This window comes from Geminicoccus sp. (genome assembly GCF_036263595.1).
In the GTDB taxonomy this organism is placed as follows: domain Bacteria; phylum Pseudomonadota; class Alphaproteobacteria; order Geminicoccales; family Geminicoccaceae; genus Geminicoccus.
This window is the reverse complement of the sequence record NZ_DATAGQ010000200.1, coordinates 1-83,787: the sequence shown is the minus strand read 5'-3', so window position 1 is coordinate 83,787 and position 83,787 is coordinate 1. Positions and strand designations below refer to the sequence as shown.

General features: G+C 67.3%; 81 protein-coding genes and 1 pseudogene. 25 read left to right on the top strand and 57 right to left on the bottom strand.

Features of this window, described 5'->3' with window-relative positions; all coding sequences use genetic code 11:
• Positions 1–234, top strand: a 234-nt coding sequence (locus tag VHL31_RS21990) for a hypothetical protein (protein ID WP_329663386.1), incomplete at its 5' end; no start/stop codon positions are given.
• 70 nt (positions 235–304) lie between these two features.
• On the opposite strand, the gene VHL31_RS21985 is transcribed toward VHL31_RS21990, so the two are convergent.
• The 10 genes from VHL31_RS21985 to VHL31_RS21940 all read right to left on the bottom strand — a co-directional run bounded on the left by VHL31_RS21985 (position 305) and on the right by VHL31_RS21940 (position 12,184).
• On the bottom strand, positions 305–1,549 hold the full coding sequence (locus tag VHL31_RS21985) for an FGGY-family carbohydrate kinase (RefSeq protein ID WP_329663385.1): 1,245 nt from the start codon (positions 1,547–1,549) through the stop codon (positions 305–307).
• Complete coding sequence (locus VHL31_RS21980) at positions 1,546–3,108, bottom strand: glycerol-3-phosphate dehydrogenase (protein WP_329663384.1); 1,563 nt, start codon at positions 3,106–3,108, stop codon at positions 1,546–1,548. Before VHL31_RS21980 ends, VHL31_RS21985 begins: the two co-directional genes overlap by 4 nt.
• A gap of 10 nt (positions 3,109–3,118) precedes the next feature.
• The gene (locus VHL31_RS21975) at positions 3,119–4,174 is read right to left on the bottom strand and encodes a 2-hydroxyacid dehydrogenase (RefSeq protein ID WP_329663383.1); all 1,056 of its coding nucleotides are present in this window, start codon (positions 4,172–4,174) and stop codon (positions 3,119–3,121) included.
• Complete coding sequence (locus VHL31_RS21970) at positions 4,171–5,724, bottom strand: FGGY-family carbohydrate kinase (protein ID WP_329663382.1); 1,554 nt, start codon at positions 5,722–5,724, stop codon at positions 4,171–4,173. The genes VHL31_RS21975 and VHL31_RS21970 overlap by 4 nt, the downstream gene beginning before the upstream one ends.
• The gene (locus VHL31_RS21965) at positions 5,721–6,818 is read right to left on the bottom strand and encodes an ABC transporter ATP-binding protein (protein WP_329663381.1); all 1,098 of its coding nucleotides are present in this window, start codon (positions 6,816–6,818) and stop codon (positions 5,721–5,723) included. The genes VHL31_RS21970 and VHL31_RS21965 overlap by 4 nt, the downstream gene beginning before the upstream one ends.
• Positions 6,819–6,825: 7 nt before the next feature.
• A complete protein-coding gene (locus VHL31_RS21960; RefSeq protein ID WP_329663380.1) occupies positions 6,826–7,923 on the bottom strand; it encodes an ABC transporter ATP-binding protein in 1,098 nt (365 codons plus the stop codon).
• Positions 7,924–7,928: 5 nt separating this feature from the next.
• On the bottom strand, positions 7,929–8,786 hold the full coding sequence (locus tag VHL31_RS21955) for a carbohydrate ABC transporter permease (protein ID WP_329663379.1): 858 nt from the start codon (positions 8,784–8,786) through the stop codon (positions 7,929–7,931).
• 1 nt (position 8,787) lies between these two features.
• Entirely contained in the window at positions 8,788–9,717 is a 930-nt protein-coding gene (locus VHL31_RS21950; RefSeq protein ID WP_329663378.1) for a sugar ABC transporter permease, read from the bottom strand.
• Between the two features lie 78 nt (positions 9,718–9,795).
• Positions 9,796–11,235: an ABC transporter substrate-binding protein gene (locus VHL31_RS21945; protein WP_329663377.1), complete on the bottom strand. Its 1,440-nt coding sequence runs from the start codon at positions 11,233–11,235 to the stop codon at positions 9,796–9,798.
• 43 nt (positions 11,236–11,278) lie between these two features.
• Positions 11,279–12,184, bottom strand: coding sequence for a sugar-binding transcriptional regulator (locus VHL31_RS21940; RefSeq protein WP_329663376.1), 906 nt, complete (start codon positions 12,182–12,184; stop codon positions 11,279–11,281).
• 159 nt (positions 12,185–12,343) lie between these two features.
• On the opposite strand from VHL31_RS21940, the gene VHL31_RS21935 reads away from it, so the two are divergent.
• The gene (locus VHL31_RS21935; RefSeq protein WP_349262522.1) at positions 12,344–13,099 is read left to right on the top strand and encodes a triose-phosphate isomerase; all 756 of its coding nucleotides are present in this window, start codon (positions 12,344–12,346) and stop codon (positions 13,097–13,099) included.
• 200 nt (positions 13,100–13,299) lie between these two features.
• Here VHL31_RS21935 and VHL31_RS21930 read toward each other — a convergent pair whose 3' ends face one another.
• The 7 genes from VHL31_RS21930 to VHL31_RS21900 form a co-directional block, all read right to left on the bottom strand.
• Positions 13,300–14,571 (bottom strand): TRAP transporter large permease, encoded by a 1,272-nt coding sequence (locus VHL31_RS21930; protein ID WP_329663374.1) that lies wholly within the window; start codon positions 14,569–14,571, stop codon positions 13,300–13,302.
• Positions 14,571–15,098 (bottom strand): TRAP transporter small permease, encoded by a 528-nt coding sequence (locus VHL31_RS21925; protein WP_329663373.1) that lies wholly within the window; start codon positions 15,096–15,098, stop codon positions 14,571–14,573. The genes VHL31_RS21930 and VHL31_RS21925 overlap by 1 nt, the downstream gene beginning before the upstream one ends.
• Before the next feature lie 12 nt (positions 15,099–15,110).
• A complete protein-coding gene (locus VHL31_RS21920; RefSeq protein WP_329663372.1) occupies positions 15,111–16,109 on the bottom strand; it encodes a TRAP transporter substrate-binding protein in 999 nt (332 codons plus the stop codon).
• A gap of 53 nt (positions 16,110–16,162) precedes the next feature.
• Positions 16,163–16,438, bottom strand: a complete 276-nt coding sequence (locus VHL31_RS21915) for a hypothetical protein (protein WP_329663371.1) — start codon at positions 16,436–16,438, stop codon at positions 16,163–16,165.
• Positions 16,439–16,885: 447 nt separating this feature from the next.
• Complete coding sequence (locus tag VHL31_RS21910) at positions 16,886–17,371, bottom strand: GNAT family N-acetyltransferase (protein WP_329663370.1); 486 nt, start codon at positions 17,369–17,371, stop codon at positions 16,886–16,888.
• A gap of 37 nt (positions 17,372–17,408) precedes the next feature.
• On the bottom strand, positions 17,409–18,035 hold the full coding sequence (locus VHL31_RS21905) for a LysE/ArgO family amino acid transporter (RefSeq protein WP_329663369.1): 627 nt from the start codon (positions 18,033–18,035) through the stop codon (positions 17,409–17,411).
• A gap of 27 nt (positions 18,036–18,062) precedes the next feature.
• On the bottom strand, positions 18,063–18,965 hold the full coding sequence (locus tag VHL31_RS21900; RefSeq protein ID WP_329663368.1) for a DMT family transporter: 903 nt from the start codon (positions 18,963–18,965) through the stop codon (positions 18,063–18,065).
• Positions 18,966–19,059: 94 nt separating this feature from the next.
• Here VHL31_RS21900 and VHL31_RS21895 point away from each other — a divergent pair, with 94 nt between their 5' ends.
• Entirely contained in the window at positions 19,060–19,794 is a 735-nt protein-coding gene (locus VHL31_RS21895; RefSeq protein WP_329663367.1) for an SDR family NAD(P)-dependent oxidoreductase, read from the top strand.
• Between the two features lie 219 nt (positions 19,795–20,013).
• Here VHL31_RS21895 and VHL31_RS21890 read toward each other — a convergent pair whose 3' ends face one another.
• The 8 genes from VHL31_RS21890 to VHL31_RS21855 all read right to left on the bottom strand — a co-directional run bounded on the left by VHL31_RS21890 (position 20,014) and on the right by VHL31_RS21855 (position 29,069).
• Positions 20,014–21,699: a glycoside hydrolase family 88 protein gene (locus VHL31_RS21890; RefSeq protein WP_329663366.1), complete on the bottom strand. Its 1,686-nt coding sequence runs from the start codon at positions 21,697–21,699 to the stop codon at positions 20,014–20,016.
• An 855-nt stretch (positions 21,700–22,554) separates the two neighbouring features.
• Positions 22,555–23,535, bottom strand: coding sequence for an ABC transporter permease (locus tag VHL31_RS21885; RefSeq protein WP_329663365.1), 981 nt, complete (start codon positions 23,533–23,535; stop codon positions 22,555–22,557).
• Positions 23,536–23,540: 5 nt separating this feature from the next.
• A complete protein-coding gene (locus tag VHL31_RS21880) occupies positions 23,541–24,581 on the bottom strand; it encodes an ABC transporter permease (RefSeq protein WP_329663364.1) in 1,041 nt (346 codons plus the stop codon).
• Positions 24,578–26,164 (bottom strand): sugar ABC transporter ATP-binding protein, encoded by a 1,587-nt coding sequence (locus VHL31_RS21875; RefSeq protein WP_329663363.1) that lies wholly within the window; start codon positions 26,162–26,164, stop codon positions 24,578–24,580. Before VHL31_RS21875 ends, VHL31_RS21880 begins: the two co-directional genes overlap by 4 nt.
• 85 nt (positions 26,165–26,249) lie before the next feature.
• Positions 26,250–27,377 (bottom strand): sugar ABC transporter substrate-binding protein, encoded by a 1,128-nt coding sequence (locus VHL31_RS21870; protein WP_349262521.1) that lies wholly within the window; start codon positions 27,375–27,377, stop codon positions 26,250–26,252.
• 322 nt (positions 27,378–27,699) lie between these two features.
• Complete coding sequence (locus VHL31_RS21865) at positions 27,700–27,903, bottom strand: YdcH family protein (RefSeq protein WP_329663361.1); 204 nt, start codon at positions 27,901–27,903, stop codon at positions 27,700–27,702.
• A 177-nt stretch (positions 27,904–28,080) separates the two neighbouring features.
• Positions 28,081–28,767 carry a glutathione S-transferase family protein gene (locus VHL31_RS21860; protein ID WP_329663360.1) on the bottom strand — a complete coding sequence of 229 codons (687 nt, stop codon included), beginning with the start codon at positions 28,765–28,767 and terminating at the stop codon, positions 28,081–28,083.
• Positions 28,764–29,069: a hypothetical protein gene (locus VHL31_RS21855; protein WP_329663359.1), complete on the bottom strand. Its 306-nt coding sequence runs from the start codon at positions 29,067–29,069 to the stop codon at positions 28,764–28,766. The genes VHL31_RS21860 and VHL31_RS21855 overlap by 4 nt, the downstream gene beginning before the upstream one ends.
• A 79-nt stretch (positions 29,070–29,148) precedes the next feature.
• Here VHL31_RS21855 and VHL31_RS21850 point away from each other — a divergent pair, with 79 nt between their 5' ends.
• The gene (locus VHL31_RS21850) at positions 29,149–30,087 is read left to right on the top strand and encodes a LysR family transcriptional regulator (protein ID WP_329663358.1); all 939 of its coding nucleotides are present in this window, start codon (positions 29,149–29,151) and stop codon (positions 30,085–30,087) included.
• On the opposite strand, the gene VHL31_RS21845 is transcribed toward VHL31_RS21850, so the two are convergent.
• From VHL31_RS21845 to VHL31_RS21810, 8 genes are all read right to left on the bottom strand, one after another.
• The gene (locus VHL31_RS21845; RefSeq protein WP_329663357.1) at positions 30,038–30,424 is read right to left on the bottom strand and encodes a c-type cytochrome; all 387 of its coding nucleotides are present in this window, start codon (positions 30,422–30,424) and stop codon (positions 30,038–30,040) included. The genes VHL31_RS21850 and VHL31_RS21845 overlap by 50 nt on opposite strands.
• Positions 30,417–31,310, bottom strand: a complete 894-nt coding sequence (locus VHL31_RS21840) for a cytochrome c oxidase assembly protein (protein WP_329663356.1) — start codon at positions 31,308–31,310, stop codon at positions 30,417–30,419. Before VHL31_RS21840 ends, VHL31_RS21845 begins: the two co-directional genes overlap by 8 nt.
• Positions 31,307–31,657, bottom strand: coding sequence for a hypothetical protein (locus tag VHL31_RS21835; RefSeq protein WP_329663355.1), 351 nt, complete (start codon positions 31,655–31,657; stop codon positions 31,307–31,309). Before VHL31_RS21835 ends, VHL31_RS21840 begins: the two co-directional genes overlap by 4 nt.
• Positions 31,658–31,662: 5 nt before the next feature.
• On the bottom strand, positions 31,663–32,262 hold the full coding sequence (locus VHL31_RS21830) for a cytochrome c oxidase subunit 3 (RefSeq protein ID WP_329663354.1): 600 nt from the start codon (positions 32,260–32,262) through the stop codon (positions 31,663–31,665).
• Positions 32,259–34,172, bottom strand: coding sequence for a cytochrome c oxidase subunit I (gene ctaD, locus VHL31_RS21825; RefSeq protein WP_329663353.1), 1,914 nt, complete (start codon positions 34,170–34,172; stop codon positions 32,259–32,261). Before ctaD ends, VHL31_RS21830 begins: the two co-directional genes overlap by 4 nt.
• A complete protein-coding gene (gene coxB / locus VHL31_RS21820; protein WP_329663352.1) occupies positions 34,169–35,179 on the bottom strand; it encodes a cytochrome c oxidase subunit II in 1,011 nt (336 codons plus the stop codon). The genes ctaD and coxB overlap by 4 nt, the downstream gene beginning before the upstream one ends.
• A 102-nt stretch (positions 35,180–35,281) precedes the next feature.
• The gene (locus tag VHL31_RS21815; RefSeq protein WP_329663351.1) at positions 35,282–36,574 is read right to left on the bottom strand and encodes a Gfo/Idh/MocA family oxidoreductase; all 1,293 of its coding nucleotides are present in this window, start codon (positions 36,572–36,574) and stop codon (positions 35,282–35,284) included.
• Positions 36,575–36,604: 30 nt separating this feature from the next.
• Positions 36,605–38,368: a thiamine pyrophosphate-dependent enzyme gene (locus VHL31_RS21810; RefSeq protein ID WP_329663350.1), complete on the bottom strand. Its 1,764-nt coding sequence runs from the start codon at positions 38,366–38,368 to the stop codon at positions 36,605–36,607.
• Between the two features lie 702 nt (positions 38,369–39,070).
• Here VHL31_RS21810 and VHL31_RS21805 point away from each other — a divergent pair.
• The 6 genes from VHL31_RS21805 (at position 39,071) to VHL31_RS21780 (ending at position 45,375) form a co-directional block, all read left to right on the top strand.
• On the top strand, positions 39,071–40,516 hold the full coding sequence (locus VHL31_RS21805; protein ID WP_329663349.1) for a hypothetical protein: 1,446 nt from the start codon (positions 39,071–39,073) through the stop codon (positions 40,514–40,516).
• Between the two features lie 151 nt (positions 40,517–40,667).
• Entirely contained in the window at positions 40,668–41,258 is a 591-nt protein-coding gene (locus VHL31_RS21800; protein ID WP_329663348.1) for a GNAT family N-acetyltransferase, read from the top strand.
• A 57-nt stretch (positions 41,259–41,315) separates the two neighbouring features.
• Positions 41,316–41,921, top strand: coding sequence for a DedA family protein (locus VHL31_RS21795; protein ID WP_329663347.1), 606 nt, complete (start codon positions 41,316–41,318; stop codon positions 41,919–41,921).
• 4 nt (positions 41,922–41,925) lie between these two features.
• The gene (locus VHL31_RS21790; RefSeq protein WP_329663346.1) at positions 41,926–42,690 is read left to right on the top strand and encodes a phosphatase PAP2 family protein; all 765 of its coding nucleotides are present in this window, start codon (positions 41,926–41,928) and stop codon (positions 42,688–42,690) included.
• A 68-nt stretch (positions 42,691–42,758) separates the two neighbouring features.
• The gene (locus VHL31_RS21785; RefSeq protein ID WP_329663345.1) at positions 42,759–43,394 is read left to right on the top strand and encodes a FecR family protein; all 636 of its coding nucleotides are present in this window, start codon (positions 42,759–42,761) and stop codon (positions 43,392–43,394) included.
• A 16-nt stretch (positions 43,395–43,410) separates the two neighbouring features.
• Positions 43,411–45,375 (top strand): adenylate/guanylate cyclase domain-containing protein, encoded by a 1,965-nt coding sequence (locus VHL31_RS21780; protein WP_329663344.1) that lies wholly within the window; start codon positions 43,411–43,413, stop codon positions 45,373–45,375.
• Here VHL31_RS21780 and VHL31_RS21775 read toward each other — a convergent pair.
• The 8 genes from VHL31_RS21775 to VHL31_RS21740 form a co-directional block, all read right to left on the bottom strand.
• Positions 45,360–46,130, bottom strand: coding sequence for an SDR family oxidoreductase (locus VHL31_RS21775; RefSeq protein ID WP_329663343.1), 771 nt, complete (start codon positions 46,128–46,130; stop codon positions 45,360–45,362). The genes VHL31_RS21780 and VHL31_RS21775 overlap by 16 nt on opposite strands.
• Positions 46,131–46,222: 92 nt before the next feature.
• Positions 46,223–47,203 (bottom strand): YihY/virulence factor BrkB family protein, encoded by a 981-nt coding sequence (locus tag VHL31_RS21770; RefSeq protein WP_329663342.1) that lies wholly within the window; start codon positions 47,201–47,203, stop codon positions 46,223–46,225.
• A 122-nt stretch (positions 47,204–47,325) separates the two neighbouring features.
• On the bottom strand, positions 47,326–48,129 hold the full coding sequence (aac(3)-IV, locus tag VHL31_RS21765; RefSeq protein WP_329663341.1) for an AAC(3)-IV family aminoglycoside N-acetyltransferase: 804 nt from the start codon (positions 48,127–48,129) through the stop codon (positions 47,326–47,328).
• A 52-nt stretch (positions 48,130–48,181) separates the two neighbouring features.
• Positions 48,182–48,673 (bottom strand): c-type cytochrome, encoded by a 492-nt coding sequence (locus VHL31_RS21760; RefSeq protein WP_329663340.1) that lies wholly within the window; start codon positions 48,671–48,673, stop codon positions 48,182–48,184.
• A gap of 96 nt (positions 48,674–48,769) precedes the next feature.
• Positions 48,770–49,711 carry a metal ABC transporter substrate-binding protein gene (locus tag VHL31_RS21755; RefSeq protein WP_414653798.1) on the bottom strand — a complete coding sequence of 314 codons (942 nt, stop codon included), beginning with the start codon at positions 49,709–49,711 and terminating at the stop codon, positions 48,770–48,772.
• Between the two features lie 25 nt (positions 49,712–49,736).
• Complete coding sequence (locus VHL31_RS21750) at positions 49,737–50,606, bottom strand: metal ABC transporter permease (protein WP_329663338.1); 870 nt, start codon at positions 50,604–50,606, stop codon at positions 49,737–49,739.
• Positions 50,603–51,367 (bottom strand): zinc ABC transporter ATP-binding protein AztA, encoded by a 765-nt coding sequence (aztA, locus tag VHL31_RS21745; protein ID WP_329663337.1) that lies wholly within the window; start codon positions 51,365–51,367, stop codon positions 50,603–50,605. Before aztA ends, VHL31_RS21750 begins: the two co-directional genes overlap by 4 nt.
• Entirely contained in the window at positions 51,364–51,492 is a 129-nt protein-coding gene (locus tag VHL31_RS21740; RefSeq protein WP_329663336.1) for a hypothetical protein, read from the bottom strand. The genes aztA and VHL31_RS21740 overlap by 4 nt, the downstream gene beginning before the upstream one ends.
• 229 nt (positions 51,493–51,721) lie before the next feature.
• Here VHL31_RS21740 and VHL31_RS21735 point away from each other — a divergent pair, with 229 nt between their 5' ends.
• The 7 genes and pseudogenes from VHL31_RS21735 to VHL31_RS21710 all read left to right on the top strand — a co-directional run bounded on the left by VHL31_RS21735 (position 51,722) and on the right by VHL31_RS21710 (position 56,046).
• The gene (locus tag VHL31_RS21735) at positions 51,722–52,054 is read left to right on the top strand and encodes a hypothetical protein (RefSeq protein ID WP_329663335.1); all 333 of its coding nucleotides are present in this window, start codon (positions 51,722–51,724) and stop codon (positions 52,052–52,054) included.
• Positions 52,055–52,177: 123 nt separating this feature from the next.
• Entirely contained in the window at positions 52,178–53,305 is a 1,128-nt protein-coding gene (locus VHL31_RS21730; RefSeq protein ID WP_329663334.1) for a type III PLP-dependent enzyme, read from the top strand.
• Between the two features lie 85 nt (positions 53,306–53,390).
• Positions 53,391–53,981 carry an N-acetyltransferase family protein gene (locus VHL31_RS21725; protein ID WP_329663333.1) on the top strand — a complete coding sequence of 197 codons (591 nt, stop codon included), beginning with the start codon at positions 53,391–53,393 and terminating at the stop codon, positions 53,979–53,981.
• Between the two features lie 78 nt (positions 53,982–54,059).
• Positions 54,060–54,893, top strand: a complete 834-nt coding sequence (locus tag VHL31_RS21720) for an HAD family hydrolase (protein WP_329663332.1) — start codon at positions 54,060–54,062, stop codon at positions 54,891–54,893.
• Positions 54,894–54,995: 102 nt separating this feature from the next.
• Entirely contained in the window at positions 54,996–55,181 is a 186-nt protein-coding gene (locus VHL31_RS21715) for a hypothetical protein (protein WP_329663331.1), read from the top strand.
• An 81-nt stretch (positions 55,182–55,262) separates the two neighbouring features.
• Positions 55,263–55,502 (top strand): annotated as a pseudogene (locus VHL31_RS27060) (NAD(P)-binding domain-containing protein); the annotation flags it as partial.
• Positions 55,503–55,530: 28 nt separating this feature from the next.
• Positions 55,531–56,046, top strand: a complete 516-nt coding sequence (locus tag VHL31_RS21710) for a pyrroline-5-carboxylate reductase dimerization domain-containing protein (RefSeq protein ID WP_329663330.1) — start codon at positions 55,531–55,533, stop codon at positions 56,044–56,046.
• Positions 56,047–56,053: 7 nt separating this feature from the next.
• On the opposite strand, the gene VHL31_RS21705 is transcribed toward VHL31_RS21710, so the two are convergent.
• The 11 genes from VHL31_RS21705 to VHL31_RS21655 form a co-directional block, all read right to left on the bottom strand.
• On the bottom strand, positions 56,054–57,385 hold the full coding sequence (locus VHL31_RS21705) for an aldehyde dehydrogenase family protein (protein ID WP_329663329.1): 1,332 nt from the start codon (positions 57,383–57,385) through the stop codon (positions 56,054–56,056).
• The gene (gene ispH, locus VHL31_RS21700) at positions 57,366–58,325 is read right to left on the bottom strand and encodes a 4-hydroxy-3-methylbut-2-enyl diphosphate reductase (protein WP_329663328.1); all 960 of its coding nucleotides are present in this window, start codon (positions 58,323–58,325) and stop codon (positions 57,366–57,368) included. The genes VHL31_RS21705 and ispH overlap by 20 nt, the downstream gene beginning before the upstream one ends.
• The gene (locus VHL31_RS21695) at positions 58,322–59,596 is read right to left on the bottom strand and encodes a hydroxysqualene dehydroxylase (RefSeq protein ID WP_329663327.1); all 1,275 of its coding nucleotides are present in this window, start codon (positions 59,594–59,596) and stop codon (positions 58,322–58,324) included. The genes ispH and VHL31_RS21695 overlap by 4 nt, the downstream gene beginning before the upstream one ends.
• Positions 59,593–61,227, bottom strand: coding sequence for a squalene/phytoene synthase family protein (locus tag VHL31_RS21690; protein ID WP_329663326.1), 1,635 nt, complete (start codon positions 61,225–61,227; stop codon positions 59,593–59,595). Before VHL31_RS21690 ends, VHL31_RS21695 begins: the two co-directional genes overlap by 4 nt.
• A complete protein-coding gene (locus VHL31_RS21685) occupies positions 61,227–62,354 on the bottom strand; it encodes a glycosyltransferase family 2 protein (RefSeq protein WP_329663325.1) in 1,128 nt (375 codons plus the stop codon). The genes VHL31_RS21690 and VHL31_RS21685 overlap by 1 nt, the downstream gene beginning before the upstream one ends.
• On the bottom strand, positions 62,351–63,151 hold the full coding sequence (locus VHL31_RS21680; RefSeq protein ID WP_329663324.1) for a lysophospholipid acyltransferase family protein: 801 nt from the start codon (positions 63,149–63,151) through the stop codon (positions 62,351–62,353). The genes VHL31_RS21685 and VHL31_RS21680 overlap by 4 nt, the downstream gene beginning before the upstream one ends.
• Positions 63,148–64,665 (bottom strand): phytoene desaturase family protein, encoded by a 1,518-nt coding sequence (locus VHL31_RS21675; protein WP_329663323.1) that lies wholly within the window; start codon positions 64,663–64,665, stop codon positions 63,148–63,150. Before VHL31_RS21675 ends, VHL31_RS21680 begins: the two co-directional genes overlap by 4 nt.
• A gap of 9 nt (positions 64,666–64,674) precedes the next feature.
• A complete protein-coding gene (locus VHL31_RS21670; RefSeq protein WP_329663322.1) occupies positions 64,675–65,088 on the bottom strand; it encodes a DUF2141 domain-containing protein in 414 nt (137 codons plus the stop codon).
• Positions 65,085–66,647, bottom strand: a complete 1,563-nt coding sequence (gene crtI, locus VHL31_RS21665) for a phytoene desaturase family protein (protein WP_329663321.1) — start codon at positions 66,645–66,647, stop codon at positions 65,085–65,087. The genes VHL31_RS21670 and crtI overlap by 4 nt, the downstream gene beginning before the upstream one ends.
• 108 nt (positions 66,648–66,755) lie before the next feature.
• Positions 66,756–67,910: a sulfotransferase gene (locus tag VHL31_RS21660; RefSeq protein ID WP_329663320.1), complete on the bottom strand. Its 1,155-nt coding sequence runs from the start codon at positions 67,908–67,910 to the stop codon at positions 66,756–66,758.
• 80 nt (positions 67,911–67,990) lie between these two features.
• Positions 67,991–68,527: a ferritin-like domain-containing protein gene (locus tag VHL31_RS21655; RefSeq protein WP_329663319.1), complete on the bottom strand. Its 537-nt coding sequence runs from the start codon at positions 68,525–68,527 to the stop codon at positions 67,991–67,993.
• Positions 68,528–68,672: 145 nt separating this feature from the next.
• Here VHL31_RS21655 and VHL31_RS21650 point away from each other — a divergent pair, with 145 nt between their 5' ends.
• Positions 68,673–70,133 (top strand): MDR family MFS transporter, encoded by a 1,461-nt coding sequence (locus VHL31_RS21650; RefSeq protein ID WP_329663318.1) that lies wholly within the window; start codon positions 68,673–68,675, stop codon positions 70,131–70,133.
• 13 nt (positions 70,134–70,146) lie between these two features.
• Here the strand turns inward: VHL31_RS21650 and VHL31_RS21645 are convergent, their stop codons facing one another.
• Positions 70,147–70,443, bottom strand: a complete 297-nt coding sequence (locus tag VHL31_RS21645) for a putative quinol monooxygenase (RefSeq protein ID WP_329663387.1) — start codon at positions 70,441–70,443, stop codon at positions 70,147–70,149.
• Between the two features lie 174 nt (positions 70,444–70,617).
• Here VHL31_RS21645 and VHL31_RS21640 point away from each other — a divergent pair, with 174 nt between their 5' ends.
• Positions 70,618–72,096, top strand: a complete 1,479-nt coding sequence (locus tag VHL31_RS21640; protein WP_414653797.1) for a mannitol dehydrogenase family protein — start codon at positions 70,618–70,620, stop codon at positions 72,094–72,096.
• Between the two features lie 10 nt (positions 72,097–72,106).
• Here the strand turns inward: VHL31_RS21640 and VHL31_RS21635 are convergent, their stop codons facing one another.
• Genes VHL31_RS21635 through VHL31_RS21625 form a run of 3 tightly spaced genes read right to left on the bottom strand, consistent with a single transcriptional unit; the run spans position 72,107 to position 76,241 of the window.
• A complete protein-coding gene (locus VHL31_RS21635) occupies positions 72,107–74,362 on the bottom strand; it encodes a xanthine dehydrogenase family protein molybdopterin-binding subunit (protein WP_329663316.1) in 2,256 nt (751 codons plus the stop codon).
• A complete protein-coding gene (locus VHL31_RS21630) occupies positions 74,359–74,859 on the bottom strand; it encodes a (2Fe-2S)-binding protein (RefSeq protein WP_329663315.1) in 501 nt (166 codons plus the stop codon). The genes VHL31_RS21635 and VHL31_RS21630 overlap by 4 nt, the downstream gene beginning before the upstream one ends.
• On the bottom strand, positions 74,850–76,241 hold the full coding sequence (locus VHL31_RS21625) for a cytochrome c (RefSeq protein WP_329663314.1): 1,392 nt from the start codon (positions 76,239–76,241) through the stop codon (positions 74,850–74,852). The genes VHL31_RS21630 and VHL31_RS21625 overlap by 10 nt, the downstream gene beginning before the upstream one ends.
• Positions 76,242–76,441: 200 nt before the next feature.
• Here VHL31_RS21625 and VHL31_RS21620 point away from each other — a divergent pair, with 200 nt between their 5' ends.
• From VHL31_RS21620 to VHL31_RS21600, 5 genes are all read left to right on the top strand, one after another.
• Entirely contained in the window at positions 76,442–77,428 is a 987-nt protein-coding gene (locus tag VHL31_RS21620) for an amidoligase family protein (protein WP_329663313.1), read from the top strand.
• Between the two features lie 91 nt (positions 77,429–77,519).
• Positions 77,520–78,518 carry a zinc-dependent alcohol dehydrogenase family protein gene (locus VHL31_RS21615; protein WP_329663312.1) on the top strand — a complete coding sequence of 333 codons (999 nt, stop codon included), beginning with the start codon at positions 77,520–77,522 and terminating at the stop codon, positions 78,516–78,518.
• Between the two features lie 75 nt (positions 78,519–78,593).
• On the top strand, positions 78,594–79,925 hold the full coding sequence (locus VHL31_RS21610; RefSeq protein ID WP_329663311.1) for a phenylacetate--CoA ligase family protein: 1,332 nt from the start codon (positions 78,594–78,596) through the stop codon (positions 79,923–79,925).
• Positions 79,922–80,242 carry a hypothetical protein gene (locus VHL31_RS21605; RefSeq protein ID WP_329663310.1) on the top strand — a complete coding sequence of 107 codons (321 nt, stop codon included), beginning with the start codon at positions 79,922–79,924 and terminating at the stop codon, positions 80,240–80,242. Before VHL31_RS21610 ends, VHL31_RS21605 begins: the two co-directional genes overlap by 4 nt.
• 147 nt (positions 80,243–80,389) lie before the next feature.
• Entirely contained in the window at positions 80,390–81,271 is an 882-nt protein-coding gene (locus tag VHL31_RS21600) for a hypothetical protein (RefSeq protein WP_329663309.1), read from the top strand.
• 67 nt (positions 81,272–81,338) lie between these two features.
• Here VHL31_RS21600 and VHL31_RS21595 read toward each other — a convergent pair whose 3' ends face one another.
• Positions 81,339–82,670, bottom strand: a complete 1,332-nt coding sequence (locus VHL31_RS21595; protein WP_329663308.1) for a hypothetical protein — start codon at positions 82,668–82,670, stop codon at positions 81,339–81,341.
• Positions 82,671–83,298: 628 nt separating this feature from the next.
• On the opposite strand from VHL31_RS21595, the gene VHL31_RS21590 reads away from it, so the two are divergent.
• Positions 83,299–83,628: a hypothetical protein gene (locus VHL31_RS21590; RefSeq protein WP_329663307.1), complete on the top strand. Its 330-nt coding sequence runs from the start codon at positions 83,299–83,301 to the stop codon at positions 83,626–83,628.
• The last annotated feature ends 159 nt before the right edge of the window (positions 83,629–83,787 follow it).

The following is an 83,787-nucleotide window of genomic DNA, read 5'->3' as shown; positions in this document are numbered from 1 at the left end:
TGCGGACGTGCTGGTAGCCGGATCCTCGATCTTCCGGGCCAGCGACTATGGCGATGCCATTGCGGCGTTGCGTCCGGCGGCCTGACGTCCGGTTGGGGATTGGCCTGCCATGCGGGCAATCTCCTGGCCCGCCACACCAGCTCGTCGATCCGCCAGTTTCAGCTGGCCGACGTTCCGGGCTTCAAGCTGGACCGGCGGCTCAAGAGGCAACTGCCATCCGGATCAAAGTGGTAGTCCCCTCGACGGATGGAGAGGAAGCGGCGGGCGCTCGCCATCAGTCAGCCGGCACAACCGTGGGCAAGCGCTAGAGTGCCCGCCTCGCCAACAGGGCTGTCCCGTAGGCTGCCTGCTCGCTCTCCGGCGAAGGCATCGGCACGTTCAGGATTCGCTCCCTGATCCGGGTCCATGCCTTGTTGGCAGCACCGCCGCCGACCGTGCGCACCGAGCAAAGCCTGGGTGCCCCCAACTCGACCAGTCGGGCATAAGCCCGCTGCTCGACCTTGGCCACGCCCTCCAGCAGTGCCTGGAAGAACCGCGCATCGCTGTCCGGGCGAGGCTCGTGGCGCGACTCCATCGCCGGGTCGGCGACCGGGAAGCGTTCGCCCTTACCGGCTAGCGGCCAGAAATCGAGGCCAGTGGGATGGTCCGGTTCGAGCAGCGGCTCCAGCTCACGCATCCGCTCGGCCGTGAAGAAGCGCAACAGCGCGGCACCACCAGTGTTGGACGCACCGCCCGCCAGCCACATGCCAAGCAGGCGATGGCTGTACACGCCGGCGGCCGGGTCGAAGAGGGGGCGGTCGGACAGGAGCTTCAGGGTAAGGGTCGTGCCAAGGGCGGTCACGCCGTCGCCGGGTTGGTCTGCACCCGTCGCCAGAAAGGACGCGCAGCCATCGGTCGTGCCGGCGACGACCACCGCACCTGGCGCAAAGCCCAGTTCCGGAACGGCTTGGCCAACTGCCGTCCCTGGTTCCAGCACCTCGGGCAGTAGCCGCCGCCCGATACCGAAGGTATCGAGCCAGTCTGGCCAGGTCCGTGCCACGGGGTCCCAGCCGGTCTTCAGTGCGTTGTTGTCGTCGGAGACGCCGAAGCGACCGGTGAGCTTGCCAACCACCCAGTCAGCCTGGTGCAGTGCCATGGCGGCTTCGGGATGAGCGCCCTGAAGGTCGTGCAGCTTGGCAGCAGGGGATGTTGCGCCATGGGCAGCACTTTCCGCCGGCGCCAGATCCTTGATCCGGACAGCGTGGGCAGCACTGCCGGCGTCGTCATAGCGGCGTGCCGGACAGAGCGGCGTTCCGTCCGCCTTGCAGAGCAGCAGCGTCCCGGAGGTGCCGTCGACGGCGATGGCGCCGATACGGTCACGCGGCATCGAGTGCAGGCAGCTTTCCACCGCCTGCCACCAGTCGGCAGCATCAGTGCAGATCATGCCTTGGGAGCGATCCGGCTCCGGCAGCCCGGCTTTCGCTTCCGCGACAACCGTCCCATCGGCATCGATCGCGATGGCACGAACACCCGAGCTCCCGATGTCGATTCCCAGGGCCAGCTTGCTCATGCGGCTTCCAACTCGTCGCGCAGCGCGCCTGGCCGTGCCTCGAACCAAGCCTGGAAAGCCCGCTTCTCGTCCTTGGACATGTGCAGATAGTGCTTGGTGCGGCGGGTCAGGATGTCGTTTGCGGTTCGCGCCCATTCGTTCGCGACGAGGTGCTCGACTTCACGCTCATAGAGCTTGCCGCCGAAGTGACGCCCCATGTCCGCGAGGCTCGTGGCTCCATCCAGCATGCCGATCGCACGGGTGCCGTACAGCCGCGCATAATGGCGGGCCAGATGCTCGGGCAACCAGGGACGCGCGGCCGAGAACTGCTCCAGCCACCGGTCGAAGTCGGCATTCGGCATGTCGCCGCCAGGCAGGGGCGTGCTCGCCGTCCAGTTGCTGGACTTGGTGCCGAGATAGGGCTGCAGCTTGTCGAGCGCGTGCTCGGCGAGCTTGCGATAGGTCGTGATCTTGCCGCCAAAGATCGACAGGAGTGGCGGGCGCTCCTTCGATGGTTCGGGCGGGTCGACGTCGAAGACATAGTCGCGGGTGACGGCCGACGCGTTCTTGGCGCTGTCGTCGTCGTAGAGCGGGCGAACGCCGCTGAACTCGGCGACGATGTCGGCTTCGGTCAGCTGTTGCCTGAAGTAGCGGTTCAGCACCCGCAGCAGATAAGCCCGCTCCTTCGGCTCGACCCGCACATCTTCCGGACGGCCTTCGACGGGGATGTCGGTCGTGCCGATCAGGGTGAGGTCGTCCTCGTACGGGTTGACGAAGATCACCCGCTTGTCATCGTTCTGCAGGAGATAGGCCTGGGGGCCCTTCCACCACTTCCTGATGATCAGGTGACTGCCCTTGACCAGCCGCACCTTCCGCGAGCTGTTCACGCCCACGACCTGACCCAGCACCTTCTCGATCCAGGGGCCGGCGGCATTGACGACGGCACGCGCCCTGACCGACCGCTTCTCGCCCGTGGCCGAATCGGTGAACTCCACGCGCCAGAGCTGGCCGTCGCGACGTGCCGAGGTGGCGGGGGTGCGCGTCAGGATGACCGCGCCACGCTCCTTTGCATCCACCGCGTTCAAGACCACCAGGCGAGCGTCGTCGACCCAGCAGTCGGAATACTCGAAGCCTTTCGAGAACTGGTCGACGATGGGTGCTCCCTCCGGGTCGCGGCGGAGGTCCAGGGATCGGGTGGGCGGCAGCTTCGCGCGGCCGCCCAGGTGATCGTAGAGGAACAGCCCGAACCGGATCAGCCAGCGGGGGCGCTGCTCGGGGCTGTGCGGCAGCACGAAGCGCATTGGCCACACGATGTGCGGCGCTGCGTTCAGCACGATCTCGCGCTCGATGAGTGCTTCGCGGACCAGGCGGAACTCGTAGTACTCGAGGTAGCGCAGCCCGCCATGGATCAGCTTGCCCGAGCGGGAGCTGGTGCCTTGGGCCAAGTCGTCCTTCTCGCACATCACGACGGAAAGGCCACGACCTACGGCGTCGCGCGCGATGCCGGTGCCGTTCACGCCGCCGCCCACGACCACGAGGTCGACCGGGTCGGGCAGCTTGTCGAGGTCCGCAAGGCTCATCGTTGGCTGTTCACTTGGTGGCGACGTTCTTGAGGGGCTCGCCCTTGATCCAGCGGTCGATTTCGGCGCCGATCATCCGGGCCGCGATCTTTACCGTGGTGGTGGAGGCCCCGGCGATGTGCGGCGTGAGCGTGACGTTGGGATGCTTCAGCAGCGGCAGGTCCGGCGGGCAGGGCTCCACCTCGTGGGTTTCCAGCATGGCCCCGCGCAGATGGCCCGACTGCAGCGCCTCGTACAGGTCCGGGTAGTTCACCATCGGCCCGCGGGCCGTGTTGATGAACCAGGCGCCCTTCTTCATCTGGGCGAAGGTCGACTTGTTCATGAAGCCGGTCGTTTCCGGCGTGACGCGGGCATGCAGTGACACGACGTCCGAGCGGCGCAGCAATTCCGCCAGATCGACTTGCTCGACCCCGTCAGCCAGGTCCTCCTCGCTCACCTTCACATAAGGGTCGTCGACCAGGATCTTGCAGCCGAAGGGCTTGAGCAGCTTGGTCACCCGCGTGCCGATATGGCCGTAGCCGATCAGACCCACCGTCAGCTCGCTGAGCTCCGGCCCGGTCAGGTCGGCGCGGTAGAGGTCGCCGCGCCAGATGCCCTGGCTCAAGGACACGTGGCCCTTCGTGATGAGGCGGGTCTCGGCCAGGATCGCGCCGATCGTGAACTCGGCTACTGCCGAGGCGTTGCGGCCTGGGGCATTGACCACGATCACCCCCGCATCTTTCGCCGCCTTCATGTCGATGTTGACCGGGCCGCCCCGGCTCACCCCGATCAACTGCAGGGGCGGCGCAATCACCTTCAGCATGGAGCGCGTGATCGGAGGGAGGTGGCATACCAGCACCTCCGCCCCCTTGATGAAGTTCGCGAGCTCAGCCGGGTCGCCTTGCAACTCCTTCAGGCCTTCGAGCTCGGTGCCCTCCTCGCCATGGAACGAAGGTTCGTCCGGCCAAGGCAGTTCGAGGCTGCGGATATTCCACTCCACGCCCTGGATGTTGCGCAGGTTGGCCTCGAACACCGAAGCTCGCATGAAGTTGTCGCCAATGATCGCGGCTTCGATCTTCCGGGTCATGAACGTACCTTTGCCAGATCCCGCCAGACGTCGCGCATGCGCTGGTGGATCGATTGATAGATGGGGAAGAGATTGGCATAGAGCTTCGCCAGCTCCGGGTCCGGATAGGTGGGCTCGCCCAGCGACGGCGTCACCCACGCCGTCACCGCCTCGTCCATGGAAGAGAACACGCCGACTGCGCAGGCTGCCATCATCGCCGTGCCGGTCGCACCCTCCTCACCGCGTGTCCCGGCCCGCACCGGTGCGCCCAGCACGGAAGCCAGGATGGTGCGCAGGGTCCTGGAGCGGGCGGCACCGCCCGCAAGTCGGATCTCCTCGGGCACATGGCCGATCGCGCTGTAGCAGTCGCGCGCTGCGAAGCTCAGGCCTTCGTAGACGGAGCGGAGCAGGTCGAGGAACTGCACGTTCTGGTCGAGCCCGCTTGCCATGGCACGCGCATTGGCATCCACGAACGGCCCACGCTCCCCGGCCGTATGGATGTAGGGATGCCAGATGGCAGCACCTGGACGGGCGTCCAGGACGCGCGCGTCCAGCATGGGCAGGGCGTCCCTGCGGGACACCTGATGGCCGAGTGCCCCGGCGGCCTGACAGGCCAGATCGACCGCCCAGTCGATGTTCAGGGTGGCTGCCATGTTCGACTGCGCCTGGGTATAGGCACCCGGGACTGGCAGGCACATCGTGTATCCGCTCGGTACTGGCCCCAGCGTCACCTCGTCCGCGGAGCCGGCGAGGCGGATGTGCATCCCGGTCGAGCCGATGATCGAGACGCCCAGGCGCCGCCCGCGTTCGTAGACGCCAGCACCCATGGCCGTGCAGACCACGTCGACGAACCCAAGCGAAATCGGGGTGCCGGGCTTGAGCCCGACCTGTGCTGCCGCTTCGGCCGTGAGAGGATGATTGGCCTCCGCACCGTTCAGGATCGGCGGCAGAAGGCGGCTGAAATCGCCGAGTTCATAGGCTTCCAGGACCTCATGCGAGTAGTCGCGGCGGCGGAAGTCGCCGAACGTGAACACTCCCTCGGACACGTCGGTTGCGCGTATGCCCGTCAGCTTGAAGTACAGCCAGTCCTTGCAGTGCATGCCTGTCGCGGCACGTTGCAGGATTTCAGGCGCGTGCCGCTTCATCCACATCAGGTGCGCGGACTGCTGGCATGCGTTCATTCCGCAGCCGGTGATGGGATAGGTGCGGGCTGTGGTGCCATCACGCTCGGCCGCCTCGACCACGCCAGCAGCCCGGCTGTCCAGCCAGAGCCAGGCCGGCGTGACCGGCTCGCCCTCCTTGTCGATCAGCCAGGTTCCATCGCCCTGCGCGGTGACGCCAACGGTGAGGACGCGGTCTGCCAGGTCGGGCACCTTCGTGCCGAGGTCGCGGAGCACCTCGGCGCAATCCAGCCAGGTCTGCACCACGTCCTGCTCGCAACCGCCGCCCGGCAGGTTTACGTAGCGGTTCGGCTTGGCGGCAGCAGCGACCTGCCGGCCCTGCAGGTCGAAGGCGACGACCTTGGTGACCGAGGTGCCGGCGTCGATGCCAAGGATCAGGTCAGGCTTCATGCAACCGGGCCCATTCCATGCCGAAGCGCCTTGCCCATGGCAGCATCGAACAGGTGCAGCGCGTCGCCGGGCAGGTCGACCGGGACGTGCTCGCCGATGTCCACGCTGAGCGCACCGTCGGTCACGGCCACCAGCAGGACACCCGCGACCTCGATACCGAGATGGGTCTGGTCGCCCAGCCACTGATTGCTCACGACCTGGCCCTGCAAAGGGCCAGTGCCGACCTTCAAGCGGTGCGGGCGGATGCCGACCCGCACGTCGCCCGGGCGATCGCCAGGGAAGGCCGGCAGAATGAAGGCCTTCTCGTTGCGCTGCGTGCGGACGACGATGTCCGATTCGATGACTTCCGCTTCCATGATGTTCATGGGCGGCTCGCCGATGAACGAGGCGACGAACAGGTTGGCGGGCTGCTCCTTCAGGTCCGCCGGCGTCGCAAACTGCTGGAGCACGCCGCCTTCCATGACCGCGATGCGGTCCGCCAGGGCCAGCGCCTCGGTCTGGTCGTGGGTGACGAACACGGTAGTCATCTTGTGCTGGATCAGAAAGTCCTTGATGCGCGCCCGCAGGATCGCCCGGAGCTGTGGCTCCAGTTGGGACATCGGTTCGTCGAGCAAGGAAAGATCGGCACGGCGGACCAGCGCGCGGGCGAGCGACGTGCGCTGCTGCTGTCCGGCCGAGATGGTGGGCGGGTAGCGGTCGAGGATCTCCTCGATCTCGAGCAGCGCGGCGATCTCGGCCACGCGCCGGTCGATCTCCGCCCGCGGCGTCTTCGCGCGCAGGAGTGCAAAGACGATATTGTCGCGCACGGTGAGCGGGGGATAGAGCGCGTAGCCCTCGAAGGCCATGGCCACGCCGCGCTCGGCGGGTCCCAGGTCGTTCAGGAGCCGCGTTCCCAGCCGGATTTCGCCCCGGCTGACCTCCTCGAAGCCCGCGATCATGCGCAGCGTCGAGGTCTTGCCGCAACCAGACGAGCCGAGCAGACCAATGATCTCACCATCCGCGATGCGCATATCCACGCCCTGAACAGCGTGGACCGGCGGCTTGCCGCGGCTCTGGTAGATCTTGTCGACCGCGATGAGGTTCAGTTCTGCCATGGGAGTCTCACGCCGCGGCCGGGAGAAGGGTACCCGAAGCCGGGTCGAAGAACAGGGCACGGCCAAAGTCGATCGCGGCGTGGACTGCGCGATGGCCTCGGCCGAACCGGCCCTGCTCGTGCTCTGAACAGGTCGCCAGCACTTCCCGCCCGTCCTGGCTGCGCAGGAACAGCACGGTGCGGACGTTGAGCGGCGTGACAGCGTCCAGCTCCATGGGGATGCCGCCGTCCACGGGCTCGGTACGTACCTCGATATGTTCGGGCCGCAGCGCCAGCATGCAGTCCCGGTCGAGGAGATGCCCGGTTTGGGCAGGCAGCGACACCCGGCTCCCGAAGATGTCCACCTCCGGCCCGTTCGCGCCGAGCCTGGGCTTGACTGGAACCAGGTTGATGGTGGGATCGCCGAAGAGCCTAGCGATCCGGATGTCGGCCGGCTTCCGATAGATTTCTGCCGGGCGGTCGACCTGCAGGAACCTGCCGTCCAGCAGCACCGCCACCCGGTCGCCCAGCGCCATCGCCTCCTTGTAGTCCTGCGTCACGTAGAGAACGGCACCGCCGAAGCTTTTCAGCAGGCGCGGCAGTTCGATCCGCATCTCGTAACGGAGCTTGGCGTCGACGTTGCGGAGCGGATCGTCCAGCAGCAGCACCTCGGGCCCGGCGATGAGCGCCCGTCCCAGCGCGGTGCGCTGCTTCTGGCCGTTGCTGAGTTCCTTGGGGAAGTGCTTCAGGACATGGTCGATCTTCAGGAGGCGGGCAGTCTCCTGGACGCGGCGGGCGATCTCGTCCCCGGCCATGCCACGGGCGCGCAGCGGGCTCGCGATGTTCTCGAACGCGGGCATGTGCGGGTAGAGCGCGAAGTTCTGGAAGGCCATGCCGACATCGCGCTGTTCCGGCCCGGCACCCAGCAGCGACCGGCCGCCCAGCCGCACGTCGCCGCTGTCGGGCTGCATCACGCCCGAGACGAGCCGCAAGAGGACGGTCTTGCCGCCACCGGACGGGCCGAACACGACGACCGTCTCGCCGCGCTCGACCGACAGCGAGGCTTCCTTGAGCACCTGCTCCTTCTTGAAGGCCACCGAAATGCGGTCGAGGTCGAGGAACGCCATATCGGTCAACCCTTCACGGCGCCGAGCGACAGACCCTCGACGAGGTAGCGCTGGGCATAGAGGGCGAGGAGGAGGGTGGGCGTGATCGACAGGAGCACGGCCGCCGCAATCTGCCCGTACTGGATGCCGGACGCGGTGACGAAGGCGAGGGCACCCACGGTCACGGGCTGCTTGTCGGCCGAGGCCAGGATCAGTGCGAAGATGAAGTTGTTCCAGCAGAAGATGAAGGACAGGAGGGCCGCCGCGGCGATGCCGGGCCGCGCCAGAGGCAAGGCGATCCTCGTGAAGGTCTTCCACCAGGAATGACCATCGATCCGGTAGGCGTGCTCGATGTCGGGGCTGATGTCCTCGAAATAGCCGCGCACGATCCAGAGGATCAGCGGCAAGGCGATCAGCTGGTAGACCCAGATCAAGCCGACATAGGTGTCGGTCAGGCCGATGTCCTGGAAGTAGAGACTGAGCGGCAGGAGGACGAGCAGCGGCGGCGCGAAGCGGAAGGACAGGAGCGTGAATGCGATGTCCTCGCTCAGGCGGAAGCGGAATCGCGCGAATGCATAGGCCGCGGGCACGCCAAGGAGGAGCGCCAGGGCAACCGACGTCGTGGAAAGCAGCACGCTGTTCCACAGATTGCCCATGAACTTGATCTCGAGGATGCCCGCATTGCTCACCAGCCTGCCAGAAATGAGCGCCCAGTAGTTGGACAGGGTCGGCTCGAACACGATCGACGGCGGGATTCGCAGGATCTGCTCGTTGGTCTGGAAGGACATCAGCGCCACCCAGAACAATGGGAACAGGAAGAACAGCCCCACGACCAGCAAGGCGATGCCGCGCAGGATGGTGACGAGCAGGTTGTCGCGTTCCATGTCACGCTGCTCCGCGGGCGCGCTCGCGCAGGCGCAGCCAGTGTTTGATGAAGATGTTGGAAAGGAGGTAGGCGATCGCCCACAGCACCATGAGCACGGCGGCTGAGCGGCCGACATTGAAGTTCTGGAAGAACTCCAGATACGCCATGACCTGGAACACCATCAGCGTATCACCGGGTCCGCCCTGGGTCATCGCGTAGATGATGTCGAACTGCTGGATGCTGTCGAGCATCCGGAACAGGGCGGCCGTGATCATGTAGGGGGTGAGCATCGGCAGGGTGATGCGGAAGAACACGAACGAAGCAGGCACGCCGTCCAGGGCGGCCGCCTCGAACGGCTGCTTGGGCAGGCCACGCAGGCCCGCCAGCAGGAGGATCATCATGAAGGGCGTATAGACCCAGATGTCGACCAGCAGCACGGTGAAGAGCGCCGTCGATGGCGCGGATGCCCAGCGAAAGTCGGTGATACCGATCTGCTGGATGAGCCAGCTCAGGATGCCGAAGTCCGGATGGGTCATCAGCTTCCACATCAAGGCGGCGATCGCCGGGGCCACCATCAGTGGCAGGAGCAAGGCGATGCTCATGATGTTGTGGAGCTTGGTCGGCCGCCGCAGCAGGAGTGCGATGCCCAGGCCCAGCAGCAGTTCCAGGACGACCGTGGCCACCGTGTAGGTGAGCGACACGGAGACGGTATGCCAGAAGCCCCGGTTGGTGAAGAGGTCCACATACTGCTGGAACCACACGAACCCGCGCAGAGAGGGCAGGTTCATGTTGTAGCGCTGCAGGCTGTACCAGACCGCGGTGAAGAACGGGATGATGATGCCGATGCAGACCAGAAGGGCCGGCAGCGACAGGAGATAGGGCAGCAGGGCGGGGGCCAGTCGGCTCTTCGTCCGGGCAGGTACAGGATGGGGAGCGGTGGTGACAGCCATGATGCCGTGCGGTCCATTGGAAGCAAAAGGCCGGGCCTGCCTCCTCGCAGGAAGCAGGCCCGGGTCGATGAACGACGATCAGCCTAGGCCGGCGGCGACCAGCTGCTCGTCGATGCTGGCGGCCAACTGGTCCAGGCCCTCGTCGACCGGGATTTCGTTGGCGACCATCTTCTGCAGCGCTGCGGCCCAGTCCGTGGTCACGGTCTGGAACAGAGGCTGCGGGGTGAAGTAGATCTTCGAGCCGGGGCTGGAAGCCTCGAACTGCTCGAGATAGCCCGGATAGGACTTGGCGATCCGGTCACGGAACTCCTGGTCCGCCCAGACGCTGGAGCGCACCGGGTTGACGAAGTCCATCTTGCGCGCGCCGAACAGGCCGTGCTCGGTGCCGGACGCCCACTGCATGAAGTACCAAGTGGCGTCCTTCTGGTTCCCGAAGCTGCTCATCGCGAGCGACCAGATCCAGACGTTCGGCGTCGGCGCCTTGGCGGCCGGGTTCGGGGCAAACGCGCTGTAGGCCAGGTTGCCGGCTTCCTTGTTGTCGCCACCGTTCATGAAATAGCCGAGGATGTCGGCGTCGTAGATCATGGCAGAGGCGCCAGCACCCAGGTCGGTGCCGACCTGGTACCAGGTGTAGGTCGCCCAGTTCTTCGGGCCGGACTCCTGGATCATCTTGACCCAAAGGCCGGTCATTTCCTTGCTGACCGCCGAGTTCATCGCGGCCTTGAGCTTGCCGTCGGTGACCTCCAGGTCCTTCGCTCCGTAGTTCGCGAACGCGGAGAGATAGCCCGGATGGATGGTGGCCCAGGAGCGGCTGCCGCGCACGCCGATGCCGTACACGCCGGCGTCCGACTTGGTAATCTTCGACGCAAGGTCGACCAGTTCCGGCAGGTTCTTCGCGGGCTGAACGCCGACCTGCTCGAAGATCCGGCGGTTGTAGGCGATCGAATTCAGCTCGAAGCCCCAGGGCAGCGCCCACTGCCTGGAATCTTCACCACCCAGCTCCGCACCAGGAACGCCCGACCAGGCGGTCGATGCGCGCAGGCCCGGGAGGATGTCGTCCCAGTTGTAGCTCGGATTGGTCTGGTCGGTGTCGGAGATGTACTCGTTCAGGTCCTCGATCCAGCCGGCCGGACCGTACTGCCAGGTCTGGTAGGCACCGGTCATGAACGCGTCGTACTGGCTGCTCTTCGAGGACAGGGCGGCAGCGACCTTGTCGAAGTAAACGTCCTCGGGGAACACGTCGTACTTCACGTCCATGCCGGTCATGGACTTGAAGTTCTCGATGTTGGCGATCATCGCATCCGCATAAGGATGCTTGTTCAGGAGGAGGTTGATCGTCTTGCCGCTGTGCTTCTTCCAGTCAAAGTCGGCTGCCTGCGCCTCGCTCATGCCCTTGTTGAGCATGTAGGACGCGGCGGCGGCGCCCACGCCCAGGCGGCCCATGCGGCGCCCGAGCTCGCGGCGGCTCATGCCGCCCTTCAGGAACTGCTGGATCGTATCTCTTTGCTTCGTCGACATGTTCTTCGACCTCCCTTGATATCCATCAACGACGAAAACGGTTCTAGCGCGTCTCGCTGATCGCGCGCGCAGTTGCCTCGTCCGTGACGAGGCGGGTGACCAGGCCCGTGGCGAGAATGGAGCGGATCGCCTGCGGCTTGCTCCTGCCGCCGGCCACCACGATGACTTCCTTGCCATGCAGGTCGTTCAGATCGATGGCGATCGCGCGGGCATTGATTTCCGGGGCCACGGGCTTGCCCTTGGCGTCGAAGAACCGGCCCAAGATTTCGCCCATCGCCCCCTGGCGGACAAGTTCGGCCAGCTCCTCCTGAGTGATCATGCCGCTGGACGTCAGGAACGCGTCCGCGTGGACTTCGCCGACTCCCGCCAGCACGAGGTCGGCCTGCTTCGCCATGTCCAGCGCATGGCGCACCGAACGCTGCGCCATCAGCACGGACTTGTCCTCCACGGTGTCCGCGAAGAACGGTACAGGCAAAAAGTAGGATTCCGCACCTGTCCGCTCGCACAGGCGGTGGATCACGTCGAACGGGTTGGCGGCGGCGTTGCGGGTGAGCGAGCCCAGGATCGAGACGAACTTGACATCATGACGGGGCTGGCGCGGTAGCCGGTCGGCCATGGCGGCAAGCGTGCGGCCGTGGCCGACGCCGATCACGCGGGCGCGGCCGGATTCCAGCGCGTAGTGGAGCACCCGGGCGCCTGCAACCGCCAGCGTGTCGATCGGCAGGGAGCTGGCTTCCTCATCCAGCGTCGGCGCCACGAAGCAGCCGGAAAGGCCGAACAGGCGGCTGAGGCGATCTTCCAGGGTGACGCATTCGTGCGGTGTGCCCTCGATAAATACCCGCACCAAGCCTTCACGGTGGGCATGCGCGATCAGCCGGTTGACCTTGACGCGGCTCATGGAGAGGCGCGAGGCTATCTCGTCCTGGGTCAGCCCGCCGATGAACGACAACCATGCGGCCCTCGTCGCGAGGCTATTCTCCCCGTTCAACGCGCGGCCAGCCTCCCCGCTGAACATTCGTGCATTGTCCGTACGTTCGTAAACCGAGCGTGCGCTTTTGTGCATTCCGTGTCAAGACGTCGCGCATTGGCGTGCAGGGAGGATGTCGTGATCGGCAAGTTCAGGGTCGGCACCGGCTGGAAGATGAACCACACGCTTGCCATGGCGCGCGCGTATGCCGAAGCGCTGGCGGCGGCGGAGCGACCGGAAACGATCCAATTGTTCGTGTTTCCCCCGGCGACCGCCCTTGCCGAGGTGACGCGGCTGCTCGAAGGCACCGGCGTCATGGCCGGCGCCCAGAACGCGCATTGGGCCGAGAGGGGTGCCTGGACGGGCGAGATCTCGATGGCCATGGTCGCCGATGCCGGCGGCACCCTGATCGAACTCGGGCATTCCGAGCGCCGTGCCCATTTCGGCGAAACCGACCTCGACGTGCACCGCAAGGTACGGGCAGCCCTTGACCACGGGCTTACGCCCCTGGTCTGCGTCGGCGAGACGGCGGACGAGAAACGGCTTGGGGTGGCGATCGAGACCAACGCGCGGCAGGCGCGCATGGCTCTGGCCGGCCTCACCCATGCCGAGGCAGCCAGGGTCTGGCTGGCCTACGAGCCGGTCTGGGCGATCGGCGAGGGCGGCGTCCCGGCCACCCCGGAGGATGCCCAGCCGGTCCATGCCGCCATCAAGCAGGCGATCGTGGACCAAGTCGGGGTAGAACCGCCCGTCCTGTATGGCGGGAGCGTGAACCCGCAGAACGCCAAGGCTCTGGCGGTGGTGCCCGAGGTGGACGGGCTGTTCGTCGGTCGCGCTGCCTGGACGGCCGAGGGACTCCTGCAGATCGCGCGGCTAGCCGTGGAGGCCAGAGGCTGACGCTGAAATGGTCAGCGGCCAGCGGAGACCTGGCCTGTAGCGCTCGGTGAGCCATGATGAGACTGTCGCCATGATGGAGCACCGTCGCCTGAGCCCGAGTCGACCACCAATGTGACCACCCACGAGTTCCCTAGCCGGTAGCCGAAGTATTTGGCGTGATCCCGAGGCTCTTGGTCTCGCTTCTTGAAGTTGCCATCATTTCAAAAGCCCAGGACGTGCGGCAGCCAGATGCTCAGGCCCGGCAGATAGGTGATGAGGGCAAGCGCCATGATCAGGCCCAGGAAGAACGGCCAGACCTCGCGCAAGATCTGCCCCATCGTGACCTTCGCAATAGTGATGGACACGAACAGAAGAACGCCTACAGGCGGCGTCAGCTGTCCGATCACCAGGTTGACCAGCAGCACGATGCCGAAGTGGACCAGATCGATCTGCAGCGTCGTGAGGAGCGGGAGCAGGATTGGCACCAGGATGATCATGACGGCGATGGTCTCGACGAACATGCCGACGATCAGAAGCGCCACGTTGAGGATGAGCAGGATCACCCAGGCCTCGGAACTGACCGCGGTCAGCGTCTGCACGACGAGCTGCGGTGCCTGCTCGATGCCGAGGATCCAGCTGAACGGGGAGGCCGCCCCGGCGATCATCAGGATGACGGCCGTCTCGCGGGCCGTCGTGGTCAGGATGTGCGGCAGGCTCGACCACTTGAGCGTGCGATAGACGAAGATGCCGATGAGCGCCGAATAGAGCGCAGCAATGCCGGCTATCTCGGTGGCGGTCACGGCACCCAGGCGAAAGCCCACGATGATGATGACCGGCATCAGGAGCGCCCAGATGGCACGCTTGAACGTGGCCCAGAGCACGCTCGCCCGAAAGGCGCCCGAGGTCGGATAGTTCCGGATCCTCGCTAGGATCATGATCACTGTGGCCATGGCCCCTGCCATCACCACGCCGGGAATCAGACCAGCGATGAAGAGTGCGCCGAGCGAGACGTTCGCCTGCCAGGCATAGAGCACCATCAGGATGGACGGGGGGATGATCGGCCCGAGCGTCCCTGCCGAGGCTGAAAGGGCTGCACCGAACGCGCGGCTGTAGCCGCTGCGTTCCAGCTGCGGGACCAGCACTCGAGTGGTGGCGGCGGTATCAGCGATGGATGAGCCGGAAATGCCGGACAGGAACACGTTGCCGATGATGGCTGTCTGAGCAAGGCCGCCGCGGATATGGCCTACGATCGCGCGGGTAAAGGCAAACAGCCGCTCGCTGATCCCCGATTCGTTCATCAAGGAACCGGCCAAGGTGAACAGCGGCACGGCCAGAAGGGGGAAGGACTGCAGGCCGGCGAAGATGCGCTGGGCCACGAGCGAGAGCGGGATACCCTCCTGCCAGATCACGAAGCCCGACGAGGCGATCATGGCGATCGCAACAGGCGTGCCGACCGCCACGAGCAAGGCGAAGACCAGGGCGAGCACCAGCATCAGACCGCCTCCTCTTCGGCGGCGCCGATCAGGTCGTCCGGCCAGAGCGTACGATTGAGGCCGTCACAGATGGCATGGCGCAGAATGTGGATGCAGGAAAGAACGGCCCCGGCCGGTACCGCCGCGATCGCCCAGGCGGACGAGATGCGCATCATCGGTGTGGGTGACCGGTACATGGTCATGCAGAGCTGCGTGCCGAACCATGCCAGGCACAGAAGCGTCACGAGCGTCGCGATCACGGCCAGTACGCCCAGGAATCCGCGCCATCGCCCGGGCAGCACCACGAGCAGCGCATCGATGCGCAGATGCATGCGTGCGCGGAAGCCGCTGGAAAGGCCGATGAACAGCATCCAGGTGAAGACGATGACGATGAATTCTTCCGACCAGACGAGCGGATCACTCACGACGTAGCGGAAGAACACAGCGGCGATGACGAGGCCGGCAATGATGGCGTGGGCTACGCCGAGGAACAGATCCTCGGCGTAGCCCAGCCCGTCGTCGAGCCGCACGAGCCAGGAGGCAGGCATGCGCAGGTTCCGCTATTGGGCACGAACCTGTGCGATTGCGTCCTGCAGGCGCTGCCAATGCTCCTCGCCCCAGCGAGTTGCCAGCTCCGGGTAGATCGGCTCGATCGCCTTCTGGAAGGCCTCGGCGTCGACATCCTCGATGATCTTGGTCCGGCCGGACTTGCGGATCTCCTCGAGCATGCTTTCCTCACGGCCCTGCTGCAGCTCGGTATTCTTGGCCGAGATCGCAGCCGCCTCCTCCACCAATACCTTCTGCTGCTCCTCCGGCAGGCGGTCCCAGGTCGTCTTGGCGATCACGATCGTGTTGTTCTGCAGCATGTGCCGGTCGAGCGTCAGCACGCCCTGCACTTCGTAGAACTTACGGGAGTAGATGGTCGGAATAGGGTTCTCCTGACCATCCACTGTCTTCTGCTGCAGGGCGGTGTAGACCTCGCCGAAGGGGATGGGCGTGGGCGCAGCGCCGAACGCACGGACCATCTCGACCCAGATCGGGCTTTCCGGCACGCGGATCTTCAGGCCGGCCATGTCCTCAGGCTTGCGGACCTCACGATCGGTGAAGGTGAAGTTGCGCCAGCCCCAATAGGATATCTTGGTGAGTGGCACGATGTTGTGCTGATCACGCAGTTCATCCCAAAGCGGGGCGAAGGCTGGCCCCTGGATCACCTTCTCGGCCTCTTCCCAGCTCTTCCACAGAAAAGGTGCACTGGCCATTTCCATGGCCGGGACCAGCGAGGACATGACGGGCATGCTCGGTGCGGAGATGTCGAGGGCGCCGAACTTCACCTGCTGAACGAGGTCGGCCTCCTTGCCAAGCTGCTCGGCAGGAAAGACCTGGATTTCCAGCTCGCCGCCGGTGCGCTCCTTCACCTTCTCCGCGAACTCGTTGAACAGGTCGTTCAGGACCTCGCCCGGCGCATTGGCGTGGCCGAAGCGGAGCGTTTCGGCCTTGGCGACGCCGCCTGCGATCAAGACGGTGGTGACCGACAACGCAGTCAGCAATCTTTTCATCATTGTCAGCGTCTCCCTGAAGGTTGTTGGATCCCGCTGCCGGGACGATCGCAACGCTAGTCTACGAGGCTTTGCTTCGAGACCAGCAGGTGCTCGCGCATCCGTTCTGCAGCCTGTCCGGCCGGATCCAGAGGGATGGTGAGATGCTGGGTGCGGGCCAGATCTGGGTCCTGCTCGCGCTGCCCAGAGAGCCGCGACACGGGCAGATGGACACGCGGATCCTGGAAAGGCTCATCGCCAGTATCGGGCAAGACGGCAACCTGGAAAGCATTGTCGGCTTCGGTGAAGTCGCGATCGCCGCCAAGGCTCCCGTCCATCGGCTCGTCGGTCATCACCTGCCCCGCCTGTCGAACTGGATCATGATATCGGCTGGACGTCGCCTGGCAGTTTGCGCAGTGGTCCAGGAGTGCTGCCCGTTCGATCTTGTGTTCTTCTATCGCCAAACCGATGACTGCATATACGATAGATCGTGTCCGACCATGTAGTTGTTGCTGCCGTTGGTCAACCCGACAAGCAGGCTGGCCGGGACCTTTCCGCTGGCCAAGAAGGCGTCGTCTAGAGCACCTGGGCCGCTACATCGGGGCGAACCACGCCACGATCCTGCGCCTGACCCTTGCCACGGCTGCATTGGCCGGTGGTTTGACCAGACGGCGGAGGCGAGCGTGCGCCCTTTCGTTCCATTGGCGCTCCATCTCACATGTGCCGTCTGGTTCATCCCGATCTCCCATGTCTGCATTCCGACCATGAGCGATCGAGCCATCTAGGATAGTCTACCTAATTCACCCGTCGTCGTCCACGCGCCTGCGGCCATAGATCCGGTAGGGCTCGAAGCCGGCGGCGCGCCAAGCCGCGTCGGCCATCGGATTGCCTGGCTGCCAGGAGATCTGCATCCAGCCGATGCCCCGATTGGCGAACCAGCGCTCGGCATGTTGGAGCAGGGCCGTGGCCACACCATGGCGGCGGTGCTCGGGCGCCACGTAGACGTGGCTGACATGGCCGACCTGATGGATCGGCGATTCGTTGACGAAGGGACGGTCGAGGCGGGCGGTCAGGTAGCCGGCCGGGTGACTGTCCCGCAGGGCCATCACGCCGAGGCGCCCGTCGGGCAAGGGCAGGATCAGTTCGCGCTCGACCATGTCAGGGCGCAGCACCGCCCCGGCAAAATAGGGATCGCCGCCGGCCTTCAGGTCGCCGAAGAAGTCCACCGTCCAGCGGACCATCAGTTCGCGGTCGGCGGCGCACAGGTCGCGGATGGTGATCGTCATCGGGTACAGGTCCATGAGCGTCCAAGGGGAGACAGGTCTAGCCTTGCCAGGCCGAGCGGGCGAGCGGCAGGGCGATCATGAACATCACGACGGCGATGATCAGGTCCAGCACGCGCCAGGCGGCAGGACGGGCGAAGAGCGGGCTCAGCAGGCGCGCACCATAGCCCAGGCCGATGAACCAGATGAAGGAGGCAACGGCAGCACCCGTGCCGAAGGCGAGTCGCTGGGTGCCGGCGAAGCGGGCCGAGATGCTGCCGAGCAGGACCACGGTGTCCAGGTAGACGTGCGGGTTCAGCCAGGTGAAGGCGGCGGCGGTGGCAAGGGCACCTCCCAGCGTCTGCGGAATGCCGGCATCGGCTCGAAGAGCGCCCGGATGCAGGGCCCGGCGCAAGGCGGCAATCCCGTACCAGGCCAGGAACAGGGCACCGCCGGCTGCCACCGCGCGCAGCAGGCCGGGCGAGCCGCTGATGAGCGTGCCAAGCCCGATGCAGCCGGCGGCGATCAGGATCGCGTCCGAGAAGGCGCAGAGCAGGACGACCGGCAGGACAAACCGGCGCACCAGGCCGCAGCGCAGGACGAAGGCGTTCTGCGCGCCGATCGCGACGATCAGGCCGAAGCCCAGGGCCAGACCCTGCAGGGCTGGGCCGAGGTTGGATGGTGGCATGGTGAGCCCGAGTGGCGGCCGGACCAGTCAGCCGGCAGTTCTGGCCGAGCCTAGCCGGCGTCCGCCGCCCATGACCAGCCACACGCCCGTGCCGGCCGTGACCAGACCCAGGAGTGCGAGGGGCGAGAAGGTCTCGCCCAGGATCGGCCAGGCCAACAGGGCGGCTCCGCCGGGAACCAGGTAGAGCAGGCTGGTGACGCGGGCGGCTTCACCCTTGCGGATCATCAGATTCATCAGGCTGACGGCGATCACGGAGTTGCCGATGACGAGATAGGCCATCACGCCCAGAAAGGTCGGGGTAAGGTTGACGGCTGGGGTCTCGGCCAAGGGTGCGACCAGGACGCTCAGGCTGGCGGCGGCGAGATACTGGACGGCACCGCCGCTCCAGAGGTCGAAGACCGGGCAGAAGCGCTTCTGTATCAGCGTGCCGATCGTGACCGCCAGCACGGTGGCGAAACCCCAGGCGACGCCGAGCGGGGTGCCGAAGCCCAGCGCCAGCTTGTTCCAGATGACGCAGGTGACGCCCGAGAGGCCCAGCACCAGGCCCAGCCACTGCCAGGGCCGAACCCGCTCGCCGAGAAGCGGCAGCGCCACGCAGGCGGTGAGGACGGGCTGCAGCGCATTGATGAGCGCAGCCGTGCCGGCGCCGATCCCCTGGCCAAAGGCGAGGTAGGCGCAGATGAAGTAGACGCCCTGGTTCAGCAGGCCCACCACGGCGATCCAGAAGAGTTGCCGGCCCCTGGGCCAGCGTGCGCCCAGCAGGCTCGCGATCAGCACGAACAGGAACGCTGCCAGCACGAAGCGGATGGCGACAAGGGTGACAGGCGTGCTGTCGACGATGCCCAGACGTGCGGCGACATAGCCGCCACTCCACAGGAACAGGAACACAAAGGGTGCCGCCCGCTCGACCAGATGCTCGCGATCCGTCACCGTCCGTCCCGCACAAGGCTGCCGCAGGGCTGGTGTAGGCGCTGCGGGACGAGGAGACGAGAGAGTGCACGGGCTTTTCGGGAAAAGGGCGATCGTGACGGGGGCTGCCACCGGCATCGGCCAGGCGACGGCGATCCGGCTGGCGGAGGAGGGCGTGCGGGTGGCCGTCCTCCATTTCGGGCAGGCGGACCAGGCGCAGGACGTGCTGCACGCCATGAAGGCGGACAGCGGGCCGCACCTGGCGGTCGAGGCGGACGTGGCGAGCGAGGCGGCGCTGGAGGCGGCGTTCGCCCAGGTCGCAGATGCGTTCGGGGGGCTGGAGTACCTGGTCGCCAACGCGGCGACCAAGCGGATCAACGATCCGAGCGACTATCCATCCGCCGATTGGGACGTCGTTCACGGGGTCAACCTGAAGGGCGCCTACCTGTCGGCCAGGACCTTCCTGAAGCACCGCAAAGGCCCGACCGGCGCCATCGTGTTCGTGTCCTCGGTCCACGAGATCACGCCCTTGGAGGAGGATATTGGCTACGCCGCGTCGAAAGCTGGCCTCGCCGGGCTGACCAGGACGCTGGCGCTGGCCCAGGCCCGCAAGGGTGTGCGCGTCAACAACCTGGCACCGGGCGGCGTGCTGACGCCCATGAACCCCGACTGGCTGAACGATCCGGACAGCCTGCGGGCGTTCGAGGAGATGGTTCCGCTGGGCAGGGCGGCCGCACCCGAGGAGATGGCTTCCGTCGCAGCCTTCCTCCTGTCGGACGAAGCCTCCTACATCACCGGTCACACCCTGGTCGCGGATGGCGGCGTGATGTGGGGCGCCCCCTCGCACTGAGTTCATGCTCGGGTTCGTTCATGCAGAAATGCCCACCCGGCCGCAGCGGCCGCCGGGCGGGCCGGCACGGCAAGTCGTTGAAAATGAATACCTCCTCGGGTTCGTTCATGCTGCGGGCGATGTTGGTGATGCAGAGCATGATGCGAGAACCCTGGCTGTCGACTCGGCAGCCAGGATAGCATGAACGAACGCCGGGTGCAGGACCTAAGTCCTGTGCGGCTACTGCTCCTCGCCCACCGGAGCGTAGACCTTGGCCGTCGTAAGGAGCAGGGCGTCGATCCGGAGGCCGCCTTCGCCATAGCCCAGCTCGATCGTATGGCGGCCGGCGGCGAGGTTGAGCATGGGGGGCGTGGCGTAGCCGGTATCGATGCGCAGCGAATCCCAGCGCAACAGCGTCGGGTGGGGCTGGATGTCCCAGGTCCACCAGGCCTTGCCGTCGATGCGCAGGCGCAGCGTGTTGGCGTCGGTGGACGGCGCCAGGAAGCGGCCCCAGATGCGGTAGCGGCCGGCCCTGGGCAGGTCGACCGTGACCAGCATGCGGCCGGCCGGGTCGATCGCCGGGCCGTCCGGTGACCGCGGGATTGCCACCAGGCGGCCGTTGCTCGCATCAGCCTCGGCAAGCACCGCCATCGGCCTGCGGACCGTTCCGGCCTCGGCCTCGATCTGCAGCTGGATCGCATCGGGCGGCGGCCGGCGCAGGGCGGATTCGTACATGAGCAGGAACGCGCCGAGCCCATGGAGGTCGTTCCGGACGATCGAGGCCGGGTTCAGGTAGGCGGCCTGATCGGCACCGATGCCGGTGCCCTTGACGGCGCCGTCAAGGACGGGCCGGCCCTCGTCGAGGGAGAGGCGGTACACCACGCCCTGCGCGGCCAGGGCGGCGGCACGATGCTGGGCCAGGGTCAGCCAACCTTCCTCGACAGCGCGTGCGACCACATAGGCATGAAGCGCCGAGCAGGACGTCTCGGTGAAATTGGTGAGCGGCCCGTCCTCCGTCTCGATGGTGGCCGGCGCATTCATTACCTGGCGCCACCTGCCCTCCGAGGGAACGAGGTAGCGCCGATAGCCATCCATCAGCTTCGTCAGGCGGTTCAGCAGCGGCACGCGGTACGGATGGTTCACCGGCAGCCCGTCCAGCACCGTGACCAGCGCCACCCCGTACCAGCCGACCGCACGGCACCAGATGACCGGGGCATGCTGCGGGTTGGGCTGCTTTGCCCAGGGATGGTAGCGATCCTGGTCGAAGGCGTGCCAGAGCAGGCCCGAGTCCGGATCCTGGAGAAGGCTGCCATAAGCCTCCAGCTGCCGCGCGGCCTCGTCACGGCCGGTATTGGCGTCGGCCGGGAACAGGCGGCTGTACTCGACCAGGAACGGCGCGAACATGAACGAGCCATCCGCCCAGATGACGTTGGCCGACCATGGCTTGGGCGAATCCTTGTGCCAGAAGGCGCCGTTGCAGGTGCCCGGCCAGTCGGCGAGGCGCTGGCGGATCGTCTCGGCGGCAAGTCGGTAGCGGGTGTCGCCGGTTATCTGCCAGAGCACCAGCACCACGCGGCCGGGCATTAGGCTGTCCAGCGTGTCGAGAACGATGGGCTCGCCGCCCGGCGAGGCGACAATCCGCCCGTCCGGCTCGACATGCTGCCGGCCCCACTGCTCCAGATGGTCGAGCAGCCGCTCGTCGCCGGTCCGGTCGTAGACCTGCTTCAGGCCCAGCAGGTAAAGAGCCTGTTGATAGCTCCAGACCCGATTCCTGCCGGACAGCGGATCACCGGACCTGTCGGTGAGGGCTGCTTCGGCGATCTTCTGGCCCCAGTCGATCGGGGCGGCAGTGGCCGAGGAGGCATGCGCCAGCCATGGCCATAAGCCGCCGATGACGAATAGTGCTGCTTTGACCCATCCGCGCAACGTGAGGCTCCTACCGCGCATCAGACGCTTCAGCAGAACATTGCGAGGGACAAGTGTCCAGATGTAGTCCTCAAGGCGAGCAGCGACAAATTCTCATCTCCCACTTCCATCCGTGCACAATCATCTCGGCCGAATCTCTATAGATTACGCGGAGAAAGACATTCGTACCTCAAGTGCCGGAAATGTTGCTGAACTGCTGGCACAGACGGCACCGACCTGATGGCGAATGGTCAAGCTTGCGGGGGCGTTGTCGCTCGTTCAGGGTCAAGCCGAAGTCTGGGTCGAATCACGACCATCAACAGCCATGGCGCAAAGGCCCATCTCTCCCGATTGGTGGACAGGGCGGCGGAAGGAGAGAAGATCGCCAGTGCGCGGGCCGGCAAGCCCGTTGCGAAGCTGGTGGGACCGACGAGGCGCGCGGGGGACCCAGGGAATTGGTCGGCAAGATCCGGACGTCGTCGGCTTTCGATGCGCCGCGCCTGACGACGTGCTCGACATGTTCGTTGGACGCTGATGCGCCTGCTGCTCGACACCCATCTCCTGCTCTGGGCGCTCCGCGCCGGCCGGATGCAACGACGTGTGCGCTGCTGGAGGACGTGAAGAACGCCGTGTTCTTCAGTGCCGCAGGCATCTGGGAAATCTCCATCAAGGCCCGCCCAGGAGACGGGTTTCATGAAGCTGCCCGTACGCGCCGGCGCTGCCGGACGGGTAGAGGACCTGCCATTCTTCCACCGGGACCCATTCGACGGGCTCCTGATCGCCCAGGCGCCCGATGAGCCCATGCGATTCTATCCGGCGGACCCCTTGCTCAAGCCCCTATTCGGAACTCGTTGTCCTCATCGGCTGACGGCGGCGCTAGGTCAGCAGGCTGCGCTGCCGCCCGTAGACCAGCAGCATGAGGATGATGACGAGGCCGTAGATGATCTGGCGGCCGGCCTCGGGCATCTGCATGACCGAGAGGACGGAAGTGAGCAGCACGATCAGGATCGTGCCGACCACCGTGCCGAGATAGCGGCCGCGGCCGCCCAGGATGTTGGTGCCGCCGATCACGACCGCGGCGATGGCGGGGAGGAGATAGGCGTCGCCCATGCCCTGGTAGGCGTTGGTGGAGTAGCCGGCGAGCAGGACGCCCGCCATGGCCGAGCAGCCGCCGCAGATGACGAAGGCCAGGATCAGGACGAGGCGGGTGTTGATGCCCGACAGGTAGGTGGCGCGCTCGCGGTTGCCGATCGCGTAGATGTAGCGGCCGAGCGGGGTGCGCTGGAGGAGGAGGACGATCGCCACCGAGAGGACGGCCCAGACGATCAGCGGCATGGGGATGCCCAGCACATGCCCGGTCGCCAGGAAGCTCATGAAGGGCGTGGCGATGCTTTGTGGGGCGTAGCCGCCGGTCAGCATGACCATGAAGCCGCGCATCACGGCGTTCACGCCAAGTGTGAAGATCATCGACGGAACGCGGAGGTAGGCGACGCCCAGCCCGTTCACGAGGCCCACCGCCATGCCGACGCCCAGACCCACCGGGATCGCGTAGGGGCCGCCCACGGCGGTGCCGAGCATGGCGCCGGCCGCCAGCGTCCAGGGGACGGAAAGGTCGATATGACCGAGCAGGATGACCAGCATCATGCCGGCGGCGACGATGCCCAGGAAGGCGCCGACCTGGAGTTGCTGGAGCAGGTAGGTGGGCGACAGGAAGGAGGCGGTACCCTGGGTGGTCAGCGTATAGACGGTGCCGATCGCCAGGATCACCAGGATGAAGGCACCCGCGATCAGGATCGGCTTATCCTCGGCCGACAGGGACCAGGACGACTTGGCCACGGGAAGGGTGTTGGAGGCCATGTCGGTCAGCCCAGCAGTTCGAGGCGGTTCTTGACGCGGAAGACGCGCGCGGCGCCGATCGAGACCGCGCCCAGGAGCACGATGCCCTCGAACAGCGGCTGGAGCAGCGGGGCGATGTCGAAGATCCGGAAGTTGAACGAGATCGCCCGGATCACCATCGCACCGATCAAGGAGCAGATGGCACCACCGGAGCCGCCCATCAGCGAGGTCCCGCCGATCACCACGGCCGCGATCGAGTTCAGCGTGTAGCCGCCCGCCTGGGGCACGTCGGCGTTGCCGGAACTGGTCTGCAGCGCGAGGTAAAGGCCGCCGGCGCCGGCAAAGAAGCCGGCCAGGGTGAAGGCCGCGATCTTGCAGCGGTCGATCCGCACGCCGGACATGTAGGCGGCCGCCTCCGACGAGCCGATCGCGTAGACGCCGCGGCCGGTAACCGAGTTGCGGAAGGGAATCCAGACCAGGAAGATCAGCGCCAGCATGACCACGACCGGCATGGGGATCCAGCCGATCGGCTGCAGCCAGGCCGCTTCGCCATCGTCGAACAGGCCGAAGGTGGCGCAGAACTCGGTGATGTCGTTGGTCATCGCCCAGGCGAGGTCGTCGTCGATCTCGCCGCCGGGCGTGGGGCGCATGAACAGGGCGAGGCCAATATAGACCGCACCGCTGGCGAGCGTCGCGATGATCGGCTGGATGCGGCCGTAGACGACGATGGCGCCGTTCAGCCAGCCGGCCGCAGCACCGGTAGCCAGGCAGAGCACGATGCCGAACAGCATCTGGGTGGGGGTGCCGCTCACGGTCAGGCTGGCCAGGCAGTTGACCAGCGTCATCACGGAGCCGACCGAGAGGTCCAGGCCGCCCGCCAGCACCGGAACGGTCTGCGCCATGGCGACCGCCCCGATCACAAAGGACTCGTTCGCGTTCTGGATCAGGACGGCGGTGGAGAAGCCGCGCGGATGGAGGCCGTTATAGACCAGCCAGAACAGGAGGAAGAGGCCGATCGCGAGGAGCAGGCCCAGGTTCTGGCCCAGGCGCAGGCGGAGATCGCTCATGGATGGCCTCCCTCGCCGGTCACCGCCTTGGCTTCGGCGGGATCGAGATTCAGCGAGGCAGCGACGATGGCGGTCTCGGTGATCCCGTCGCCGGTGAGTTCGCGCACGATCTGGCCGTCATAGAGGATCAGCACGCGGTCGCAGCAGCCGATCAGCTCGTCATAGTCGGTCGTGTAGAACAGGATGGACGCGCCAGCATCGGCCAGGTCGCGCAGGAGCTGGTAGAGCTCCTGCTTGGTGCCGACATCGATGCCGCGGGTGGGGTCGTTGAGCAGGATGATGCGCGGGTCGGTCATCAGCCACTTGGCGATGACCACCTTCTGCTGGTTGCCGCCGGACAGCGTGGCGACCGGGTTGCCGACGTCGCCGACCTTGATCTTGAGCTTCTCGACCATGCGCTGGATGGCGGCGCGCTCCTTGCCGCGGTCGACGAAGATGCCGGACGTCAGGGACGACATGGCGGCCATGCCGAGATTGTCCGCGACCGACATGGGCAGCATCAGCCCCTCGGTCTTGCGGTCCTCCGGGATCAGCGCCATGCCCACGGCCTTCTTCTTGGCCTGGGCCGGGCTCCCGAGCGACGTCGGCTTGCCGTCGATCAGGATCTCGCCGGACACGCCGCGCAGCACACCGAACAGGGCCAGCTGCAGCTCGCGCTGGCCCTGGCCGTCCAGGCCGCCCAGCCCCACGATCTCGCCCTTGCCGACGGAGAGCGAGATGCCGTTGAGCCGGTCCGTCCAACGGAGATCGCGGACTTCCAGGACGGGGGGCCGGCGGTGCACCGACGGGGCGGGCTTGTCCGGATAGACATGCGCCATCTCGCGGCCGATCATCAGCTGCACGATATCGTCGGAGGTGCGCGTGCCGGCGGCGAAGGTCTCGACGTGGCGGCCGTTACGGAACACCGAGCAGGTGTCGGCCAGCTCGCGGATCTCGTGCATGCGGTGGCTGATATAGAGGAGGCACAGGCCTTTCTCGCGCAGCTTCTTCAGGATGGCGTAGACCTTGGTGACGTCGGAACTGGTGAGCGCCGAGGTCGCTTCATCCAGGATCAGGAGCTTGGGGTTGCGGCCCAGTGCCTTGGCGATCTCGACCATCTGCCGGCGCGACAGGGGCAGGTTGCCAACCCGCTCCATCGGGTTGACGTCCTCGCAGCCGACTTTTGCCAGCAGCTCCTCGGCGCGGCGGCGCTGGGCGCGCTTGTCGATCAACCCCAGGCGCGTGCGGGGCGGGTTGGAGATGCCGATATTGTCCGCGACGGACAGGTCCGGCATCAGCGAGAGTTCCTGGAAGATGCAGACGATGCCTGCGGCGTTCGCGGCCAGGGGAGTCCTGAACTGCACCTCGTTGCCCTCGAGGCGCATCACGCCTTCGTCGGGCTGCACCACGCCGGCGATGATCTTGATGAGCGTGGACTTGCCCGCACCGTTCTCGCCAAGCACGGCGTGGATCGAGCCCTGGCGGCAGGCGAAGTCGACGTTTTCCAGGGCGCGCACGCCGCCATAGCGCTTGCTGACGCCCGAGAGGGACAGGAACGGAGTCGAATCGGACACCGGTGCCTGCGAAAAGACGGTCTGCGTCATCCGGCGCTGCTTCGTCCGTCGAAAGGGATGGAGCGGTCGATGCGGATTCCCGCGGCAGGACAGCGCCTGCCGCGGGAGCCGGACGTCAGTTCACGTTCTCGGCGGTCTGCTGCATGATGTCGACCGCCTTGATGTTCACGTCGCAGGGCGGGAACTCGTTGGGCGTGAAGAACTTGTCGGACAGGTCCGACCAGTAGTTCACCCCGTCCTCCAGCGTGTTGTAGTCGGCAACGGGGATCGGCACCGAGATCATCTGGGGCATCGGATTGCCCTCGAGCGCCGAGATCGCCGCCTTGATCGAGATGGCGACGAGGCCGGGCGACTGGCCGTAGGAGAGGCCCTTCAGGCCGTCCTTGGCATAGAGCGCGATCTGCTTGCGGAAGCCGTTCTCGCCCTCGCCCGCCATCGGCACGAAGGGATGGCCGGCATCCATCAGCGCGCGCACCGTGCCGTCCGAGCCGCCCTGGGTGAAGATGCCGTCGAAGCGGCCATGGACGGCCAGCGCATCGGCCGTGGCCTTCTGCGAGGTGCCGGTGTCCCAGTTGCCGACGATCTCGACCACCTCGAAGTTGCCGGCGGCCTGTAGCGCGTCGCGCAGGCCCTGGTGACGGTCACGGTCGACCGAATTGCCGGGTACGCCGCGGACTTCCAGGATCTTGCCGCTCGTCTTCCCCATCTCCTTGACGAGGAACTCGCCCGACATCTTGCCCATCTGATACTGGTCTTCGTTGACCTGCATCACCTTGTCGGTGTCGAGCGTGTTGTCGAACGGCACCAGCACGACATCGTTGCGGTCCGCCAGGCGGATGACGCGGTCGAAGCCGTCGGGGCTCACCGCGATGGTGACGATCGCGTCGTAGCCCTGGTTGATGAAGTCCTCGATCGCACCCAGCTGGGCAGCCGCGTCGGTGCCCGTGGAGACGATCTTGAACTCCTTGATCTTGTCCTTGATGCCGGGCGATTCGGCATAGACCTTGGCGGTCTGGATCATCTGGATCCGCCAGGTGTTGCCGACGAAGCCGTTGACCAGGGCGATGCGGTAGGGACCTTCCTTCTTCTCCCACTGCATGTACTTCACCTGGTCGTTCCAGGGCGCGAAGCATTCCGGCATGTAGCCGGGCCCGCTCACGATTTCCGGGCCGGCCTGGGCCGCATGCCCGCCGACCAACAACGCCATCGCCGCAGCCGCAGCCAGTGCCGCGCGACGCACCATGCTCGTCATGTTCCTGCCTCCCTTAAGCAACCCGATCAATGCTGGGTTGGCCCGGGCGTGTTCGCCTCGAGCCACGAATCGTCATGCCGACGGCAGAATGATCCTATTTTTTGCCAGGATGCAAGCGCAAGCAACCGACACAGGCTTCGCCTGTGCGCGACAGTCGGCGACGAGGATGGGCAGGACGAAGAAGGTAGGCCGGTCTTCGAGCAAAGCATAGCCTGCGTCTGCTTGAAGACCGGCAACAGATCAGCGTTGGCACCTCAAGAAGGCCTTGGCCTCCAGATCGTGCCGCACGAACGCAAGAAGGTCGGGATAGAGACTACTGAAGCGCGTGGGCCATGGTGGCTGAATGAACAGGGCTGCCATTCAGCCTGACGATCTGTTCCTTGATTTTGAGCTTCTCTCGCTTCAGTCGGGTGAGGATTGCTTGGTCGGGAAGCGGCCTGTGCTGCTCTTGCTCGATGAGATCCTCGATTTGCAGCTTCTTCAGGCGCAGGCTACCAACGTGCTCCAGCACCGACATGCGTGAGCTCCTTCCGTCAGAGGTGGTCTCCACAACATTGATATAGCCTGAGACGGGTCAGGGTGCCACCGTCTCGGCCAGAAATCGTCACAGCGCGGTCGTACGCCCGTCACGCATGCGGTCGTTTTGGGCTGCGCAGGCCGGTTTGCACCAGCCGGCCCAGGCGGGGAAGCACCGTCAGGCCGGCGCACCCTCATAAGCGAGCAACTGGGCGCGGTGGTGGATCAGGAAGGCGCGCAGCCGGTCCGGATAGTCCGGCGACACGGCATCGCGCACGCTCGGCCGCTCCGCCAGGGCAGCCCGCCAGGCCTGCACCTTCGGCGTATGGGCGAACACGCCGAGGTCGATGATCCGATCGAACAGATCGAAGTAGCGGAAGATCGGCGCGAACACGGCGTCGACCAGGGTGAAGCGGTCATCGCCGAAGAAGGGGCCGATGTTCAGGGCGGCCTCGACTCGGCTGAACTTGGCGGCGACGGCGGCGCGCTTCCTCTGCAGGGTCGGCTCGTCCTGGGCAGTCTCCAGGCCCCAGATATCCGAGAGGATCGACGAGCCGAATTCCATCCAGGCGCGGTGCCGTGCGCGTTCCAGGGGGTCGTCCGGGTGCAGCCTGGGGCCGGGTTGGGTGTCCTCGATGTACTCGCAGATGACCGAGCTCTCGAACAGCACCGCGTCCGGCCGGCCGGGCAGGCTCACCTGGAGAAGCGGCACCTTGCCGAGCGGCGAGATCGCCATGAACCAATCCGGCTTGGCCGACAGGTCGATGGTGATGCGCTCGAACGGCACGCCCTTTTCCTGCAGGGCGATCGCCGCGCGCTGCACGTAGGGGCAGAGGTGGTGGCTGACGAGGGTCAGGCGGGTCATGCCACCACCTCCGCACGCTCGGCCTTCGATGCTTCGCGGACGGACGGCCGGCTGCCGACGCTGGCCATGAAGCGGCGCAGGGCTGGTGCCAGGTCGACCTTGCCGTGGGCGGACCAGCTCACGATGGCGGAGAAACTGGCATCCGGTGCGGAGAGCCGCTCGCCCATGAGGAACGGTCCGCTTGCCGCCAGATGACTCTCCACGAAGGCCAGGCGCTGGTCCAGCAGGATCGGGGTCCGGGCCTCGCGGGCCAGGATGTGCGAGAACAGCGAGCAGGTGCCATCGGTGAAGTAGAGTTCCATGGCGGGTCCTCCATTGATCGTGACCGCCATTGTGCTTTGATCGGTGTGCAAGAGAACATGGCGGCTGGACAAGACGAGCTTGCAGAAGCTGCAAAGTCTCATCGCGGTGGACGATCTGCGCCTGCTGGCGGCGGTGGAGGAAGCCGGCTCGCTGACGGGAGCGGCACGGCGGCTCCACATGGACCATTCGAGTGCCTGGCGCCGGCTGGGACAGATGGAGGAGCGGCTTGGCGTGCGGCTGTTCGAGCGCGGCCGCGACGGCTATGTCGCTACGTCCGCGGGCGAGGATGCCGTGGCGACGGCGGCCCGCCTCCTGCAGGACCTGGCGGACCTGGAGCGCCGGCTGGCCGGCAAGGACATCCGGCCGACCGGCGTGGTGCGGGTGACCACCACCGACACGCTGGTGCCGCTGCTCACCCCCGTCCTCGCCGAGTTCCGGCAGGTGCATCCCGGAATCGTGCTGGAACTGGCCGGTGCCAACGCCTTCTTCACGCTGACCAAGCGCGATGCGGACGTGGCCATCCGTCCGGCCGCTCATGCGCCCGAGGGACTGGTGGCGCGGCGGATCGGCACGATCGGCACCGCGATCTATGCGGCTTGTGGAATGATGGTGCCGGACGGACGGCTGGAGGAAGCTGATTGGGTGGCGCCGGACGATACGCTTGGTCACCTGCGCTCGGCGCGCTGGATCGCGGCGAACGTGCCGGCCGAGCGGGTCGTCTACCGCGCCAACTCGCTCCTGGCGCTGGCAGCCGCCTGCCAGGCGGGGCTGGGCCTGGCGGCACTGCCCTGCTTCCTGGCCGATGGCCTTGCGGGGCTGCAGCGCGTCGCTGGGCCGCTGGCCGAGATGGAGACGGCGCTCTGGCTGATCACGCACCCCGACCTGCGCCGGACGGCCAGGGTACGGGCCTTCCTGGGTTTCGCGGCCGAACGCCTGGCCGGGCTGCGCGGACGGCTGGAGGGCAGTGTCAATGGGCCAGGAGATACTGCGCGACCGTCCGTGCCTCCGGCTCGCTGATCCCGGTCATGGGCATGGCGGTGTGGGGGACCATCGAGCGGGGGTCGACGATCCAGTCAACCAGGTTCTCAGGCGAGTTCTGGATGGTGCCAGCCAAATAGCGCCGGTCGCCGACGCCTTCGAGCGGCGGGCCGACCCTGCCGCGGGCGGCGGGTACGCCGGGGATCTGGTGGCAGCCGGCACAGCCGTAGCGGCGGATCAGCTCGACGGCCGGCGAGGGCCGGTTCTTGAACGAGGGCAGCGAGGAGAACGACGCGGCCAGGCCGCCCATGGCTCCGCCGGCGACGATGCCCGCTGCCAGGCCTGCCAGCAGCCACAGCGTCCGACGCTCAAGCATGGGCCTGCCTCCGTCGCGCCTGCTCGCCGGCACCGCGGATCCAGCGGGCAGCCAGCGCCAGCGCCACGGCCGTATAGATCAACCCGCCCGGCACCCACATGACCAGGCCGGCCAGTTGCTGGTCCTCCAGCGGCGTCAGACCGAAGCCGGCCAGGAGGTCGGTCTGGCGCGGGATCCACGGGGTGGGGGAAAGGGCCAGGAGGATGCCCAGGAAAGCGGTGTGGAGGATGGTGACGAACAGCCAGAGCAGGGCTGTGCCATGGCCGATCCGCGCCGCCCGGGCCGACAGCAGCGACTGCCAGAACAGGAGGGCAGTCAAAAAGAAGCTCAGATGCTGCAGCCAGTGGACCGGCTCGCTCGCCAGGGCTGCCGCGAACAAGGCCGGGACGTGCCACACCCATAAGGCGGCACCATGGAGACAGGTGGCCATGGCAGCGCCGGTAAGGATCGCCCAGGAGCCCGCCACCAGCTTGCTGCCGCCGAGCCGGCCCAGCCTGCGCCGCCAGCCGGTCGGGAACGCCCACAGGAACGCGCCGATCGGGCGCGAGGCCACCAGGAGCGGCGCCGCGATCGTCACCATGATCTCGTGCTCGATCATGTGCGCGACGAAGAGCTGGTCGGACAGGGAGGCCAGGGGGGAGAGGAGCGTCAGCGCCAGGATCGACCAGCCTGCCCAAAAGCAGCCTGCCTGCCAGCGGCGGACGCCGCGCCCGCGGCCGGCACGACGCCATAGCCGGATCGTCCCGACGAGGTAGAGGCCGGCGCTCAGGCAGAGGGGAATGACAACCGGGAGGTCCAGGCTCCACGGGTGATCGTCGGGGACGCCGCCATGGGCCATGGCCGGGGTCGTCACGAGGAGCATGAGAAGGGCCGGCAGCCATGTCATCGGATGCAGCCGTCCAGGACGAACGTCGCGGAAGCCTGCAGCACGATCACCAGCGAGAACAGGCACCCGAGGAACACGCCAGCCGCGGCGATCAGATTGAGCGGCTGGCGGCTCGTCGAATCGTCCAGCGGCACGTCATGGGGCCGGTCATGCCAGGCGCACCACGAGAGCCATGCGCCACCCAGTGCCACCATCAGCAGCATGGCCGACATGGTCAGGATCGGCAGGCTGCCGGCCGCGCAGGTCCAGCCGGCCATGGCATAGCTGGCCTGCAGGTTGACCACGAGCGCGGCGGGACCTGCCAGAAGGCCGGCCCAGGGAACGCGGAGCGCGGACCACCCGGCCATGGCGGCTATATCCTCGGAAACCAGTAGATCAGCAGATAGAGCGGGATCCAGGTGACGATCACGAAATACCAGTAGAAGGCGTTGTCGTGCACGTCGCTGAAGCGCTTGCCGTGGCCATGACGGGTGAACATCAGGACGGCCAGCACGATCGTGTCGCCGGCATCGGTGATGACATGAGCCGCATGGAGGCCAAGGATGAACCAGACGGTCGAGGCATAGCCGTTGGCGTCCCAGCTAAACGGCAGGTTCCAGAACTCGTAGAAGCGGATGCCGATGATCACGAGCGCCACCAGCGTCATGATCACCAGGAGGACGCGCACGCGCGGCAGGTCCTCCTCCTTGCCGGCCTTTGCCGCGAGGGCGTTCGGCCACCAGGATGCGAGCAGGGCCAGGAGGGCCAGCGTGCCGGGCCAATGGCTGGGTGCTGGCAGGCCCGGGGGCGGCTGGGGAGCCACGAACCAGAGATAGAGATACATGCCGATGGCGAGCACGAAGCCCATGCCTTCCACGGCGAACAGGCCGAGCGTCCCCCACCACATCGGGCTGACCGGGCCGAAGCCGTAGGTCGGCAGCCGGGAAACGTCCTCGACCGGATGGGTCCTCACTGCTCGTCCTCCTTGTCGCCCTTGGGCCAGAACCAGCAGGTGACGGGAATGGCGATGAGCGCCGAGCCCCAGACGGCCGCCCAGGGCGTGAAGATGGAGGCGACGAAGGCGATCGTGATGGCGATCGCGGTGATGAGCGGCCAGATCGACGGCTCCGGCGAGGATTCGCGCAACTGGGCGCGTGCGTCGGTCAGGGCCGTGACCACGACTTCCCGGTTGTCCACGCTCAAGCCGGTCGCGACCGGCAGGCTGTCCCGGTCCGCCCATAGCGGCTCGCGGCTGGTGACGACCGGCGTGCGGTCGAAATTGTGCGGGAGCGGCGGCGAGGCCGTCGCCCATTCCAGCGTGCCGGCTTCCCAGGGATTGTCGCCGGCCAACGAGCCGTAGCGCCAGCTCTTGGCGACGTTCCAGGCGAACAGGGCGAAGCTCGCGAACAGCACGAGGCTGCCGGCCGAGACCAGGAGGTTGAGGTGCGTCCAGGGCAGGTCCGGCTGGTAGGTGTAGATGCGCCGGGGCATCCCCTGCAGGCCCAGGATGTGCATGGGAAAGAAGGTGACGTTGAAGCCGACGAAGGCCAGCCAGAAGTGCCAGGCACCCAGGCGCTCGGACAGCATCCGGCCGGTGATCTTGGGGAACCAGTAGTAGATGGCGCCGAGCAGCGGAAAGACGGCCCCGCCGATCAGCACGTAGTGGAAGTGCGCCACGACGAAGTAGGTGTCGTGGACCTGGGTATCGAGCGGGACCGAGGCGACCATGACCCCCGTCATGCCGCCCAGCACGAAGATGAAGAAGAATCCCAGCACGAACAGCATGGGCGTGCGCAGGACCACCCGACCGGTGGCCATGGTGGCGATCCAGCAGAAGATCTGGATGCCCGCGGGCACGGCGATCAGCATGCTGGAAGCGGTGAAGAAGCTCGCACCAAGCTGCGGGATGCCCGTCACGAACATGTGGTGCACCCACAGGCCGAACGAGAGGAAGCCGATGGCGAAGAGCGAGAGCACCACGCCCATGTAGCCGAACACCGGCCGCCGGCTGAAGGTTTCCACGATCATCGACACCATGCCGGCACCGGGCAGGAAGATGATGTAGACCTCGGGATGGCCGAAGAACCAGAACAGGTGCTGCCAGAGCAGCGCGTTGCCGCCATTGTCCGGGTTGAAGAACTGGGTGCTGACCAGCCGGTCCAGGATCAGCGAAGTGGAGGCCACCATGATGGCCGGCATGGCGAACAGGATCAGGAAGGAGACCACCAGCATCGCCCAGACGAGGACCGGCATGCGGTCGAGCGACATGCCGGGTGCCCGCTGCTTGAAGATCGTCACGATCACGCTGATCGCCACGAGGATGGCGGACAGCTCGGTGAAGGTGATCATCTGCGCCCAGACATCGGTGCGCTTGGTCGGCGAGTATTCGAGGCTGGACAGGGGCACGTAGGCGAACCAGCCGACGTCCGGCGCCACGTTCACCAGGAAGGCCAGCCACAGGAACGTGCCGCCGAACAGGTAGACCCAGTAGCTGAGCGCGTTCAGGCGGGGGAAGGCGATGTTGCGCGTGCCGACCATGAGCGGGACCAGGTAGACCGCCATGGTCTCCATGACCGGCACGGCGAACAGGAACATCATGGTCGAGCCGTGCATGGTGAAGATCTGGTTGTACAGATCCGGCCCGATCAGGTCGTTCTCGGGCGCACTGAGCTGCAGGCGGATCGCCATGGACAACAGGCCGCCCAGGAACAGGAAGGTGAAGGCGGTGACGATGAAGCGCTTGCCGATCACCTTGTGGTCGACGGTGGTGAGCTGGCCCAGGAGGCCCGGCCCGGTCCCCCAGGTCTTCGCCAGGCGCGCCTGCAGCTCCGGGCCGTCCAGGTCGCCATCACGGACATCCTCGTCGGCGATGCTTTCGCTCAACGAAGGCCCTCCAGATAGGCCGCCAGCGCGTTCAGCTGGTCCGGTTCGAGCGGGACGGCCGGCATGTGGACGCCGGGCTTGATGCCGTGCGGGTCGGCGATCCAGGCGGCCAGCGATCCGCGGGTGAGCGGCAGGGTCGCCGCGGCCAGCTGGAGCCGGCTGCCGATGTGGGTGAGGTCGGGTCCTTCCCGGCTGATGGCAGGCGTGCCGCGGATCGTGTGGCACATGATGCAGGCCTGCTGGAGGAACACCTCCTGGCCCTTCTGTCGCTCGGGCTCGGCCGGCACTTGCGCGGGGCGGCGCTGCTGCTCCTGCCAGGCCTGGAAGGCGGCCTCGTCCTCGACCACCACGATCAGGCCCATATGGGCGTGCTGGAGGCCGCAGAACTCGGCGCACTGGCCGCGATAGATCCCAGCTTGTGTGGCGGTGAAGGTCAGCTCGTTGGTCTGGCTGGGGATGAGGTCCTGCTTGCCGATCAGGTTCGGCACCCAGAAGGAGTGGATGACGTCGTCGCTTTCAAGCGCGATCCTGACCGGCACGCCCAGGGGAACATGGATCTCGTTGGCGGTCGTGAAGGATTCCGGAGTTCCGTCGGTTCCGTAGTTGAACTCCCACCACCACTGGTAGCCGACCGCCCGGATGGTTACGGCGCCCTCGCTCGCAGCGTAGAGCCGGCGCTGCACGACGAAGCTGAGCCCGGTCAGGACCAGCACGACCAGGACCGTCAGCACGGCCAGGGCCGTCACGATCACGACGCTGCGCTGCTCCCTCGGGGCCGACGTGGGCGGCGGCAGGAGGGTGTCGGCGCGGCGCCTGAGCACGGTCAGGCCCACAGCTGCCAGCACGGCCAGCCAGATGGCGCCGAGGAGGCCGGTAAAGCTCCAGATCAGCCAGGCAAGCTCGGACGCGCCGGGTCCCTTGGGATCGAGCGCCGACTGCCATCCGCCGCCGCAACCGGACAGGAGAAAGGACAGCAGGAGCGCAATGCAGCCTGCGCATCGCTTCATGGACGGCGCATCATGGCGCGCCGCGCAGAACATGCCCGCTCACGCGGCTCTCCCGTTGCCGTTTCCGGCAGGGTAGCTAGCGCACCGTCATCATGCCAGCGCTCAGCTTTCCTGGGCCGGCGCCGGACCGCGGGTTGTGTCCAGGCCCTGCACCGGCTCCAGCCGGACGGGCACGTTCTCCCCGGCGGAGCGGTAGATCGCCTCCATCAGGAGATGGTCCTGCAGTCCTTCCTCGCCCGGCGTGTGCGGCATCCGGTCCTCCAGGACGCACTGCGCCATGTGGTCGATCTCGAGCGCGAACTGATTCTTCTGGCCCAGGCGGCGTTCCTCGATGCCCTCGGCCTCGCCGGCACGCCGGGCAAGCTGAAGGCGCTGGCCCTCGTAGGCGAAGGCACGCTGCAGGTCGATCGAGCCCTTCTCGCCATGGACCCGCAGGTCCTTGTTCTCATGGGCACCATAGGACGTGGCACAGTTCGCGATCACGCCGGAAGGGAAGCGGAGCGTGAACGAGACGGTCTCCTCGACCTCGGCATAGCGCTCGTCGCCAGGTGGAGTGAAGATGCGTCCCTGCACCTCCACCGGCTCCTCGCCGGTGAGGTAGCGCGCCGCGTTCAGGCAGTAGATGCCGATGTCGGGCAGGGCGCCGCCGCCGGTCAGCGCCTTGCGAAAGCGCCACTGGTTGCCCGGACCCATCGTCTGGGTGTTGGTCGCCTCGATGAAGCGCAGGCCGCCCAGCTCGCCGCCGCGCACCATCTCGATGGCGGCACGGTTGTTCGGCTCGTACTGGCAGCGATAGGCCACCATCAGCTTGACCCTGGCCCGCCTGCACCCCTCGATCATGTCGCGGGCCTCGGCGGAGTTGTTCGCCATGGGCTTCTCGGTCAGCACGTGCTTGCCGGCGTTGGCGGCGCGCAGGGTGAAATCACGGTGCAGGCCGTTGGGGACGACGACATACACGACCTGGACGTCCGGGTTGTCCTTGATCCGGTCGAACGAGTCGTAGTCGTAGATGGCGTCGGGATCGATGCCGTACTGCGCGGCCACGGCCGCCGCCTTGTCAGGCGTGCCGGAAACAAGGGGGACGGGCCTGGCACGCTTGCATTCGGCGAACGCCGGCAGGAGTTCCTCAAGGGACAGGCGCCCTAGGCCGACGATGGCGAAACCGACGCGCTCTTCCGGTGGAAGAGGTGCCGGCGGGGGCGGTGAGGGCCGATCCGACTGGCCGCGCCAGTTCGGGAAGGTGACCTTGCCGTTCTCGACCTTGCCGATGTCGACCGGTGTCGGGCCGGGAAGCTGGGCGTGCGCCGTGCCGCTCAGCGCGGTCCCCACGAGACCCAGCCCGCCGACGGCGATCAGGCTGCGCCGGCCCAGGCACAAATCGTCACGAAATGTCATTGGAGCGGGTCCTTCTGCGTCGAGCGGATCTCAAGCCCGGAGGAGGCTGCGGGACGGCTCCTCGGCCAGCGCCTTTTGCAGCTCCTCGCGCCCGGGCGTGCCGGCCTCGAGCGCCTTTTCGAGGTTCTTCACGTAGTTCTCCCGGCGCTTGGGCGGGAGGAACGGCTCGTTCGGATCAATCACCGCCTCGACCAAAGCGGGGCCGGGATGGGCCAGCGCCTCGTCGAGCGTCAGGCCGCAGGCGTCCGGATCCTCCACCCGGAACGAGCGGATGCCGAAGCCCTCGGCGACCTTCGCGAAGTCGATCGGCGTCAGGTCGCACTCATACTCCGGGTTGCCCAGGAACTGCATCTGCTCCCACTTGATCTGGCCCAGCGTGTTGTTCTTCACGACCACGATCTTGATCGGCAGCCGGTAGCGCACGACCGTGGCAAGCTCGCCCAGCAGCATGGCGAGGCCGCCGTCGCCGACGAAGGCGACGACCTGACGGCCGGGGAAGGCCAGGGCGGCGGCGACGGCATAGGGGATGCCGCAGGCCATCGTGGCCAGGAGGCCCGAGCCGAAGAACTCCTGGCCGGGCCTGGCTTCCACGTAGCGGGCGAGGAGACCGGTATTGTGCCCGCTGTCCCAGGCGACGATGGCATCGTCGGCCAGGCGGTCGCCGAGGTCGCGGGCGATACGGCCAGGCTTCATCGGCGCACCCGGCCGCTCCACCGACGAGCGCAGCAGTTCCCGCCACTCGGCCATCCCCGCCTGCGCCTGTTCCAGGAAGCTGCGATCGTCCTTGCGGGCGAGCCTGGCGTTCAGCAGTTCCAGCGCGGCGCGGGCATCGCCGGCCAAGCCGACCTCGACTGGAAAGCGCAGACCGATGCGGGTGGGGTCACGGTCGATCTGCACGCCGCGGGCCTGGCCGGGCTTGGGATAGTATTCGATATAGGGAAAGGTCGAGCCCACGATCAGCAGCGTGTCGCAGTTCTCCAGCGCGTCCTGGGACGGCCGGGTGCCCAGCAGCCCGACCCCGCCCGTGGTGAGCGGGTGGCTGTCGGGCACGACCGACTTGCCGAGCAGCGCCTTGATGATTGGAGCGCCGAGAAGGTCCGCCGTGCGCAGGAGCTCCTCCTTGGCACCCTTGGCGCCCTGTCCGGCCAGGATCGCGATGCGCTGGCCGCCGTTCAGGATGGCGGCCGCGCGCTCGATGTCCTCGGGATGGGGAACGCGCAGCTCGTCGGCGCGAGCGAAGCTCGTGTGGTGGCCGACATTGCGGGGCGAGGGCTCGACCGAGTCTTCGGAATCCTCCTGCACATCCACGGCGATCGCGACATGGGCCACGCCGCGACCGGCGAGCGCGGTGCGGCAGGCCAGCGCCACGACATTCTCGACATGGGCCGGGCTCATGATCCGCGCGGTGTAGAGCGCCACGTCCTGGAACAGCTTGGTGTGGTCGATGTCCTGCTGCGTGCCGGTATCGACCAGGTCGTGATAGGGCAGGCCGGTCACGGCGATCACGGGCGCGCCGTCGAAGGCGGCGTCATAGAGGCCGTTCAGCAGGTGGACTCCGCCGGGACCGGTGGTGGCCAGGCAGCAGCCCAGCCGCCCGGTGATCTTGGCGTGGGCGCAGGCCATGAGTGCTGCCGACTCCTCGTGGCGCACCTGAATGAAGCGGATCCTGCCCTGGTGGTGGCGGATCGACTCCATGATGCCGTTGATGCCGTCACCGGGCATGCCGAAGATCGTGTCGACGCCCCAGGCGATCAGGCTGTCGATCAGGATGTCGGCGCCATTGCGAGAGGACATGGACGGTTTCCCTGCGATGCCGGTCCATACGAACCGTGTGATGTCGCGACGCCCGGTCGAACGGAAGCTGGCTCACCAGGACTGGCGATCGGACGGCAAGTTTCCCTGAAAGCCGAATGGCGTGCGCAAGTTCCGAACGGTGGCGTCGGTACGCTCTTGGCAGTCCGGCTCCGACGAACATGTCGGCTGCAATTGAGCATGTATTTACATTTGTTGCAGAAGAAAGGTATAAATCACTAATATATTGTGTGAAAGTACCTGGTTATATGGTTTCGTGATCACGACGATCGACAAGTTTTCTTCAGAATAGTTGGGATAGTTCGACAATGCTCGCCGAGACATGGGCCGTGGCGTGAAGTGAACTTGGAGTCAACTGCGCGAATTGTACTCGCACGATAAGAAGGTGGAACTTCAAAGGCGAGAAGTCGGCACTCTTCTCGCCTGGACGGCGCAATAGCCCGTTAATCTCGGATTCTGCATCCAAACTGCCGAAAATTTGAGGCAGTTCCTTTTTGCAAGGAATTCCGGGGCTTTGCAGGATGTCAAAGTGGAAAATGTGCGCGCGGTGTCTCACCAGCGATGCCCATCGGTCGGATGAACATTAATTCATCTTGCATGTTATAATGAACAAGAGCGTGTTTCTGTGCAACTTCCGGAAAGGGGGACGGGTAGATCCCGTCGGCGGAATGGGTGAGATACGCGATGCCTTTTCTTCGGGAAGTTGCACGTGCCAGTGCACGCCTGGCCATCATGGCCGGCTTGGTGGCCTCGACGGTAACCCTAAGTGTCGACCTCGCGCGGGCCTATGATTCGCTTGAGGAGCGGGTGCAGTTGCGCCGAAACGGCCCGCGAGGTCTAGAGTACATACCAACTTCGACATCCGAAGGCTCGGCGGGCTCGGCAAAGTCGATCAGGGTCGAGCCATCGGTCAAGATCAGCATTCATGGAGACCCGCTCGACAACGCGTACTCCAGCCTCCTGCCGCTCGATTTCAACGGCAACGGCACGTCCGAGTACGTCATCTGGAACGGCCACAAGATCATGCGGGTCTATGGCCGGGCCGGGAACAAGGTCTGGGAGCTTTCCAACCCGACGGGACGGCGGTTGACGTCCAACATCTACATTCACCGCGACCAGGGGGCGGTCCTCGACCTGAACGGCAACGGCAAGGAGGACATCCTCCACTGCTGGCAGTCGGGTTCGACCAAGAAGCTGGTGGCCCGCGATGGCGCCTCCGGCAAGGAGATCAGGTCGGTCACCCTGTCCGGCCAGGGCGTGAGCTCCGGAACCCAGTACTGCCGGATCTCGGTCTACAAGAAAGAGTCGGACAAGAAGCCGATCATCCTGGTGGCTCACAGCCAGTCAACGAACGGCGCCTGCGGGGGCAGGAACTACACGGACAACTGGGCCAGGGTCGTTGCCTATGACACCAACCTCAACATGCTCTGGTCCACCAATACATGCGACGCCGGGCATCTGACGGCTGGCGTGGACGAGGACAAGGACGGCTACTTCGATTACGTGTTCGTCGGCAAGTACTCGCTCGACTTCAACGGGAAGATACGCTGCAGCCTCGAAGGCTGGGACAGCAGCGACCATGTGGACGCGATCCGCATCGCGCGGATGGATCCGAGCAAGTCCGACCTGCACGCCATGGCGATCGGACGGACCGGCGGCGGCATGTTCGATGCCGACAATTGCAATCGCGTCTGGAGCGTGCCGGTCAGCAATCCGCAGGAAATGGCAGTCTTCCAGATGGACGCTGCACCGGCTCCGCTCTCGATGATGGTCACTGCCCGCGGCGGCAGCTCGAACTCGATCGTCACTTCCATCATCAACAGCAAGGGGCAGAAGCTCCGCACGATCAACAAGCGCATCATGCCCATGCAGAACGCCCAGCTCGACGGCTACCGCCGCAACGACGAGATCGTCGGCGTGTTCGGCGAAGTCTTCAACGGCGCGGGCGAGTCGCTCATGTCGAAGGGCTGGTACTGGAACCTGAAGGGCACCAACGTCAACGAGAAGAGCACCACCAACAACTACGACAAGTGGGTGGCCTATCCGCTGCTGTTCGACATGGACAATGATGGCGAGGACGAGATGGTCACCTGGGGCCAGAGCCTGATCGTCGAAGGCGAGTTCAAGTAGGCTGAGCTCGTTCACCCACGCCTCCCGGGTGAACGCCATGGTCCGGCCCGACGCTCCCCCCGAGCGTCGGGCCGGACTCGTTTCTTGCCCGACTTGCATTTTCCCCGGCCGGCCTGTCCAATATCAACCAAGACGAGCCGGACCGTGCCGCATGAAGCCAGCAGATGCCATCGAACGCGCCGCTACCCTGGACGACGCCCAGGCGATGACCCGGCTGGTCGACATGGCTGGCGAGGGCCTGCCATTCTATCTTTGGAGCAGGATGGCCGGTCCCGGCGAAGATCCGTGGGAGATCGGCCGGCAGCGGGCCCGGCGGGAGAGCGGCGGCTTTTCCTACCGCAACACCACGATCCTGGAGCGCGCGGGCCGGATCATCGCGGGAATGATCGGCTATCCCCTGCCGGACGAGCCGCCGTCCCTGGATCTGGCGGGCATCCCGCCCATGTTCGTGCCGCTCGAGGAACTGGAGCAGCAGGCACCGGCGACCTGGTATGTGAACGTGCTGGCGGTGGTGCCGGAAGAGCGGCGGTGCGGCCATGGGCGCCGGCTGCTGGCGGTCGCCGAGCAAAAGGCGCGGGCCTCGTCGCGGCGGGGCATGAGCATCATCGTGTCCGATGCCAACGACAAGGCGCGGCAGCTCTACGAATCGTGCGGCTATCGCGAAGCGGGCAGGCGGGCGATGGTCAAGGAGGACTGGGCGAACCCTGGGCAGCACTGGGTACTTCTAACGAAGGCACTGTGATTTCGGAGCCTTCGCCATCCGGCGACGTTCAAGCCGCAAGGTACCCACGGAGTCATCATGTTCGACTGGATCACGCAGCTGGTGCAGCAGACCGGCTATGCCGGCATCGCGTTCCTGATGCTTCTCGAGAACGTCTTCCCGCCGATCCCCTCCGAGCTGATCATGCCGCTGGCAGGATTCAGTGCGTCACGCGGCCAGCTCAACATCGTGGGCGTGATCGCCGCCGGCACGTTCGGCTCGGTGCTGGGTGCACTGTTCTGGTACTATGTCGGCAAGTGGGTCGGCGTGGAGCGGCTGAAGGCATGGGCCGGCGAGCATGGCCGCTGGTTCACCATCTCGCCCGACGAGGTCGACCAGGCCAACGGCTGGTTCGAGCGACATGCAGGGCTGGCGGTACTGATCGGCCGGCTCGTTCCGGCCGTGCGCAGCCTGATCTCGGTGCCGGCCGGGATCGCGAACATGTCGCTGCCGGCCTTCCTCGCCTATTCCACGCTCGGCACGGGCGCCTGGGCAGGTCTGCTCGCGGGTGCGGGCTACCTGCTGGGCGGGCAGTACGAGAAGGTGGAAGCCTGGCTGAACCCGGTCTCCAACGTGATCTTCGCCGCGATCGTGCTGCTCTACATCTACCGCGTCGTCACGTTCCGGCCGCAGAAGGCGCGCTGACGGGATGAACCTCGACCGCCTGCGCCGACTGCCCAGGCCGGATCTCTGGAGCAGGCTCGGCCGTCACGAGTTCCTGCTGCTGAGCGGCTTCTGTGCCGTGGCAGCGATCCTGCTCTCGTTCGGCATGCTGGCCGAAGAGGTGGTCGAGGGCGAATCCCTCAGGCTCGACCGGGCCATCCTGCTCGCCCTGCGCAACCCCGCCGACCTCGCCGATCCCATCGGCCCCGAATGGCTCGAGCAGGCGGCGCGCGACATCACCGCCCTTGGCGGGCTCACCGTCCTCACGCTCGTCGTGCTCGGCACGATCGGCTTTCTCGTCATGATCCACCGGCGCCGCATGGCGTTGCTGGTGATCGTGTCGGCAGGCGTCGGGACGGCGCTCTCCTTCCTGCTCAAGATCTTCTTCGAGCGCTCCCGCCCGGACCTGGTCCCGCACGAGGTGGCCGTGCACACGGCGAGCTTCCCCAGCAGCCACGCCATGATGTCGGCGATGATCTACCTGACGCTCGGTGCCCTGCTGGCGCGTGTGCAGCCGCGTCGGCGGGTGAAGGCCTACATCCTGATGGTGGCGGCCGTTGTCGCCGTGCTGATCGGGTGCAGCCGGGTCTATCTCGGCGTTCACTGGCCGACCGACGTCCTGGCCGGCTGGTTCGTAGGCTCCGCCTGGGCGATGCTGTGCGGCATGGTCGCCTGGTGGCTGCAGCAGCGCGCCGTGATCAGGGTGGCGCCGGGCGAGGACGGTAGACTGGCGGCTCACGACCTGCATTGATCCAGATCACTGACCGGACGTTGCACGCAGTGCATCGTGATCCGGACAGAATGATTGGGATGATGGAGATGAGGATTGCTCGGCCACCCAACGTGCCGGTGGCCAGGCGGCAGGTGATCGCCGGTGGCCTGGGACTGATCCTCGCCGGCCAGACGGGCCATCTGGGCGCGCAGACCGAGGGCATCGGCCACGTGCTGAGCCTGCGTGGCGAGGTGTTCGTCGAGATCGGGCAGACACAGCGTCCCCTTGCGGTACGAGCGCCGCTTCATCTCGGCGACCTGATCGTGACGGGTGCCGGTGCGCGCGTCCGGGTCCGGCTCGGCCGCCGGACCATCCTGGCATTGGGCGAGAATGCGCGGCTGCGGATCGACCGGCAGGTGCTGGCCGACGGCAGCGGCGACTACGACCTCCAGGCGGGCCCGCTGCTGCTCGAGCATGACAATGACGGTCCAAGCGTGCGCGCCACGGTGCGCAGCTCCTACGGCCTTATCGCCGTGCGCGGCACCCGCTTCTTCGCCGGACCCAGCAATGCGGTATTCGGCGTCTTTGTCGCAGAGGGCCGTGTTTCCGTCCAGGGCGGCGGCCGCACGGTGCTGCTGGATGCAGGCGAGGGCACCAACATCTCGCGTCCCGGCGATCGGCCGTCCGATCCGGCACCTTGGGGCGACGCACGGATCAGGGCGGCGCTCGCCAGCGTGACGTGAACCGGTTTCCGGGGGGATGGGCATCAGGATCGACAAGGCGCCGGCCCTGGCCGGGCTCGGTGCGATGGTGGCAGTGGTGGTGGTCCACCTCCTGGTCTCGCCATTCTGGCGTGCCCCCGTCCTCGATCGGCTCCTCAGGGCCGATTCGTGGCTGACGCCGGTCACGGACCTGCCGCAGGCCTTCGACATCGTCGTGATCGACATCGACCGGACGTCGTTGGACGCGATCGGACCATGGCCCTGGCCGCGCACGACCATGGCGCGGCTGGTGGACGGCGTGGCCGGAGCGGGGCCGGCAGCGATCGGGACCGACATCCTGTTCGCGGACGCTGACCAGCGGTCGCCCGCAGCCTTGGCCCGCCAACTGGCCGGGATCACCGGCCGGACCGAGCTGGCCGAGCTGGCCGCAACACTGCCTGATGGCGATGCGCTGATGAGCGAGGCGGTCGCCATGGTGCCAGCGGCGCTGGGCTTCGTGCTCGACCCGGAAAGCGACAGCACGCTGCCGGGACCGGCCTTCCTGACCGTCGGCAGTCCGACCCTTGACGGGCTCTGGCGGGGCAGCGGCGCCATAGGCCCGACGCCGATATTGCTGGATGCAGCTTCCGGACTGGGTTCGCTGTCCCTGCCCAGCGACGTGGACGGGGTCGTCCGGCAGGTCCCGCTCCTCGTCGCCGCGGGCCCGGTCGTCCTGCCGGGCCTTGCCCTGGAAACGCTGCGCCTGGCGTTCGGCTCGCATGTCTATCGCCTGAGCGGCGACGAGAGGGGCAGGGCGATCCTGGACGTGGGGGCGAGGCAGCTGAGGTTGCCGCCCGGCGGACTGCTGCGCATCCTGCCCGACCCGCCGGGCAGCGCGGACATCGTGACCATCCCGGCGGCGGACATCCTTGCCGGCCGGTCGTCCGGCCTGCAGGGCAGCATCGTGCTGATCGGCGGCTCGGCGCCAGAGCTGGGCGGCCTGCGGGCGGTGCCCGGCAACCCCCTGTTCCCTTCGGTGAAGATCCAGGCCCATGCGGTCGCGCAGCTGATGAGCGGGCGGATCGTCGAGGACCCCCCGACCCGTCGCTGGATCGAGCCGCTGGGCATGGCCCTGCTAGCCACCCTCGCCATCGCGCTGGCGCTGGGGCTGGGACCGGTTGCCGGGCTGGTGGGCGTGATCGTGCTGTGCCTGGCATGGAGCGGCGGAGCGCTGCTGCTGCTTCATCGGGGCGATCATCTGATCGATCCGGCTGGTCCGGCGATCGGTGCGATCCTGGTGTTCGCCACGACTGCGTTCACCTCGTTCGTCGCCACGCGGATCCGCGAGCAGCGGCTGCGCCAGAGCTTCGAGCAGCGGCTCCATCCGGCGGTCGTGGAGCGGCTGGTGCGCAGGCCGGGCGGGTTGAAGCTCGCCGGCGAACGCCGGGTCGCGACCATCCTGATCACCGACCTCGAGGACTTCACCGGCCTGACCCACCGGGCCGAGCCGCAGATGCTGATCTCCCTGCTGGACCGCTACCTGGACGGCATCAGCCGGATCGTCATCGACCATGGCGGGATGGTGGACAAGCTGGTGGGCGATGCGGTGCACGCGATCTTCAATGCGCCTGCCGACCTGCCCGGCCACGAGGCGAAGGCGGTGGAGGCCGCGATCGCGGTGCAACGATGGACCGAAAAGTTCAGACGGGAAGCGGCCGTTTCGGTGGGGCCGTTCGGGCGCACGCGGGTCGGCGTGGAGACGGGGGAGGTGATCGTCGGTGACGTCGGGGCCGGCACCCGGCTCGACTACACCGCCTATGGCGACGCCGTGAACATGGCGGTGCGGCTCGAAGGCAAGAACAAGGACCTGGGCACGTCGGTAATCATAGGGCCGGTGGCTGCGTCGGCCCTCCCGAAGGGCAGGCTGCGGCCACTGGGCGCGCACCTGATCCGCGGCCAGCTGAAGCCGGTGGAACTCTTCACCCTGCCCGCGGAGACCGCCGACGCTCAGAGGGCCGTGTAGCCGCCGTCGATCATGATGTTGTCGCCAGTGATCAGGTCCGAGGCGGAGGAGGCCAGGAACAGGATCAGGTCGGCGACCTCGATCGGCTTGCCGGTACGCCCCAGCGGGACCTTCGCGACGAACGGGTCGTAGCGGGCCGGGTCGCTCCAGAACTTCTCGCCCATGGGCGTCATGATGACGGTCGGGCAGACCGCGTTGGCCTGGATGTTGTAGCGCGACCATTCGGCCGCCATCACCTTGGTCATCGCGTTCAGACCGGCCTTGGACGCGGCATAGGTGGCATGGTCGACCAGCGCGATCACGCCGGTCTGCGAGCTGACATTGATGATCTTGCCGCGGCGCTGCGCGATCATGCCGGGGGCCAGCATCTGCGCCATCAGGAGAGGGGCGCGCAGGTTGATGGCCATCACCTTGTCGAAGCTCTCCATGCTGGCTTCGAGCAGGCTCTCGACCAGGCCGATCGCCGCGTTGTTCACGAGGATGTCGATGGTGCCCCAGGCGTCCAGCGCGTTCTGGGCAGCCGCACGGGTCTCCTCGATCGAGGACAGGTCGGCCTCGATGACGAGGCAGCGCCTGCCTTTCGCCTCGACCGCGGCCTTGGTCTCGGCGAGCCCGGAGGGATCACGCGCCACGGCCACGATGTCGGCGCCGGCATCGGCCAGCACACGGCAGGTCTCCGCACCGATGCCCTTGCTTGCGCCGGTAACCAGCGCCTTGCGGTTCGTGACCGAAAAGCGTTCGACGAATTCCGACATGGTCCCGCTCCCCTGGGCCGATCATTGTTCTCCGGGTCGGCCGTGGCAGGCTCGTGCACCCGACCGGGTACCGTCAACCGCTGGTCGGCTCGTCAGGACCGCGCCACCTCGTCCGCCATCTTGGCACCGCGCTGGCCCATGCTGCGGTCGGGGCCCGTCGTGGAGTCATGCTCGACCTGGTGCTCCATCTCCGCATTGAGCTCGGCACCCACGAGGACGACGATCGCGGAGATCCAGATCCAGGTCATGAAGCCGATCACGGCACCGAGCGAGCCATAGGTGGCGTCGTAATTGCCGAAGCGGCTGACATACCAGGAGAACAGGATGGAGCCGACCAGCCAGACGATCGCCGCCAGGGTGCTGCCGGGGGTGACCCAGCGCCATTCGGCCTTCTCGCGGCTGGGGCCATAGCGGTACAGGACCGCCAGCAGGGCGACGATCATCACGAGCAGGATCGGCCAGCGGGCCAGGCGGATCAGGAGGTCGCCGACCTGACCCAGTCCGACGAAGTTCAGGATGATCGGCAGGCCCACCACCGCGAACAGGGCGACGATGACGAAGACCATCGCGCAGAGCGTGAAGGCCAGCGTGCAAAGGGTCAGCCAGATGAAGGAACGCTTCTCCTTCTCCTCGTAGACGATGTTCAAGGCATCGAACATCGCCTTTGTGCCCTGGTTGGACGACCAAAGCGCCGTGAGGATACCGAGGGCCGCGCCGAAGCTCAGTGCCCCGCTTTGCGTACTGGCCAGGCCCTGGACCTGCTGCGTCAGCAGGTCCATGCCGCCGCCGGGAATGATGCCCTCGAGGGCGGACAGGTGCTGGGTGACCGTATCCGGATTGGCGACCAGCCCGTAGAGCGACACCAAGGCCGCGAGGCCGGGAAAGATCGACAGGAGGCCGAAGAAGGTGACGGCGGCGGCTTCGGTCAGCAGGCGATCTTCGGAGGTCTGCGACACCACGCGCTTGGTGATCTGCCACCACCCACGTGCCGGGATCTGTTGAGGGGACGCAGCCTCGCGGCCGGGCGCGCGATCCTTGCCTGCCTGGGAATCGTCATAGGTCTTCGCCGCCATGAAGTCGCAGCCCCCGTCCGCAGTTCGCCACGCACCGTCACGACCGCAGGCAGTGCTGCCGCGGCATCGTCCGGTCTTGTCGTTAACATGCGGAGAGGCGTGCGGTTCGCGGGGAAGTGTGATTACTTCGCTAGATTGATCGCGCGGCTGCGAGCACCGGCGACGACGCTTCGATGAGCCTCGTCGCACTCCTCGCATCCTGTGCCGGCAGGATGGAGGAACAGCAGCGGGTCCACGGCCAGCCGTTCCAGCGCGACCTCGACCATGACCCGCGCACGGACGAGCCGTGCCGGTCCTTGGCCGACCTGCCCTTCCGACTGCAGCCCGCGCTCCCGCAGCCACGCGTCCGCAAGGGCGAAGCGCGCGCAGCAATGGTCGTTCTCGGCGTACTCGATGCGGACGGGACGGCCGTCACGAAGAACGGTGCAGTGCTTGGGGACCCGGTAGGGAACCCCGGCCAGCACCTCCGCCAGATGGAGGGTCGTGTTGCTGTCGTGACCGACGCCCAGCAGGAGCACGTGGCCGTCCAGGGCGTGGACCTGGCCGATCGGTCCGTCCGGCTCGTTGGGTGAAAGGGGGAGGGGGCCGGATGTGATCCGTGCCGCCTCTGGCCCGGCGGCCGCACAGGCGAACGGGTGACCGCTGCGCAAGACACCGGGCAGGCGCCAGAAACTGTCGGCGACCACGCCCAGGTCCGGCGCCGCGGGCGTGGTCTTCGGATCGAACGGTTCGTCGTCATTCCCGGTCCAGGACGGCATGACCAGCGTCCCGTTTGGGCCGAGGGCCGTCCGCAGCGCCTGGATCAGGCCGAGCGGGCCACCTTCGATCGGGCGCACCGCGCGGAACGACGTGTGCGCCAGAAGGACGCCGCCATCGCCGACGCCCAGTATCCGGAGCTGTTGGACGACCTGGTCTATCGCCAGCATGCCTTCTCCCGGCTCGCCTGCGTGTCTGACGAAGGCGTCCGGGAGACCGTTCTCAGGCCGGCGGGACGACTGTCAGATAGGGTGCCGGCGCCTTCTCGTCGGGTCCCACCATGGGCGGCTCCGGCTGGTTGATGGCCGGCAGGCTCTTCAGGTAGGTGGCCAGCGCCATGGCGTCATCGTCGGTCAGCGCGGCATAGGAGCGCCAGGGCATGGCGGGCGCCAGCTCGCGGCCATCCGGCCGAACGCCCATGCGTACTGCCCTGACGATGTCCTCGACACTCCACTCGCCGAGGCCGGTGGCAGGATCGGGCGTCAGGTTGGGCGGATAGAAGATGCCCAGTCCAGGGATCATGAAGCCGACTTCGGAGCCGGCCAGGTAGCGCGCCGGGTCCGGCTTGCCGAGAAAGACGCCGGTCGTATGGCAGCCGCCGCAGTCCATGATCTTTGCCAAGTACTCGCCACGCGCCAGTGGATCATCCGCTGCCTTCGCGTCGGTCGCGCCAAGTGCCAGCAACACCGCGGCCATTGCTGTTATCAGACGCATCGCCCCTCCTGGCCGGCCCTGGTCTCGCTCGACCCTATTCACTGGTGGTACTGTAGATTACGCCCAGCCGGAGGTTCAAGATGAAGAATCGAAGGATCAACTGCCGGTCATGGCCTGGGTGAGCTGCGTGACGTTCCAGTCGAACATTTTCTCGTAGGTTGCCGCCGGACCGTCCGGGCCGGACAGGGCATCCGAGTAGAGCGCGCCGCCCACCGTCGCGCCGGTCTCGCTCGAGATCTGGTCGACCAGCTTCGTGTTGGTGACGTTCTCGACGAACACCGCGGCGATCTTCTCCCGCCTGATCTGGTCGATGATCCGGGCAACGTCGGCTGCCGACGCCTCGGCGTCGGTGGAGGTGCCGACCGGGGCGATGAAGGTGACGCCGTAGGCGGCACTGAAATAGCCAAACGCATCGTGCGACGTCACGACCTTGCGCCGTTCGTCGGGCACCGCCGACAGTCTGGCTTTCACGTCCGCATCCAGCGCCTGGAGGCGCGCGACATAGGCCTCGGTGGCCTTCGCATACTCGGCCGCATGAGCGGGATCGGCCTTGGCGAGGCCTGCGCCGATGTTGCGGGCATAGATCACCCCGTTCGCGAGGTCCTGCCAGGCATGCGGATCGACCGCGCCATGACCATGATCGTCGTCGGCATGGGCTTCCTCGGATTCGTCATGGTGCTCCTCGGCATGGTCGCCGAAGCTGCGCGGCACGATGCCGGCCGACGCCACCACGGTTTCGCCGGCAAAACCGGCAGCGTCGGTCAGCCGCGGCAGCCAGCCTTCGAAATGCAGCCCGTTCACGACCAGCAGCCGGGCGGCGGCGAGGGTCTTCGCGTCGGTAGGGGTCGGCTCGTAGACATGCGCATCCCCGTCATGGCCGACCAGGGTCGTCAACGCGACGCGGCTGCCGCCGATCTCCTGCACCATGTCGCCCAGGATCGAGAAGCTGGCGACGACGGGGAGCGGCCCGTCGTCGGCATAGGCGGCGCCGTTGGCAAGCGGAAGGCCGACGACAAGCGCCAGCACGGTGCGGCGGATGAGCATGGAAAGCTTCCCCAATGGATCAGCGTTGGAGATGGCGGAGCCGGAGCGCGGCGTTGGCGACGCTGCCGTGGCGGCCCAGCAGGATCGACGCGCCGTAGAGGATGCCGGCGGACAGGATGATGGAGGGAGAGGCCGGCAACTCCTCGTGGTAGGAGATCAGCAGGCCCGCGACGCAGGCGACGAAGCCGAACAGGGTCGCCACGATCATCTGGCCGGGCACGGTCTCCGACCAGAACCTGGCGGCCGCGGCCGGCAGCATCATGATGCCTACCACCATCAGCGTGCCCAGCGCCTGGAACCCGCCGACCAGATTCAGGACAACCAGGGTCAGGAAGATCATGTGGGCGGCCGTGCCGCCACCACCGACGGAGCGCAGGAAGCCCGGGTCCAGGCACTCGACGATGAGCGGGCGGTAGATGAGCGCCAGCGTGACGAGGGTGAGCGAGGCGATTGACGCCATCAGAAACAGGGCCGGGTTGTCCAGCGCCAGAACCGTGCCGAACAGGACGTGGAGCAGGTCGACGCTGGAGCCGCGCATGGAAACGAGCAGCACGCCCAGGCCCAGCGAAACCAGGTAGAAGGCGGCGAAGCTCGCATCCTCACGCAGCGGCGTGAACCTGGAGACGAGACCCGCCAGGATCGCCACGGCCAGGCCGGTCACCACGCCGCCGATCGTCATGGCGACCAGGGACAGGCCGGCCACCAGGAAGCCCACGGCCGCGCCGGGCAGGATGGCATGGGCCATCGCATCGCCGACCAGGCTCATGCGGCGGAGCACCAGGATGACGCCGAGCGGGCAGGCGCCGAGCGACAGGGCCAGGCAGCCGACTAGGGCACGGCGCATGAACCCGTAGTCGAGGAACGGGTCGAGCAGGTAGGCGCCGATCATGCCGCGTGCTCATGGCAGGGCGCGGCCGTCTCGTCCCAGGCTTCGCTCATCCGCCGGGCGGCCAGGAGGTTTTCGGGCTTGAGGACCTCGGCGGTGGGACCCCAGGCGACCTGCTCGCGCGCGATCAGCAGCGCATCGGGGAAATGCTCGCGGACCAGTTCCAGGTCGTGAAGCACCGCGATGATCGTACGCTCCTCGTCGTGCCAGCGATGGATGAGCGCCAAGAGGTCGCGGGTCGTCCGCGCGTCGATCGCGGTGAAGGGCTCGTCGAGCAGGAGGAGGCGGGCATCCTGGAGCAGCATGCGGGCGAACAGGGCGCGCTGCAGCTGGCCGCCCGACAGGGTGGCGATGGGGCGACGCTCGAAGCCTTCCAGGCCCACGGCCGCGATCGCATCGTGTGCCCGGTCGCGGTGCCTGCCGGCCAGCCGCCCGAACGCGCCGACCTTGCGCCAGGCCCCCAGCGCCACCAGGTCGAGCACGTCGATCGGAAAGCTCCGGTCGAGCTCGGCGATCTGCGGCAGGTAGGCGATGTCGCGCCGGTCGATGCCCTCCAGCACGAGCTGCCCGGAATCCGGCCTGAGCGTGCCCATGATGCCCTTGAGCAGCGTCGACTTGCCGGCACCGTTCGGGCCGACCACGGCCGTGAGCGATCCTGGCGCGAAGTGCCCGGACAAATGGTGCACGGCGGGGTGGCGGCGATAGGCCAGGGTCAGGCTATGGAGCCGCACGCCGGGGCGCACCGGGGAGGATGAGCCCGTCACCACAGGCCGGTCGCCCAGGCGACGGCGATCCAGAGGCCCAGCACGATCACTGCGACCGGGATCAGCCGGTCGGTGGCGGCGCGATGGAGGAGGGACAGGTGTTGCCTGGGCTGGGAGGAGGGCATGGGTCCTGGTCGAGTTGGTCAGCAAGCTGTCGATGTTATGTTATAACGTGACGTTCCTTAGGGCATAGGGCCATTGAAATCCAGAGCTCCCTGAGCGCTCGATTCGGAGGAAATGTCCGACATGGCAGACGTGGCAGACATTTCTCTTGCAACGGGCAGATGGTGGCCCTACATGCATCCTCGCGTTCGGCAGCCATGGCAGACATGTCCGCCGACGGGAGAATCGTGGATGGGCAAGAAGGACGACAAGGCGCCGCGTGCGAGGCCCCAGACCGTGAAGACGGAGCAGGGCGATCGCTGGACGGTGCGTGGCGTGCCGGCCCGTCTACAGAAGGCGGCGGCCGAGGCGGCGTGGGCAGCGGACCTGACCATGGGTGCCTGGCTGTCGCAGCTGGTCGAGCAGGCGGTCGCCGACAGCCTGCCACCGTCGGAACCCTCGGTGATCGAGCGGTTCGCGGCCATCGAGCGGCGGCTGGACAAGCTCGAACGGGCCGTGAGCGCCGAGCGGGCCGAGCCCAGTAAGCGGGCCGCCAAGCGGCCGGAAAACACGCTCCCTTCCTGATCGCCCAGGGCCTGGCCCGCGCCGGCCCTTTCTCCAGACCAGAGCAAGCGACGGGCAAACCGCGTCCCTGCGGGGCCCTGTGCGCGCCATTCCTTCACTTCCCCTCCGGAGGTTCCCCGATCGATGAACCAGAAGCTGGCGCGTGCGGCGCGCGAACTCGACTACGCCACGCCGTGCCTCCTGATCGACGTGGATCGCGTCGAAGCAAATTTCCAAGCACTTCGCGCCGCCATGCCGGACACCGCGATCTACTACGCGATGAAGGCCAACCCGGCGCCTGAGATCATGGAGCGCGTCGCCTCGCTCGGCAGCTCGTTCGACTGCGCCTCGGTCCCGGAGATCGAGATGGCGCTCGCGACCGGCATCGATGCGTCCAGGATCTCGTTCGGCAACACCATCAAGAAGGAGCGCGACATCGCGCAGGCCTTCCGGCTGGGCGTGCCGCTGTTCGCGTTCGACAGCCTGTCGGAACTGGAGAAGATTGCGCGCGCTGCACCTGGCGCCAAGGTGTTCTGCCGGATCCTGACCGATGGCGCCGGGGCCGAATGGCCGCTGTCGCGCAAGTTCGGCTGCGTGCCTTCGATGGCCGTGGACCTGCTCCGCAAGGCCGTGGCGCTGGGCGTGGTGCCGTGGGGCGTCAGCTTCCATGTCGGCTCGCAGCAGAAGAACGTGGAAGCCTGGGACGGGGCGATCGCAGAGGCCGCCGCCATCTTCACCACGCTCGAGGCGGACGGAATCCGGCTGGGCCTGGTCAACATGGGTGGCGGCTTCCCCACCGCCTATCTCGAGGACGTGCCGGCGGCCGAGGCCTACGGCCAGGCGATCCATGCCAGCCTGATCCGGCATTTCGGCAACCGGTTGCCGCAGACCATCATCGAGCCCGGCCGCGGCCTGGTCGGCGATTGCGGGCTGCTGGTGTCCGAGGTCGTGCTGGTCGCCGAAAAGGGCGATGCGGACGGGCGGCCGTGGGTGTTCCTGGACGTCGGCAAGTTCGGCGGCTTGGCCGAGACCATGGACGAGGCGATCCGCTACCGGATCACCACCGACCGCCAGGGGCCAGAGCGCCGCGTGGTGATCGCCGGTCCCACCTGCGACAGCGCCGACGTGCTGTACGAGAAGAGCGACTACCGCTTGCCGTCCGACCTGACCGCGGGCGACCGCGTGCAGATCCATGGCACCGGTGCCTATACCACGACCTATGCCAGCGTCGCCTTCAACGGCTTCGCGCCGCTGGCCTGCCGCTGCGTGTGACCTTTTCCGTTCCGATCGGCTGATCGGCCGCTGTCCCGATCGATCCGTCTTTGTCCGGCCGAGCCGGCCCGACGAGGAGGATGCCATGTCCCTTGTTCCAGGTGCCGGCCCTGCCGGCCACCTTGCCGTTCGTCCGGTCACCAGGACCGAACCGACGGCCAACCTTCGCCTTGCCACCGAGGCGGACCTCCCGGCGATCGTCGCCATCTATGCCGAGCAGCTGGCGGCGGGCCTCGGGAGCTGGGAGGAGATCGCGCCGGATTATGCCGCGATGGCCGCGCGCTTTGCCGCCGTGCGCGCGGCGGATCTGCCCTGGCTGGTCGCGGCGGACCCCGACGGGCGGGTGCTCGGCTATGCGCATGCCCGGCCGTTCCGTGCGCTGTCGGCCTATCGGCACACGGTCGAGGATTCGATCCATGTCGCGGCTGCGGCGCGTGGGCAGGGCGTCGGACGCCATCTGCTCGACGCACTCTGCGACGTTTGCGCCGCACGCGGATACCGGCAGATGATCGCCGTGATCGGCGATGCCAGGAACCGCGCGTCGATCGGCCTGCACGAGGCCTGCGGCTTCAAGCCCTGCGGCTTCCTGCCGGGCGCCGGCGAGAAGGCCGGCGAGCCGGTGGACGTGGTGATGATGCAGCGAGGGCTCCTGTCTCCTGCCGGCGGTCGCGCCTGAAGGCAGGAGACGCAGCGGGAGGCAGAAGCTAAGAAGAAGCTGCGGCGGACGGCCGCGACCAGCAAGGGACGTGCGGACGTGGCCAGCACCAGCGAGGGTGGGAATGGGCGGCCGAATATCGGCCTGCTCGTGTCGGACATCGACGGGACGCTGGTGCGTCCGGACAAGACAATCGCGCCTGCGACGATCGAGGCGGTCACGCGCCTGCGCGATGCCGGCATCCATTTCAGCATCATCAGCGCGCGCCCGGCCCGCGGGATGCGCTACCCCATCGAGACGCTCAGGATCGACCAGCCGACCGCCGCCTTCAACGGCGGCACGATCACCAGGGCTGACGGCACGATCGCGATGGCCAAGCACCTCTCCGACGAGGCGGCCGGCCTGGCGCTGGAGTTCCTCGACCGCGCGCAGGTCGAGATCTGGGTGTTCGCCGACGGGAAGTGGATCACCCGCGATCCGGATGGCGAGTTCGTGCCGCGCGAGCGCCGCGCTGTCGGGTTCGAGCCGACGATCGTCCCGGACTTCGCCGGCATCACCCGGATCGACAAGATCGTCGGCGCAAGCAGCGATCATCCCAGGCTGGCAGGGCTGGAGGGCGAACTTGCCGGCCTGCTCGGCGAGCGGGCCCATGCCGTGCGCTCGCAGGCCTATTATCTCGACGTGACGCATCCGGAGGCGGACAAAGGGCATGGCGTGGCAGCACTCGCCGAGGTGATGGGCCTGCCGGTGGATCGGGTAGCCGTGATCGGCGACGCGCCCAACGATGTGCCGATGTTCCGCCGCGCCGCCCTCTCGATCGCGATGGGGCAGGCATTCGACGAGGTGAAGGCAGAGGCGACCTACGTCACCACGACCAACGAAGAGGACGGGATCGCCCGGGCGATCGAGCGGTTCATCCTCCCGGCTGGCTGACACGGTCGGAACTTCGCCGCTGCCGGTGGGCTTAAGATGGATGAACCCACCGGCAGGATGCTTGTCCGATCCCCGGTTCGGGCAGGCGATCAGGAGGCGGAGATGGAAGAGAACGCAATCCAGCAGCAGGACACGGCGCCCAATCCAGGCGACGATGCACCTCCCGGCACGCCTGGCACCGGCGAGGACATCTGCCCGAAATGCATGGGCAGTGGCGAATTCGACGGTCAGCGCTGTTCCGAATGTGGCGGCAGCGGCAAGGTGATCAGCGGGATCGGTGGCGGCTGACAGGCCTGTCGCTGCACGAGGATTGCGCGGCCTGCCCGCCCCCGGCGATGATCCGTCGTCGGGCGGCAGGGCGGAACGAGCATGGCATCCGGGACCTTGGGCATCGTCGGCGTGGGCCGACTGGCCAGCTTCATGATCGAGGGGATCCGCAGGTCCGGTGACACCAGGCGGATCCTGCTCTCGCCGCGCCATGCCGAGACCGCACGCAAGCTGGCCATGGAGCATGGCTGCACCGTCGCTGTGGACAACCAGGCCGTCGTGGACGGTTCGGACGAGGTGATCGTCGCGACGCCGCCCAGCGATGCGCTGGCGACGATTCAGGGGCTGAGGTGGAAGGAACGGCAGCTCCTTGGTCTGCGTCGCGATCGACGTGGAGCATGCGGCCCTGCAGACGGCCGCAGGCGCGGCCACGGTGGTGCGGGCGATGCCGACGGCAGCATCGGCCATCGGCTTGGGCTCCACGCCGGTCTTCCCGGCCGAGGACCGGGCAAGCGAGCTGCTGGCCCGGGTGGGCGATGTGTTCCCTTGCGCCGACGAGGACCAGTTCAAGGTCGCGACGGCGGCCAGCGTCTATCATCTCTGGATGTACGCGCTGATGGAGCAGGTGGCGCAGGCAGCGGAACGGGCGGGGCTGCCGCGGGCCACGGCGGTGGGGCTGGTGGCAGGCTTCACCCAGTCTGCCGGGGCGTTTGCCAAGGCAGCCGATCCTACGCAGTCCATGCGGCAGCCACTCAACGTGAACGGGACGCCGGGCACGATGACGGCCCAAGGCTTCGCGATGATCGAGGCGGCCGATGCATTGACGCCGTGGAGCGAGGCGCTGGCGGTCGCGCGGGCGCGCGGCAGGTCGAAAAAGTCCGGCTAACCAGGGCTCACTTCGGGTCGGGCAGGAGGTGCGCCAGCAGCTTTGCCGTGAACTTGCCATAGGGCGGCTGGCCTAGGCTCGCCAAGCTGAATCGGGGCGTGCGCACATGGGCCTTGAGGTTGGACAGGGCGTCGAAGCCGGCCTGACCGTGATAGCGGCCCATCCCCGAAGCACCGAGGCCGCCGAAGGGGAGTTCGTCGATGGCCGCCTGGACGATCGTGCCGCCCACCACCAGGGCACCGGCTCGCGTGCCTTGCAGCACGCGCCGCTCGGCCTGCGGGTCGCGGCTGAACAGATAGACGGCCAGGGGCGAGTCCTGGTCCCGGAGCCGGTCCAGGGCTGCGTCCAGGTCAGGCAGGGCGTGGATGGGCAGAACGGGCCCGAAGACCTCCTCGGTGACCAGCGGCGAGGATGGCGGCGGGTCGACCACGATCTGCAGCATACCCTCGGGTCCGCCGAACTGGCCGGCGCGGTGGGGAATGATCCGGGTGGTCAGGCCATCCGGGAAGTGCCGCTGGACCGCTGCTTCCAGCGCGGCCCGAAAGCGATCGCCAGGAACGCCTGCCAGCAGCACATGGTCCGGTGCGATGCAGGTCTGGCCGGCATTCAGCCCCTTGCCGGTCACGATGGCCGACGCGGCAGCGTCGAGGTCGGCGTCGGGCAGGACGATGGCCGGACACTTGCCGCCAAGCTCGAGCGTGACGGGAACGAGGTTGGCGGCCGCGGCCATGGCGACCTCGCGACCACGCGCGGTGCTGCCGGTGAATATCAGGTGGTCGAAGCGCAGCGACGCGAAGGCCCGGGCAATGGTTGGGCCACCCTCGACCGTGCGTACGATCGTCTGCCCGAGCGACCGGTCGAGCAGCTGCGCGATCTCGGCGGCGACCCTGGGCGTATGCTCCGATGGCTTCAGCATCGCCCGGTTGCCCGCGGCCAGAGCACCCACGAGCGGCGAGAGGGCCAGGAGGAAGGGGTAGTTCCAGGGCGACATGATCCCAACCAGGCCCAGCGGCTGGGGGACCAGCCAGGCCTTGGCGGGCCAGAACGGCGCACCCACCGGCACGCGCCGCGGCCGGCTCCAGCGCCGTACATGGCGATGGGCATGGCGCAGCGCGGACACGACGCCCAGTACTTCGCCGAACAGGGTCTCCTCGCGGGAGCGGGCGCCGAAATCGGCAGCGGCTGCCTGGACGATCCGCTCCTTCGCCCCGAGGACGGCCACCTCCAGACGCTTGAGCAGGTCCAGCCTCGCCACCAGTTCGACCGGACCGTCGGTCCTCTCGGTCAGGCGCAGGGCATGGAAGGCATTGGCCAGGGAATCAGGCGGGTGCGGGGTCATCGAGTCCAGCGAAGTCGACCGGGTGGAGGCGCGGGGAGCGCTCCTGCTCCCCGATCTCGCGCAGGGTCACATGATACCAGAGCCCGATCCGGGCAATCGTCTCCTGCACGATCGATTCCGGCACGGACGCCCCGGCCGTGAGCCCGATCGCCTGCTCGCCCTCCAGGAAGCCGCGCGACAGTTCGGCGGCGTCGCCGATGAGCAGGGCCTGGCAGTTGGCGGCCTGTGCCAGCTCACGCAGCCGGTTGCTGTTGGAGCTGGCCCTGTCGCCGCACACGATGACCCGCCGCACACGCCGGCTGAGCAGGGCGACGGCGTTCTGCCGGTTCTGGGTAGCGTAGCAGATCGTGCGGATGTCGGGCCCGGTGATGGTCGGAAAGCGGCGGGTCAGGACGTCGATGATGCGCCTGGCGTCGTCGACCGACAGCGTGGTCTGCACGACATAGGCGAGGTTGCTGGCCTGTTCGGGCTCCAGCCGCTCCGCCTCCGCTGCGTCGGCCACCACGACGACCGGCCCGTCGCAACGGCCGACAATGCCCATCACCTCCACATGCTCGGGATGGCCGATCACGATCAGCGTGCGGCCCTGGGCGGTCTGCCGTGCCGCCTCGTGGTGGACGCGGCGGACCAGCGGGCAGGTGGCGTCGACGACGCGCAGGCGCCGCGCCCGGGCCTCTTCCTCGACCTGGCGGGGAACGCCATGGGCGCTGAACACGACGGTGCCGCCTTTCGGCACGTCGCGGAGATCCTCGACGAAGCGGGCTCCGCGCGCGGCCAAGCCGTCGACCACGCGCTGGTTATGGACGATGGCGTGGCGGACATAGACCGGGCTGCCGCCGGAGCGGTCCAGCGTATGCCCGACCGCGTCGATCGCACGCTCCACGCCGGCGCAGAAGCCTCGGGTGCGTGCGAGCAGGACGTCCAGGGCGGGCTTGCTCATGCCAAAGCTTCTCGGCCGGCCCGGCGCAGGGCGTGGCGGGACGATGGCGTGGACAAGGCGCGGCTGGCGGCATGTGCGGAGACCACGGCGCCCTCGATCGTCGCGGGCAGCCCGCTGGTCCAGTCGCCGGCAAGGGCCAGGTTGGCGAGCGGGCGGCGCTCGACCGATCCGAGCTGGGCATAGGCACTGTCCTGGCGGGGCGTGGCGGCACGCTCTTTCACGACCAGGACGTCGGCAGGCGATGCGCCGTCGATGTCGACGCCCAGGCGGCCGCAGGCGGCCGCGACCTCCGGCCAGACCCGGGCCGCCAGCTCGCTTCCCGGGAGGTCCTGCAGCCCGGCGGCGGCGGAGACCGTGACGCTCAGCATGCCCGGGCGGACCAGGATCCACTGGGCTACCCCGCCGGTGACGCCGATGAAGCGGATCGGGCCGCGCCCGCGGTGAGCCCAGTGCAGGTTGACGATCGGCTCGAACGCGGTCGGCACCGGTACCTCCGGCAGAAGAGTGCGCAGCGCGGCAGGCGGCAGGGCCAGCACCACCTCGTCCTCCGGGCCGAGAGCCACCACGCCGTCGCCGAAGACGAGGGCGACCGCCCGGCCCGCCTGGCACCGGATCGACATCAGGCGGCGGCCGAGCCGGATGCTCCCGCCATGTGACTGTACGGAGGCTGCCAACGGTTGGATCAGGTCGGGGCCCAGGCCCTCGCGGGCCACGAGCAGCCGCGAAGCGCCGGGCAGGAGCAGGCGGCGGAACACGATGGCGAGCAGCCGTGCCGACGCCTTGTTGGGCGACGTGTTCAGGACGGCAGCACTGGTCATGTCCAGGAACTGGAGCAGGCCCGGCGACGATCCGGCATAGGAGGCGACGCTGCGCGCCCCAGGCGTTGCCAGCATCGGCAGCAGGCGCGCGAGGTCGGCCAGACCCACGCCCGGCGGGCGGCGGCTGGCCAGCGCCCAGCTCCATGGCGAGAGACCGACCGTGGCCAGGGACGCTTTGGGAAGGCCCACGACCGGTAGGCCATCAGGCTCAGGCTCGACCCAACGCCGTTCGGCGCCGATCGCACGCAAAAGGGCCAATGCACGCCGGTTGGCAGTGAGCAGCACATGGGTGCCGTTGTCATAGCTGAGGCCATGGCGGGCAAGCGTACGGCAGCGGCCGCCTGGATGGGGCGAAGCCTCATGGACGATCGTGCGGATCCCCGCCTGGCCGGCCAGATGCGCGGCGGCCAGGCCGCTCACGCCGGCGCCGATCACGTGACGGATGCGCGTCATGCGGCTTCCCGAAGCGCCAGCCAGGCAAGCCATGCCTTCTCGGCCGGCCGGAGGGTCGGTCGCGGCGCCTGCAGGTTCCAGCCGCGCTGGCGCATCCGGGCCAGCAGCGGGCGGTAGCTCCAGAGCATGAGCAGGGCCGGCTTGAGCGTCCGCCGGCACTGGCCTTCCAGGAGCCGTTCCGCCTCGGCAAAAGCCTGCTCTGCCTCCTCGGCCAGGTCATGCCATGCACGCGCGAAGGAGGCGGACCCGATCAGGAGGGCGGCATCGCCGTCCTGGCCACCCAGGCGGTACAAGGGAATGTAGACCCTGTCACGTCGGGCATCCTCGACGACGTCGCGGAGGATGTTCACCAGCTGCAGCGCCCGGGCCAGGGCCAGCGCGAACGAATCGGCCTGGTCCGTGCCGAAGATCCGCACCGAGAGGAGGCCCACCGAGCCTGCCACGGCGCGCCAGTAGCCGGTCAGCTGGTCCTCGTGGTCGAAGCGCAGGCGCTCCACGGCGTCCAGGGCCAACCCGTCCAGCAGCAGGTGAAGCTCCGGCACCGGCAGGGCGAACCGGTCCACGGCCAGGTCCAGCTCGCGTCCGATCGGGGTGCAGGGGGCACCACCGCCCAGCCGGTCGATCTCCCGCCGCCAGTCGTCGATGAAGCGCAGCCGCTCGGCAGGCGGTGCAGCGCCATCGGCGATGTCGTCGACCCGCCGGCAGAAGGCGTAGACGGCATGCAGTGCCCGGCGGCGATCGCCGGACAGATTGCGGATGCCGAAGCGGAACGAGGTCCGGGAGCGTTGGACGATGTCCTGCGTGATCGCGGCGTCACTGGGTGCGGGCTGGAGCGCCAAGCCCATCAGGCAGCTCAGCTTGTCGAGCGCACCCAGGCCGACACGGGTGGTGATGGGGTCCTGCCGGCGCAGGCGCCGGGCCAGCGAGCGGCCAGAAGCGATGGTTGCGACGGCTTGCAGCCGCAGGCGCCCGTCCCGGATGTGGAGGGGAAGGCAGGCTGCTCGGTCCAGCAGCGCGTCGCACTGGTCCAGGGCCGCGTCGAGGACCGGGCGCCTGGCAGGTTCGTCGACGCCACCGAAGAAGCGGCGCTCTCCGATCGGCTCGAACCAGGCGATCGGCAGATAGACCCGGCCCAGGCGATCATGGTCCTGCTTCAGGTCCTGCAGGTGGTTCAGGATCTGGAGCGCGGTGCAAAGCGCATCGGCCGGGGCGTCGGCGGCTTCGTTCTCCCCATGCAGGCGGAGCAGGAAGCGGCCGACCGGATCGGCCGACAGGCGGCAATAGGCCAGGAGCTCGTCCCAGCCATGATAGCGGGATTGGACCGCGTCCTGGCGGAAGGCCTGGAGAAGCAGGCGGGCTTGGGTGATGCCGGCCCCGAAGCGGCGGTCGACATCGATCAGGGCGGCAGCGAGCGGGTCGCCAGAGTCATGGCCGGCCAGGCTCGCTTCCATGGCCGCCAGCCGCTCCAGTTTGACGTCTGCCGGCAGGCCGGGGTCGTCGGCGATGTCGTCGGCGCGGCGCACGAAGCGGTAGAAGGCCATGACGGCGGCACGAATCGGCGCAGCCAGCACCAGCGAGGCGACCGGGAAGGCCTCCGTTGTGGCCGTCTTGGCCGGATCGGCCGCCGCCATCAAGGCGTGGCACCGCTCTGGTAGCTGCGTCCTTTCCAGCCGACCTGGCGGCCAGTGCCGCCGCGGATCAGCGCATCCCACTGGATGGCCAGACCCACGATCATCGTCAGCGGATGGAGGGGCACGCAGGACAAGGGCTCGCGGGACCAGAGCGTGATGGCGAGGCGGGTGCCGAGCGAGACGAGGATGGCCACCAGCGGCAGCCAGAGCGGCCCGGCGCCGAACAGGGCGGCCACCAGCAGGATCCACGGCAAGACGTGTGCACCCAGGAGGAGCAGGGTCCAGACCGGCAGGCCGACCGGCGTCGCCATGCCCTCCCGCGCATTCTTGACGAAGCCTTCCCAGGACGCGCGCATGCCCTCGTACATCCGGCAGGTCGCAAGCTGGGCGCCGTCGATCAGGTCGGTGCGAAAGCCTTCGGTGCGCAGGCGGCGAGCCAGTTGCAGCCCGTCGTGACGGCTCCATCGAATGGCTTCGTGCCCGCCCACGCGCCGATAGGCTTCGCGCCGGAACAGGAGAAGCTGGCCGCAGGCGGCGGCAAGCGACGGGTCCGGCCGCGCGCGCATCAGGGGAATGGGCAGGTAGCCATAGATCAGGAAGTTGATCATCGGTACGGTGAGAAGCTCGCCGAGCGTGCCCATGATCTGCATCGGCACAGCACTCACCAGGTCGAGCCGGCGATCCTGGGCATGGGCCACCATGGTCGCGGCAGCCTCTGGCGCCAGGCGAACGTCGGCATCGACGAACAGGAGGTACTCGCCGGACGCCCGTTCGGAGAGGCGCTGGCAGACATGGGCCTTGCCGCCCCAGCCGGGTGGCAGGGGGGGCGCGCTTTCCAGGCGGACACGGGGATCCAGGTCGGCATGGGCACGGACGATCGAGGCGGTGTCGTCGGTCGAGCCGTCATCCATGACGATGATCTCGGGCGTGACCCCGAGGCTCAGCCTGGCGGCATCGAGCGCTCCGCCAATGTTGGCCGCCTCGTCGCGTGCCGGGATCAGGATCGAAACATGCACGGCCGAAGTGTCGCGTGTCGCGGCCCTTTGGGTCAGCGCCCGTCGGTTGACCAGGCAGAGCACGGCCGGAAGTAAGGCGAGGAGCAGCGCGATCCAGCCGAGCACGGTCATGGCCGCTGCTCCAGGTGACCGGGCTGGAAGCGCTCGCCGCGCAGGCGAGCCCTGGCGCCGCGCCAAAGGTCGTAGATGCCGCCAATGCCCTGGCGACCCTCCACGATCGGCCTGAAGCGGGCGGGATCACGGCTGATGGCATCGCCGGCCAGGCGGTTCATCGTGTCGGTCAGTGCCTGCTCCAGGACGGCGAGCCGTCCGTTCCGCGGCAAGGCCGTGAGCTCACGACCGGGGATCGGGCGTCCGAATGCGACCAAGGCTTCCGCACCGCGCTCGCTCCAAAAGCAGTAGTCGATGGCGAGGGGAACGAAGCTCGCGTCCGGCACGCGCTCGGCCAGGTGGGCCACGCCCGGCCTAAGCTCGATCGGGCGCTCGCGGACGTCCTTGAAGGTGCCCTGTGCCGTGATCCAGAGCGCTCGCTCCGGGCTGGCCAGGATGGCGCTTGCCTGATGGAGAAAGTTCACGGCACCCCGACGGCTCTCCAGGTCCAGCCCGAACGCGCCGATCCGGCCGAAGAACTTGTACTTCTCCAGCATCTTCGCATCGATGGGCGCGTAGGAGGCGCGCGACGGCAGAAGCTCCTTGCCCAGCACGATGAACAGGGCGGCATCCCACCATGAGGGATGGTTGCTGTAGACCACCAGCGGAGCGTCGGGCGCATCGAGCTCGCCCCAGCGCGCCACGCGCAACGCGTTCATGTTCCGCCGCAGGTAGCTCGTGAACTGGCGCGCCATGAATGCCCAGAGCATCGGCGAGCGCGGCGGCAGTCCGGGTGGCGCGCTGGCGGATTCGCTCATGAAGCGCGGTCCAGGGAGTTGCGGCGGGCATCGGCGTCCAGCGCGTCGGCCGCGATCCAGCCGGACATCATCACCATCGGCATGCCGGGCCCGGGATGGGCCGAGCCGCCGGCGAGATAAAGGCCGCGGACCTGGCGGCTGCGGTTGCCGGGCTTGAAGGCGCCGGTGAACTTGCCGTGGCTGGCAAGGCCGTAGATGGCGCCGTTCAGGACCTTGTAGCGGTCGTGGATGTCCTGGGGCGTCAGGTGCCGCTCGACGACGATCCGGTCGGCAAGGCCGGTCATGCCGGCGGTGCGCTCCAGCTTGTCCAGGATGACCTTCCGATAGGCCGGAAACATCTGCTGCCAGTCCTGCCCAGGCCGCAGATAGGGCGTGTGCACGAGCACGTAGAGCGCCTCGCCGCCAGGAGGAGCCACGGCCGGGTCGGTGATCGCGGGGGCAGCGATGTAGCAGGTGGGATCGGGGGCGGGCAGGCCGTGGCCGTAGATGTACTCGAACTCCTCGTGCGGATCGCGCGAGAAGACGAAGTCATGATGGGCCAGGTGCTCGTAGCGCTTGTTCAGGCCGAGATAGAGGACGACGCCCGAGCAGGCCGGCTGGAAGCCCTTGCGGTCGTAGTGCCGGGCGACATCGCCGCCGACCAGCTCGCGATAGGTACGGATCGCGTCCATGTTGGACACGACCGCATCCACGGGCATCTCTCCGCTGGCGGTGCCGACACCCTTGACCTGCCCCTGCTCGATCCGCAGCCCGGTGACGTCCTCGCCCAGGCGAAACTGGCAGCCCAGGTCAGCGGCCAGGTCATGCAGCGCCTCGGCCACCGCACGGGTCCCGCCCATGGGGTACCACACGCCCTCGGCCGCCTGCATATGGCCGATCGCACAGAGCACGGCCGGCGAGCCATAGGGCGAGGAGCCGACATACTGAGTGAAGTGGTCGAGCATCTGGGCGAGACGCTCGTCCTTCACCTTGCTCCGAATGGTGGCGGCGACCGAGCTGCCCATGCGCAGCGCCAGCACGTCGCGCAGGGTCGCGGAGTTGAAGTTCTTCTTCAGGTCCATCGTGTCGAACAGGTCCTCGACCGACTTCCAGAAGAAGAACCGCTCGGAGATGCCATGGAGGTTGGCAGCGAGATCCTGGAACTCGCGGTAGCCCTGGCCGGCCTTGGTCGACGGCGCAAACCTGTCCATGGCATCAGCCATGGTCGGAATGTCCTGGAGGAGGTCGATCCGGGTGCCGTCGTCGAAAAAGCAGCGCCACTGCGGATCCAGCCGGACCAGGTCCAGATGGTCCGCGAGCTTGCGCCCGGCCTCGGCGAAGATCCGCTCCAGCACGCTCGGCACCGTCAGGATGGTCGGGCCCATGTCGAACCGGAAGCCGCCCTCCTCCAGGAGCGCCGCCTTGCCGCCGGCCCAACTGTTCTTGTCGAACAGGACGACCTGGTGGCCGCGCGCGCCGAGCACGCAGGCTGCCGCCAACCCGCCGAGACCGCCACCGATGACCGCAACCTTCATTGGATACCCCTAGCCGCCGAACAACGGCTTGACCGTGACCTGGATGGTGGTGTCGCCCTGCACGTCGACGAGCCCATCGGCGAAGGTCGGCATGCCCGTCCGACCGATGTCGTTGCTGAAGCCGTACGGCTCGGTCGGGAGGGTCAGCACGTTCTTGTTGAGCTCGCCGCTGTCGTCCTCGTCATGGTAGACGGCGATGGCGTAGCGCCCGTCCGGAAGATCCGGGAACACCACGTCCATGGACGGCGGGGTGGATGGAAGCAGGGCACCATAGGGGCAGCCTTCGACGTCGAACCCGCCATTGCAGACCGCGACGTTGATCTTGCCCTGCCCACTCTGGATACCCGTGACCTGGACGGTCAGCGTCGCCGCGGAGGCGGGCAAGGCGACCAGGATGGTTAAGCCCGCGATGGCAAGTCTCAAGCCGCAGCCTCCGCCTTCGGCTCGCCCGCATCGGCGAGCGGTGCCTCGTCCAGGATGGGCATACGAGCATGGTCGATGCCCAGATCATCGAGAAGAAGCTTCGTGGTGATCCGCGCACCTTCGAAGATGACGGGCAGCCCGCTGCCCGGGTGGGTGCCGCCGCCCACCAGGTAGGTTCCCGGCGCCAGCCGGTTGTGCGGACGGAACCAGAGCATCTGCAGGAGGTCGTGGGCCAAGTTGAAGGTGGCACCCTGGCCCACCGCGTACTCAGCCTGCCATTGCTGGGGCGTCACGACCCGCTCGAAGCGGATGCGCCGCTCCAGGTCCTCCAGGCCCATCCGCCGAAGCCGCTCGAACACGTGCTGCCGATAGGAGGGGAGAACGGCCGGCCAGTCGATGCCGGCGCGCAGGTTGGGCACGGGCACCAGAACGTACAGGCTGGTATGGCCGGGCGGTGCCATGCCTGGATCGGTGAAGCCGGCATGCTGCACATAGATGGAGGGCTGCATCGGCAGGATGCCGTCCTCGATCTCCTTGATGTTGCGCTCGTAGTCCTCGGCCAGGAGGATCGTGTGGTGGTCCAGGCCGTCCACGCCGCCTTCGATGCCGAGATAGAACATGAGGGTGGAGCAGGACAGGCGGGCCCGCTCGATCTTGGCGTCGCTCCAGCGGGCACGGTAGCGCTCGGGCACGATCTTGCGGATGTTGCCGACGAAGTCCGCGCCGATCACCACCGAATCGGCCTCGTGCCGGCTGCCCTTGGCGTGCACGGCGACGGGCTTGTCGGACCGGTACTCGATGTGATCCACGTCGGTGCCCAGCATGAAGCGCACGCCCATGCGCTCCGCCAGCGTCTTCATCGCCTCCGACACGGCGCCGCAGCCGCCCATGGGATGGAAGATGCCGTGCTCGTGCTCCAAAAAGCTCAGGATGGTGAACAGGCTGGGGCAGCGGAACGGCGACATGCCCAGGTATTTGCTCTGGAAGGAGAAGGCCAGGCGGACACGCGGGTCGTCGAAATGCCGCCTGAGGTCCTGGTCGACCGAGGTGAATGGCCGGAGCTTGCCCAAGGAGGCCAGGACGTCGGGCGCCAGGAAGTCGGTGAGCTTCGTGAACGGGCGTTCCAGGATCGGCCGGAAGGCCGTGAGCTTTCTTCTGTTGTCGGCGAGGTAGGCCTGGATGCGCCCGGCGTCATGGGGGGAGAGTGCGGCCACGTCCTGCTGCAGTCGCTCCGGATCGGCCGAGGCCCGAAGCTCGCCGCCGCTCTCGAAGATCAGCTTGTAGAGCGGATCGAGGCGCTTGAGCTCGACCATCCGGTCGAGGTCGGCGTCGCAGGCGGCGAAGATCTCACGAAGCACGCGGGGATAGAGAAAGAAGGTCGGGCCCAGGTCGAACCTGTAGCCGCCGGGCGCTTCGATCGTCCTGGTCCGTCCGCCGACTTGGCCGGCCTTCTCGAAGACAGTCACCTCCACGCCGGCGCGGGCCAGCATCAGGGCTGCCGACAGTCCTCCCGGACCGGCACCGACCACGGCGACCCTGGCTCGCTTGCTTCCGCCCATGCGTCGATCGCCTCCCCAGCACGCAACCTAGTCCCTGCCGTTGCCCTGGCAAGGCGTTCGGCAGGAGGACGAATCCGGCCGGCCGGTTCGCGGCGAAGGCGAACACCGTCAGCCTTGGACGAGAGGGCCGTGCGACGGTGCCGGATAGCTCCACCGCTGAAGCACCGGCTGCCAGTTCTTCTCGATGCGTCGCACCATCTCGACATCGAGATGATGGTCTGCCTTCCGATAAGACTTCACCGTCTCGAGATAGGCCGCAAACGCAACCTTCGCCTCGCCGAAGCCCTCAAGCCCCAGTTCGTCGAAGATACGCCGCAACTGGCCGATCGGATCTCGCTCGAACGCCTCGAACTGCACTTCGGCAAAGCTGCCGGCTGGAAGCTGCTCCGCATCACGCAGCAGGGTCGTCAGCATCCGCGGATAGGTGCGCAGCACCAGATCGTCCGTGTCGACGTCACTCTCCTGCAGGGCCAGCTCCCTAAACAAGGTGCGGAACATGCGGCTGGCCGACGCCTGGACGACATAGGGGTCGCGATAAAGGTGGATGAACTTCGCGTTCGGCCAAAGCGATCTTAGCAGGGGGACGCGCGCGCTGTGGGCGGGGTTGCGGACGAGCACAGGGCGGCGGCCCTGGTGGATCGTCATGACGGTCAGGAAGTCATGCAGGGCGCGCTTCCAGGCCTCGATCTGGCAAGGCGTGGCGCCATCGAAGAACAGGCCCCGGTCGATCCATTCCCGCGCATGCCTCGGGAAATAGATTCCGTGGTAGAACGACAAGGAGGACATGTTGGCGAGCGCCAGCTCGTCCTCCTGCGGCAGCTCAGGTCCCAACGGGACCGGATCGATCAGCCGCGTCTTCGGATAGAATTGCTCGATGAAGGGAGCCGCCAGCCGTGCCAGCCCCAGCGCTTCGTGGGGAAGGCCGACGGCAATGGGCGGCAGCATGCCCAGACCCTGCCAGCGGCTGAGCACATTGGCAAAATGGGTGGTGCCGCTGCGCCAGTAGCCTACCACGAAGATCGGGGCGGGCAGGCAGGCGGTGTCGAGCAGGGTATGACGTGCCAGGCTTTCCAGCGCCGTGAACGGCAGCCGCCCGAGGGCTGAGGCGAGCGCCACCCAGGGAACATGGCACCTCTGCAGCGACGGCGAGCCGCCCTTTATCCATACCTTCAGGAGGGTGCTAAGATCGGCACCCGACAGCGGATGAAATACCCGATGCGCCCGGCCGCGGCCACGGGAGGCTGCCTTCGGCAACTCGATCAACCGCACACTCTACCCCGACATGGGAGCCGGCTGCAGCCTGCTTGACTGCAGCCGGACCTGGCCTCGTGCTAGGCGGAGCCTTACTTCTTGGTCGACTTGCGCTGCGACGCCTGACCGCCCTGCTCGGCTTCCTGGTTGGCCGACTGCTCGGCGATCTGGGTGAGCAGCTCGTCGGTGCGCTTCTCTTCCTGAAGCGTCTCGTCGAGCAGGCGCGCGGCGTCGGTCATGCCGAGCTGCGAGGCCCAGGTCTTGAGCGTACCGTAGCGCGCGATCTCGTAGTGCTCCAGGGCCTGGGCAGCACCGATCAGGACGGCATCGCCGGCCGGGCTGTCACCGAAGTCCTCGAGATCCTCTTCCATCTCGGCCTGCAGGCCCTGCGTCGCCTCGCAGGTCTTGCCACGGGCAGCCTTGCCCAGCATCTCGAAGACCTGGTTCAGGCGCTCGACCTGGTTGGCGCTCTCGTCACGGTGCTTCTCGAACGCCTGCTTCAGCTGGTCGGACTTGGCGTTCTTCGCAGCCTTGCCCAGTGCCCGCACGGACTGGCGCTCGGCATAGAATACGTCCTTGAGCGTTTCGTAGAAGGCGTCGTTGAGGGTCTTCTCTTTAGTCGCAGCCATCTTTGGCCTCCGAAGCTGGTGCATCGGCTGCTCAACGACTCCCCGAACAGGAAGTTCCTGCCCTGGATCCACCGCATGGAGGTCGACCCGGGCGATGTCCTGGAACATATGTCAGGCTTCCATATCGAAGCCCGCAAGGAATGCCATGTCCGCCGATGCGTCCATCTCGCGACGCCCGTACATCATCGCGGCCATCATCCTGGCCACGTTCATGGTCGCGATCGAGGCCACCATCGTCGCGACCGCAATGCCCCACATCGTCGGCCAGCTCGGCGGCTTTGCCTATTACAGCTGGGTGTTCTCGGCTTTCCTGCTCGCCCAGACCACGACGACCGTGATCTACGGCAAGCTGTCCGACATCTTCGGCCGCAAGCCCATGCTGATCGGCGGCGTGGCGCTGTTCCTCCTGGCCTCGCTGCTCTGCGGATTCGCCTGGTCGATGCCGTCCCTGATTGTGTTCCGGCTGCTGCAGGGGCTGGGGGCGGGCGCCATCCAGCCGATCACGGTGACGATCGTCGGGGACCTCTACTCCCTGGAAAAGCGCGGCAAGGTCCAAGGCGTCCTGTCCGCAGTCTGGGCTTCCTCCGCCGTCATCGGGCCGCTGGCGGGTGGCTTGATCGTCGAGCGGATGCACTGGGCCTGGATCTTCTGGGCGAACATCCCGTTCGGCCTGCTCGCGATCGCCGGCCTGCTCATGTTCCTCCACGAGCGTGTGGAACGAAGGGAGCACCGGATCGACTATCTGGGTGCAGCCCTCTTCTCGATCGCGATCGTCTCCCTCCTGGTCATCCTGACCGAGGCTAGCGCATCCATCAGCTTCCTCCTCCCGTTCGGCCTGCTCTTCGTCGTCGGCGGCGGCCTTTTCCTTTGGCACGAGAAGCGGGCACCCGAGCCCATGATCTCCCTGGAACTGTGGAGCCGCCCGTTGATCGCCGCCTGCAACAGCGCCACCGTGCTGGCTGGCATGGCGCTGATCGGGCTCACCACGGTGCTGCCGCTCTATGTCCAGGGCGTGCTTGGCCGCTCGCCCATGCTGGCCGGCTTCACGCTCACCATGCTGATCATCGGCTGGCCGCTCGCCGTCAGCATCTCCGGCCGGCTCTACCGGACGTTCGGCATCCGCAACACGCTGCGCTTCGGTGCCGTCGTCTTCCCGATCGGGGCGGCCTTCCTGCTGCTGCTGGCCCCGGGCAGCCACGTGGCACTGGCCGGCATCGGCTCGTTCATCATGGGCTTCGGCATGGGTACGCTCAGCATCACCAGCATCGTGCTGATCCAGGACAGCGTCGACTGGTCGGCCCGCGGCAGCGCCACCTCGTCCAACCTGTTCGCCCGCAGCCTCGGCAACACGCTCGGCGCCACCGTGCTGGGTGCCATCCTGAACTACGGGATCGCGCACTACGCATCCCGTGGCCTGGAGGCGCAGGTCCATGCCGTGCTGGAAGGGGGGAACGGACTGGCCACTGCCGCCGCCAACCTGCAGGTGCAGGGCGTTCTGGACCGCTCCCTGCACCTGTCGTTCTGGGGGATCCTGGTCATGGCGGTGCTGGCTTGCCTCACCGCCTGGCTGATCCCGGTCCAGCGCGTTTTCCGGCGGACCGCCTAGAACAGTGGCCGGCTCAGCTCTCCTCAGCCAGGATCAGGCGCCGGCCGGCCAGGAGCGGTCCGGTCTGCTCGCGCAGACCCGGCATGCGCGGGTTCTGCTCGTGCCGGGTCAGCGCCGCCTCGTCGGCATAGAGCTCGTTCACCAACAGCTTGTTGGGGATCGGGGTGCCGTCGCGCTCGATGGGCTTGATCACCTCGAATCGGAGGCAGCCTTCCTCCTCTTCCCGGGTCAGGCGCGCATGTTCGCTGATCAGGCGGGTGAACTCGGCTTCCTGGCCTTCCAGGATGTCAAACTCGACGATGATCGTCATCTTGGGCAACGTTCGTACCTCCCTGTGTCGCGCGAACGGGCCGTTCCTGCCGGCGATCCCGAACCGGCACAAGGCCCCGGCATGCATCGCCTGTCCTGGCGGGCGTGACGATGGCGGCCATCCGCCATAGAGTCGACGGCGAGAGCATAGCCGTTGGATCGGGGGAGAAGCATGATGGTGGCGCTGGGCCAGGACACGCTGTCCAACCTGCCGGAGCGGATCGGCCGCCCGTCCTACGACCGCAGCCGCGTGTCCCCAGGCATCGCGCACTTGAGCGTGGGCAACTTCCACCGCGCCCACCAGGCAGTCTACCTGGACCAGTGCCTGTCCCTGCCGGACCAGGAGGGCTGGGGCATCCTCGGGGTGGGGATCGTCGACAGTCCGGCCGAGCGGGCCAAGGCGGAGGCCCTGCAGGCCCAGGCCGGCCTTTACACGCTGAGCGTCTTCCCGCCGTCCGGCCAACCCACCAGCAGCGTGATCGGCTCGATCGTCGAGTACCTGTTCGCACCGGCCGATCCGGCGGCGGCAGTTGCCCGCCTCAGCGATCCCGCCATCCGCATCGTGTCGATGACGATCACCGAAGGCGGCTACAATATCGACGACAAGACCGGCGCCTTTTGGCTGGATGCGCCCGATATCGTGCACGACCTGGCGAACCCGGACCGGCCGAAGAGCGTGTTCGGCTTCATCACGATGGCGCTGGCGAAGCGGCGTGCTGCCGGCACCAAGCCTTTCACCGTGCTGTCCTGCGACAACCTCCAGCACAATGGCGAGGTCGCCAAGGCGGCGGTCCTGGCCTTCGCCCGCGCCCATGATCCCGATCTTGCTGATTGGATCGAGGCACAGGTCGCCTTTCCCGCCTGCATGGTCGACCGGATCACCCCGGCCGTCCTGCCGGCCGACATCCGCCGGCTGAACGAGATGACCGGGGTCGAGGACCGGGCGCCGATCTTCGCCGAGGATTTCATCCAGTGGGTCGTGGAGGACCGGTTCTGCAATGGCCGGCCGGCGCTGGAGAAGGTGGGCGTGCAGTTCACCCACGATGTGAAGGGCTACGAGCAGATCAAGCTGCGCATGCTCAACGCCTCGCACATCATGCTGTCGTACCCAGGCCAGGTCGGCGGCTACACCTTCGTCCATGAGGCGATGGCGGATGCGCGCGTCCTGACCCTGCTCAGGACCTTCCTGAACCAGGACGTGATCCCGCTGCTCACGGCACCGCCCGACATGCCGCTCGACCGCTACCGGGACATCGTGCTGGAGCGCTTCGCGAATCCCGCCATCAACGACCAGCTGGCGCGCCTGACCTCGGACAGTGGCTCGAAGATCCCGGTATTCCTGTCCGAGACGATCAGGACCTGCCTGGACGGGAACCGGGACCACCGGCGCCTGGCGGTCATGCTGGCCGGCTTCGCACGCTACCTCGGTGGCATCGACGACCGCGGCCAGCGCTTCGATCCGATCGAACCCAATCTGGGGCCGTCGGATCGGGCGCTGGCTCTGGATCCCGATCCAACGGCGCCGCTACGCATCAGCACGCTCCTGCCGCTGAAGCTGGAGCAGCATCCAGGCTTCGTGGCGAGTTTCGTGGGCTACCGGCGCATGATCGATGAGCGCGGGCTGCTCGCGACGATCGAGACGGTCGTCGACTGAGGTACCGGGCTTAAGCGCCGATCAACTGCTTCACCCTTGCCCGGTTCAGGGGAAGGTCGGTGAAACGCTTGCCGGTGGCATCCCGCAGGGCGTTGCCGATCGCCGCGGCTGTGGGTCCCTGGGCCGCTTCCGCCGTGCCGAGGAACGGCTCGCCGGGGCGGTCCATGATGTGGACCTCGATGCTGTCCGGCACGGCGCCGAAGCGCAGGATCGGGTAGCTCGACCAGTCGATGCTGGTGATGCGAGTGTCGTCGAAGCTTACCGCCTCGTAGAGCGTCCAGCTGGCCGCCTGCAGGATGCCGCCCTCGGTCTGGTTGCGGATGCCGTCCGGGTTGACGATCTCGCCGCTGTCGATGGCCGCCACGGCTCGGACGATCCGCAGACGTCCGCTGTCACGCTCCACCTCGACCTCCACGACGAGGGCCAGGTAGGCTGCGTGGTTCTTATAGCGGGCAAAGCCGATGCCGCGGCCGTGATTGGGCGGCATGGTCGTCGTCGCCCAGCCGAACTGCTCTGCGGCCTTCACGATGACGTCGCGGGCGCGCGGGTCGTCCAGGTGCCGCAGGCGGAACTCCACCGGGTCGACCCCGGCCATGATTGCCAGCTCGTCCATGGTGCTCTCGACCGAGAACACGTTCGCGTAGGCGCCAAGCGCCCGGAGCGCCGAGACGCGCAGCGGCATGTCCTTCAGAAAGTGCCAGACCACTCGCTTGCTCGGGATGGTGTAGAGCGGGTCGGCGTTGCGGTCGCCATTGCCGGACGGCGTGATCTGGAGCTTGGGCTCCTGCGGAGGAAACGGCTGGGCCAGATGCCGGGCCGCCAGCAACGCACCGGCCGGGCCTGGCCTGGTCGTGTGCGTGTTGCTCCATAGCTCGTAGTTCCATTCCGCGATCCGGCCGGAGCTGTTCAGGCCGGCGCGGACATGCGTGACCATGGCGGGGCCGAAGGGCTCCCAGGCATGCTCCTGCTCGCGCATCCATTGCACGCGTACGGGACGGCCGGGAACGGCATGGGCGAGCAGGGCCGCATCGGCGGCCGCGTCGTCCGCAGCGTTGTGGCCATAGCAGCCGGAACCCTCAGTATGGATGCAGCGCACCTGCTCGGGCGGCATGCCCAGCATCTCGGCGATGGCCTTGCGATCGGGATAGACACCCTGCGTATGCGTCCAGACCGTCATCACGCCGTTCTCGAACAGGCCCACGGCACAGGACGGGCCGATCGAGCCGTGGATCTGGTAGGGGCGGGTGAAGGTCGCCTCGTAGGTCTTTTCCACGCCCACCGGTGCGGCCAGCACCTCGGCGACGATTCCGTCCTCGTGGACGGGGATGTCGCGCACGAGCTGCGGGAGATCTGCCGAAGGTGGCAGGGAGGCCTCTTCCTGCCAGCGGGCGCGGGTACTCAAGGCACGCATGGCCTTGATCGCCTGGAACTCCTTTTCCGCGACCACCGCCAGGAAGCTGCCGTCGCGCACGATCGAGACCACGCCGGGCATCTGTTCGACCGGAGCCGCATCGAACTCCAGCAGGCGGGCCTGGTAGCTGGGCGGGCGTATGATGCGGGCATGCAGCATGCGAGGCAGCCGCATGTCCTGCACATAGGCCGGGCCACCGGTCACCTTCGCAGGGATGTCCACCCGCGGCATGGAGGTGCCCATGATCCGGAACTGGTCGGTGGGCTTCAGCCTGGTCTGCGGCACGGCCTCGATGTGGAGAAGCTGGTCCTCGACCAGTTCGCCGTAGGGCAGGCGGCGCCCATCGGGAGCGACCACCGCGCCGGCCTCTGCCCGCAGCTGGTCGACGCCGAGCTGCAGGCGGCCGGCCGCCTGGCCGATCAGGATCTCGCGGACCTGGACGGCGGCATGCCGGATTCCGGTGCCGCTGTTCTGCATGCTCTGGCTGCCCGCGGTGAAACCTTCGTTGGGCGTGCGGCCGGTATCTGCGGTGACCAGCTCGATGGCGGCGGGATCGACTTCCAGCTCTTCCGCCGCGATCTGGATGATCGCGGTCTTCACCCCCTGGCCGAGTTCGGCCTTGCCGGTGAACACGGTGATGCCGCCGTCGGGATCGATCCGGATCCAGCTGTCGAGGATGGGGTCCTCAGACAGGCTGCCCGGCAGTTCGGGGGCCACTTCCGGCTCGCGGCCGACATTCTGGACCTCGCCTTCCTGGCAGAAAGCCCGCGAGAGCATGGAGAAGCTGACGATCAAGGCACCGCTGCCGGCAAGCAGCCCGCGGCGGGTCGGGCGCTCGATACCAAGGCCGGTCATGACGCGGCTCCTTCGCTCGCTCCGGGTGCCGCCGCCGACTGCATGAGCTGCCCGGCCCGGCGCACGGCCTTGAGGATCCGCATATGGGTGCCGCAGCGGCACAGGTTCGGCTCCAGCGCCGCCCGGATCTCGGCATCGCCAGCCGAGGGATTGCGCTCGAGGAGGGCCTGGGCCCGCATCATCATGCCGGGGATGCAGTAGCCGCACTGGGCAGCCTGCTCCTCGATGAAGGCACGCTGCATCGGCCCCGGCTCGTCCACCGTGCCCAGGCCTTCCACCGTCGTGATCTCGCGGCCCTCCAGGAGGAGGATGGGCGTCACGCAGGAGAACACGGGCGCGCCGTCGACCAAGACGGTGCAGGAGCCGCACTGGCCCAGGCCGCAGCCATACTTGGCGCCGTTGAGCCCGAGATCATCGCGCAGGACGTAGAGGAGCGGCGTATCGAGCTCGGACTCCACTGTGTGGCTCTGTCCGTTCACGCTCAAGGTCACGGCCATGGCTTCGTCCTCATCCCGGTCGCGGGTGCATGCTGCATGCCGTCCGACGTGTAGATGCTCACCGGCTGCTCGCCGCTGAGCGTCCGTGCCACCCGCTCCTCGACATCCGTCCAGGCCGGTTGTTCGCTGAAGCTGCCGCGCAGGTGGTTCATCAGGGCGACCAGCTGTTGCTGGCTGAGCGTGCCGGCGAAGCCCGGCATGACGGGGGCAGCTTCGCCTTCGCTGGCCGGCAGGCCGAATAGGGTGACGTTGATGATGTTCTGCGGGTTTGGTCCGTTGACGGCCGTACTCAGGTGCAGGTCGAGCCCGCCAAAGGGCAAGGGCCGTCCGCTCTCGTGGCAGATGGCACAGGCGCTTGCGTAGACCGCGGCGCCTACGTCGTCCGACGCAGCCGTGGCAGGAACTGCCAGGCTGTCGGCCGATTGCGCGAGGCGGCCGGTGCCGCTTGCGGCATCACGGACCTGCTCGGCCCGTGCGAGCCGCTCCGGCCCCGGATCGCCCATCGTGGCGGCCACATAGGTGGCGATGGCGCGGACGTCGGCAGGGTCGACCGAGCCAAGATTGGCGGTCACCGGCGCCATCGGTCCGCGTGCGACGCCATGCTCGGCATGCCAGCCTCGGCGGAGATAGTCGGCAAGGCTGTCCACGTTCCAGGGGATCGGTGCCGCCGACGTCTGATCGATGGCATAGGCATGCCATCCCTCGATCTCCGCGCCGTCGAAGTGGCGGTCCTCCTGCTCGGCACCCAGGCGATTGCGCGGCGTGTGGCAGGCCCCGCAATGGCCCAGGCCCTCCGCGAGGTAGCGCCCGCGGTTCCACGCTTCGTCCTGTCCGGAGTCCGGCTGATGGTCAGCCTCGTCGAAGAACAGGAGCTTCCATCCGGCGACCAGCAGCCGGTTGTCGAGCGGGAAGGGCAGCTCGTTCGGCGGCGGCACGTAGCGCACCGGCTCGCGGGTCATCAGATAGGCATGGAGCGCCCGGTTGTCCTCGTCGGTGACGAGGGTGAAATGGTCGTAGGGGAAGGCCGGATAGAGATGGTTGCCCTCCCGGTCGACGCCCTCGCGCATCGAGCGGATGAAAGCTTCCGCCGACCAGGTGCCGATGCCGGTCTCGCGATCGGGCGTGATGTTCGTGGAATAGATCGTGCCGAACGGTGTGGGCAGGGCGAGGCCGCCGGCAAAGGGCTCGCCGCCCGGTGCGGTATGGCAGACATTGCAGTTGCCGATGGCCGCCAGTTGCGCGCCACGCTGCACGAGGGCTGGGTCAGGCTGTCCAGGCCGGGCCACCGGGTCGATCTCCGATCGCCAGCCATAGGCGACAAAGCCGATGCAGCCGACAACCAGTACCAACAGGAGTGCCAGGAAGAGGCGCAGCGCCGTCACGTTGCCGGACCGACAACGGGATGGCGGCCCAGCGGCCCGATCCGCGCCGTCCCGGATTTGCATGGACCTTCGTGACCAGACACCGGACGCCCTCCCTGCTGAACGAAGAAGCAACGATGCCGGCGCAGCCATGGTTCCGACCGGATAGGAACGTCCGCCATCCCGATGGCGATTCGGTCCAGGCCGCCCACATAAGCAGCATGAACAAGGCGTCATCGTCGACCTTCGATCCGGCGGCTCCCTCCGTGGCCGGCATGTCCCTGCTGTCCGCGGGACCGGCCCGGCAGGTAGGCGTCGAAGTCGAGTTCACCGGCCTGCGGGCGTCAGCCGCCGCGCGGGCACTCCAGGCTGGGCTGGGCGGCCATCTGGTGCAGGAGGATCCGCATGCCTTTTCGGTGCACGGCAGCCGCCTGGGCGACCTGTCGGTGCAACTGGATGTCCGCTACGTCCATCCGCAGGCCCACAATGCCTCCTTGCCTCTGCGGATGGGACGCTGGAGCGCCGCCCTGCTCGGGCATGTGCTGGCCGGCTTCGTGCCCAGGGAACTGATCCTGTCGCCCCTGCCGGTGCAGCGCTTGGCCGAGGTCGACGGGGCCGTCGCCATCCTGCGCGAGGCCGGCGCACGCGGAAGGGGCCGGACCCGGTTCGGCTCGCTCGGCCTCCATTTCAACATCGGCCTGTTCCGGCTGGACGTGACGACGATCCTTGCCTTTCTGAGGGCATTCTTGCTGCTGGAGCCCTGGCTGCGCCGGGAGACGGCCGGAGAGGTTGGGCGCGCGATGTTCATGCCCGGCTCGTTCCCGCGCACCTATGTCCGCCAGGTGATGGCACCGGACTACCGTCCCGACCTCGTCGCCTTCACCGACGACTATCTGCGGGCCAACCCTACCCGCGACCGAGCCCTCGATCTGCTGCCGGTCCTTCAGCATTTCGACGAGGCCCGCGTCAGGGCGCGCCTTCCCTACGAGAAGATCGGCAGCCGCCCGGCTCTCCATTACCGCCTGCCACGAGCCTTCGTGGGCGAGCCTGGCTGGAGCATGATGCCGGCCTGGAATCGCTGGCTTGCGGTCGAGCGACTGGCCGAGGATCCCAACCGGCTGGCAGCACTGAGCAGCGCTTATCTGCGGTTCGACGGCAGCGAGAACGCCTGGCTGCAGTTGGCCCAGGTCCACAACGGCACGGGTTGAACCGGCTCATCGAACCGTGGGGATTGACGACATCACCTGACAACGCGCACGCAGGCAGCACCCGGAAAAGCACAAGATCAGGGAGCGGGACATGGAAGCGCTGGTGTTCAGGGAACAGGGCATCGCCCGGATCGAGCGGATTCCGGATCCGGAACCCCAGGCGGACCAGGTCCTGGTCAAGGTCGCGGCGACTGGCGTCTGCCATACCGATCTCGACATCCTGCACGGGCGCTACCTATGCGCCTATCCCGTCGTGCCTGGCCATGAGATCGCCGGGACGGTCGTGGCCAAGGGGGCGTCGGTGCAGGGCGTGGCGGTCGGTGCCAGGGTCGCGGTCGACCCGCTGATCCCCTGTGGCCATTGCCGGGCCTGCCTGGCGAAACGTCCGAGCCTCTGCGCCAACCTGAAGGGTTATGGCGCTACCACGAATGGCGGCTTTGCGCCCTACATGACCGTGGCTGCCGCCAACGTGCATTCCGTGGGCGACCTGCCCTTCCATGTCGCGGCGCTGGCGGAGCCGTTCGCCTGCGTGATGCATGGCATCGCCCGGGCACGGGTGCGGCCCGGCATGCGGGTGCTGGTGTTCGGTGCCGGCCCGATCGGCCTGATGATGATGCTGGGCCTGCAGACACGCGGGGTCGGCGACGTGACGATGGTGGACCTCGAGTCGTCACGCTGCCAACGCGCCCTGGAACTCGGCGCGGCTGCCGCCGTGGATGGCCGCGATCTGCAGCCCGAAGCCCTGGGCGACGGGTTCGACATGGTGGTGGATTGCACCGGTGTCGCCGAGGTGGCCGGCCGCATGCCCGCGTTCGCCCGGGACGGTGCCACCATCCTGTTCTTCGGGGTGTGCGCCCCCTCGGCCAGGATCGCGCTCAGCCCCTACGAGGTGTTCCGCCGCGAACTTGTCCTGATCGGCAGCCATGCCGTGTCCGACAACCTGCCGGATTCGATCGCCGTGCTGGAGAAGCTCGGTCCGAAGGCGGAAGCGCTGGTCTCGCATCGCCTGCCGCTGGAGGAAATCGCCCGGCAGATGATCTCGCCGCTCAAGACCGGCACCATGAAGATCCAGTACGACGCGGCCGCCTGATTCGAAGCGCCCCGACGGAACGGGCCCGGGACGCTCCTCGGGCCCAGGCGGAGAGGGCCAAGGAGGAGGGACGCGATGGATCAGGCGCGCACGATCGCACGGGCCATTGGAGCGTCGCCCTGGCCGTCGCGGGCGGAGCTGGTAGCTTTCCAGGAAGAGCGGCTCCGGCACGTCGTGGCGCATGCCCACGCGCAGGTGCCCTACTACCGCGAACTGTTCGACCGGCATGGTGTGGCACCAGCGCAGATCCGTGGGCTGGCCGATCTCGTGCGGCTCCCGATCTCCAGCAAGGACGATCTGCGCCACCAGCCCGTGGAGCGGGTACTCGCGGAAGGCGTCGATCCTGCGGGGCTCAAGCGAATCCAGACGACCGGCTCCACCGGCGAACCGTTCGTGCTCTATCGCTCGCGCCGCGAGAAATGGCTGCACCAGCTCTTTTGGCTGCGGGCGCAGCGCGACCTCGGGCAACGCCTGGGCGACCGGTTCGTGCGGATCGCGGCCATGAGCAAGCGGCCGGAGCCCAAGGTCGAGCCGGTCGGCAGCCTGCTGCGAGCGCTCGGCTGGCGCAATCATGTCCTGGACGTGAGTGCACCTCCCGACGAGCTGTTGCAGGAACTCGCAGCGCTGCGGCCCGGCATGATCGGGACCTACCCCGGCATGATGGCGAGGCTGGGTGAATCGCTGCAGCAGAGTGGCCGGACCGACATCCGGCCCCGGTTCCTGGCAACAGGCGGCGAGGTGCTGACCAAGGCACGGCGGCGGCAGATCGAGGAGAGCTGGCAGGCACCGGTCTACGAGGTCTATGGCTGCTGGGAGATGAACCTCGTGGCCTGGCAGTGCCGTTCCAGTGGCGGTTTCCACGTCTGCGACGATTCAGTGCTGCTCGAGGTGGTGCAGGACGGCCGGCCGGTGGCTCCGGGCGAGCGGGGGGAGGTCGTCCTGACCAGCCTGCATGCCCAGGCCATGCCCTTGATCCGCTACCGGCTGGGCGACCTCGTGACGCGCGGGAGCGAGACCTGTCCCTGCGGGAAGCCGTTCAGCAAGATCGACACGATCCAGGGGCGCATGCTCGACCTGTTCCGTCTGCCCGGCGGGCGCCTGCTGCATCCCTACGAGATCCTGAGCGACCTGAAGGAGGACGCGTTCCGCTGGGTGCGGCACTACCAGCTGGTCCAGGAGGCCGAGGACGAGGTCGTGTTCTTCATGGTGCCCGGGCCGGAGTTCGACCGTGGGCGGCTGGCTGAGTTCGAGCGGCGGGCGGCGCGGGCGCTGGGCAGCGACGCGCGGCTGCGCACAGAACTGGTCGAGCGGATTGAGCCTGGTCCCGGTGGGAAGTTCCACCTGGCGCGATCGATGGTGAAGGCGGGGCAGGGCTCCGCGTGGCATCGCTCGGAGCAGGTCGGGTGAGCGTGCCGCTGCGCCAGCGGCTGGATCTGTCGGCAACGCTGCCCAGAGCCGGCACCCGGCGTGTCTTGCTGCATGCCACCTCGTCCCTGGCAGGCATCGACGAGGTGCGGGCGCACCATCGCGGCATCGATGCCTATGACCAGCGCGCGCTGCTGATCGCCGGTGCGGATGACCTGGTGGTGACGCACGGTGCCGTCGACTGGGCCTTTACGGCCTATCTTCAGGAGCTGCGCATCGGACCGGCTGCCCCAAACCTGATCGAGCTGGAGCTGGATGGGCGCGCAGCGGGTCTGGTGGACGAACTGCTGCTGGACTAGGCGGCGCTGGCCAGACTGGCTCGCCGCCTGCCGGACAACGGGAGAGTCCTGATCGAGCCGTTCCTGTCGGGGGGCAGCGAACTCGAACTGGCGCGCCGGCTGGGGCGGCTGGCCGGCTGTCAGGTCGATCTACTGGGTGATGCGGCGGTGACCGCCAGGATGAACCGCAAGGACGTCCAGCGGAAGATGGCTCAGGACCTCGGTGTGCCACTGGCATCGGGCGAGGTCGTCTGGCTGGAGCCGGGTGCCTTCGGGCTGCCCAGGAGCGTGGAGCCGCTGCGGCTTGCCATCGTGCACTGGCTTCAGTTCGGCCGCCGGGCATTGCTGCGCGGCTGCAACGGTGCATCAGGTTCCTCCACCAGGATCGTCGCCGGCGCACCCGACCTGGCAGCAACCTTGGATTGGGCGGCCAATCGGAGCGAGGACTGCTATCTTGTCGACTGCTTCCACGAGGTGAATGTCAGCCCGAACGTGCTGGTGTTCGTTCCTGCCGATCCCGATCGGGCCGTGCGCTTCGTCGCCGCGACCGACCAGATCCTGGACGGGGGATTGAGCCACGCCGGGAACCGTTTCCCTTCCACGGCCGTGCTGCTGGACGAGATGATCGACCATGCCCTCGCACTGGGTCGGCGCCTGCAGCATGAAGGCTATGCCGGGTGGGTGGGATGTGACTTCTGCGAATATCTTGATGAACAGGCCGGTGAGCCGGCGCTGTTCTTCGCGGAACTGAACGCGCGCATCAATGGCGCCTGCTATCCCGTCGGCCTGGCTACACGGTGGTGGGCGGCTGCGGGTCAGGATGCAGGGGCCTTCGTCGCCGGCTTTGCCGCGAGCGGTGCCCGATCGTTTACCCGGCTCGCCAGCCGGCTGGATCAGCAACTGCTCCGGCCAGACCGGCGGGACGGCGTGCTTCCCTACAACACTTCCTGCCTGGCCCATGGCTATTGTGCCGCCATGGTGCTTGACCGTACCGCGCAGGCGGCCGCGCAACGCTGGACGCAGTTCCTGGGCGTAGCTGGAGACGGCTGACTGGAACTGCCGCCAATATGCGAGGGTGAGGCTAGAAGTTGCTGGTGCCGTCGATGCCGGACGGCCACTAGGTGCCGCCGGCACAGATGTCGGCCAGGGCCGGATCCGGATTCTTGTACCAGTAAGAGCCACCGCTGCCGCGCCCGGCGGCGCGTTTGGTCCGGCGGGCTCGGCCCAGGCGGGCGAAGACCCGTTGCCCCACCGTGCCCCGCGCCAGTCTCTGCAGCATGTCGGGCTCGATGACGCAGGGTCGCTGGCTGGCCAGCGCAGCCCGGACCTCGGGGTGGAAGCCGGACAGCTTGAGCACGACGCCGCCATGCTCCACGGCGAAGCGGAACGCGGCGTTCATGAGGTTGCCCAGCACGTCCGGGCGCTCGGCCGGATAGACGAGGTCGGTGACGTTGAAGCAGCCGGGGATCTGGCGATCGCTGCGCGTGCCGGGCGTCTGAAGTGCAACGTAGCCCACCAACCGGCCCCGGTCCCGACAAGCGAGGACGAAGGCTCGGCCGGCGGCCTTCGGAAGCTGACGGTGGCGCCAATCCAGGAAAGCGCTCGTGCGCTCCATCGTGACGTCGTAGCGCTGCCGATGCTCATGCCAGAACAGGTCGAACTCGTCGCCGAACCCGGTTGAAAGCTCGACCGGAAGCGGCGGGACGTCGAAGGCGATCCTGGCGCGGGCGAGCCAGGGCAGCACGCGATGCTGCGGGTCGCTGACGAATCCTAGCAGCGCCGGCCATGCCATTCCCACCAGTCCCAAAGCCGGCTTGGCCGCGGCCAGCAGCGCCCATGGACGGCTGGTGCCGGCCAGTTGCGTCAGCTTCAGGTCGAAGAACCGCCTGGAATCGATGATCCACCAGAGCGCCTGGTCGATGTCTTTGACCGGAATGGGCAGCATCGCCCGCGCGTGAACGGCGGCAGCCGCGGACGACAGGCTGGTCGAGAGCACCACGTGCTCGGCCGCGAGCGACCTGTACCGTCTGAACAGAGCGAGGCTGTGCCGCCGGTAGGCCTGCTGGACATACCAATTGGCGCCGCACATGGCTGTATGGGCTTGCGCGCCGATCTTGATGCGCATCGGAACGATTCCGCCGAACCCAACCACGTCCGCCGCGTCGTTCTCCAGAAGCCAACCCTTCGGCTGATCCGCGCGTGCGGCTGGATTGTCCAGCCAGCGATGATGCCAGACCGCCCGGAAGTCGTCGAAGCTGCACCCGTGAAACACGTCGTAGTACCGGCTGCAGAAGCGCCAGATGGCCGGCAGGTCGTCCAGTTCCACGGGGCGGACCGTGGCAGTGTCGGTGACGGGCGATGGTTCGGCCTCGACAGCCGGCATGGTGGTGGGAGCGAGACCTGATACGGCAGCAAGCGGTCCATCCGAAAGCCCCGGCGCAACACCCATGCGTCTCACCCCTCTTCCGGATTGCTTCTAGCTGGGCGGAGGCCCACTCCCACATCCCGCGCGCTAAGTTGCCACAGGCCTGGTTCAAGGGCCAGACCAGCTTCCTGATGCCGCAGACAGGTTGTAATCCGGTACTTAGACAGGCCTCTTTATCAGGGCATCCGTGTCCGGGCTCGGCCCAAGCCCGCCTCCAGACCAGATCGGCCGTCGACCAGTGGGCCTGGACGCGTCAGGATTGTCCGGTTGGCTTCACCAGCTGAGTAAAGTACACTGAACAATTCAGGAAGAGCAGAGAGAAAATTTAAGCAAAGATTTTATGTCTTTCTCAATGATTTGATGAAGTAGAGAAGAATTGTAATGTTTGTTAGCGATTGCGTTCTATCGTTTTGGTTTCCTGATGTCGCAAGTTAAAGGTGGCCCTCCTCTCCTTTCTGCGTCACAGGCGCGCTGCGTCGGCGAGAAGGATGGAGCCACGTGCGGAGCGCGCAGCTATTGCCGTAGGTTCATGGACCCGGCTCAAGCAAATCAGGTCTGGATGACGCCGCCCGACGGGCAGGACATGCATCGGTGTTCGGCATTCTGGCCGGTCCGCGAAAGGCGAAGCGGACGACGCCCCGGTCAGGATGTCGTGGAACGGCGTGCCGGACCCGAGGCACAGCCGACCAAGGACCTTCAGGATGGTCGGCTCGGACCGCACCAGGCGAGATGTGCCGGCGTGTCCTACGGGGTGGTATGCCATGCGAGGGCGCACTGCCGCCGCTTCCTGGACGCACCTCATCCCAATCAGGTCTGGATGATCGTGCCGGAGCCGGACGAGATCTGGCAGTGTCCAGCCTTCTGGCCGGTGGTGGAGCGGCGGCGAAATTCTGCCGGGGACACGGTCGCCGTGGAGCGTCGCAAAGGACCGCGGCCAGTCGACCCGGTGCCGCCACGGGCCGTCGATCAGGAGAAGTCGTGAGCAGCCAGGCCCCCGCAATGTCTCCTGCCCGTACGGCGAGGCAGAAGGCGGAAACCCGGGCGGTCCTCCTCCTGCTGGTACTCCGGGATCCGCCCGTGCGCATCGACTAGCGGCACCTGGCTGACTTGTCCTGGATCGTGAGCCTCCGTCATGCGGCAT

What these genes read in the sequence shown, in the direction of transcription:
- VHL31_RS21985 (WP_329663385.1), bottom strand. Translation starts at nt 1,549, where the DNA reads ATGAGCAAGCTGGCCCTGGGAATCGACATCGGGAGCTCGGGTGTTCGT.
- VHL31_RS21980 (WP_329663384.1), bottom strand. Translation starts at nt 3,108, where the DNA reads ATGAGCCTTGCGGACCTCGACAAGCTGCCCGACCCGGTCGACCTCGTG.
- VHL31_RS21975 (WP_329663383.1), bottom strand. Translation starts at nt 4,174, where the DNA reads ATGACCCGGAAGATCGAAGCCGCGATCATTGGCGACAACTTCATGCGA.
- VHL31_RS21970 (WP_329663382.1), bottom strand. Translation starts at nt 5,724, where the DNA reads ATGAAGCCTGACCTGATCCTTGGCATCGACGCCGGCACCTCGGTCACC.
- VHL31_RS21965 (WP_329663381.1), bottom strand. Translation starts at nt 6,818, where the DNA reads ATGGCAGAACTGAACCTCATCGCGGTCGACAAGATCTACCAGAGCCGC.
- VHL31_RS21960 (WP_329663380.1), bottom strand. Translation starts at nt 7,923, where the DNA reads ATGGCGTTCCTCGACCTCGACCGCATTTCGGTGGCCTTCAAGAAGGAG.
- VHL31_RS21955 (WP_329663379.1), bottom strand. Translation starts at nt 8,786, where the DNA reads ATGGAACGCGACAACCTGCTCGTCACCATCCTGCGCGGCATCGCCTTG.
- VHL31_RS21950 (WP_329663378.1), bottom strand. Translation starts at nt 9,717, where the DNA reads ATGGCTGTCACCACCGCTCCCCATCCTGTACCTGCCCGGACGAAGAGC.
- VHL31_RS21945 (WP_329663377.1), bottom strand. Translation starts at nt 11,235, where the DNA reads ATGTCGACGAAGCAAAGAGATACGATCCAGCAGTTCCTGAAGGGCGGC.
- VHL31_RS21930 (WP_329663374.1), bottom strand. Translation starts at nt 14,571, where the DNA reads ATGCTGGTGCTCGCCCTGGTCTTCGCCTTGCTCGTGGCGGTCGGCACG.
- VHL31_RS21925 (WP_329663373.1), bottom strand. Translation starts at nt 15,098, where the DNA reads ATGCCTGCCTCCTGGCTCGTGCGGCTCGACGACGGGCTGGGCTACGCC.
- VHL31_RS21920 (WP_329663372.1), bottom strand. Translation starts at nt 16,109, where the DNA reads ATGATGAAAAGATTGCTGACTGCGTTGTCGGTCACCACCGTCTTGATC.
- VHL31_RS21915 (WP_329663371.1), bottom strand. Translation starts at nt 16,438, where the DNA reads ATGACCGACGAGCCGATGGACGGGAGCCTTGGCGGCGATCGCGACTTC.
- VHL31_RS21910 (WP_329663370.1), bottom strand. Translation starts at nt 17,371, where the DNA reads ATGACGATCACCATCCGCGACCTGTGCGCCGCCGACCGCGAACTGATG.
- VHL31_RS21905 (WP_329663369.1), bottom strand. Translation starts at nt 18,035, where the DNA reads ATGCCACCATCCAACCTCGGCCCAGCCCTGCAGGGTCTGGCCCTGGGC.
- VHL31_RS21885 (WP_329663365.1), bottom strand. Translation starts at nt 23,535, where the DNA reads ATGGCCTCCAACACCCTTCCCGTGGCCAAGTCGTCCTGGTCCCTGTCG.
- VHL31_RS21880 (WP_329663364.1), bottom strand. Translation starts at nt 24,581, where the DNA reads ATGAGCGATCTCCGCCTGCGCCTGGGCCAGAACCTGGGCCTGCTCCTC.
- VHL31_RS21875 (WP_329663363.1), bottom strand. Translation starts at nt 26,164, where the DNA reads ATGACGCAGACCGTCTTTTCGCAGGCACCGGTGTCCGATTCGACTCCG.
- VHL31_RS21870 (WP_349262521.1), bottom strand. Translation starts at nt 27,377, where the DNA reads ATGGTGCGTCGCGCGGCACTGGCTGCGGCTGCGGCGATGGCGTTGTTG.
- VHL31_RS21865 (WP_329663361.1), bottom strand. Translation starts at nt 27,903, where the DNA reads ATGTCGGTGCTGGAGCACGTTGGTAGCCTGCGCCTGAAGAAGCTGCAA.
- VHL31_RS21860 (WP_329663360.1), bottom strand. Translation starts at nt 28,767, where the DNA reads ATGACCCGCCTGACCCTCGTCAGCCACCACCTCTGCCCCTACGTGCAG.
- VHL31_RS21855 (WP_329663359.1), bottom strand. Translation starts at nt 29,069, where the DNA reads ATGGAACTCTACTTCACCGATGGCACCTGCTCGCTGTTCTCGCACATC.
- VHL31_RS21845 (WP_329663357.1), bottom strand. Translation starts at nt 30,424, where the DNA reads ATGCTTGAGCGTCGGACGCTGTGGCTGCTGGCAGGCCTGGCAGCGGGC.
- VHL31_RS21840 (WP_329663356.1), bottom strand. Translation starts at nt 31,310, where the DNA reads ATGACATGGCTGCCGGCCCTTCTCATGCTCCTCGTGACGACCCCGGCC.
- VHL31_RS21835 (WP_329663355.1), bottom strand. Translation starts at nt 31,657, where the DNA reads ATGGCCGGGTGGTCCGCGCTCCGCGTTCCCTGGGCCGGCCTTCTGGCA.
- coxB (WP_329663352.1), bottom strand. Translation starts at nt 35,179, where the DNA reads ATGAAGCGATGCGCAGGCTGCATTGCGCTCCTGCTGTCCTTTCTCCTG.
- VHL31_RS21815 (WP_329663351.1), bottom strand. Translation starts at nt 36,574, where the DNA reads ATGACATTTCGTGACGATTTGTGCCTGGGCCGGCGCAGCCTGATCGCC.
- VHL31_RS21810 (WP_329663350.1), bottom strand. Translation starts at nt 38,368, where the DNA reads ATGTCCTCTCGCAATGGCGCCGACATCCTGATCGACAGCCTGATCGCC.
- VHL31_RS21805 (WP_329663349.1), top strand. Translation starts at nt 39,071, where the DNA reads ATGCCTTTTCTTCGGGAAGTTGCACGTGCCAGTGCACGCCTGGCCATC.
- VHL31_RS21800 (WP_329663348.1), top strand. Translation starts at nt 40,668, where the DNA reads ATGAAGCCAGCAGATGCCATCGAACGCGCCGCTACCCTGGACGACGCC.
- VHL31_RS21795 (WP_329663347.1), top strand. Translation starts at nt 41,316, where the DNA reads ATGTTCGACTGGATCACGCAGCTGGTGCAGCAGACCGGCTATGCCGGC.
- VHL31_RS21790 (WP_329663346.1), top strand. Translation starts at nt 41,926, where the DNA reads ATGAACCTCGACCGCCTGCGCCGACTGCCCAGGCCGGATCTCTGGAGC.
- VHL31_RS21785 (WP_329663345.1), top strand. Translation starts at nt 42,759, where the DNA reads ATGAGGATTGCTCGGCCACCCAACGTGCCGGTGGCCAGGCGGCAGGTG.
- VHL31_RS21780 (WP_329663344.1), top strand. Translation starts at nt 43,411, where the DNA reads ATGGGCATCAGGATCGACAAGGCGCCGGCCCTGGCCGGGCTCGGTGCG.
- VHL31_RS21775 (WP_329663343.1), bottom strand. Translation starts at nt 46,130, where the DNA reads ATGTCGGAATTCGTCGAACGCTTTTCGGTCACGAACCGCAAGGCGCTG.
- VHL31_RS21770 (WP_329663342.1), bottom strand. Translation starts at nt 47,203, where the DNA reads ATGGCGGCGAAGACCTATGACGATTCCCAGGCAGGCAAGGATCGCGCG.
- VHL31_RS21760 (WP_329663340.1), bottom strand. Translation starts at nt 48,673, where the DNA reads ATGCGTCTGATAACAGCAATGGCCGCGGTGTTGCTGGCACTTGGCGCG.
- VHL31_RS21750 (WP_329663338.1), bottom strand. Translation starts at nt 50,606, where the DNA reads ATGATCGGCGCCTACCTGCTCGACCCGTTCCTCGACTACGGGTTCATG.
- VHL31_RS21740 (WP_329663336.1), bottom strand. Translation starts at nt 51,492, where the DNA reads ATGCCCTCCTCCCAGCCCAGGCAACACCTGTCCCTCCTCCATCGCGCC.
- VHL31_RS21735 (WP_329663335.1), top strand. Translation starts at nt 51,722, where the DNA reads ATGGGCAAGAAGGACGACAAGGCGCCGCGTGCGAGGCCCCAGACCGTG.
- VHL31_RS21730 (WP_329663334.1), top strand. Translation starts at nt 52,178, where the DNA reads ATGAACCAGAAGCTGGCGCGTGCGGCGCGCGAACTCGACTACGCCACG.
- VHL31_RS21725 (WP_329663333.1), top strand. Translation starts at nt 53,391, where the DNA reads ATGTCCCTTGTTCCAGGTGCCGGCCCTGCCGGCCACCTTGCCGTTCGT.
- VHL31_RS21715 (WP_329663331.1), top strand. Translation starts at nt 54,996, where the DNA reads ATGGAAGAGAACGCAATCCAGCAGCAGGACACGGCGCCCAATCCAGGC.
- VHL31_RS21705 (WP_329663329.1), bottom strand. Translation starts at nt 57,385, where the DNA reads ATGACCCCGCACCCGCCTGATTCCCTGGCCAATGCCTTCCATGCCCTG.
- ispH (WP_329663328.1), bottom strand. Translation starts at nt 58,325, where the DNA reads ATGAGCAAGCCCGCCCTGGACGTCCTGCTCGCACGCACCCGAGGCTTC.
- VHL31_RS21695 (WP_329663327.1), bottom strand. Translation starts at nt 59,596, where the DNA reads ATGACGCGCATCCGTCACGTGATCGGCGCCGGCGTGAGCGGCCTGGCC.
- VHL31_RS21690 (WP_329663326.1), bottom strand. Translation starts at nt 61,227, where the DNA reads ATGGCGGCGGCCGATCCGGCCAAGACGGCCACAACGGAGGCCTTCCCG.
- VHL31_RS21685 (WP_329663325.1), bottom strand. Translation starts at nt 62,354, where the DNA reads ATGACCGTGCTCGGCTGGATCGCGCTGCTCCTCGCCTTACTTCCGGCC.
- VHL31_RS21680 (WP_329663324.1), bottom strand. Translation starts at nt 63,151, where the DNA reads ATGAGCGAATCCGCCAGCGCGCCACCCGGACTGCCGCCGCGCTCGCCG.
- VHL31_RS21675 (WP_329663323.1), bottom strand. Translation starts at nt 64,665, where the DNA reads ATGAAGGTTGCGGTCATCGGTGGCGGTCTCGGCGGGTTGGCGGCAGCC.
- crtI (WP_329663321.1), bottom strand. Translation starts at nt 66,647, where the DNA reads ATGGGCGGAAGCAAGCGAGCCAGGGTCGCCGTGGTCGGTGCCGGTCCG.
- VHL31_RS21655 (WP_329663319.1), bottom strand. Translation starts at nt 68,527, where the DNA reads ATGGCTGCGACTAAAGAGAAGACCCTCAACGACGCCTTCTACGAAACG.
- VHL31_RS21650 (WP_329663318.1), top strand. Translation starts at nt 68,673, where the DNA reads ATGTCCGCCGATGCGTCCATCTCGCGACGCCCGTACATCATCGCGGCC.
- VHL31_RS21645 (WP_329663387.1), bottom strand. Translation starts at nt 70,443, where the DNA reads ATGACGATCATCGTCGAGTTTGACATCCTGGAAGGCCAGGAAGCCGAG.
- VHL31_RS21640 (WP_414653797.1), top strand. Translation starts at nt 70,618, where the DNA reads ATGGTGGCGCTGGGCCAGGACACGCTGTCCAACCTGCCGGAGCGGATC.
- VHL31_RS21635 (WP_329663316.1), bottom strand. Translation starts at nt 74,362, where the DNA reads ATGACCGGCCTTGGTATCGAGCGCCCGACCCGCCGCGGGCTGCTTGCC.
- VHL31_RS21630 (WP_329663315.1), bottom strand. Translation starts at nt 74,859, where the DNA reads ATGGCCGTGACCTTGAGCGTGAACGGACAGAGCCACACAGTGGAGTCC.
- VHL31_RS21620 (WP_329663313.1), top strand. Translation starts at nt 76,442, where the DNA reads ATGAACAAGGCGTCATCGTCGACCTTCGATCCGGCGGCTCCCTCCGTG.
- VHL31_RS21615 (WP_329663312.1), top strand. Translation starts at nt 77,520, where the DNA reads ATGGAAGCGCTGGTGTTCAGGGAACAGGGCATCGCCCGGATCGAGCGG.
- VHL31_RS21610 (WP_329663311.1), top strand. Translation starts at nt 78,594, where the DNA reads ATGGATCAGGCGCGCACGATCGCACGGGCCATTGGAGCGTCGCCCTGG.
- VHL31_RS21595 (WP_329663308.1), bottom strand. Translation starts at nt 82,670, where the DNA reads ATGGGTGTTGCGCCGGGGCTTTCGGATGGACCGCTTGCTGCCGTATCA.